Raw genomic sequence first — 115,343 nt, 5'->3', positions numbered from 1 at the left:
TCGGGTGACGCGACCCGAGTCTTGTCGCCCCGGGGTTTGCTGTTCGTTGTCACATCGTTCTCCCTCCGGCTCTCGCCGAATAGGTATGTCGCCCGTGCACGCAGCGTGGATGGTCGGATAGATGCGCGACGCGTTGCTCTCTGCGCAACTTCGATTTGCTTGACCTCGAACAAGACTGAGCCGACCCGAGGGCTATGTCAAGAGATGGCACGGCGCATCGATGCATTCGACACGCTAATTCTTTACCGAACATGGGCTCTTACCTGCGAACACTCAAGTGAACGCGCGACACCCGAACCGAATTCGATACTCGCATTTAACATTCGATACTGTCCGGTAACTGATATATTAACTTGATTCCAACACCTGTAGCGACGTCGAACGCCGCTGCTCAACTACTCCCAGGAGCATCCACCATGCCGCAGCAGGTCCGCGCCGTCGTCGCCAAGAGCAAGGGCGCACCCGTCTCGATCGAGACGATCACCATCCCTGATCCCGGCCCCAACGAGGTCGTCGTGAAGATCCAGGCCTGCGGGGTCTGCCACACCGACCTGCATTACCGCGAAGGTGGCATCAACGACGAATTCCCGTTTCTGCTCGGACACGAAGCCGCCGGCATCGTCGAGACCGTCGGCGACCGCGTCGAGCACGTCGAGGTCGGCGACTTCGTCGTCCTGAACTGGCGCGCGGTGTGTGGGGAATGCCGGGCCTGCAAACGCGGCACCCCGTGGTACTGCTTCGACACCCACAACGCCGCGCAGAAGATGACCCTCGACGACGGCACCGAGCTGACTCCCGCCTTGGGGATCGGTGCGTTCGCCGAGAAGACCCTCGTCCACGAAGGACAGTGCACCAAGGTCGCTGCCGACGCCGATCCTGCGGTCGTCGGGCTGCTCGGCTGCGGGGTGATGGCCGGGCTGGGGGCGGCGATGAACACCGGCAACGTCTCGCGCGGTGATTCGGTGGCCGTGATCGGCTGCGGCGGTGTCGGTGATGCCGCGATCTCCGGAGCGCGTCTGGCGGGGGCGTCGACGATCATCGCGGTCGACCGTGACAAGGGAAAACTGGACTGGGCCCTCGAACTCGGGGCCACCCATACCGTCGACTCCTCGGTTCTCGACGCGGTCGAGGCCATCCAAGAGTTGACCGGGGGTTTCGGTGCCGATGTGGTCATCGACGCGGTCGGTCGCCCCGAGACGTGGAAGCAAGCGTTCTACGCGCGTGATCTGGCCGGCACCGTCGTGCTCGTCGGGGTGCCGACCCCGGAGATGACCCTCGAGATGCCGTTGATCGACTTCTTCTCCCGCGGCGGCTCGCTGAAGTCGTCCTGGTACGGCGACTGCCTACCCGAACGCGACTTCCCGCAGTTGGTGGATCTGTATCAGCAGGGCCGGTTGCCGCTCGAGAAGTTCGTGTCCGAGCGGATCGGCATCGAGGACGTCGAGGCCGCGTTCGACAAGATGCATCAGGGCACCGTGCTGCGGTCGGTCGTGGTCCTGTGAGCGGGACGTTTCGTGTCCAGAACGTCGTCACGTCAGGAACGTTCAGCCTCGACGGCGGCACCTGGGATGTCGAGAACAACATCTGGCTGATCGGCGACGACGACGAGGTGGTGATCGTCGACGCCGCCCACACCGCTGCACCGATCGTCGACGCCGTCGCCGGCCGCACGGTCAAAGCCGTCATCTGCACGCACGGACACAACGACCACGTCACCGTCGCACCCGAGCTCGCCGACTCCCTGGATGCGCCGATTCTGCTGCATCCCGCCGACGACATGCTGTGGCAGCAGACGCACCCGGACGTCGGGCACTCGCTTCTCGAGGACGGTCAGCGCGTCACCGTCGCGGGAACCGACATCGTGGCGCTGCACACCCCGGGGCATTCACCTGGATCGACGTGCCTGTATCTGCCCGAAGCGGGGGAATTGTTCAGCGGCGACACCTTGTTCTCCGGCGGTCCGGGAGCCACCGGACGATCGTTCTCGGACTTCCCGACCATCATCGGGTCGATCCGCGACCGATTGTTCGCGCTGCCCGCCGACACCCGAGTCAACACCGGACACGGAGACGGAACCCGCATCGGCGACGAAGCTCCACACCTCGAGGAATGGATCGCCCGCGGCAGCTGAGTGCGCTGATATATCAAAGTCGGCAGTTCCTACTCATTGGTAGTGCAGACTCGGCGCTGCGCACAGCCCTGACGGCCACTGTGCGCACCGCCGGGCCGGTGCCACCTCGCACCGGACGAACAGGTCCTTGCACGCGCTAACCACGTGTTCAGCTGGCAGAACGTGCGGTTTGTCCGAATCGAGTTACATCATGTTTCGCAGGGGTGAAAAGTGCCGTCTCCTATTGACACGATCTTGTGTCGATGTTCACACTGTTGTTGCGGGAAGTAAGACGTGTTCCGCATAGCGGTACAGAAAGGATCCGAATGCTCAAGGTGTGTCCCCTGGCCGACCTCCCGGGCGGCGAAGCTCTGCGCGTCGACACGACCCCTCCTGTGGCGGTGTTCCACACCGAGGACGGCGAGCTGTTCGCGATCGACGACACCTGTACGCATCAGGACGCGTCTCTCGCGGACGGATGGCTGGAAGGGTGTGCGGTCGAATGTCCGCTGCACGCGTCCACCTTCGACCTGCGCACCGGTGCCGTCGACGCTCCCCCCGCGAAGTTGCCGGTTCGTACTCACACCGTTGTCGTCGACGACGGCGTGATCTACATCGAGCTGAGCACCGCGACCCCCAATCTTCCGCCCGACGTTCGCAGCCGGCTGGCCGCTGAGGGACATTCATGAAGAGCGTCACCATCGTCGGAGCCTCCCTGGCCGGCCTGTGCTCTGCACGTGCCCTGCGGGCGGCCGGGTTCGACGGCTCGGTCACCATCGTCGGTGCCGAGAGCCACCGACCGTACGACCGCCCTCCCCTGTCGAAGGAGTACCTCGCCGGCGACGTGGACGCGAGCACTCTCGCCCTCGAGCCCGAAGACGAAGACCTCGACGCCACCTGGATTCTGGGGCGTACCGCCACCGCACTCGATCCATCGCGTCGCACCATCACCCTCGACAACGGCACGGAGCTGACCTCCGATGGCGTCGTCCTGGCCACCGGCTCGCGCGCGCGATCGCTTCCCGGTACCGATCACCTCGCCGGTGTGCACGTGTTGCGTACGATCGACGACGCCGACCGCCTGCGCGCAGAACTCGCGCCCGGCGCGCGTCTGGTCGTCATCGGCGCAGGCTTCATCGGAGCCGAAGTAGCCTCCACCGCAAGGAAACTGGGCCTCGACGTCACCGTCGTCGAAGCCGCCCCGTCACCACTCGCCGGACCACTCGGCGCGCGACTGGGTAGCGCGGTGGGCAATTTGCACCGCGACAACGGCACGACGTTGATCTGCGGAAACGCCGTCGACGGACTGACCGGCACGGACCGAGTGACGGGCGTTCGGCTCGCGGACGGTCGCCTTCTCCACGCCGACGTCGTGGTCGTCGGCATCGGCGGCATTCCGAACATCGATTGGCTCGGCACCAGCGGACTCGCACTCGGCAACGGAATCCTGTGTGACGGTGGCGGCGCGACCGCAGTGCCCGGAGTGGTCGCCGTCGGCGACTGCGCCGCATGGCTCGACTCGACCGGTGCCCATCGGCGCGTCGAGCACTGGGCCGGGGCGTCCGAACGACCCACCGTTGCAGTGGCCACTCTGCTCTCGGGTAGCTACGGCGGCCAACACGTCAAACCTCCGTATTTCTGGTCCGACCAGTACGGGTCACGTATTCAGTTCGCCGGCAGCGCCGGACCGGACAGTGAATGCACCATCGAAGAGGGCTCACCCGAGCTCGGGAGCTTCCTCGCCGTCTACCGCTCCGACGGACTTCCGGTCGGCGTACTCGGTGTCAATCAGGTTCGTCTGTTCACCCGCTGGCGCCGTCAGCTCTCGGCTCCCGCTCGCGCGGTCTGACCACACCCCGGCTGCTGTTCCACTCGTCGTATTCCACTATCCCAGTTGACGTCTCGTCACCGATCCACAAGATCGGCCACGTACGGAGGACCCCTTGACCACCATTCCCGACACCACGCCGCCCGCCACCTCCCTTCCCCTGCCCGAGAGTCTGATCTCCACCCTCCCCGGTCGCTACTACACCGATCCGGCCATCTTCGAGCTCGAGCAGGAGAAGATCTTCGAGGAGCTGTGGATCTGCGCGGTCCGTGCCGCGGATCTGGACAAGCCCGGTGCCTTCCGTACCGTGCAGATCGGCCGCGAGAGCGTGATCGTGACGCGCACCCGGACGGGGGCCATCAAGGCCTACCTCAACGTCTGCGCGCACCGCGGTGCACGAATCTGCATGGAGGACAAGGGCGAAGTCAAGCGATCCTTCCAGTGTCCGTACCACGCCTGGACGTACGACCTCGACGGAAAGCTCATCGCAGCACCGAATCTCACCAAGATGCCCGATATCGACCGGGTTCGCTACGGCCTGTCGTCGGTGTCCGTCGAGGAATGGCTCGGATACGTGTGGGTCAACCTCAGCGACAACCCGGCGTCCTTCGACACCACTGTGGTGCAGGACATCCGCGATCGACTCGGTGACGTCGAGTCGATCGATCGCTACAAGATCGAGGACCTGGGCCTCGGCAGGCGCGTGAGCTACGACGTCAAGGCCAACTGGAAACTCATCATCGAGAACTTCATGGAGTGCTACCACTGCGCTACCATCCACCCCGAGCTGACCGAGGTGCTACCGGAATTCGCCGACGGATACGCCGCCCAGTACTACGTGGGCCACGGAGCCGAATTCGGGGAATCGGTCAAGGGATTCACGCTCGACGGTTCGGAGGGACACGACTCCATCCCCGGAATCGCACCCGAACAGGACAGGCGCTACTACGCCATCACCGTCAGGCCGCAGGTGTTCGTCAACCTCGTCCCGGATCACGTGATCATCCACCGGATGTATCCGCTCGCCGCCGATCGCACTCTGGTGGAATGCGATTGGCTGTACCTACCAGGCGTCGTTGCCTCGGGACGGGATCTGCAGAAATCGGTGGAGTTGTTCCACCGCGTCAATCTGCAGGATTTCGAGGCGTGCGAACGCTGCCAGCCCGCCATGAGCTCCCGCAAGTACCGAGACGGCGGAGTGCTGGTGGGCAGCGAACACCACATCGGTATCTTCCACGACTGGTTGAAGAACCGCATCGAGGCCTGACCGACCCTGCCCCGCGCTCGGTGCCGATAGGATCGGTGACCATGAGTGTCGAGGTTGCGTCGCCGGGCACCCCCGGATCGTCGGGGGTGCCCGGCGAACCGGGGGCGACCATGGCGGACGCGGCCTACGCGGCTATTCGCGACAAGCTGATCATGCTGGCGATCAAGCCAGGTGAAGCCGTCGTCGAGTCGGCGTTGTCCGTCGAGCTGGGCGTCGGCCGTACACCGGTGCGGGAAGCTCTGAAACGGCTCGAGTACGAGCGCCTGGTGATCTCACATGCCCGCCGTGGCACCTTCGCAACCTCCATCGACGTCGCCGATCTGGGCGACATCTCCGAGATTCGCCAGCGCCTCGAACCCCTGGCGGCAGCGAAGGCGGCCACCGCGTCCACTGCGACCCAACGTCAAGTTCTGTTGGGCATGGCCGATCGCACCGAGAAGTTCGAGGCCGCGCCGCCGAGCCAACACGACCTGATCAAATGGGACGCAGAGGTACACCGCACCGTGTACCGGCTGGCGGCGAACCCGGTTCTCGAAGACGCCTTGATTCGCTACAACAATCTGGCCACGCGAATCTTCTGGTTGTTCATGGATCGACTGCCGCCGCTCGCCGATCATGTGGGTACCCACACCACGCTGCTCCGGGCGATCGCGGCCGGGGAAGCCGAGGACGCTGCGGCGATTGCCCGAGCCCATGTGACCGAGTTCGACGACGCTGTTCGCGCCGTCATCTAGACGTCACTGCCCGAGGGTGCGTACCACCAGGTAGGTGTCCGGTACGTATAGTCCAGGGGGTGGCAACCGACGATTCGACACGTGCCCCCGAGGGTGGCGTCCAATCCGTCGACCGCGCATTTCGAGTGCTCGAGGTCGTAGCGCGACTCGGGGAGGCGGGCGTGAGCGCCATCGCCACCGAAATCGGTGTGCACAAGTCCACGGTGTCGAGGCTGCTCGCGTCGCTCGAAGAACACGACATGGTGATGCAGACGCACAATCGCGGCAAGTACCGGCTCAGCCTCGGTGTACTGCGGCTCGCCGCCGCCGTACCCGAGCGCCTGGAGATCACCGAATACGGCCACGCCGTCTGTGAACGCCTCGCAGGCAAGCTCGGCGAGACAGTGAATATCGCTGTGCTGCGGGCCAATACGGCCATACACCTGGATCAGGCCCGCGGTCCCAGTTCGGTCGGCACCCACAACTGGATCGGGGAACAGACTCCCCTGCACGCCACCGCCAGCGGCAAGGTGTTGCTCGCCGCACTGGATGCCGACACCCGGAAGACGGTCGTCGAATCGCTCGACCTCCACCGATACACCGAGCACACCCTCACCACCAAAGCCGGTCTGACGGCCGAACTCGATGCCGCGGTGTCCCTCGGGTATGCAGTGGTCGTCGAAGAGTACGAGACCGGACTCAATGCCATCGCAGCTCCGGTTCTCGACTACACCGGCAAGACGACTGCGGCACTGAGCGTCTCCGGTCCGGTGTATCGCTTCGACGAGACCAGAATGCGGGCCATCGTCCCGGACGTACTGGCTGCCACGGCCGAGATCAGCGAGAAGATGGGCTACCGCGAGTCCTTCATCCCCTCGGCCTGAGCGGCTTCCGCACACTCCACCACGTTCGTGAGCAGCATTGCCCGCGTCATCGGACCGACGCCGCCTGTCGCTCCACTGATCCGCCCCGCGATCTGCTCGACGCCGGGGTGCACGTCACCGAGAATGCCCTCGACGGTGCGGGTGATTCCTACCGACAGCACCGTTGCCCCGGCACTGATCCAATCCGGTTGCACCAGATGCGCAACGCCCGCAGCGGCGATGACCACATCGGCGGCCCGAGTGTGCGCGGCGGTGTCCACGGTTGCCTCGTGACACATCGTGACCGTCGCGTGTTCACTTCGCCGGGTGAGCATCAACCCGAGCGGACGCCCGACGGTGATCCCGCACCCGATGATGCAGAAGCGTGCGCCGGTGATCGGAACATCATGGTGGCGAAGCAGTTCCAATATCCCGCGCGGTGTGCACGGCAACGGCCCGTCCATGCCGAGCACGAGCCGGCCCAGATTGGTCGGATGCAGCCCGTCGGCGTCCTTGCGTGGATCGATCAGTTCGATCACCCGATGGGTATCGATGTGCGGGGGAAGCGGCAACTGGACGATGAAGCCGGTGCACTCGGGGTCGTCGTTGAGCGCGTGCACCGCGTCTTCGATCTCCTGCTGGGTCGCGGTCGCGGGCAATCGCACCTGAATCGAATGCAGCCCCACCTCGGCACAGTCGCGATGCTTCGCTGCGACGTAGGAACGACTACCCGGATCGTCGCCCACCAAGATCGTGCCGAGACCGGGCCGAATCCTCTGCTGGGCGAGCCGTTCGACGCGAAGTCGCAGATCGTCCTTGACGATCGCGCTGACCGCCGTCCCGTCGATCTTGAGCGCTGTGGTCATACTGTGATTCCTCGGTTCGGCAGGCCCTGCGTTCTGATATATCAACTGTCGGCCAGGGTACGGCTGGTCGCCTCCGTCGGTCAAGAGCGGCGGTGTGGGAGGGTCGAGCCATGGAGCCCCTGCAGCCGATGCGGCCGGTCGACGTGCAGCGGGACGAGCGAGAGTCTGCACCACACTCGAAGGTGTGGGGTGCGCGCATCCTCCTTGTAGGACTTGTTCTGACGGCGGTTCTGGTCGAGGACGGACAGTCCTGGTTGGCCGTGGCAGGGGTATGCACGGCAGCGATAGGCGCGGCGCTGACTGTTGCGTCGACGCGACGAACAATGCGAGAGAACGCGGGCCGGCGAATTCCCTGGCTCGGTCGGCCGCCGATCGAACCCCGGCAAGTAGACCTACTAGAGACCTTCGGATTTCCGATGGTCGTTTTCGGTGTCGCAGTGGCCGCGAAGAGCGCATCAGTGTCGTGGTTCATCGCATTGCCGATCGTCTGCATCGGCGCTGTCGCGGTGCCCCTCGCGGGGCACGCATGGCACAACTACCGCGTCCGGAGGGATCAGCCCAAGGTCTGATGCCTGGTCAGATGCGAAGTTCGACGTACAGGCCGTGTTCGGAGGCCGTGTGAATCGGATATCGATTGTCGTACTGCGTCGGGTCGAGGTGAGCGTCCGGGTACGCACGCAAGAATGCGGTGACGAAAACGGCGATCATCGACAACGCGAACGACTTCCCCGGGCACGACCTCGGACCCTTGCCGAACGGCATCACCTTTGCCGAATCGACAACTGCACCATGCGCGTTCAGTAGCCGTGCCGGATCGAACGTGGGCCCACTCAGGGCATGAACTGCATGAATGTTCGGCATTATCAGCGTGTTTCGATGAAGCCGCACCACGCGGTCACCGACCTTCAGATCGAAATCCTCCGTGACTCGGCCGTTGAAGACCGATCCTGGCGTGTCGACCCGCAGTGCCTCCATCACGCACGCCCGCACCACCGCCGATGCGCCAGCAGATTCTGGGGCAACCGCGCCGACTTGGGTCTTCCAGATCGAATTCACTGGGGCCAGTATGTGTTTCAAGGTCGCGAGCACCGCGGTACGGGTGGTATCCACGGCGGCCACGAACGACGTCGCGGTGTCGTCACGGATGACGCCGGTGGAGAACCCGGAGTCACTGTGCAGCCGCGCGAGGTGACCCGCGACGGTCGAATCCGGTGGGTGAGCCGACATCTGCAGCATGTGCTGCTGCAGCGCGCGTGTGTTCGCACGCATCAGGCGTTGCTCGCGCGTCAACGGCAGGTGCTGCAGCCTCGGCTCGACCCTCATCGCGTAGGTGTTCGCGAACTTCCGCAACCGCAGAAAGTTCTCGTACAGCGCCTCCGCGAACGGGAGGCTGCACTCGCGTCCCTCCCGGTCGACGTACCGGACCGGCGCGAACGCTGCCTCACCCCACACAGCCTCGGCCACTGCCTCCCGGACACACACCGTGACGACCGGACGCAGATCGAGACCGATTTCACCGGAGTCGACCGGTAGATGACGATCCAGCGCACGCACGGTGACCTCGAGCGCGTCGCTCGAACCGGTTGCCACCACGAGGTTTCTCTTGCGTTCCTTGAAATCGGCTCGCGTCGACGACGCGAAAGTGACGGCCTCGGGGCTCAGCTGTCCGAACGAATGACGCGCCGCAGTATCTCGGTCGATGTGAACGCCCGCGACCTTGGGATTGACTATCGCGTCGATCGCCCGCCGGGACAGCGCATACAACTGCACGCGACTGCCCCGCCACGTGCCGATGAAATCCGAGGTGCCGTCGCCGATGAAAAGATGGTCTCGGGTCAACTTGTGTTCGATGGCCCCTGAGACCCCGAATTCGGCCGATAGCGGCAGCGCCCCACCCTCGAAGTGAATCCCCTGCCGAATGTAACTGGAGCGCTGCGCGAATACCGAGCTCACGTCATCACGGCTCCTCGACAATCACTCCTGCCGCCACTCGGCTGCTTCGGCCAGCTTAATCGCGGGTCGAGCGGCGCAAGGAGGATCGGAGAGAGTATTTCGGCGATACTGGAAACCATGATTCGCAACGTGGTTGTCGGACGCCTCCGTGCCTCGACCGATTCCGAGCAGGCCGACGCAGATGCGGCACAACTTCGGGACGGTCTCGCCGGAATCGCGGCGTTGAATCTGCCCGGCCTGCTCATGCACCACAGCGGCATCGATCTCGCACTGCGCGAGGGCGGTTGGAGCTTCGCGATCACCAACGACTGGCTCGACGCCGACAGCTACCGCGTCTACGACCTCGACGCCGAACACAATGTTCACCGTGCCCGAATCGCCGAGGTCTGTGACCACATTGCTCGAGTGCAGTTCGAAATGTGAGCGAGCCGAGCCTCCGGATCTACATCTCCCGCTATGCGAGATCCAAGGCAAGTGCTCGGTGGTCGGACACCTCTGGTTTCGCGACGATCTCGAAACTTCGCACTGCAGTCGGATCGGACACCAACAGATAGCTGGCGCTTCGAACTCGTTTTGTATAACTGGACGCTCGCGTGTCTGCTTCTCCCACCAGGTCGGTCATTCCGTGCTCGGCCAGCAGTGTGAATGTCTTGCTCGACGGCAGCAGGTTCAGGTCGCCGCAGAGCACCATGGCGTCGCTCGACGGGCGAACATGTTCGACGACCTCGACCATCTTCCGGGCCTGCTCCAGCCGAATGGGACTGTCGTCCTTGCCTGCTGGATCACGCAGACCGTGTAGTTGGATGACGGAGACAAACCTGTCGCCGACGCGATCGCGAACGGTCACCGTCAACGCGGCTCGTGGACGGTCGTCCACGTTCCACTCCGTGTGATCGACGAACCGTGAATGCACGAACCGCGCGTCGAGTCCGACGACAGGAAAGTCCTCACGCACCCAGGTCGCAATCCCGAAGTCCTGTCTCAGTTCCACGCCGTCGGCGTCGGTGACAGGTCCGGCGTCGTTGGCGACGAAATACGGCGTGTATCCGGACAACGCGGCGGACACGTCGCCGAACAGATCGAGCCGCTGCGGCAGAGTGCGCTCACCGTCGGCGAACGTTGCCCAACCCGATCGATTCGGAGTACGAGTGACTTCCTGAAGGCAAATGATCTCGGCATCAACGGATTTCAGCCATCCCACGAGCTCGTCGTACATGGCACCGCCCCACGCATTGATCGAGATGATCTTCACAGCACGATGATGGCAGATGTGGCGTAACTCGCGCGCTTCATTTTCGGTTACGACGAGTAGACCCCTGACTCGACTGCTAAATGGACCGGACGTAACGTCATCGGCAATACGCACTATCCGTGCGAATAGCGCACCGAAGGAGACGCCGATGCCCGATCCAGATGCGGGAACCATTGCCGAGGTTCAACTCCTGTACGGCAGGCAAAGCCACGCAATCGATTCCGGACGCGCAACGGAATGGGCAGAGACATTCACCGCAGACGGCGTCTTCGACTCGCCCAGCTACCCCGAACCCGAGGTCGGTAGGGACCAGCTGACCGCCTTTGCCCAACGCTTCTTCGACAGCGCGGCCGACGCGAACGAGAGGCGTCGGCACGTCATCACGAACATTGCCGTCGATCTCGTGAGCGTCGACGAACTGACAGTCGACTGCTACCTCCAGATCATGGCAACACCACGTGGCGGCGAGACTCGGCTCGTTCGGTTCACGTCGGTCCGGGATCGTGTTGTACGAGTGAATGATCGGTGGCGTATCCAGCACAGGACCGTGTCTCGCGACGACGCCTGACACGACCCTCAACCACCGGCTAACGAAGCAAACGCCCCAACCGTGCCGCCGCAGCGACGACGGCCGCACCGAGTTCCTCTTCGTCGTCGATCTCGAACACCGACGCACCCACACTCGCCATGGCGTCTCCGCGGCGACCCGGCACCACGGCGGACACTCCGCCGACCGATGGAATCACTTCACCGTGGGTGACCGCATATCCGACGCTTCGCGCCCTCGCCACTTCTGCACGTTCGCCATCCGCCGGGGGCAAGGACGCAAGCATTGCCAGGCCGGCAGATCCTCGGTCGATCGGATCGACCTGCCCCCCACGGAACGCAACGTGCACCTTCGCGCCTCGTGGCTCGACAACCATCAAAGCCCGGACCTCCGTTGAATTTTCGCGAACGACGAGATGGACGGTCGCTCCCAGCTGATCCGCCAGTTCTTCGAGAACGGGGCGCGCCACGGTTCGCAGATCTTGCTCGACGGGTTCGGCGAGCGCCACCAGCCCGGCCCCGAGCGAAATGCGCTTGAAGTCGTCTCGCCGGCACAGATGATGAGCCTCGAGCGTGCGAACCAGCCGGTGCGCGACGGTGCGGTGCACACCGATTCCGTCGGCGATCTCGGTGATCGACAAGCCATTGGGATGTTCGGCCAATAGCTCGAGCACGGCGAGGCCGTGGTGCAGCGTTTTGGACATCCCAGAATCGATGGCCACGGAGTGACTGCCGTCCATGCGGCGTGGATCGGTGTCGGTCATGAAGCGCCCCCTATTGACGAGTGTGAGGTGGACCACCTACAGTTCGACGTGAATCGCACACTGCGTGCGATTATCGCACACAGCCTGAATCGCCGCAAGCTGTCCCCTCGGACCGCTTCGCAGGCTCGATCACGATCTTTCGCACGAGGAGAACGCCATGAACAATCCCAATCCAGGACGCGTCGTCGATCGCACGATGACTGCGGTCTACCCCGAACTAACAGGCAAGGTTGCTGTTGTCACCGGGGCCGCTCAGGGAATGGGATCGGTGTTCGCCAAGGGACTTGCGGCGCGCGGCGTACACGTCGTCGGTGCCGACATCAACGACGCTCGAATGAAGGAAACAGCGGAGCAACTCAACACGGAGCTGGCCACCGACTCGCTGGTCGAGCAACCCGGAACGATCATCGGCGCACGAGCCGACGTCACCGTCGCCGATGATCACGAGGCTCTCGCCCGAACCGCTCTGGCCGAATTCGGGCGGATCGACTTCTGGATCAACAACGCGGGGATCTTCCCGTTCGCGTACGCCGCGGACATCACCCCCGAGCAGATAGGTGCCACGCTCAGCGTGAACGTCGAAGGCGTTCTGTTCGGTTCGCAAGCAGCAGGTCGCCATATGCGCGAGGGCGGCGCGATCGTCAATATGTCCTCGGTATCCGCGCTTCGCGTCCGTAAGGGCCGCGGTGCCTACTGCACGTCCAAAGCGGCCGTCGCCCACCTGACGGAATCCCTTGCCGTCGAATTCGGAGATGTGGGCATTCGCGTCAACTCCATTGCACCCGGCTACATCGACACCGAGATGACTCGGTGGGTGCAGGAAGATCCCGAAGCGCTGGCCAAGGCACTCGATTCCGTTCCCCTGCATCGACTCGGCGCACCGGAAGAAGTCTTCGGGCCGCTCCTGTTCCTACTGTCGGACAGTGCTCGCTACGTGACCGGGCACAGCATCGCGGTGGACGGCGGGTCACGACATGTCTGACACCGACTACGACGTCATCGTCATCGGCGGTGGCGGCGCGGGGCTTGCCGCGGCAGTCACTGCAGCCGAGAACGGTGCGTCCGTCATTCTTTTCGAGGCGCGCAAAGAACTGGGCGGATCGACGGCACTGTCGGCCGGATTGTTCACCGCTGCAGCGACAAGCGTGCAACGCTCCCTCGGAATCGACGACAGCGCCGAGAAGTACTTCCAGCACTACATGGATCTCAATCAGTGGATGCTCAAACCCGGCCTGATCAGAACCTTTTGCGAGCAGGCAGGACCGACTCTGGAGTGGCTGATCGAACTCGGATTGGACATCCCCGCAAGGACTTCCGGAAATGCACACCAGCCGGGCCTGAGCCAGGCGGGCGTCGAGGACGTCTGGAGAGGTCACGTTCCGAAGGATCAGGGGTACGGCCTCGTCCAGGTGTTGGACGCCGCACGCCGCAGGCACGGAATCGAGGTCGTTCTCGACACTCGTGTGCAAGCGCTACTCACCGAGAACGATCGGGTCGTGGGAGTCGTTGCCGATGATGTCGAACTCCGTTCTGCGGCAGTCGTCGTGGCGTCGGGTGGTTTCGCCCGGGATCCCGAGCTGGTCGATATTCATTTTCCAGCTGCCAACCGGGCCGGCTCCGCTCTCTTCGTCGTTGCTGCCGAGGGCAGCCGCGGTGACCACCTTCGCTACGCGCCGTCGGTGGACGCGTCCATAGCAGGTCACGGGTGGGGACTCATGCTGCCCACCGTCTACTTTCAGCGCTACCACCACTGGCAGTCGGGATTTCCCCCGAAATCACGTATTCACGTGAACGCCGCGGGGCGTCGATTCATGGACGAAGACGCCTCATACGCGGTCTCGACCGGAATCATCGACGGTCAGGGTGGCTCGGCCTGGATGATCTTCGACGACAACGCTCGACAGAATCTGCCTGCGGGATATGCCGATTGGGCACCCGATCGTATCGAGGACGAGGCGGACGCCGGCCGGACACTTCGCGCATCCTCCCTCGCGGAGCTGGCCGAACTCATGGCGGTGCCCGCCGCGGCTCTCGATTCCACGGTCGAGCGATGGAACGCGCATCTGCCCCACGGCGAGGATCCCGACTTTCTGCGCCATCGGACACTCGCCAACAAGGGCAGTACGTCGAATCCCGAACCCATCGAGACCGCCCCCTTCTATGCCGCACGAATCCTCCCCGCCGAATTGGTCTGCACACATGCAGGTTTGGAGATCGACTCCGATTCCGCGGTGCTGACAACACGCGGCACCCGCGTACCCAGCCTGTTCGCTGCAGGCGAGGCAGGAGCGGGAGTTCTCGGGCAGAGGTACGTCGGTGGCGGTAACGCTGTCGCCAATGCACTCACCATGGGCCGGATTGCCGGTCGAAATGCCGCCCTTCACACCGTCGATGCACAGCCACTGACGGCCTGACCACCCCCGACCTCGAGGACACCGATGACTACGAACGATCGCGCCGTGCAGCCCGAGTCGGACGCACGAGCCCCCAGCACGAACCCGAAACAATCTCCCCTGACAGTGATCCGGGCCGCTGTCGTCGGAACCGTCGTCGAGTACTACGACTTCGGCATCTACGGCTACATGGCCACCACCATCGCCGCGCTGTTCTTCGTGTCCGACGATCCGACGGCCGCCCTTCTCGGTACGTTCGCGGCGTTCGCCGTTGCCTTCTTCCTTCGCGTTCCGGGCGGAATCTTCTTCGGACACATAGGCGACAAGTACGGACGCAAGAATGCGCTGTCCTGGACCATCCTGCTGATGGTGATCGCAACCGCCGGAATCGGACTACTCCCGACCTACGTAACCCTGGGAGTGTGGGCCACCTCGGTTCTCGTCCTGTGCAGATGCCTGCAGGGATTTGCTGCGGGTGGTGAGCTCGGAGGGGCCAACGCGTTCGTCTCCGAGTCCGCGCCGACGCGGTGGCGTGCGACCCAGACGTCGATGGTCAACACCGGAACCTACATCGGATCGTTGCTCGCCTCGCTGTGCGCACTGGCACTGAACTCCGTGTTCACCGACGAACAGATCCTCTCCTGGGCATGGCGAATCCCGTTCCTGCTCAGCCTCGTGATCGGCGGTGTCGGCATCTGGATCAGGAACCGTCTCGACGACACCCCGGAGTTCAAAGAGCTCGAGGACAAGGGAGAGACCAAGAAGCTCCCCATCTCGGAGCTACTGAGCACCTCGGGCGGCAGCGTCGTGAAGATCATCCTGCTCGGTGCGCTCATCACCGGTGGCTACTACATCGCATCGGTCTACGCCGCCACGTACCTCAGGACCGAGGGCGGTCAGACCTCGCAAGCAGCATTTCTGTCGACCTCGCTCGCGTTGGTTCTCGGAGTGATCACCCTGCCAATCTCGGGCTACATGGCCGACAGATACGGGCGGAAGCCCGTCCTGTTCGCGGGCAGCTTCGCGGCCATCGTTCTCGGTGTCCCGATGTTCATGATGATGGCCGGCGGCACGCTGTGGCAGGCCGTCGTCGGGCAGTCGGTGCTGTTCATCGCGGTGTCCGTCGTCAACGGTGCCTCGTACGTGACCTACGTGGAAATGCTCAAGACCTCGGTGCGGTACACAGGCCTGGCCCTGGGTAACAACACCACCAACATGTTGCTCGGTGGCACAGCACCTTTCATCGCCACGTACCTGATCTCACTCACCGGAAATCCACTCGCACCCGCCGGGTACTTCGTCTTCTGCGCCGTCATCACCTTCGCCACGGTCTTCTTCGTGACCGAGACGAAGGGGACCGAACTGAAGACAGAGTGAGAGGCCCTCGCATGAACTTCGAGAACAAGACGATCGTGGTGACCGGCGCAGGGAGCGGCATGGGCCGAGTCGAATCGAAAATGCTGGCGGCCCGGGGAGCCAAGGTGTGGGTCACCGATATCTCGAAGGCCACAGGCGAAGCGGTGGTGAAGAACATTCTCGATTCCGGCGGTCGAGCAGAGTTCTACCAGCTCGATGTCACCGCACCGGACTCGTGGACGGCACTGGCGAAATCCATCGAGTCATCGGATGATGACCTCGACGGACTGGTGAACAACGCCGGTGTCAGTCACCGAGCGGGTATCGAGGACACGACCGTCGACGACTGGCACCGCGTCATGAACCTCAATCTGAGCTCGGTGTTCTATGGAATGAAAGCTTGTGCGCCACTTCTCAAACGGGGTAGCGGTGGTTCGATCGTCAACGTGTCGTCCATTGCCGGAATGCTCGGCTACTTCGCGGCAGGTTACGGCGCCAGCAAATGGGGCGTGCGCGGCCTGTCGAAGGTAGGAGCACTCGAATTCGCCCAGTACGGAGTTCGAGTCAATTCGATCCATCCCGGCCTGGTCGACACACCGTTACTGCATTCCGGCTCAACGGCTTTCGTGGAGACCAGCCTGCAATCGGTACCCGCGGGGCGCGTCGCCGACGCCGAAGAAATCGCAGAATCGGTCGCGTTCCTGCTGTCGGATTCATCGCGGTACATCACCGGCACAGAAATCGTCGTCGACGGTGGCCTGACCTCCGGCGGGATCTACCACCGCATCACCAACGAGTTGAAAGCCGGTTGCTGATGTCGAGTGAAGACCGAGTGGCGATCACCGAGGTGCTGTATCGATACGCCCGGGCCGTGGACCGCAAGGACTTCGAGAGCCTGAGGAGGTGCTATTTCCCTGACGCCGTCGACCACCACGGGGGCTATGTCGGCACGATCGACGGTCTGATCGAGGACATCGAGCTTCGTCATCGAACCATCGACAGCTCGATGCACTTCATAACCAACGTCATCATCGATCTGGAGCCGTCCGAACAGGTGGCCGACGTCGAGTCCTACTGCCTGTGCTACCTGCGGCAAGAATCCGAGATCGGATCGTCGACGCACGTCTTGACGACCGTGAAATGCCGATACGTGGACCGCTTCGAAAGACGGGACAGCGAGTGGCGGATAGCCGATCGAGTAGTCGTGTTCGACGAGTCCCTGTGCACCACTGTCGAAAACGTGCTCGACCCGGGTTGGGTCACCTCCCGCCGTTCCCAAGCCGACCCGGTATTCACACGTGGGGCCCGAAACAGCGGGTGACAAGTTGCGAACGCCAAGATCCGTTGGGTATCTACTATGGAGGCGACGTCATCGTCCAGCTGCGCTGACAGGTTCTATTGGCACGTTCGCGCTGCACTCGATTGGAGACTCGGTGAAACGTAAGTCCGCTTCTCAGTCGATGTTCCGCGACGGTGCCGGAAGCCTGGCGTTGGTGGCGGGCATCGTGGCAGTCATCTGCGCATTCGTGCCGTTCGTCGGAGACTTCGTAACCATCCCGGCCGGAATCGTCGCGGTGATCAGTGGCTGGATCGGTCTCGGCCGCGCGGTCGAGGGCGACGCGTCCAACGGTCGGGAGGCAGTGATCGGTGCGGCGCTCGGGGGTGTCGGATTGTTCATCGTGTTTCTGACCTTCGCGGCATCGTCCATGTGATCTCAGGACCGTTCGCTCCCGGCCGCGAATTCAGTTGTTGCGGAGTCCCGGGGTCATCGCGATGTCGGTTACTTGTTGGACCGTCAGCACGCGATCGGCGGATACATCGACATGGCTGCCGTCGGTCGCGTATACCTCTACGCGACTTCCTTTTTCGGATGACCTGACATCGACGACGGTGCCGTCATTCAGTGTGCGACGCTCATCGACGTACCCCGCAATACACGCCCCGACGGGTTGATCGGATGTCGACAGCGTCACGTTCACGTCGCCCACGGCCCCGCCCAGCGCGATTCGCCCATATGCAATGGCTCGGGTATCGAAGGTCAGCGGTGGGAACATCGCATCGGGCTCCACCGTGGTCCCAGCGGGCAGTGCCTGAATCAAGGCGGCGGATTTGGCCGATGCGTCGAACCCCGTGGGGACAGAATCAGGGCCGGCAATTGCGTAATTGATTCTCTGCATATCCTTGGGCAGGAGGACCTCCTCGCAGCCGGGTATCGACACGGCGGCGGGTTGGGGATCGTGCAGTAGACCGGCGACTACGACGCCGGCCGCCACGGTGCCGACGATCACCACCACTGTCGACCACACCGACTTCGGGTCACCTGGATTTGCCATCCTGTCAGTGTCCACTGCCGACGACGACCCGGCGAACCCTGACCGACGTCTCTCAGCGTCGCCCCCGACGGAAGGGGGGATGTAACGAGCGATGACCGTCCGTCGACCTAGGGCTATGAAGATTCGACGGTTTGTCCGTTACTCGCCTGTCGCATTCGCTCTCTGTACAGCGGCCGCAGTGCTCAGCGCTCCCAGCGCGTCGGCCGAAGTAGTGAGTCTCGACATACTTCCCGGTCTGAGTTTCGGGCAGACCACGTTGTACGGGGTCGGATGCACGTACGTCGCCGTCGCTCGCACCGAACAGCTGATCGAACCGCGCGTCGACATAGCTCCGTTGGATGCCGAGTCCGCGATGCCGATCGAGGACTTCGTATGGCAGTTCGATGGATACTTCAGCACTCCAGTCGTACTCGGGCACAAAGCGACTCTGTGGACACCTACCACCCCCGGTCAGCATTCATTGATGGCGTACCAAACGTCGGCCGGTGGCCCTGTTGCAACGGTGAACGTCAATCCAGCCACCCCGGCTGGGCCGCTGTGCTTCGTCGCGCCCTAGGTGTCGGCACCACCGCGTGTCAGCATCGAGTTCTATGACATGCGGGGGCGAGGCAGGCTTATCGCCTGGACCGTTCGGCAAACCCTGAAGCCACCGCTCCGACCACGAACACGGATGCAGTCAGCATGATGTTCAGACACAGGCTGAAGCGGGAGTCGAATGCCCATTCTCGCGGAACCAGGTTCTCGACGTCGTAGAGGTTCGACACCAGACTCGCAGCTACCGCGACAGCTCCTACTGCCGTCAGTAGGAGTGATCTCAGACCGACACCCCACACCAGAACGGCCGCCGATAACGTCAGCAGGGGCACGAGCCCTCTGATGGTCAGATTGCCGAAGTAGAACAACAGTCCGCCCTGCAGCAGAACGATTGTCAGGACTGATGATCCGAGACTTGCAACGAGCCACAGCCGAACCTTCGATGTGATGCCTGATCTACGTTCGCTCCACCCGCAATAAACCGCGACAGCCCCGATGCACACCGGCACGGCAATCAGCCAGTACAGACTTGTTTCCGGTGCTGTGAGGAACGCAGATCCGCCCACCCACATCGGATCCGACACCGACTCACCGGCCTCGAACGGCTGCCGAACGTAGAACGGCACAGCACCGACGAAGAGCAGTGAGAGGAACAAGAGAGGGACGGCCAATCGCGGGACCACGGCTCTCGGCGAAGCGTCGGACTCACTCACGGCTGCCGTTCCACCCGATCGATCGCTCACGTTGCCTCCTCCAGGGATGACAACAAACCCTACGCCCGGTTTGTTTGGCTTGTCCAGATTCCGGTCGGACAGGGAGTGAAACCACGCAACACGTATGGAACCGGAGTGGGTTCGCCGTGGACGCGACAGTCGTCACCACCGCGGAGACATGTCCTCCTGAGATGCAGCAGTCACTTGCGCCCTCTCCGTCACTGGGTACCGCTCACACCGTCCCGCGTCGCGCGGTGCAGCAGCGCCAGCAGCTCCGACGACGGGTACACCGTCACTCCGCGTGCAGGGAAAATTCGCGTCATAAGGAACTCGTGCACGTCCTCCTCAACGTCGGCGCACGCGTCCGACAGCACGCTCACGCGGTAGTCCAGGTCGCTCGCCGCGTACACCGTTGCCGCCACCACCGCCGAGGTCGCGACACCGCAAACCACCACTTCGTCGATGGCGTTGCTTCGGAGCACGAGGTCGAGGTCGGTGGATGCGAAGCCGCTGGTTCGGCGTTTGAGCACCACGCTGTCCTGTGGTCCGGGCACCAACCTCGGATCGGTCAGCGTCGCATCCGAGGTGTCATGAAACAACTCCCCCATGCCGTGGAACTGTGCGAACAGAGCATTGTTCGGATGGACGTCGGATCCGTTGGACCGCAACCCGGCACGCAGATGCACGATGTGCACTCCTGCGCGCCGAGCTGCGGGCACCACGGTTTCGAGGATCGGAACGACGGGTGCGGCAAACGGGAAATTCTGTGTGATCCCCGATTGGACGTCCGCGACGATCAAGGCGGTTCTCGTCACGAGTGGGTCCTTTCAGGAGGGTTCACGATCGTGCGCACAGGCTGCGCGATCACGGTTGCATGGACGGATCTTCGGCGTCGGTCCTCGACCCAAGGGCCTCGGCTCGGCGTCCGACGGTCAACAAGATCACGATACCCCCGACCATGACGGCCGCAATGGCCAACAACGCGTAGGTGTAACTGCCCGTGGCTGTTTCGATTGCGCCGGTGGCGTAGGGCCCGATGAAACCGCTCAAATTGCTGACCGAGTTGATCAATGCGATTCCGGCTGCTGCCGCAGCACCGGTCATCGACATGGCCGGGATGCGCCAGAACTGCGGCATCGCGGTGTAGATGCCGGAGATGCTCACGCACACAGCGACGATGAACAGCGGCCCGTTCTGTGCTGTTGTCGCGCCGATCAGACCGAGGACACCGAATGCCATGGGTACCGTCGTCGAGAACACCGCTGACCGCTTGCTCGCTACGCGAGACCACAAGATCATGACGACAATCGCGGCTGCCGATGGGATCGCCGCGAGCAGAACGCTCGAGACGTTCGCTGCCGAACCGATTGTGCTCAAGAGGTTCTCGATCATCGTCGGCAAGAAGAACGCCAGAGGATAGAGTCCGAACACGATTGCGAAGAAGGAAACGGCGAGTGCCCAGGTCCGCTTGTTGGTGAGAGCTTCGCGCATGCCTGTGAGTCCACCGTGTGTCGTCTGCGTGGCAGCCTCTGCTTCGAGAATCCCTTCTATGTGGTTCTTCTCGGCGTCGGTCAGCCATTTGGCATTGGCGGGTCGATCGGGAAGGAAGAGAAAGATGACGACACCGACGAGGACTGTGAGAAGTCCCTCGACGACGAACAGTGAACGCCAACCGGCGATGCCCAGCAGCGACTCGCCCCACTTCAGCAAGGCTGCAGCGATCGGTGCACCGACGATGCTGGACAAGGGAATTGCAAGGAAGAACGCAGACATTGCCCATGCCCGTTGCTTCTTGGGGAACCAGAACGTCAGAAACAGAAGAATACCCGCGGCAAGTCCTGCTTCGGCGAACCCGAGGATGACGCGCGCGATGTAGAGCTGGGTGGCGGAATGGACTGCACCGGTGAGCGCGGTGACGATTCCCCACGAGACGATGATTCGACTGATCCAGATTCGTGCGCCGAATCGGCGCAGCATCATGTTGCTCGGAACTTCGACCAGGATGTAGCCGAGGAAGAACAATCCCGCGGCGAGACCGAGCTGCGCTGATGTCATACCGAGATCCGCAGTCATCGGTTTCGCGATGTATCCCAGGTTTGCGCGGTCGATGTAACTGATGACGTAGGCGACGCCGACGAGCGGGATGATCCGGACGGCGATCTTGCGCCACAGTTGACGTTCGACCTCCTCGTCGAGGGGCGCGGGTGCAGGAGTGGTTCCGGTCATGACAGTGGCCTTCCTGAGGAAGAGGAGGTCGAGCTGAGTGGGTTCATTCGGGCGTCTCGGGTGGCGTCGACGAGGATGGTGAGCGCGTCGGCATCGATGGCGACGCCGTAGTCACGGAGGGCCCCCGCGACGGTCACCTTTCCGTCGATGACGTCGTCCAGTACGCGTTGTGGGTCACGGGAGTAGGGATTTCCGTATCCGCCGCCACCAGCGGTGACTTGTCGGTGCCTGCTGCCGGCGGAGACCGTCAGGTGAGGTTTGGCGGGGAGTAGCTGCTCGGATTCGGTACCGAAGTCGAGGACGTTCTGCGACGGGGCACCACTACCGCCGCCGTCCAGTCCGTAGGGAACACTCAACCGTCGGTCGGAACGGATCTGCACGGTCGCTCCGTCGTGCAGCACTGTCATGTCGCGGTAAGTGGACACGCCGCCGCGGAACGCGCCCGGGCCACCGGAGTCCGGCAGATACCCGTATCCGTCGATGCGGATGTGGCCGGATTGCTCGAGCTCTTCGATCGGCGTGTTCGCCAGGTTCGCCCCGAGTGGACTGATCCCGTCGTTGCCGTCGCCGGTCGGAGTTGCGCCCCACGATCCACAGAGAATGTCCCACAGGATCACCGAGCGGCCATCGGCCTCCGTGATGCCGACTGCGACCGAGTTCGGTCCACCGTCGCCTGCTGCGGGGACACGATCCGGGAAAGCAGGCGCGAGAGCCCCCAACACGGTGTCGATGACGCGGTACGCAACGAGACCTCGGGCTCCGCGCGCAGCGGGCCGTTGTCCGGACAGAATCGAGGCCGCGGGAATAACGAAGGTGAACGGGCGGTAGAAACCGCTGTTGGCCGGGATGTCCGATCCGAGAGCCCCCTGCAACGAGGCGTAGCAGGCGGATCGGGTGAACGAGGCCGTGGCGTTCAACGCTGAGGCCACCTGAGGCGATGACCCCGTGAAATCGAACGTGATGTCGGCTCCGTCGATGGTGACGGCAACTACGAACGGGATCGGGTCGGACCCCAGGCCGTCGTCGTCGATCTGATCCTCGAACGTGTAGTGGCCGTTGGGTGCTCGGTCGAGTTGGCTGCGCACCAGCGTCTCCGAATAATCGAGCAATTCGTCGACCAGCAAGTCGAACTCGTCGCGCCCGTACTTGTCGGCAAGCCCCTGCAATCCGATACCACCTGCGTGACAGGCCGCGAGCTGTGACTCCAGATCGCCCCGAAGTAGTTCCGGCTCACGTACGTTGCGCAGAATCAGATCCAGGAACGTGGCGTTCGTTGTACCGGCCGACACCAACCTGGACGGCGGAATCTGTACTCCTTCGGCGAAGATCGAGGTCGACTGCACGGCCATCGAGCCGGCGGCCCAGCCACCGACGTCGGTGTGGTTGACGACGGTGACCGCGAATCCAACCAGCGATCCGTGAGCGAATGTCGGTGCAACCGCGAAGATGTCGGGCAAGTGCATGCCACCGAGATCGGGGTCGTTGAGGATGTACACGTCACCGTCGGTGATCGAGTCGCCGAATGCGTCCATGATCGCCGCCATCGCATCCGGTATGGACCCGAGGTGAACGGGACACGTGTTGGCCTGCGCGACAATCCGGCCGCTTGCGTCGCACAGTGCCGCCGAGAAGTCCATGCTGGATGCGACGATCTGTGAGTGGGCGGTGCGCAGGATGGTGATCGCCATCTCGTCTGCCAGCCCGGAGATCGCGTTACGGAAGACCTCGAATGTCGCGGCATCGCGAAGTGTGTTGTTACTCATGCGCCGATCTCTTTCTTCCAGCTGATGACGATGTTGCCGTAGGTGTCCAGTCGCGCCGTGGCACCGGGTGGCACCAGCGTCGTCGAATCCATGTCCTCGACAACGAGAGGCCCGGGCTCGGCGGTGTTGCTCAGGTGCGCCCTTGTGACGACCGGCGTTTCGACCGGCGACCCGAAGTAGCAAGTACGCCAGCTCCGTTCTCCGGGATCGGTGACGTCCGGGAGGCCGAGCGCACGGTCGATCGTGACCGCGCTGCGGACGAACCCACGGACTCGAACGTTGACGATTTCGACGAGGGCATCCGACCCCGACCGGCCGTAGGTCTTGAGGTGCTCGGCATGGAACCTGTGACGTGCTTCGGCGAAGGCGGTATCGAGCGGACCGGCCGGCAGCGTGATTCGCAGATCGAAACGCTGTCCGTGATAACGCATATCGAAGATGCGCTCCAGCTCGACATCTCCTTCACCGAGATGAGCGCGCACAGCCGCCGACATCTCGTCGAACTTGGACTCGAGTTCTGTGAGCGACTCGAGTTCGTCGCGGTAGGGGGTGACGACCTGATGTTCACTGTCCGCGACCAACAGTCCGAGGCTACTGAACAAACCGGTGTGCACGGGGACAACGACGGTGTCGATGCCGAGCTCGCGGGCGAGGCTCGCCCCGTAGAGCGGTCCCGCACCACCGAACGCGACCATCGTTGCATCGCGAGGATCGCGGCCGCGCTCGCTGGTCACGGCTTTGACCGCCTTGGTCATACTCGAGATCGCGACGTCATACGCGCCGCGTGCAGTGGATGCGGCATCGCTGTCGATGCGCTCGGCGACGACACCGAGCACCTTCTCCGCGAGCGCGGGTTGAATCGTCACCCTTCCACCGGCAATGGAACTCGGATTGAGGTATCCGAGAACGACATTCGCGTCGGTCAACGTGGGTCGATCCCCTCCGTGGCCGTAGCACGCCGGTCCTGGGCGGGAGCCTGCGGAGCTCGGGCCGACGTGGAGCGCGCCGGCGGCGTCGACGTCGATGATGCTGCCGCCGCCCGCTCCGACCTCGGCGATGTCGATGGACGGGACCCGAACGGCATAGCCCGCACCCTTGCTCATACTGCGCGTGATGTTCATGCCGCCGCCGACCTCGTAGTCGTTGGCGACGAATGGTTCACCGTTCTCGATCAGCGATGCTTTTGCTGTGGTTCCACCCATGTCGAAAGCGACGACATTGTCGAGATCGAGCAGCTGAGCAAGTTTCTGTACGGCGATGACGCCGGCGGCGGGCCCGGACTCGATGATCTGAACGGGTCGCTCGACGACGGACGAGGCGTCGAGCAGCCCTCCCGAAGACTGCATGATGGAGAACGGTGCGTCGATACCACGCTCGAGCAGAGAGGCGGCCAGAGTGGTCACGTAGTCGTGGACGACGGGGCCGACGTAGGAGTTGACCACTGCGGTGCTGCTGCGCTCGAACTCTCCCGGTTCAGGCGAGATGTCCACCGACGCAGTGACGTACACGCCGGGAAGTAGTTCGCGCAGGCGATCCGCGACAGCGCGTTCCGGTGCGGGTGCGACGTGCGAATGCAGAAGGCAGACGGCGACAGCTTCGATTCCGTCGGAACGAAGCTGCGCTGCCAGTTCGTTCAGCTCTTCGGCATCGACCTCGCGAGTAACGTCGCCGTCGGCCTGTATGCGCTGATCCAGCTCGTATCGATGACGGCGAGGCGCGAGTGGAGTGGGTTTGCGCCACGACATGTCGTAGAGCAGCGGCCGTCGCAGTCGTCCTAGTTCGAGCACGTCGCGAAATCCTGCGGTGGTGACCAATGCTGTACGGGCACCACCCATCTCGAGAATAGCGTTGGTTGCAACCGTCGTCGCATGCAGGATGGCGTCGATGTCGGCCGACTCGATCTGGGCCGCGTCCATGGCGCGGGCAACGCCGTCGATGACGCCGGTACCGAAATCCGGCGGTGTCGACAGGACTTTCATCGGCACGATTTTCGAGTTCGGACCGAGCGCGATGACGTCGGTGAAGGTGCCTCCGATATCGGCACCGATGCGCCAGGTGGCGGCCGAGCCTCCGGGAAAGTCCTGCGATTCTGGGTGTTTCATGATTCTCCTGATCAGGTGGACACCACTGTGTTGGCGTCGCGCGCTCGGACGGATCGGCAGCCTAGGTGCCAGACATACGAGCCTCGGGGAGCGCAGTGTGTGCTGCGTCATAGCTACCTTAGACCGCATCAAAGATATCAACAAGACGTATTGATATCTTTTACCTGTATGTCACACGCTGTCGTGCGTTGTACGTTGTGTGAAACATGGTCGACCGATGAGCAGAAGATGGGTGTCATGAGATACGAGCCGGCGATATTGCATCCGAGAGACGGGCACGGTTCGATGATGGATCGCGCGTACCTCTCGCTCAAGCGAGACATCATCGAGCTGGTACGCCCACCCGGGCAGAACTTCACCGAGTCCGATGTCGCCGGCGCACTCGGGCTGAGCAAGACGCCGGTGCGTGAAGCGCTCGCGCGCCTGCACCGGGACGGCCTCGTCACACCGCTGCCGCGAGCGGGCTACGTCGTCTCGCCGATCACTCTCGGGGACGCGGCCGACCTGTGCGACATGCGCACACTCCTACAAGGCGAGGCTGCCGCACTCACCGCGGCCAGGGGACTGCCTTCGGATCGCCTGGATCGCCTGATCGAACTGAGTGTCGACGACGGGTACGGAGAGCTCGGTGGCCCGCATCTCGACATGCGTCTTCGTGAGAACTACGAGTCCGAGGCCATCGTCGCGAACGGGTGTGGAAACGAGCGTCTCACCGCGAGCATCGTCGACGTATTCGACGAAATCGAACGCATCGTGCGATTGGCCGTGCGGTTGTCGCCGTCGATGCCCCCCTCGCGCATCGACGAGCGAAAGGCGATCGTCGATGCAATTGTCGCGCGAGACCCCGAGGCGGCACGGTCGGCCATGCGACGCCGAACGCTGTCCGCACGACGTGAGATCGTCGACGCACTCACGACGAGTCACGCGGTGACGTCGACCCCGATTCTGCTACCGCAGTCGACCGACCTCGCCTGATGTGAGGAATGCACCGACTCGCTCGCCGAGCGCGGTAACCGAGCTGATATCGGCACCGTAGATCAGTCGGACGTGACCGGCCGGCGCGTGGAATCCGTCTCCCGACAGCGCGGTGATGCCGTGGTCGAGAAGCGATTCTTCGAGCTCGCAACCGGTGAGACCGGATGCCGACAGGTCTGCGAGGAGGAACACCCCCGCATCGGGGATTGCCACCGGAACTCCGGATCGAGCAAGGACGCGGACGAGTGCGTCTCGGCGCTGCTTCATCGTCGCGAACTCGACGTCGAGCCAGTCTTGCGGGCCGCTCAGCGCTGCGACTGCGGCCGCTTGGGGAACGGACCCTACGTCGATCGCGTCCCACTCGAAAGCAGAATGAATCGTATTCAGCGTCGGGGTGGCGGCGTGTACGTAACCCACCCGCCAGTTGGTGAACGCATAGTTCTTGCTCAGGCTCGTGACGGTGACGATCCGATCGGTCGAGGGTTTCGTGCTGTCGGCGAGACTACGAAGCGGAACGTAGCCGGGACCGGAGTGCACGTAACGCTCGTAGGACTCGTCGGACAGCACGTAGAGATCGTGCTGCTCGGCCATGTCGACGATGGCGCGGAGCACCTCGACAGTCGGAGTGTTGCCCGTCGGGTTGTTGGGATTGCACAGCAGGATCGCTCGCGTGTTGCTGTCTATCGCATCCCGGATCGCCGCCGGGTCCATCGCCCATCCATCCGATGAGGACGTGGCAACGTACTTCGGCTGCGCGCCGGCCGACCTGAGCATCCCGTCGAAGAAGTAGGTCGGGGTCGGCACGATCACCGAGGCACCCGGCGCGACCAGTGCCCGGAGCGCGACGCTCATCCCGTGCTGAGCACCGTGTGTGACCAGCACTTCGGATTCGGGATCGACCGTTATCGACTGCGTTGTTCGGAGGGCGTGGGCGATGGCCTCCCGAAGCGCGGGCGTACCTCTGGTCGCTCGCGCATGCGGTTGTGCAGCAGCGACGCGGGCTGCGTCCACGACATGCTGCGGCATGGGAAGCACGGGCACACCGCGAACCGGGACGAGGTCCTCGCCCTTGTCGATGCGAGTCTTCACGCGTTCAGAGAATGCGAGTGCAGGTAGTCGCATGGTCCACTCCTTGAGATATATGAAACAGACGTTGATATATTACCGACACGATACCTCGGCCATCGTTTAACAGTTCAGCCTTCCAATTGCGCGAGCGGTACCCCAAGTCACCTCATCGGCGCACGCGAACACGCGTCACCCAAGCGCTCACGGACGATGGCGTCCGCCGCTTGACCGGCCAGTATTCCCTGATCCTGTTGGCGCGCGAGAATGCTCGCGACGGTAGCGCCGATGCGTTCGACTTGCGCGACGACCTCGCGGCGGGGCTTGTTCTCGATCTCACCGGCCCCTTGGATGAGGCCACCACTGTTGGAGACGAAGTCCGGAACCCAGACGATGCCCTTGTCGTGGAGCAATTCTTCGACGACCGGTTGTGCGAGCTGGTTGTTCGCCGCTCCGCACACCACAGTTGCATCGAGAATGCGCGCGGTGGTGTCGGTGAGTGTGGCGCCCATGGCGCACGGCGCGTAGATATCGATGTTCTTGTCGATGACTGTCTCAGCAATGGCCACACCCGGGAAATCGGATGTGACACGTTGTAGAGCGGCGGAATTGACGTCCGAAGCGACTATGGTTGCCCCGACCTCGGCGAGCAGCGCGATGAGGTTGTATCCGACCTTGCCTGTCCCTTCGACACCGACTCGCCGTCCGGCCAGATCCGGAGATCCCCAGACCGATTCTGCGGCAGCAAGAATGGAGTAGAAGACCCCTCGGGCGGTGAGGGGGGCGCTGTCGCCGGATCCTCCGGCTGCGGAGGTGCGTGTAATGACGTGGTCGGTCGAGCGTCCGATGATGTCCATGTCGTCGGAGGTAGTTCCGACGTCGCCGGCGGTGATGTATCGACCGCCCAGCGTCTCGACGAATCGTCCATACGCTTCGAGTAGTGCTGGGGTCTTGACCAAGGCTGGGTCGCCGATGAGAACGGCCTTCCCCCCGCCCAGTTGCAGACCTGCAGCAGCAGCCTTGTAGGTCATGCCGCGGGAGAGGCGGAGTACATCGGTCAACGCAGCGCTCTCGTCGCGATACGGAAAGAAGCGCGTGCCTCCCAGGGCAGGGCCGAGGGCGGTCGAGTGGATCCCGATGATCGCCTTCAGTCCAGTTTTCTCGTCCCGGCAGAACACCACCTGTTCGTGCGGGGAATCATCGGCGAAGTCCGGTCGGTCGAAAACACCGGACACAGTAGGGAGAAGAGTGTGATCTACAAGATCGGTGGTCATGAATATCGCTCCTGGTTTCGGGGGTGTCATTGCTCGTGTTCGGCCGGGTGTCAGACGCAGATATCTAGTTCGACCCGAGTGAAGGGGCCTCGATGCCAAGCCTTTTCAGCGCGCCGAGGTAAACGGTGATATTGCGCATCTTGACGTCTTCGTAGCCTCGGACGACGTCAGCTGCCTGAGCGAAATCGACTGCTGCGCTGTAATTCTCAGCTGACAGTGTTGCTGTCAGCTCGCGCACGGTCTTCTCATAGTGCGCCAGTAGAATTCGTTCGATGCGACGGACTTTGGCGTATCCGAACGGATCGAACGGCGTGCCGCGTAGGAATCGGCCGCGGGCGAGGAGCTTCAGCAATACGTGGCTCCTGGGTCCCATGCCGATCTTCGTCTTGCGGCCCAGGGCTTTCAACGCCGGCGGATGCAGCTTGTAGGTCAGGTTCCGGCCGCCGGGAACCTCGGCGGCGACCGAGGCGACGAATGCAGGGTCGGTGAGCATTCGTGCGACCTCGTACTCGTCCTTGTACGCCATCAACTTGTGCAGGACGTGCGCCACCGCGTCGGTGAACTGCGCGCCGTTGCCCACGGACCGGTCGGCATCCCAGACCAACTGAAGTGTGGACAGGTATCGGCGCGCATGACCTCTGCCTTGATACGACATCAGCTGTGCTGCACGCTGTTTCACAAGGTCCCGTGTGTCGCCCTCGATCGTCAGGCCTTCGAGCAGGTCGGCGGGAACCTCGGTGTCGCTACGCGTGGATACAGCGGTCGGTGTCACCGCGTCCGAGAAAATCTTCGGCTCGGCCACGTGAGTGCGGCCCCAGCGGAACGCAGCGACGTTCGCCGCCACGGCAACCCCGTTGATGGTGATTGCCTCTTCGATCGATTCCGCGGGAATCGGCAGACCACCGGCTTGGTAAGCGGCACCGACGAGAAGGAAGTTGGCGGCCGCGGTGTTGCCGAAGAGAATGTCCGATGCGGCGAGAGCGTCGAAGGCGTAGATGTGCGCGGACCGCGACGCAAGGCGGCCGGTGAGGTCGTCGTCGGCCGGGTACTGAACCGATGGGTCGTAGACCATGTCGCCGGTGGCGGTCTTGCTCGTGGACGCGATCGTGACGGTGCGGTCGGCATTGCCGTAGCCGACGTTCTTGACGTCGGCAGCGGTCAGGAGATCGAAAGCGAGGATGCAGTCGGCCGAGGATGGGCTGATGCGGTTCGACGCTTCAGTGCGTTCGGTCGACAGCCGTAGGTGTGAGGTGACGGGGCCGGCCTTCTGACTCAAACCGGTTTGGTCCAGTCCCTCGACATGAAGACCCGCGCGCAGCGCCGCCATACCGAGTACCTGGTTGACCGTAACGATTCCGGTGCCACCGATTCCGGCAGAGAACAGGTTGTGAGTTCCGGTCAACGCAGTGCGTTTCGGTTCAGGTAGGTCCGGCGGCTCAGGAACAGCCTGGCGTGCAGGCTTGGTGCCCTCGGGGATGTCGACGGTCACGAACGAGGGGCAATCGCCTTCGAGGCAGGAATAGTCGGTGTTGCACGAGCTTTGGTCGATGGTGGTCTTGCGCCCGAATTCGGTGTCGACCGGTTGCACCGACAGACAGTTGCTCTTGACGCCACAGTCGCCGCACCCTTCGCAGACGGCCTCGTTGATCACCACACGGGTGCGGCGTGGGGGAAGGTTGCCGCGCTTGCGCTTACGACGCGCTTCGGCAGCGCATTGCTGGTCGTAGATCAGCACGGTGACACCGGGTGTGTCGCGCAGAATGCGCTGAGCTTCGTCGAGGCGCTCACGTTCCCACAGTGTCGTCCCGGCAGCGAGGGAAGCGCCGCGGTGACGTTCGGGTTCGTCGGCGCAGATAATGATTTTGCGGACGCCTTCGGAGACGAGTTTGTGGGTCAGTTCCGGAACGGTGAGTCCGGCTTCGGCGTCTTGGGCTCCGGTCATGGCGACAGCGGAGTTGTAGAGGATCTTGTAGGTGATGTTCACCCCGGCAGCAATGCAGGCTTGGACTGCGAGTTGGCCGGAGTGGAAATAGGTTCCGTCGCCTACGTTCTGGAAGATGTGGTCGACATCGGTGAAAGCGGACTGACCGATCCACTGCGCGCCCTCCCCTCCCATCTGGGTCAGCCCTGTCACCTGTGAATCGGTCCGCGAGGACATCGTGACGAGGGTGTGACAGCCGATGCCGCCGCCGGCGAGAGAACCTTCGGGTACCGCGGTGGACCGGTTGTGCGGGCACCCCGAGCAGAAGTACGGCGCCCGCTTGGCGGGCAACACGGTCAGATTCAGCACGGAAGGTGGCGGTTTCGGCAGGTCGGCATACCCGGTGAGAATCCGGCGCAGCGGACGTACCAGTCGTGCGGCGGTGAGCTCCCCGTCCGACGGCACGAGGGCCTTGCGGTCCGAATCCTGTTTACCGACGACACGAGGGGCATCGGTCGATCCGTACAGTATTTCTTTGACCTGCGTTTCGACGAACGCCGTTTTGTCCTCGACGACCACAACCGCTTCCAGACCGTCGGCGAACTGCCGAATCTTTGCCTCGCCCAACGGGAAAGGCATCCCGATACGCATGACACGGATGCCGAGACCGAACAGCCGCTCGGAATCGAGCTCCAGTTCGTCGAGAGCCTGACGGACGCTGTCGTAGGCAGTTCCGACTGCCACGATGCCCAACCGCGCGCGCTTCGGATCGATATCGATGCTGTCGATATCGTTCGCTTCGTTGAACCGGCGCACCATTTCCCAGCGCGGGCCGTACATATCGGCCTCGGCGAGCAGGCTGTCAGGAGGGGAAGCGAGAATGCGCTGACGGTAACTCCACGGCCGACCCTCCCACTCGATCTCGGGTCGCTCGATGGTGAAGTCCGCAAAGTCTCGTTCCATAGTCCAGATACCGTCCGCGACATCGGCAACGAGCTTCATCGAAGACCAGCACCCCGACACTCGGGACAACTCGACGCCGAGCAGGCCGAAGGCGATCACTTCCTCGGCGTTACGCGGAAAGAAGATCGGCATTCCCAATGCGGCCAAGGACTTTTCACTCGCCGCGGGCACACTGGACGACTTCGCTGCTGGGTCGTCTCCGACGAGCACGAGCGCACCCCCCGAGGGGTGGGCACCGTACATGGTGCCGTGACGAAGCGAATCGCTCGCTCGGTCGAGGCCGGGCCCCTTCCCGTACCACACACCGACGATACCGTCATGCGTGCGTTGACCTTTCGGCAATTCCATCTGACTGCCCCACACCGACGTGGCGGCCAATTCCTCGTTCATGCCGGGCACCAGACGTATATCGTGCTCGTTCTTCAACTCCGGGATCCCGGCCAGAAGACGATCGAGACCCGCCAGGGGGCTCCCCTGATAGCCGGACACGAACGTCGCAATACTCCTGCCGGCCCGGCGATCACGCTCGTGCTGTTCGACCAGCTGCCGCGCGATTGCCTGCACGCCTGTCATCAGAACAGGGCCGGACGTGATCCGGTAGCGATCGTCGAGGTCGACGGCGCGGGGAATGGTCCGGGATTCTTCGACCTGAGTCATGAGGTGAGTCCAATCGGTGCATCTGACGCGGAAGCAGCACTGCAATTACTCGGCTAAGACTGCATCTGTACCCTCGAACGATCAACAGATTGCAGTGCAACTATTCATATCGTTCAGTCAGTAACGGCGATCACGTTTGGAGTTGGACCAAATGCTCAACATCGACCGGCTCGACATCGAGTTGCTCGGTGCCCTCTCACGCAACGCGCGGATGGGCATCATGGAACTGGCGTCCACTCTCGGAGTAGCGCGAAACACCGTCCAGGCGCGGCTGAGCCGGATGATCGAGGAACATTATCTGGCCGGGTTCCGGCCGGACATCGACTTGGCCGAGGTCGGAATCGCAGTACAGGCGTTCATGGCGTTGGAGTTGCAACAAGGCAGGCTGCAGCCTGTGGTCGATGCACTCACATCGATGCCCGAAGTACTCGAAATCCACGCCACGACAGGCCGTGAAGATTTGCTCGTTCGTGTCGCCACCACCACCCAAGCCGAGCTACAGGACCTGATCCAGAAGGTGGTATCGGTGCAGGGCGTTTCGCACTCGAGTACAACTCTCGCCTTGACCACGCCGCTGCACTACCGAATCCAACCTCTGCTCGAGCATCTCGGTCAGCAACGTGGATGGGGACGATCGACCCCCATTCCCCGGTGACCCCCCCTGACCACGCCCCTTCGTAGCCGCGCGCAAGCGTGCGTTCACTCAATGGACACTACGTCTGAAAGTGGCCATCCTGTGAGCACTTCAGGTGGGATCCTTTACCGAAAGCTGAACGTGTAGTTCTCTGTTCGAGATGCGGCGTGTGGTCGCACAATGAACGGGCAGGAACAGAATCATGACCCAAAAAGTGTGGAAGTCCGCCGCAGACGCGGTCGCGGACATCGGCCGTGGGGCGACCATCGCGGTCGGCGGCTTCGGGCTGTGCGGTATCCCCGACGCTCTCATCGAGGCCATCGCGAACACCGACGCCGACGAGCTCGAGGTGTTCTCCAACAACTGCGGCGTCGACGGCTACGGACTCGGAATCCTGTTGGCAGCGGGACGTATTCGCAGGGTCACCGCCTCGTACGTCGGAGAGAACAAGGAGTTCGCCCGGCAGTACCTCGCCGGCGAACTCGAGGTCGAACTGACCCCTCAGGGCACCCTCGCCGAACGACTTCGCGCCGGCGGCAACGGCGTTCCCGCATTCTTCACCCCCGCCGGGGTCGGCAGCCCCATCGCCGACGGCGGAATGCCGTGGCGCTACAACGCCGACGGCTCGGTATCCATCGCATCGCCGCCCAAGGAAACGCGAGTGTTCGGCGACAAGCGGTACGTACTCGAAGAGTCGATCAATGCCGACTTCGCTCTGGTGCACGCCGAAACAGGCGATACAGCAGGCAATCTGGTGTTCGACAAGACCGCGATGAACTTCAATCCTCTCGCCGCGATGGCCGGCAAGATCACCATCGCGCAGGTCGAGAACCTCGTGGAGCCGGGCGAGATCGACCCAGCCCACGTACATCTGCCCGGAGTGTTCGTCCAACGCGTCGTACACACCGGGCCACAGGACAAGCGCATCGAAAAGCGCACCGTCAGTTCAGGAGTGCGAGCATGAGTGCAGGATGGACCCGCGATCAGATGGCCGAACGCGCCGCAGCGGAGATGATCGACGGCGAATACGTCAACCTCGGCATCGGACTGCCGACGCTGATCCCGGGATATCTGACCGACGACGTCAAGGTGACCCTGCACTCGGAGAACGGCATCCTGGGCACCGGGCCGTACCCCTCCGAGGACAAGGTCGACGCCAATCTCATCAACGCGGGCAAGGAGACCGTCACCGTCAATCCCGGTGCCGCGTACTTCGATTCGTCGCTGAGCTTCGGAATGATCCGCGGCGGCCACATCGACACGGCAGTGCTCGGCGGCATGCAGGTCTCCCGCACCGGCGACCTCGCCAACTGGATGGTGCCCGGCAAGATGGTCAAGGGCATGGGCGGCGCGATGGACCTCGTACACGGTGCCCGACGCGTCATCGTCGTCATGGAACACACCGACCGCGACGGCAATCCCAAGATTCTCGACGCCTGCACTCTGCCTCTCACCGGCCAGGGCGTCGTGGATCGCATCATCACCAACTTGGCCGTCATCGACGTCGTCGGCGACGGCACCCTCGAGCTGGTGGAACTGGCACCCGGCGTGACCACCGAAGAAGTCGAAGCAACTACCGGAACCGAATTGAGAGTGGAATCGTCATGACCAAGTCTGTCATCGTTGCCGGGGCGAGAACCCCGGTCGGTCGCTTGTCCGGATCGTTGAAGGACTTCTCGGGTTCCGATCTCGGCGGTATCGCGATCAAAGGGGCACTGGAGAAGTCTGGCGTCGCACCTGAGCTCGTCGAATACGTGATCATGGGACAGGTCCTCACCGCAGGTGCCGGCCAGATCCCCGCCCGGCAGGCCGCAGTCGCCGCCGGGATCCCGATGAATGTTCCGGCACTGACGATCAACAAGGTCTGCCTCTCCGGAGTCGACGCCATCGCGCTGGCGGATCAGCTCATCCGCGCAGGCGAGTTCGAGATCGTCGTCGCAGGCGGCCAGGAGTCGATGACGCAGGCACCTCACGTGCTCGAGAAGTCCCGCGCAGGCTTCAAGTACGGCGACGTGACGATGAAGGACCACCTCGCGTACGACGGTCTGTACGACATCTTCACCGACCAAGCAATGGGTGGGCTCACCGACGCTCGCAACAACGGTGCAGTTGCGAGCACGCGTGAGGAGCAGGACGCCTTCGCGGCGGCCTCTCATCGACGTGCGGCGACGGCTTGGAAGAACGGCGTCTTCGACGATGAGGTCGTTCCAGTGAAGATTCCACAGCGCAAGGGCGATCCGATCGTCTTCGGTCAGGACGAAGGCATCCGCGCCGATACCACCACCGACACACTCGCCAAGCTCCGTCCGGCCTTCTCGAAGACCGGAACCATCACCGCGGGTAACGCGTCGACGATCAACGACGGTGCTGCTGCCGTGATCGTGATGAGCAAGTCCAAGGCCGAGAGCCTCGGACTCGAATGGCTCGCCGAGATCGGTGCACACGGTGTGGTTGCCGGCCCCGATTCGTCGCTGCAGTCCCAACCGGCCCGCGCGATCTCAGTGGCGTGCGCCAAGGAAGGAATCGACCCGAAGGATCTCGATCTGATCGAGATCAACGAGGCCTTCGCCGCGGTCGGTATTGCCTCGACCCGTGAGCTCGGCATCGACGAGGACAAGGTCAATGTCAACGGCGGTGCCATAGCGATCGGGCATCCGCTGGGAATGTCCGGTGCACGTATCGCACTGCATCTGGCGCTGGAGTTGCAGCGCCGCGGCGGCGGCATCGGAGCGGCCGCTCTGTGCGGCGGCGGCGGCCAGGGCGACGCCCTGATCGTGCGCGTTCCGAAGAGGTAGACCCCACGGACTCGAAGCGGACCAGAACAGCCACGACACTACGGATTTCGAGCCAGTAACTGGAACTGGCTCCGTCGCGGTATCACCACCGACTCGCCAGTCCAGTGATCCACAGGCTTGAGCCCGTCTCTTCGACGACCCCGTTCCGAAGCACCAACCAACCTCCACCCCAGCCCGCTGTCGTCCGAATCGCTCGACACTTTCCCTGTCGGAAGGATCGCTCGTGCTGAGTGGGAGGCACATCAGGACATACAAAAATCCCCTGATCTGCAAATGTACGCAGATCAGGGGATTCTTTCTGTGCGCCCGAAGGGATTCGAACCCCTAACCTCTTGATCCGTAGTCAAGTGCTCTATCCGTTGAGCTACGGGCGCATGTTCAGTTATCCAACTGGTCTAGCTGAACGGTAAGAATCTACCGTTCGTGGCGGAGGCGAGAGGATTTGAACCTCCGGTCCCGGTGAAAGGACAAGTCATTAGCAGTGACTCCCATTCGGCCGCTCTGGCACGCCTCCTAGGCTGCCGGCCCTCTCGGACCGCCGAGGAAAGAGATTACACACGGCAAAGGCCAGAAGGCAAAACGGCTGGTCGACGCCTCAGGTTCGCACGGCGTTCGCGTAGAAGATGCGTGTTGCTCGTCAGCGCATGAAGCTGTCGAACCAATCGAAGATTCGAGTCTGAGCATCGACCAGAGCTGCCTCGGCCGGGTCGGTGTGGTCGCTGCTGCCCGGTTGCTCCCTGGGATGGTCGGCCCGATGCTGCACACCCGAATAGCTGACGATGTTCGTGGCCACTGAGGCACGCGTGGCAGCGTCGCGAAGGGCCTCGATGTGATCCGGTGGGGTGTGCGGGTCGTCCTCGCCGTAGAGACCGAGCCAGGGTGCCTGAAGCTTGGGTGCAGCCTCGACCAACGCGATCGCATCGGAGTTGAGCGGTTCGACGATGCCCGCTGCGGCAACACTGACCGCCGCTCCGACCGGACGGCTGGTGGCCACGATCAGAGCTGCTGTGCCTGCGTCGTCGAATCCGATGACCCCGACACAATCGGGATAGACCCCGCGCTGCACCAGCCAGTCGGAGGTGGCGTCGAAGTCTGCGAAGAGGTCGTCGCCGAAGACCTCCTTGTCGTCGCTGTGACCCCGGTGAAAGAGATTCGGGGCGACGGCGAGCCAGCCTTCCATCGCCAGCGCACGCAATAGGTCGAGCAGAGACTGGGGAATTTCACGAGCCTCGTGCAGCACGACGATTCCGCCGCGCGGTGTGCCCTCCGGCTCGATGGCCGTCAGAGGCACCTTCTCTCGTGGGGGAGACTCGTGCGCGGACGTATCCACCTCGTCGTCCGCGCCGACTGTGGGCGCGGTGGCGGACCGAAGGACTGCGACGTCGCTGAAGATTCCCGACATACTTATCGAAGATAGGACGATCGGTCCGGTCGTGCACAGCAATAACACGGACGCGTAGAAGTCAACCCCGAACCTGAGCGCATAATGGCAGCCGTGACCGCGCACATCCGCCCCGACCTCGACGCCATCCCCGCTTACATTCCCGGCCGTAGCTTTCCGGGGGCAATCAAGCTGGCGAGCAACGAAACAACGCAGGGCCCGCTGCCCAGCGTGCATGCCGCTATTGCCGAGGCCGTCGGAGGCGTCAACCGCTACCCCGATATCCGGGCGACGGCACTCGTCGAATCCCTGGCGAAGAAGCTCGGAGTAGCGACCGAAAATGTGGCCGCAGGTAACGGTTCGGTTGCACTGTGCCAAGAGGTCGTTCAGATCACGTGTGGCCCCGGCGACGAGGTGCTGTTCGCATGGCGTTCGTTCGAGGCGTACCCGATCATCACGCGAGTTGCCGGTGCGACGCCCGTGCAGGTTCCACTGACCGCAGACCACGTGCACGATCTCGACGCGATGCTCGCGGCCATCAGCGACCGCACCCGCCTGATCTTCGTGTGCAACCCCAACAATCCGACGGGAACCGTCGTCCGGCGCGCCGAGCTCGAGGCCTTCCTCGACGCGGTGCCGTCGAACATCCTCGTCGTACTGGACGAGGCCTACTTCGAGTACACCCGTCCCGACGCTGACGGCGATCACGTCGATGGCGTGGAACTCGCCCGTGGACGACGCAACGTGATCGTGCTGCGCACCTTCTCGAAGGCGTACGGTCTCGCCGGCTTGCGGGTGGGCTATGCGGTAGCCGACCCGGACGTGATCACAGCATTGTCCAAGGTGCGCATCGCCTTCGCAGTCAGCACGATTGCGCAGCAGGCAGCGTTGTCGTCGCTCGAGGCCTCGGCGGAGCTACTGGCCCGCACCGACGCCCTCATCGTCGAACGCGACCGCGTACGCGACGCTCTGGTCGGAGGAGGCTTCGACGTCAACGCATCGCAGTCCAACTTCGTGTGGCTGCCGTTGGCCGAGAGGTCCGGTGCATTCGCGTCGGCTGCAGCCGAACAGGGTCTGCTGCTGCGCGCCTACGGAAACGACGGCGTGCGGGTCACCATCGGCGACCCGCACGAGAACGACGCATTTCTGAAGTACGCCCTACAGGCCTAGCGCGCGTTCGAGCGTCGGCCAGGATTCACGCAGGTCGTCCTGCCAGTACGGCCAGCCGTGAATTCCGTAGGGGCGATAGACGGTTGTCGCAGGGATGTCCAACGCGCGCAGTCTCGTATCGAACACTGTCGTGCAGTACAGCGCGGCGGCCTCGAGCGGCCCGCCCATGAGCGCACTCTCCGGTCCGCTACCGCCGGGACCGAGTTCGTACGGGCCGGGCAAACCGGCACCGACGGAGATGTAGACGTCTTTGCCGCGGAGGGCCTCGGCGTTGGCGGATGGGTCGTGCTGCACCCACAGAGGGTCGGTGTTCTCGCCCCACATGTTGGACGCGTTTCCGCCGTTGGTCGCGACGGTAGCGCGCACCGCGTCCTTGAAGTTGGTCTGCGAGTTGTCGTAGCAACCGCTCAGCCCGGCAACGCCGGTGTAGAGCTTGGGGTGACGCGTGATCAGATCCATCGCGGCCTGCGCGCCCATCGAGACACCCGCGATCGCGTTGGTGCCGTTACCGGAGAAGCGCGCATCGATCAGCGGCGGCAGCTCCGACGTCAGGAACGTCTCCCACTTGTTCACACCGAGCACTGGATCCGGAACATTCCAGTCGGTGTAGTAGCTGCTCGATCCACCGACCGGGAGCACCACGTTGACCTGCTTGTCCGCGAAGAAATCGACGATGTCGGTCTTCTGCGTCCAGGTGCTTTCCTTGTAATCGGATTCCTTGCCTGCACTCACACCGTCGAGCATGTAGAGCGTCGGGCGGGACACGGCCTGCGCGGCCGGAAGAAGAACCTGGACCTGAATGGCGCGGCCCATGGCGGGCGACTCGACCCACACCGCAGCGCGGCGGTCGGTCAGCATGTCGACACGATCGATTCGCGCCGAAGCCGACGGCAAGGACTGGGCCTCCATGCTGGGCACTGCACCGCCACCATCGGAACTGCCGGTACCGGGCAGCGGCTGCGCCCCGGCGAGACCCGACCCCAGCAGGGAAACTGCCAGAGCAGTTCCCGCTACTGCCAACACACGACGGTGCATCTGATCTGCCATCCTCCCCAGGCGCACCCTCGCGGGCGCAACACAAACAACATCCGTTACACAACGTACCCACCGCTGCGCAGACACGCCGAAGCCTGTGGGTCCGCTCACAGTAGCCGCGAAACAACGCGTACAAAAGTCTGCGTAATCCTTTGTTACATCTACTGAAGATATAACGGTCTACCTGGTCCGATGTACCGAATCTTGCGGTCGTTCGGGAGGCACTCGATGTGACATTCGGTGGACTTTTCGGGGGTCGATGTCACATCGAGTGGACTTCCGTGGTGTCGACTCAGCCGCGGCCGGTCTCGCCCTGCAACTTGTCGATCATTTCCGACGCCTGAGCCTTGTTCAGATCATCGGGGACTTCCTGCCCGGCTTCCTGAGCGAGGGTGCTCAAGTAGCTCTTCTGCGGCCCGGTCATCGGCTCGTCGCCGGTGACCCAATCGTCGGGATCCTTCTCGGGGTTCTGGTTGACCTGCTCGTTTTCGCTCATACGTTCGTAAGTACGCCGAATCGGCGGGTTCCAAACACGTTCGTGATTCAGGAGGCGCGTCCGTAGGTCGTGCGAATGACTTCATTGACAGTTCAATGACCGCCCGGCAATGCTCCACGTCACACCCCCCTCGATTGGAACCCTCATGAAGACGAAGAACCTGCTGGTCAAGATCGGCATCTCTGGTGTCATTGCAGCGTCAGCCGCGATCGCCGCCCCTGCTGTCGCGTCCGCCGACCCGATCACCGATTTCCTGTGCGGAGCCGGCTCGGCTCAGTTCTGCATCCTGCCTCCGCCGCCCGCCTTCGCACCCCCGCCGACGCCGCAGGGAGCACCCGCGCCCGCACCTCAGCCAAGCGGATTCCAGTACAAGAACTGCGACGCCGCACGTGACGCTGGCGCCGCTCCCGTCTACCGCGACGAGTACGGCTACGGCCCCCACCTCGACCGCGACAACGACGGCATCGGCTGCGAGTAGCGAATTCGCACTTATGCGGGCAGATCATCGCGAAATGCCTGCATAAGTGCGATCTCGGCGGGCGGATACGCTCATTCGGTGAGACGACGCCAGCAACCTCCCCTGGCGAAGCGACACGGACTGGACCCCGCGCGTATCCGAATGCCCGAGGACGGCACCTGGCGCACCGTCCGCGACTTCCTGACGGCGACCGAGTTACGAATCCCTGCACACCGGATCGACGCCATGTTCGACGCCGGCGAGATCGTCGACATGGCCGGTCCCCTCTCCTCCGACGCGCCGTACGTGGCCGGCGAGGCCGTCTGGTTCCACCGCGACCTTCCGACGGAAACCGTTGTGCCGTTCGATATCTCGATCGTGCACCGCGACGACGCGCTACTGGTGATCGACAAGCCGCACTTTCTGCCGACCATCCCCCGCGGCGGACACATCCTGCAGACCGCGCTGGTGCGACTGCGCCTGGAACTCGATCTGCCGCAACTGGTGCCCGCGCACCGACTCGACCGCGTCACCGCGGGTCTGGTCTTGTTCGTCGTCGATCCGGCACTTCGTGGCGCGTATCAGACGCTGTTCCAGGATCGAAAGGTTCACAAGGAGTACGAGGCGATCGCTCCGTACGACCCCACGCTGACCTTGCCCACCATTGTCCGCAGTCGAATCGTTACGGAGAGAGGGCAATTCACTGCCCACGAGGTGCCCGGAGAACCCAACGCGCACACCACCGTCGAACTCCTGGACCATCGGGCCGGACTCGGCCGCTATCGACTGACACCGTTGACCGGCCGCACCCATCAACTGCGACTGCACATGAACTCGCTCGGCGTGCCGATCCTCGGTGACGACCTCTACCCGACGGCCACCAACCGGGCCGTCGACGATTTCACCGCTCCTCTTCAATTACTCGCCAGCGCAATCGAATTCATCGATCCCATTTCCAAATCCATGCGACGCTTCGAGACCGGATCGAGCCTGGAGCGTTGGGTGTCGGATGGCAGACCCTGACTGCCGTCGCCGCTGACTACTCGGGATTCCGGTCACGCTCGGACTTCACCAGCTCCTTCGTGCGCACCAAGCGCAGCGCGGTGACCAACACGACGCCCCCGATGATGTTGAACAGCACTGTGTATCCGAACCATTCGATCCAGGCGACATAGCTCACGTCGGCACCCGCGTGGATGGCCCCGAAGATCAGCAGGGAATCGAGAATCGAGTGGAACAACTGCAGACCGGCCAGAAGGAAACCAGCCGCCATCGCGGCGATGATCCGTGCGACGTCGGAGGTTGTTCCCTGCTGCATGCGGGTCAGCAGGGTCATCGTGCTGCCACCGAGAACAGCCAGGCAGATCGACTGAAGATTCAGTGGCGCGTCGACGAAATGATGTGCCGACTCGGACAACACCTCGAGCCACTGCGGAAACGCGTGCGCGATCAACCACATCACGAACCAACCGCCCAGCAAGTTCGCCAGTAACGTCCCGACCCACAGCCTCGCCAGCTGCAGAGGTGTTCCGTTGCGGGCCACCACTGCCGCGATCGGCATCAGGAAGTCCTCGGTGAACAGCTCACCATGGGCGAGATAGATAGCCACCAGGCCGATTCCGAACGCCAGGCCTGCCAGTAGATGACTGTCGGTCTCGTCCAGAACCGCGAGATACGCCATCACACCCAGAGCGACTTCGAGCCCGCCGAAGAATCCGGTGATCAGGACTGTGCGCACGGTGCGGTGCAATCGCTCGGCACCCTCCGACACAACGGCGTCGAAACTTTCCTCGAGTTCCTCTTCCAGAGGGCCCTCGTTGTCGCCGTCGTTGCGCCGCGCTTCTTCGCTCATTCGCAGGTATTACCCACTGAGCCGGGATCGATACCAGCCCGTCGGCCACGTCGTAGTCCGAGCTTCGACCGGGGCAAACAAACCCGGCCCACCCATGCGGGTGGACCGGGTTTCGACAACGAACATGTGGCGGAAGCGGAGGGATTTGAACCCCCGGACGCTTTTACACGTCTCTCGCTTTCAAGGCGAGTGCATTGGGCCGCTCTGCCACGCTTCCGTGTGCGATCTTAAACGGCTGGGCGGCCCGAGTCCCAATCGCCCCTCATCGTCGCGGTGCCGCGGCAGAGGTGTCCATTGCTGCGTCGACCTTCTCGAAGATGGTGCCGAGCACCTCGAGTTCCTCTGGAGAAAGCAGATCGACGAGATGTCGGCGCACACTGCGCACATGGGTGGGTGCCGCCTCCGCCAATCGTCGACGGCCCTCCTCGGTGATCACCGCGAGTACGCCTCTGCCGTCGTCGACGCAGGTACTGCGAGTGACCATGTCCTGAACCTCCATGCGCCTGATCTGATGCGTCAGGCGACTTCTCGAAGACAGGACACCGTCGGCCAGCTCGCTCATTCGAACCGAGCCGTCGACCGATTCGGACAACATCACCAGGATGCGGTATTCCGCCATCGACAGATCGTGGCCATCCTGCAAATCCTTGTTCAGTACCCCCATCAATCGTTGCCCGCCGTCCATGTAGGCGCGCCATGCTTTCATTTCCGCAGTGTCGAGCCACTGCGGGTCCCCCCCGGAACCAATGGCTAGTTCGGCCGTCACCCGTGACATCTTAGGCAAGAAATCTACCGACGAGTAGCTTGCACTGGTTGAATGTTCGATTCGAGTCCGAGACCTATGGTCGAGTTATGACAGATCCCAACATCGAACCGCCGTACGTTGCCGCAGCCGACAGATACGAGTCCATGCACTTCCGGCAAGTGGGATCACGCGGACCGAGGCTTCCGGCAATCTCGTTGGGACTGTGGCACAACTTCGGCGACGACGTTCCAGTGATGATCCAGCGCGCGATCCTGCGTCGCGCCTTCGATCTGGGGATCACGCACTTCGATCTGGCCAACAACTACGGCCCGCCCTACGGCAGTGCGGAGAAGAATTTCGGTCGCATCTTCTCGGAGGATTTTGCCGGCTATCGCGACGAGCTGATCATTTCGAGCAAAGCCGGCTGGGACATGTGGCCAGGCCCGTACGGCTTCGGTGGTTCTCGGAAATATTTGCTCTCTTCGCTGGACCAATCGTTGACGCGCATGCGCCTGGACCACGTCGACATCTTCTACAGCCACCGCCCCGACCACGACACCCCGATCGAGGAAACCGCAGGCGCGCTGATCAGTGCGGTTCAGCAGGGCAAAGCTCTGTACGCGGGCATCAGCTCCTACAAGCCCGAGGGGACGCAGAAGATGGCGGACCTGCTCGCCGACGCGGGTGTTCCCCTGCTGATTCACCAGCCCAGCTATTCGATGGTCAACCGCTGGATCGAGCCCGAACTGCTCGGCACACTCGACGCGATCGGCGCAGGCGTCATCGCGTTCTCCCCCTTGGCCCAGGGCATGCTCACCGACAGATACCTCGACGGTATTCCTGCGGATTCGCGCGCAGCACAGGGTAAGTCGTTGAACCCGGATTGGCTCACCGACGACCACATCGGACACCTCCGGGCTTTGAACGACATCGCCGCCGCCCGCGGTCAATCCCTCGCACAGCTCGCGCTGAGCTGGGCCCTGCGCGACCCGCGGGTGACGTCCGTCCTGATCGGCGCATCGAGCGTCGAACAGCTGGAGAACAACGTGGCCGCGCTGGACAACCTCGACTTCACCGACGACGAGCTGGCCCAGATCGACCAGCACGCCGAGGACTTCGGAATCAACCTCTGGGACCTGTAGGAGTGCCTGCGGCAGTGGTGGCGCACTATGGAGACATGCGTGCCATCACACTGAAAGAATTCGGCGACCCCGACGTCATGGAATGGACCGAGGTTCCCGACCCACGTCCGAGCCGCGGGCAGGTGATCGTCGACGTTTCGGCCACGGCCATCAACCGTGCCGATCTGATGCAGCGTCAAGGCAACTACCCGCCGCCCCCTGGTGCCAGCGACATTCTCGGCCTCGAATGCTCGGGCATCATCTCCGAACTCGGCGAAGGCGTCAGCGGGTGGAACGTGGGCGACAGAGTCTGCGCACTGTTGGCCGGGGGTGGCTATGCAGAGCAGGTCGCGGTGCCCGCCACTCAGCTGTTTCCGATTCCGCAGGGGCTCGATCTGCATGTGGCGGCGGCACTTCCGGAGGTCGCATCCACAGTGTGGTCCAACCTGGTGATGGATGGACACATGCGCTCGGGCCAGGTATTGCTCATCCACGGTGGTGGTAGCGGAATCGGTACGCACGCAATCCAAGTGGCCAAGCAGATGGGCGTCACCGTCGCGGTCACCGCCGGCTCGAAGTACAAGCTGGACATGTGCGCCGATCTCGGTGCAGACATCCTCATCGACTACAAGAACCAGGACTTCGTCACCGAGATTCGTTCACAGACAAAGGATCACGGAGCAGACCTGATCCTGGACAACATGGGCGCGAAGTACCTCGATCGCAATCTCGACGCCCTGGCCATGGACGGCACCGTCGTCACCATCGGGATGCAGGGCGGCGTGAAGGGAGAGCTGAACTTCGGCAAACTCCTCGCCAAGCGCGGATCGGTTCACGCTGCCGGGTTGCGCGGGCGCCCCGAGACCGGACCGTCGAGCAAGGCCAACATCGTCGCGGACATGACGGAGCACCTGTGGCCGCTGATCTCCGAGGGACGCGTCACTGCCGTCGTACACGCCGAGATCCCGATAACCCAAGCGGCGCAAGGGCATCGGATGCTCGACGAGGCCGAGACGATCGGGAAAGTGATCCTGCGAGTCCAGTGATGTGCGCCTGAGGTCGTGAGCGGAACCTCGTAGTGGGCTACGAGGTTTCGTGCACGTGCGGCGAAGCCGCTCTAGAGAGCGAGCGCGGTGAGCGCTTTGACGAGCTGATCGATCTCGTAGCGGGTGGTGTACGGAGCCAGACCGATGGAGACGGCACCACCCTCGTCGTTGACTCCGAGTGCGTCGAGCAGACGACTGCCGCCGTGGACTCCGCTGACGCTGCCGATTCCGGCCTGCGCGAGTTGCTCGGACACCTTCACTGCAGGCACACCCTCGACCGTGAAACTCACGGTGGGAACACGCGTGGGTGCATTGCCCAGCACCATGACGTGATCCAGTGAATTCAGCGCCTTCATCAAGTAGTCGAACAGCCCGTCGTGGTAGTACTGCAGCGATCCGATCGAGAGCTCGAGACGCTCACGACGGGTTCCTGTCGCGGCGTCGTCGAGATTGGCCAGGTAGTCGATGGAGGCCACCACACCGGCCAACAACGCGTACTGGTGACTGCTGACCTCGAGCCGCGCGGGCCCCTTGGCCGACGGGTTGAGCGACATCGACGGAAGTTGTTCCAGCAGGGTCGGATCGCGGAAGATCAGCGCGCCGACGGACGGGCCACCCCACGCAGCGGCATCGATCGCAACGACGTCGGCTCCGAGTTCCTTGATGTCGACGTGAGCGTACGGAGCAGCTCCGGCTGCGTCGACGACGATCAGTCCGCCCACCTCGTGCACCAGATCTGCTGCAACCCTGACATCGGGTGCGCTGCCGACGATCGGCGACGCCGCAGTGACCGCGACGAGCCTGGTGGTGGAGGTGATGAGTTCGTCGAACTGCCACGTGGGCAGCTCGCAGGTATCGATTTCGACTTCGGCCCATTTGACGTGCGCGCCGGTTCGGCTGGCCACCCGCAGCCACGGCGCAACATTGGCTTCCTCGTCCAAGCGCGAGAGCACCAGCCCGGTTCCCAGACCGAGCCGTGAGCTCATCGACTCGGCGAGCCACGACAGCAGCGTCGCGCGGTCCGGTCCGATGACGACCCCGGACGGATACGCACCCACCAGATCGGCAATCGCCACACGCGCAGATTCGAGCAGAGCTGCACTCCGCTTGGCTGCGGTGTTACCGGCCGAGTGGTTGGACGCGCTGTGCCGAAACGCCGTGGATACCGCGGTCGACACCCGATCCGGTATCAACATCCCCAGCTGAGGGTCCAGATGAATCCACCCGTCGCCGAGGGAGGGAATGGACCCTCTTACCCGCGCGACGTCGTACCCCATGCCGGACACTCTAAGCGCCGACCGGTGAAGCATGTGTTCCACGTCCCGTTTCGCCAGGGAACGGTTGCCCACTTCGCACGCTCGATCCCTCCCTGCTTCCACATTTGTCCGACGAGCCCCGGGCTGTTTTCTCGACGAACTACTGTTCCCGACGACCGAACCAGGATAATCGCCCCGGACGATCGCGCAACGACGAGCGACGCGTAAAGATGGATACATGACCCAATCCGAGTCGAACAGTGCCCCCGATGACCACGTCGTTGTGATCGGCCCCAACGGAGAACCGCTCGCCCTGAGCCGCGAGGAAGCGACGGCCGCAGCCGCCCGCGCCGCCGGATCGTCGGCGAACGAAGATTCTGACGACGGGTCGGGCCTGTCGGAGATGGTCGAGCAGCCCGCGAAGGTCATGCGCATCGGCACGATGATCAAGCAGCTGCTCGAGGAAGTGCGCGCCGCTCCGCTCGACGACGCGAGCCGGACGCGTCTGAGGGAAATCCACAAGTCGTCGATCCACGAACTCGAACAGGGACTCGCGCCGGAACTGCGTGACGAGCTCGAGCGTCTGGTGCTGCCCTTCGGAGACGACGTCATCCCCACCGACGCAGAACTGCGGATCGCGCAGGCCCAACTCGTCGGCTGGCTCGAAGGACTGTTCCACGGCATCCAGACGGCACTGTTCGCGCAGCAGATGGCCGCCCGCGCCCAACTCGAGCAGATGCGGCAGGGAGCGTTGCCTCCCGGTGTGATGCCCGCACCGGGTGGCGGCCACAGTGGCAGCGGTACCGGCCAGTATCTGTAGAAGGTGCGAGTGAAGCCTGCGGAATGAGCCAGGGCGTTTCGACGGGTAGTGTCGACCGTCGTGTCGGCACCAGCGAAGGATCCCGAGAGCGAGGCAGGAGAACAGATGCCTGCTCCGGTTTCGGACTCACAGACTTATCGGCGCGCGTTCGGCGATCTGCGAACCGGTTTCAATCAGCGCGAACTGTGGCTGCATCTCGGTTGGCAGGACATCAAACAGCGCTATCGACGGTCGGTGATCGGCCCGTTCTGGATCACCATCGCCACCGGCGTGCAGGCCATCGCCATGGGCCTGTTGTATTCGGTACTGCTGGACATCGACCTGCGCTCGTTCCTGCCGCACGTCACCGTCGGTCTGATCATCTGGAACCTGATCAGTGCCGCGATTCTCGAAGGCGGAGACGTCTTCGTCGCGAACGAGGGTCTGATCAAGCAGCTGCCGAGCGCGCTCAGTGTGCACGTGTATCGCCTGGTGTGGCGTCAACTGTTGCTGCTCGGCCACAACATGCTGATCTACGTGATCATCATCGCGATCTTCTGGCCCGAGGGTGGGCTGCACTGGACCGTGATCTTCGCGATCCCGGCGCTGGTGCTGATCCTGCTCAACGCCGTGTGGGTGTCCATCCTGTTCGGCATCATCGCCACCCGCTACCGCGATATCGCCCCGATTCTCGGCAGCTTCGTGACGCTGATGTTCTTCATGACGCCGATCGTGTGGACCACATCGGGCCTGCAGCAAATGGGCGGCGAGGCCGCGAATCGCGCCAAGCTCGTCGAGATCAACCCGCTGTTCCACTACCTCGACATCATCCGCGCCCCGCTGATCGGCGAGGATCAGCAGGCGTACCACTGGTACATCGTGCTCGGCTTCACCGTCGTCGGCTGGGCGCTGGCCATTCTCGCTCTCAAGAAGTATCGGGCCCGCGTGCCCTACTGGGTTTAGGGGTCAGCAGTTGTCCATCAGCATCAGTACCCATGACGCGTGCGTCGACTTTCCGATCTTCGACGCCAAGACGCGGTCACTGAAGAAGGCATTCCTCGGTAAGGCCGGCGGTGCCATCGACCGCAACTCCTCCGACGTCGTCGTCGTCGAAGCACTCAAGAACATCACGATGAACCTGAAGGACGGCGATCGCGTCGGACTGGTGGGTCACAACGGCGCGGGCAAGTCGACGCTGCTGCGACTGCTCTCGGGCATCTACGAGCCGACGCGTGGCAGCGCCACCATCCGCGGCCGCGTCGCGCCGGTGTTCGATCTGGGCGTCGGTATGGACCCGGAGATCTCTGGCTACGAGAACATCATCATTCGTGGCCTGTTCCTCGGCCAGACGCGAAAGCAGATGCTCGCGAAGATGGACGAGATCGCCGACTTCACCGAACTCGGCGACTACCTCGACATGCCGCTGCGTACCTACTCGACGGGTATGCGGGTGCGCGTCGCGATGGGCGTGGTCACCAGCATCGACCCGGAGATCCTGCTGCTCGACGAGGGCATCGGGGCCGTCGACGCGGAGTTCATGAAGAAGGCGCGTCATCGGCTGCAGCAGTTGGTGAAGCGCTCGGGAATTCTGGTGTTCGCCAGCCACTCCAACGAATTCCTGGCTCAGCTGTGCGATACCGCGATGTGGATCGATCACGGCCAGGTACGGCAGCAGGGCGGCATCGAGGAAGTGGTGCGGGCATACGACGGCAACGACGCGGGAGACCACGTCGCGCAGATCTTGAAAGAGATCGAGCGGGAAGACGCAGCCGGTGCCTGACCGGATCATCGGGGTCATCGTCACGCACAAGCGTCGTGAGTTGCTGGCTTTGTCGTTGGACGTGATCGGTGCTCAGACCCGTCCGCTCGATCACCTGGTCGTCGTCGACAACGCCGACGAGCCCGCTGTCCGCGAGTTGGTGGAGTCGACGGCCCTGCCGACGACGTACCTCGGCTCGCAGCACAATCTCGGCGGCGCGGGCGGGTTTGCCCTCGGCATTCTGTACGCGCTCTCGCTCGGTGCTGATTGGGTGTTTCTCGCCGACGACGACGGCCGCCCCGAGGGCCCGAAGGTGCTCGAGACTCTGTACGACTGCGCCCTCGCCCACGGCCTCGACGAGGTCTCCCCCGTCGTGTGCGACATCGACGATCCGGATCGGCTGGCGTTCCCGCTCCGCCGCGGCGTCGAGTGGCGCCGGCTGCGGTCGGAGTTGATCGACCCGGAGAATCCGGACGACGATCTCCTGGAGGGCATCGCGTCGCTGTTCAACGGTGCCCTGTTCAAGGCGTCGACGATCGATGCGGTGGGCGTGCCCGATCTGCGGCTGTTCGTGCGCGGCGACGAGGTGGAAGTGCATCGTCGGCTGCAACGCTCGGGCCTGAAGTTCGGCACGTGCCTCACCACCGCCTACGTCCACCCCAACGGGGCCGAGGAGTTCAAGCCGATCCTCGGTGGTCGGATGCACACGCAGTACCCGGAGGATGCGACCAAGCGCTATTTCACCTACCGCAACCGCGGTTACCTGATGTCGCAGCCCGGCATGCGAAAGCTGTTGCCGCAGGAGTGGATTCGGTTCACCTGGTTCTTCCTGATCACCACACGCAATCCCAAGGGACTGGCCGAGTGGTTCCGGCTGCGCGGGCTGGGGCGTCGGGAACACTTCCGCCGACCCTGACGCTGCCTCCAAGGGGTGCGCGCACCCACGTGATACCGCTACCGTGTGCCCATGACGGAACCTCGGAAGCTCGCGGATCGCATCAAGTCGTCGGCACGGGAGAAGCTGCAGCGGGCAATCGGCGAGGTTCTGGAGAAGCAGACGGCGCAGCTGGCCGAGCAGACCAGTGACCAGCAGGCGAAATTGCTCGACGTCCTCGAACGCCAGCGTCGTGAGATCGACGACCTGCACGCCTTCATCCGCGGTCTCGAGATGCGCATGCGTCGCGACATCCCCTATGCCTCCGACGTCGAAGCTGCCGCGCAGAGCGCCGAGTTCGCCGAAGAGATGATGCCGCAGGCCCCGACCTTCCTCCGGCCGCACGCCACGCTGCGCTTCGCGCTCGGCGAGGTCTCCATCCGCGGCATGGCCCTCGAATTCGGTGTTGCCAGCGGCACGACGCTGGAGATCATCGCCGAGGAGTTGGCGTCGCGCAAGGACATCACCGTCGTCGCGGGCTTCGACGTGTTCTCGGGCCTACCCGAGACGTGGCGTACCGGTTTTCCGAAGGGACTGTTCGAGCAGGAGAGCATTCCCGAAGTGCCGGGCGCGCAGATTGTGCCGGGATTGTTCGAGGAGTCTCTGCCGGGCTTCCTGAAGGGTCACCACGAGAAGCTGGCCTTCCTGCACCTCGACGCCGACCTGTACTCCTCGACGGTCACCGTGCTGGATCTGGTGGCCGATCGACTCGCCGTGGGCACCGTCATCGTGTTCGACGAGTACTTCAATTTCCCCGGCTGGCGCAACCACGAGTACCGGGCGTGGACGGAATTCGTCGCACGCACCGGCACCGAGTTCGACTACCTCGGCTACACCGCCGACAACGAACAGGTCGTCGTACGGATTCGCACGGCACCCAGGCTTCGATCGAACTAGCTACTGCCCGTAGAGGCGAGCCCAGTTCTCTCGGCTCGTCAGCTTCGGCACGGCGGCACGGTACGACGCGGCAACCGTCGGCGTCTCGGTGCGCAGACGCTTGAGTGCGGTCACCCCGCGCTTGAGCAGCTCGGACGCATGTGCCTTGTTGCGCTTGCGAACTCGGACGCCTTCTTGCGAGCGGTCGGTGACGATCGCGTGCGAGAACAGCGAGACGTGCCACCAGTGCGCGTCGTCGGCCGAGATGGCGACGGGGCCGGGGTTCACCGTCCCGCGCCACTGATTGAGCACTCGCTTGGCAAGCACGGCGAATTCCATGCTCTTCTTCGGGTGCGGGCCCGCAGGAGTGATGAACATGTCGGCCGGACGCACTCCGGGAACATCGTTTGCGTTGTGCCGCTTCGTTTCTCCGTAGGCAGCACGTTCGCGTCGGATGGAACCGGCGGCGTCCATACCGCCGTCGAGCAGATTGTCCGGGCCTGCCAAGAAGTCTTCGACGGCCTTGATCAGCGTGTACGCCATGCCGTACTGCATCGACACCAGGTAGCGGAGCAGGTCGGTGAAGAGTTGCTTCGCGAGCGTCTTACCGTCGAGTTCGATGTGCAGGGCGGCGGTGATCATGCCGTTGCGCAGGTTGAAGTAGCGATGCCACTCGTCCCAGTCCTTCCACGCGAAGTCGGCGTGCCAGACGGCCGCACCCGGGAGCGTGACGGTGGCGAATCCGTTTGCGCGAGAGCGGTATCCGTACTCGATGTCATCCCACTGGAAGAACAGTGGCAACGGGTACCCCACCTGTCCGACGATCTCGGACGGGATGAGGCACGACCACCAGCCGTTGTATCCGGCGTCGACGCGGACGTCCTGCTGGCGCTTGCGCTTGAACGCACTCTTGTCCGAGATCGCGTTCTTGACGTGGATTCCGGCTTCGAGCTTCTGCAGGTTCGCCACCTCGGCACCGACGTGCACACGGTCGGGGTGGAGCAGGTACAGCATCTGCGCGCCGATGATGGCGGGCTCGATGGTCATGTTGGCGAACGAGTTCATGCGGACGATCGCCTCGGGCTCGCACAGCACGTCGTCGTCCATGAAGATCACGTTGGCCGGATCGCCGCCCTTGCCCTGCACCTCGTACAGGCCACGGGTGAACCCGCCTGCGCCGCCGAGGTTGGGCTGGGTGATGTAGACGAGTTTGTCGCCGAGCTCGGCCGCCACGCGTTGGAACTTCTCACGCGTCTGCACCTGATCGGTGCCCTGATCGATCACGTAGACGTTGTCGACACCGAGCAGCGCAATCGGGTCGTCCGCCATCGCGGCAACGGTGTTGGCGCAGTCGTCGGCGCGGTTGAACGTGCAGATCACTACCGACGTGGGTCGCAGCTTCTCGGGAGCGGCGACGGTCCACTCCGCGTCCTGCACCGACAACTCACTCGACGTCGTGGTGAAGCGGACGTACAGCGCGCCGCCGTCGAGGAACTGCGTGGTGGCCACCGGAACGGCCAACTGAGTCGACGCGTTCGCGGAGTCCACCGTCGTGCTGGCCATCGTGCGCTCGTGGCCCTTGTAGTCGGTCGCAACCAGATCGACTCGGCCGGCACCGGAGACGTTCGCCTGGAAGACCACCTCGGTGACCGAGGTCCACCGCTGCCAGTAGCTGGCCGGGAACCGTCCGAAATAGCTGTTCGTGTGCAGCACGCTGCGCTTGCCGATCCGCGCGCCGGTGCGGGTGCGCTCGGCATTGCCCTTGCCGACGGAGCTGTACATATCGGCACTGACCAGGGGCGACGGGCCGTCGAACAGAAGTCTCTGAACAGTCAGCTCGGACCGGCCGTCACCGCCGGAAGAAGCGGACACATCCGATGCGGAGCCGAGACGATCGAGAGCAGTGCCGTCCATACCGAGAAATACCCCATCCAGTTCGAGTAGTGGCTCTGTGCGGCCGTGGAGAGAAGAAGACCACTGACCATGGTTGCACAGCCCGCGGTCGAACCGTCCGACGCTCGCCGTCTAGTCCGCTTCCTGCACCCTGGCCATCAGCACGCGAGCAGCATCGACCGGGTGTGTGTACGGCCACCAGTGGCCTGCGTCGACCTGGACGACGCGCAGGTCGGGGATCCATCGATCCAGACCGTCGGTGAGGTTCGGCGACAGCATGCGGTCGTGTGTAGGAGCCACCACGGTGGTCGGGACGGCGCACAACGGAGCAGGCCCGCGGAGCACACGCCGCAGCACGTTCGCCCGGTACAGGGCGATGCCGCGCTGCTGGTCCATCACCGTCGGGGTCGGGTCACCCTCGGCACCGAATCGCGCCAACAATGCCGGCACGCGGGTGCCCAGGACGGGCACGTGAAACCCGAAGACGTACCAGGACCGAGCGAGCTGCCCGATGAGCGAGGGCCAACGCTGCGGCCGGACCAGCCGCGCACGCGCCACCTGCCGCAAGTGATCCAGACTGGGCCCCGACACCGACATGTACGACGCGAAGGCGGTGGTTGCCCGAGGAGCGGCCATCGCCTCCCACATCTGGACCGACCCCCAGTCGTGGGCGAAGACGTGCACCTTGCCGGTGAGCCCCGGAATCGACTCGACCACCGCGAAGGCGTCCCGCGCCAGCTGCTCGATGGCAACGTCCGCCGCAGGCTCGAGCACGGCCGCTCCGCTGCCTCGCGTGTCGTAGGCGATCACCCGAACCGTGTCGGCGAGCTCGGCGATCAGCGGATCGAACACGTGATGATTGTCGGGATAGCCGTGCACCAGCAGTACCGTCGAGCGCGCGGACGGGTTTCCGTATTCGAATACGGGAAGCTCGGCACCGGACGTGCGTACCATCCAGCCGGTCATCCCGCGTCCATCAGGGCGTGCAGAGTGCCACCACGCAACAGGTGAGCAATCATTCTCAGCCGCATGGCCTCCTGCTCGGGCTGCGGATGCACCACGGCCGCCAACGCCTCACCGTCGAGTAGGTGCACCACGGTGAAGATCACCGTTTCCAGATGCCGAGGATCGATCACGCCGGCGACGGGCAGCGCGCGTGCGAGTTCGCCGATCTGCTCGTGATATCGAACAGTGAACGGCTGCAGCCTCTCTCGTAGCTCCTCGTCACTGCGGGCGGCGGTCAGCAGCTCGTACCAGGCCCCGTTGATCGGGGCACGGCACGCAGCCCTGAGCAGTTGGAGGCAGTGCTCGATCGATGCGCTCCCGAAACCGGACAGGCCACGGCGAAACTCGACGAACTGACGTCGGCGAACCTCGTCGGCCGCGGCGACGATCAGATCCAGCCTGGTGTCGAAGTGCCGAAACATGGCCCCGGACGACACCCCCGCGCGGCTGACTATCTCACTGACACTGGTTGCGGCGTAGCCCTTCTCGCACAACGATGCGATCGTCGCGTCGAGCAATTTTCCGATGGTCTCGGTGCGGCGCTGCTGTTGACTCGGACTCACACACGCTCCCGGCGTCGAGGAGCCGTGGCAGTGCCTGCCCGCAGGAAGCTACCCGCACGCTCCGACACGCCGAACCACGGCGCAAAGGTGCCGCTGGAGAACACTACTCGGCCCGCGACCAGGGTGGCGGTGACAGCGCGGTCGTTGCGATTGACCATTCGACTCAGGCCACCGAACTCCGGCATTGTCTCCTCGCGATAGGCCAGGACCTCCTCGTTCAGCCCCTCCGGGTCGATCACGACGATGTCGGCACGATCGCCCACCCGAAGGTGTCCGGCGTCGACACCGTAGAAATCGGCCAACTCGCCGCTGAGCTTGTGCACCGCCTTCTCGACGGTCATGAACGGCCGTCGATCGTTGCGTGCGTCGTGCACGCGGTGCAGCAACCGGATACCGAAGTTGTAGAACGCCATGTTCCGCAGATGAGCACCGGCATCGGAGAATCCCACAGTGACCCCGGGCTGGTTGATCAGCTTGTCCATCTGCCGCTTGCGATGATTGGCAACCGTTGTGTGCCAGCGCAGCTTTCGGCCGTGCTCGACCACCAGATCGAGGAACGCGTCGACTACGTGCACACCACGCTCGGCCGCGACCTCAGCGATGTTCTTTCCGACGACCGACGCGTCGGGACACTCGGTGATCTCGGCGTCGGCGAAGTCTCGATGCCAGACGCGTGAGCTGAACTTCTTCTCGAAATCGGCACGGAACCAGCGGCGGTAGGCCTCGTCCGAGAGCAACTCATTGCGGCCCAACTCTTCTCGTAGATGAAGAGCTGCGCGGCCGGAGCCGAACTCCTCGAACACCACGAGGTCGATGCCGTCGGAGTAGACGTCGAACGTGGTGGGCAGGTGCTGCCAGCGGAACTGCCCCTTGCCCGGCCCGTTGACCATCCGAGCCAGTGGACCGAAGACACGATGAATCCAGGGCGACGCCTTCGCGTCCGCCGCGGCGAGCAGCGAGATCTTGAGCGGAGTGCGGCCGATCCCGGTGGCCGAGGCGAGGAAGAACAGCATGTCGTACTTGGTGTTCAGGTTCGGGATGCTCTGCAACAGCCGCCCGCGTCGACGCAGAATCTTGTGGAGTGCACGGAACTCGCTCCACCGCGCGTACGAGGACGGCAACGACCGAGACCGGTACCGATCGCCGTCCAACTTGTCCCACGGGTTCGTCATGGTCGACATTCCGAGCAGCCCGGCATCGAGTGCATGCTCGAGCGCGTCGGACATGGCACGCCATTCCTCACGGGTGGGCTTCTGACTGCGATCGGTCGAGCGGTCCAGGCCCATCACGTGCGCGCGCAGATCCGAATGACCCACCAGCGCTGCGATATTGGGGCCGAGAGGCAGTCGCTCGAGCGCTGCGATGTACTCGTCGGGGCTGTTCCACGTCTTGTGCGTATCGACCGCTTTGAGCACATGATCGCGCGGCAGCGCCTCGACCCGACTGAACAGGTCTGCGATGTCGACCGGGGTGGAGTAGAGCGTCGACAACGAACAGTTCCCCAGCAGAACCGTCGTGACCCCGTGCCGGACGGACTCTTCGAGGCCCGGCCCGACGAGCACCTCGGCGTCGTAATGGGTGTGCACGTCCACGAAGCCCGGCGTGACCCACTTGCCGGTGGCATCGACCACCTCGGTCGTAGCGCCCGCCTCCAGCGGTGTGGCCGACACGGCCCGCACGACGCCGTCGACGATGCCCACATCCGCTCGCACTCCCGGGCCGCCGGATCCGTCGTACACGGTGCCGCCGGTGATGACGACGTCGAAAGGAATGTTCGCGTTCATGTGACCTCCGTCATAGGGTGTCGAAACACTAACTTAGAGAGTGATCACTCGCAATAGCCGCATTGCCGCAGACACCGGCGTCGTGCACGACTCGACGTTTCGGTTACCGGGCACCTCGAGAGCTAGAGTCGGGTGTCTTTGCCCGAACTCACGGAGTTGACCTTGCCCACCACGGATACCCAGATGACGAGCAGCTCTCTGCCCGACGGCAAACGAGAGCGCCTCGTATGGGGCGCGGCGATCGCCGCAGTCGTCGTGTTGGGCTATCTCCTGATACTCAGCGTCGACCCGCGCTTCTTCTACATCGACGACACCGAATCCGGAGCCATTCCCAACTGGCTTCAGCTCGGGCGCATCATGCGCGACGGCCACTTTCCGTCCCTCGTGCTCGATCAGTGGATGGCGGGCAACTATCCCGTCGAAGGCCAGGGCGGCCTGTGGAACCCGGTGCAGATGGCGATCAACTACATCTCGCCGTCCGTCGACAACCTGGTACTGCTCGCAACGGTGGTCAAACTCGGCTTCTCGATCCTGCTGGCCTGGGGCGTCTATCGCGTCGCACTCACCTATGGAGCGCGCGCCAACTGGGCCGCCGTCGCGGGCGCGAGTGCACCGTTCGTCGGCTTCACCCTGTTCTTCGAGAACACCTCGTGGGTGACCGCACTCATCGGCACCGCGTACATCACCAACGCGTGGGCGAGCTCGGTGAAATACGCCCGCGGCCGCAGCGGCCCCATCGTTCCGTTCGTGTTCCTCTACCTGGCCATCAGCGTGGGTTACGTACACGCTGCGGTGATGGCCGGCGTGATGATCGGCTCCGTCGCGATCGGCGAACGCCTGTTCCAGCGCCTGTGGCGACCCGCTCTGAAGGTGTGCAGTGTCGGCATCGCAGCGGCCGCGTGCGGGGCTGTGACCTTCCTCCCTGGCGTACTGACCTCGGCGGTCACCTGGCGCAGCGGCGACGAGGGAACGTTCAACGACAACTTCCTGACGGCACCGTGGTCGGAATCGCTGACCGCAAGCATCCCCACGGCCGTGACGAGTATCGAATCGTGGGCGGGCGAGACCACCGAGTCGCCGGTCACCTACATCGCCTGGTTCGTCGTCCCCGCGCTCGCGTTCATCGCGTGGCGTCGGGTGCCCGCGGCCTTGCGCGAGCTGGCCGCACCGCTGATCCTGTTGACGTTCGCACTGGTCTTCACAGCCGGGCCGAGCGACATCGGCCCCATCCGCTGGCCCGCGCGCATCCTTCCCTTCGTCGCCATCGTCGCGCTGATTCTCGTGGTCACCCTGATCAGTCGATACGGAACTCTCGACAAGCTGCGCCCCCGGCTGCTCGCGGCCGGTCTGTTGACACTGGTGTTGCTGCTGCGCGCCGGCTCCTCGGGACCGGAGTTCTTCGGTCGCCACATCCTCGCCGCGCTGGCGATCCTGCTCGTCGGCGCACTCGCGCTGCTGCTGGCCCACCGCTTCTCCACCCGGGCGACGGCAGCGCTGCTCCTCGTCACGATCGCGCCGGTTGCGATGTACCAGGTGGCCACCTACGAGCCGCCGTTCGACAAATGGTGGCTGCCCGCATCTCAGTCCGAAGCCAAGGCGCAGTTCCCGCAATGGCAGGGCTCGACGTTGCAACTCGGCAGCCGCGCTCTGACCGAAACTCAGGCCGACGGGCCGGACGACCCCCAGCTGCCGTGGCACTCCCAGGTGTACGGCAACTCCGCCAAGGTCATGGGCCTGGACTACGTCAACGCCTACACCCCCGTCGGCTATCTCGATTTCGCCAATCTGCTGTGCTTCGAGCACGAAGGATCGACCTGCACGGATGCCTTCGGCCGACTGTTCGAGATCGAGCCGTACACCGGCAAGACCTACGCGGATCTGATGCAACTGGACCGCGTCGTTCTGCAGAAGCTGCAGTATCCGTTCGCGGATTCCCAACCCGCGCCCGCAGGCTGGCAGTGGGTGACCGCACCCACTCCCGAGGCGGCTCGCCAGGTCTTCGTCCTCGAACGTGTCGACGGGCTGATTCCCTCGACGTCCGGACGCGTCGTCGCGACGGTCGACGCCACAGCCGAACCCCGCAGCTCCGACGCCGACTCCGAGCACGTCGACGTCAGTGCACCCGACGGCGGAAGCGTCGTCTTCTCGCGGTTGGCCTGGCCCGGGTACACCGCCACGCTGAACGGTGAAGAACTGCAGACGAAGGGCTTGGCCGACATCTTCCTGTACGTCGACCTGCCGCCCGGCACCGACAACGCGGACCTCGAGATCACCTTCCGGCCGCCGGGCGAACGCCTCGGACTGGCCGCGATGGCAGGCGGAGTGCTGGTGCTGATCGGCCTGGTGGTGCTCGATGTGCGACGGCGCAGAAGCTCGAGTTCTCCGGAGCTCGGCAGTACGACGTCCAGCAGATAAGGACGGGAGTAGAGCCTGCGGAACGACCCAGATAGGGTAAGCCCTCGTGATGTCCGACGACGCTGCTGCTGATCCGCACCGCATTTCCATTGTGGTTCCGGTCTATCAGGGCGAGCGGACACTCAGCGCGTTGATGGACGAGATCATTCCGTTGACCAAGGTGGTGCACACTCCCCTCGGCCGGCCGATGATCGTCGAAGAGGTTCTGCTCGTCTTCGATCACGGACCCGACAACTCCGCTGCCGTCATTCGGCAGCTCACCGCCGCGCACACGTTCGTTCGCGGCGTATGGCTCAGTCGCAACTTCGGCCAACACCCAGCCACGCTGGCCGGTATGGCATCGAGTGGCGGCGAGTGGATCGTCACGATGGACGAGGACGGTCAACACGACCCGGCGGCCATCGGCGGCATGCTCGATACCGCCCTCGACCGGCAGTCCACCGTGGTCTACGCCAAGCCCACCAATGTCGCGCCGCACGGATTGTGGCGTAACGCCGCCTCCCGCGGTTCGAAGTGGCTGATTGCCAAAGCTCTGGCCGGGGACAACACCGTCGACTACCAGAGCTACCGCCTGGTGCTCGGTGAAGTCGGTCGTTCCGTCGCCGCGTATGCCGGTTCCGAGGCCTACCTCGACATTGCTCTCGGGTGGATCGCAGGCGACGTCTCGACGAGTCCGGTGGCATTGCGGGAGGAAGTGGATCGTCGATCGGGTTACCGACTGCGGACACTGCTCTCGCACTTCTGGCGGATGGTGCTCTCGAGCGGCACCAAGGGACTGCGGATGGTCAGCTTCATCGGCCTCGCCTTCGCCCTGCTCGGCCTGATTCTCGTGGCCTACGTGCTGATCTCGTACTTCGTGTTCGATTCGGGTGCCGAGGTGCGAGGCTGGGCATCGACGATGGTGATCCTGCTGTTCGGCTTCGGGGCAACCCTGTTCTCACTCGGAGTAGTGGCCGAATACGTCGGCGTCAACGTCAAGACCGCCATGGGTAAGCCGCCGTACCTCATCGTCACCGATCCCGGAAACGGCCCACTCGGGCGCACCGCGCCTGCAGAATCAGTCGAGAATTCACAGTCGACCGACAACACACCGTCGACGTGACCGCGACGCACACCTGGATCGTCGGCAGCGGCGGCCTACTCGGCGCAGCAGCGACCCGGGAGGTGCAACGCCGCGGGCATCACGTGCACACCAGTACGATCCCCTGGACGAACAGGGCGTTGGCCGAAGAAGCTCTGCTGCAACGCTGTTCAGAATTCTTCGACTCGTTCGACGACGGTGCGTGGAACGTGATCTGGGCCGCGGGCGCGGGTGTGAACGGCACCAGTGCAGCGCAATTCGCTCAGGAGAACGAGCTGATTCGCACAGTCCTCTCGCGCATCGAAGCAGTAGCCGCCGATCGCGCCGACACCGGAACGGTCTTCCTCGCCTCGTCCGCAGGGGGCGTGTACGCGGGCGCACTCGGAGCGCCGCATCATGAAGGAACGCAGCCGGTTCCGTTGGGCGACTACGGCTTCGCGAAGCTGCAGTCCGAGTCGATCGCCACCGACTTCGGGGTGCGCACCGGCATCAATGTGGTGATCGGCCGCTTCGCGAACCTCTACGGCCCGGGACAGAATCTCGCGAAACCGCAAGGCCTGATCTCGCACCTGTGCCGCGGATACCTGATGGCGTCGCCCGTATCCATCTTTGTACCGATGGATACGCTGCGCGACTATCTCTACGTGTCCGACGCGGCCGAGATGGTGGCCGACACCCTCGAGATGTCTGCCGAGCAACAACTTTCGCCGACGGTCAAGATCTTCGCCTCGGGTGAGGCCGTCACGATCGGTTCGATCCTCGGAGCGTGCCGAACAGTCTTTCGCCGACGGCCGAACGTGGTGCTCGCGGCATCTCCCCTCGCCGCCTTCCAAGGCCGCGATCTGCGACTGCGGTCGACGGTCTGGCCGGAAATCGATCGTCGCACCCATCGAACGTTGCCTGCAGGCATCGCGTCGACCTTGTTCGCGACGCGTCAAGCATTGGCGGTGGGTCGATGACCGAGCCGCAGACTCCCGCTCCCCCGGCCGGCATGAGCGGTGCGCCCGGGCCGCTGATGCGCATCGTCAAGAATCAGAAGATCGCATTCCTGCTCGTCGGCGGCGTCAACACCGGGTTGGGCACCGCGTGGTTCATCCTGTGGCAGTTGCTCATCGGTGAGCAGTACGGCTACCACGCCGCCATCGTCCTCGGCTATCTGTGCAATGTGCTGTGCGCGTTCGCGATGTACCGCTACCTGGTGTTCCGCGTGCGCGGGCACTTCCTGCGAGATCTGCTGCGGTTCTTCGTCGTCAACTTCGGCGCGTTCCTGGCAAACATATCGTTGATGACCATCGCCGTATCGGTGCTCCACTTCCCGCCCATCCCTTCACAATTGGCCGTCACAGCAGTGATGGCAGTCGTCAGCTTCTTCGGCTACCGCGACTTCTCGTTCCGCAGAAAGAGCCAGGCCCCCACACCATGACCCCCCGTGTTTCCGTCGTCGTCCCGGCGTACAACAACGCCGAATACCTGGCCGAGACCATCGATTCGATTCTCGCCCAGACGTTCACCGACTTCGAGCTCGTCATCGCCGACCACTCGTCGACCGACGACACCCTCGCCGTCGCGCAGAAGTTCGACGACCCCCGCATCCGTGTTCTGACGACCCCGGCCGGTGGTGGCGCACAGGCCAACTGGAACCGCGTCACCGAGGAGGCCACGGGCGATTTGATCAAACTGGTGTGCGGCGACGACACCATCGCGCCCACCGCGCTGGCCATCCAGGTGCAGGCATTCGACGACAACCCGGCCGCCGTTCTGGTCGCCTCGCAGCGCACCCTCATCGACGCCTACGGCAAGACAGTCATCGCCGCCCGCGGGCTCGGCGGACTGCAGGGAAGGGTGTCGGGGCGGGTAGCTGCCAGAACTGCAGTCCGAGCCGGCGCCAACATCTTCGGTGAGCCCGGCGGCGTGATGATGAAGCTGTCGGAGCTACGCGACATCGGACTGTGGGACAACAGCCACCCCTACCTGATCGACCAGGCCACCTTCATCGCGGTCGCCCTGCGCGGCGACATCGTCGCCATCCCACAGCCACTGGCGTCGTTCCGCATCAACTCGGGACAGTGGAGCGTCGAGCTGGCCACCCAGCAGGCCCGTCAGGCAGCGGACTTCCATCGCTCACTGCAAGCAAGCGATCCGACGTTGCTGTCCAACGGCGACGTACGCATCGGAAACGCCAAGGCTCTGATGACGTCGTTCATGCGTCGTGCGGTGTATCTGCTTCTGCGCCACCGAATGTCACGCAGCAGCTAGGGCAGTACGGACTCTTTCGCCGCATAGACGGCTTCGGTGGCATCTTTCTGCGGTCGCCACCACTGCTCGTTGTCGCGGTACCAGTCGACGGTTGCCTTCAAGCCGGCACGGAAGTCGACGTAGGTTGGCCTCCAGCCCAATTCGGTGCGGAGCTTCGTCGAATCGATGGCGTAGCGCAGATCGTGGCCGGGGCGGTCGGTGACGAAGTCGAAGGCGTCGGGCGCGTTGCCGGTCTCTTCGAGGATCGCCTCGAGGACGGTGCGGTTGTTCGCTTCGCCGTCGGCTCCGATGAGGTAGGTCTCGCCGATGCGGCCACCGTCGATGATGGCCCAGACGGCGCTGTTGTGATCGTCGACGTGGATCCAGTCGCGCACGTTCTGGCCAGCCCCGTAGAGCTTGGGGCGGGAGCCGCTGAGGATGTTGGTGATCTGACGTGGGATGAACTTCTCCACGTGCTGGTAGGGGCCGTAGTTGTTGGAGCAGTTGGAGATGGTGGAGCGGACCCCGAACGAGCGGGTCCAGGCGCGTACCAGCAGATCACTGGAGGCTTTGGTCGAGGAGTACGGGCTCGACGGGTTGTACGGGGTCGATTCGGTGAAGCGTGCCGGGTCGTCGAGTTCGAGGTCGCCGTAGACCTCGTCGGTGGAGATGTGGTGGTAGCGGACGTCGTGTTCGCGGACCGCGTTGAGCAATGTGGTGGTGCCGATGACGTTGGTGTGCACGAACGGCCACGGGTCGGTCAACGAGTTGTCGTTGTGCGATTCCGCGGCGAAGTGGACGACCAGATCCGTCGCGCGAACGAGGCGGTCGACGAGGTCGGCGTCGGCGATGTCGCCGTGCACGAAGTCGATGCGGTCGGCGACTGGCTCGAGGGATGCCTTGTTGCCTGCGTAGGTGAGCTTGTCGAGCACGGTGACCTGCGAGTCGGGGCGCTGCGCGAGGGTCTGATGTACGAAGTTCGCGCCGATGAACCCGGCCCCACCCGTGACAAGAATTCTCATGAACAGGCACTTTACCGGTGGAGACTCGTGCGGGCCGTTCTTGTCGGGCGCGCGTGCTAGCTTCTGTTCGACTTCGGGGGGAGTACGTCAATGGGTCTCGGCAAAATTCTGATTCGTCTCGCGGCGTCGGTAGCGCTGCTGTTCGGGATCATGTGGGCAATTCCGCAGCTGGCACCTCCGGTGCCTGAACCGTACGAGGGTGTGCAGGTTCTGCCGCCGGTGTCACCGAAACCCACGGGCTCGACGACATCGCCGCCGCCGTTGCCGCCGGGCTTTCCCTCGATGAACCGTCCGCCACCGAAAATCGAGGTACCCGCCGGGCAGCCGCAGCCCATCGCCACCAAATTCGGCTGGACTTACGAAATTCCGGCGGATTGGGAGAATCAGTACGACGCGTTTTCGGAGTGGACCGGTGAGGACGGGTCCACCGCTACATACGGCGCGCTGGGGCTGCACGGGCGCTTCGACTGCGAAGGTGGCGAATTTCAGACCTCGGCAATCACAGGGATGACCGGTCGACGCGTCGGAGACTTGACGGTGCTCGCGTTTCAAGAGGTGCAGAAGGCCTCGATGATCTTCACCAACAGAGACGGATCCGAAACACCTACTGTTCGGATCAGCGACCCTCGGTACTCGGAAGTGGACGGTGAGCCGGCCGTCCGTTACTCAGCCTCGGTCGAAGACATACCCGATACGCCTGATTGCCCACCTCCCAGAGCAACATTCGACGTGGTCACCACAACCGGTTTCGCCACAGCAGAGGTGGCGGTCTTCGTAGTTCTGGCCGACCGGGACGTCGAGGATGCGCTGAACGACGAGGACGTCGACAGCCTTATCTCCACTCTTCGAAAGAGTCCAGTGCAATGACCGAACCTCTTTACGCTAATTCCTCGGAAATAGCCGGTCTCGGCAATCTTCTCGATCGCATCGGCGTCGATACTCTGGCCGGTCATCGTTATCTGATCGACAATGCGGGCCTGAGCGAGAACGTGGTCGGGCAGATTCTGCAGCGACTCCAGCCGTATCTCGCCGGCTTGCAGGAGTTGACACGCACTCGGCAGGTTCACCTGTCCGCCAATTGTGGCGAGATGGGTGTCGAACTGAACAAGGCTGCGTGGCTGTACGCCGACCAGGATCAGCGAAACTACGACCTGTTGAACACTCACACGACACTTCCGCCACTACCGGGCATCGACCGCGGCAGTTCGGATCGTGCCGCCGTCGGGCACGTGGACGAATTCGAAGGACCCGCCGACTACGGCCGATCCCACGGGATCGACTATTCGCCAACGAATCCCGTGCTCGACGACCTCCGCGACGTACTCGCCGATGCCTCCGAGTGGCTCGGCGAGATCGACCGCACGATCTTCGAGCTCTCCGGGTGGAGTCCGCTACGCGAAGCGACCATCCCCGTCACCGGAAACTGGAACGAAATCCGTCGAATCGGTCAGGTGTACCAGATAGCGGGTGACGCGATGGAAGCCGCAGCGGAGTCGTTAGCTGCAGGAGTGCGCCGAGTCGAAGGTCACTGGAACGGCGCTGCCGCACAGGCATTCACCGACTACGCCGACCGGCAACTGGCCGCAATGCGATGGGAAGGTCCGGCCGGACGAACGATCTCTGCGATCTGTGCGGCAATCTCCGACCAGCTTCGCGAAGCCGCCTCGGCAGTGGTGCGCAAAATCGTCGAGTTACTGGAGTCCGAGGTGGCCGTCGACAACGCCCGCGGTGCATTGAAGGTAGTGATCAAGAAGGTTCCGATGGTCGGCACAGCATGGCAGGTCGAAAGCATCATCGAAATATGCTGGACAGCAATGAATCTGACCAAAGAACTCATCGTGAAGATCGAAAAGGTGGTCGACGACTTCGGCGCGTTCCTCGACGCGCTCGGCGACCCCGAAGGCCAGGTGGGCCAGAAGATCGACGACACACTGCGGCCGCTGAACGACTTCCTCGACTACGGCAAGCAAGCCGTCGAAGCGGGCAAGACAGCGGACATCCGACCAGTACTCGACACACCGGACGAGGACTTCTCCGTCGGCACCGGCGACGAACCATGGCGGGACGCATGATCGAGTCCCTGCCTCCGCACGCCCGAGCCGCATACGACCGCCTGATGGCATCCTGCGGTGAGCTCGAGGCCGCACGCACGCGAGCACTGAACACGGACCTGACGGCTCGAGCGGGATCCCGCAGGGTCACCGCGGAACTGCTCGCCCGCCTGGCGTCGTCACCGCAAGCGTCGTCCGACCTGATCCACTACGCAACCCGCGTCGCGTCGGGTGAATGCAGTTGGGAACGAATCGAGGTGGACGCAGAGCCGGTGCCACGGGAAGTCGGAGAGCTCAAAGCCGATTCGCAGATCATGGGGCCGAGCGAATGGCCGACTTCGACGACGGAGGTCCCGTCTCAGCCGTATCGAATCCCGTGGGAATGAGCCGTCGCCAGCGAAGTCTCAGGAACGCGCGACAGTACGTCCGGCAAAGGCCGCCAAACGCTCGTACGCGTTCGACCCGTCCGGTGTGGGCTGCTCCGGTTCGAAGGCACCGGCGCGGCGTTCGTCGGTCAAATTCTCGGACATGAACTCCAGCCCGTCTTCCGCGACGGTCGGGTCGAAGTCGTCGGTGCCGCGACCGAGTGCGGTCGCGAGGTCCCACGCGTGCACCGAGAATTCCGCGGCGACCATACCGAGTGGCAGCGGTGATCCTGCGTCGATCTCGGCCAACAGTTCGCGGGTCCTCTCGGTCCACAGCGGAATCGGGTCGGACGACGGCTCGGGTGACGCCGACCAATCGATCTCGCCGCCCCGCGCCATGGTCACCAAATTGGCCGCGGTGTTCACGAGGTGGTCCGACAGCTCGGCGACTGTCCAGTCGGTACAGGGCGTCGCCGACGCGCGTTCGTCTGCGGTCACAGCGGAGAGCAGAGCGGTGACCTGGCTGATACCGGTTTCGATCTGGGTGCGGCTCGTCACGATCGTTGTCCTCGGATCTCTGGGAAGGCTGGGTATGCGGCGAGCGTAGGTGCACCTCCGAGCCCCCGCAGCGGAAACGGGGAAGGCACAACCGCACGGTCGACGGGAGGGTCTGGAAGACTGCGGGTTCATGCGGGGAATCATTCTGGCGGGCGGCACGGGCTCGCGTCTTCATCCGATCACGATGGGCGTCAGCAAACAGCTGGTCCCGGTCTACGACAAACCGATGATCTACTACCCGCTCTCGACCCTGATCCTCGCCGGGATCCGCGAGATCCTCATCATCACCACCCCCCAGGACGCCGACCAGTTCACCCGCCTCCTCGGTGACGGCTCCCAATTCGGTATCTCCCTGACCTACAAGGTCCAGCACGAACCGAACGGCCTCGCCCAGGCATTCGTCCTCGGAGCAGAGCACATCGGCACCGACTCCGCGGCATTGGTGTTGGGCGACAACATCTTCTACGGCCCCGGCCTGGGCACCCAACTGTCCCGCTTCGAGACCATCGACGGCGGAGCCGTCTTCGCCTACGAAGTCTCCGACCCCACCGCCTACGGCGTCATCGAATTCGACGACAACCGTAAGGCCATCTCGTTGGAAGAAAAGCCGGCCGTACCGAAATCGAACTACGCCGTCCCCGGCCTGTACTTCTACGACAACGACGTCATCGCCATCGCCCGCGACCTCGAGCCCTCCGCGCGTGGGGAATACGAGATCACCGACGTCAACCGCCACTATCTGGAGGCAGGCCGCCTCCAGGTCGAGGTCCTGCCCCGCGGCACAGCCTGGCTCGACACCGGCACCTTCGACTCCCTCCTCGATGCCTCGAACTACGTGCGCACCATCGAACAACGCCAAGGCCTGAAAATCGGATCCCCCGAAGAAGTGGCCTGGCGACGCGGATTCATCACCGACGACGAACTGCGCGTGCGCGCCGAGAAGCTCGTCAAATCCGGCTACGGCACCTACCTGCTCGATCTGATCGACCGAGGGAACCGATGACCTTTCGTGAGTTGAGCATCGCCGGTGCCTACGAATACACCCCACGCCAGTTCGGCGACGACCGCGGCGTGTTCTTCGAATGGTTCAAAGCGTCGGCGTTCGAGGACACCACCGGTCGAGCGCTGGAGTTGAAGCAGGCGAACTGTTCGGTCTCCGCCGCAGGCGTGCTCCGCGGGATCCACTTCACCACCAACCCGCCCGGGCAAGCGAAATACGTCACCTGCGCCCGCGGAGCATTCCTCGACGTCATCGTCGACCTGCGGGTCGGCTCCCCGACGTTCGGGCAGTGGGACAGCGTGCTGATCGACGACGTCGACCGCAAAGCGGTGTTCCTCTCCGAAGGACTCGGCCACGCCATCCTGTCGCTGGAAGACAATTCCACCGTCATGTACCTGTGCAGCCTCGAGTACACCCCGTCACTGGACCGCGACATCAACCCCCTCGACCCCGCCCTGGGCATCGACTGGCCCACCACCGGACGCGACGGATCACCTTTGACCTACGAGCTCTCCGACAAGGACTCAGCCGCCCCCACCCTCGCCCAAGCCCTCGAAGCCGGCAGCCTCCCCACCTTCTAGCTACCGGATCTTGAAGATCACGAATCGCTGAACGAGAAAGTTGATGACCGTCGCCGTGCCCTGGGCGATGACGAAGGCCACGTTCGCGTACCAAAAGCCGTCCGGAAGAGCCTGGTAGAGCCAGGTGTAGATGCCCACCTGGACGGCGAAGGTGACGCCGTACAGCGCGACGACGGCGAAGAACCGGGCCCGTGACGGAGCCGCATTGAAGGTCCAGCGGCGATTGATCAGGTAGGCCGTCGTCGTTCCGAGCACGAAGCCGATGGCCTTGGCCAGCGTCACCCCGACCCCGAAAACGAAATGCAGGATCAGGTTGACGCCCTGGTCGACGATGGCCGACAGCACACCCGTCGCCAAGAAACGCAGCACCTGTGTCTTGAAGTCGAGGGCCGCGTCGGCGATGTTCTCGGTGAGCGGCAGCTCGACGGGTAGCGGAACGTGATGCTGCAACTCGTCGTCCTCGGGCGACCAGTCGTCGTTCCCGGAGCCGTCTTCGATGGAGCGATCAGGGGTGGACACGAGGACTGACACTAGCCGCTGCCGCGGTGCGGGTACCCTCTTGAGCGATGTCCACGACAGCCGACGACGCACTCTTCCCCCTGGAACCACAGGCCGGGAACACTGCGCCGCTACCCACGCAGACCCGCACGATCTCCGGATTCGGCCGCACCGCGCGATCGACCGGAGAGGTGCTCGCCACCTCCGACCCCGAGCTCATCGCGAACGCGGTCAAGCAGGTCGCCGAGCAGAACGACTCCAAGCCCTCGTACCTGCGACGAGGCGTCATTCCACGTGGCCTCGGCCGCTCCTACGGTGACAACGCGCAGAACTCCGGCGGGCTCGTCATCGACATGACGGCGCTCAACCGCATCTACAGCATCGACACCGCGACACGGATCGTCGATCTGGACGGCGGCGTCAGTCTCGACCAGCTGATGCGCGCTGCACTGCCGTTCGGCCTGTGGGTTCCGGTGCTGCCGGGTACGCGTCAGGTCACCATCGGTGGAGCCATCGGCTGCGACATCCACGGCAAGAACCATCACAGTGCGGGTAGCTTCGGCAACCACGTCCGCTCGATGGAACTGCTCACCGCAGACGGTCAGATCCGCCACCTGACGCCGTCGGGAAAGAACGCCAAGCTCTTCTGGGCCACGGTCGGCGGCAACGGCCTGACCGGCATCATCCTGCGCGCGACCATCGAGATGACGCCGACGGAAACGGCGTACTTCAAGAACGACGGCCTTCGCACCGAGAGTCTCGACGAGACCGTAGCCGCTCACCAGGACGGCACCGAGGACAACTACACGTACTCGAGCGCCTGGTTCGACGTCATGAGCGCGCCGCCGAAGCTCGGGCGCGCGACGATCACCCGCGGCTCGCTGGCCAAGTTCGACGAACTCCCCGCGAAACTGCAGAAGGATCCGCTGAAGTTCGACGCACCCCAGCTGTTGACGGTGCCGGATATCTTCCCGATCAGTGGTTTGAACAAGCTGTCGATGAGCATGATCGGCGAGGCCTACTACCGCATGGGCGGGAACTACACCGGCAAGGTGCAGAACCTGACGCAGTTCTACCACCCACTCGACCTCGTCGGTGAGTGGAACCGAGGCTACGGGCCCAAGGGATTTCTGCAGTACCAGTTCCTCGTTCCGACCGAGGCGCTCGAGGAGTTCAAGGACATCATCCGGTTCATTCAGCGCTCCGGCCAGTACTCGGCACTGAACGTCTTCAAGCTGTTCGGCCCGGGAAACAAAGCGCCACTGAGCTTTCCGATGGCCGGCTGGAACGTCGCGATGGACTTCCCGATCAAGGCAGGCCTGAACGAGATGGTGCGCGAACTCGACAAGCGCGTGCTCGAATTCGGTGGCCGTCTGTACACCGCGAAAGATTCGCGCACCGACGCCGAGACGTTCCATTCGATGTACCCGCGGATCGACGAATGGATCAAGGTCCGTCGATCCGTAGACCCCACAGGCGTTTTCGCCTCCGATATGGCTAGAAGGCTGGAACTGCTGTGACGATAGACGCCGTAGGTAACCCCCAGACGATTCTCGTTCTGGGTGGCACCAGCGAGATCGGTCTCGCGATCACCGAGGAGTACCTGTCGAAGTCTCCGGCACGTGTCATCCTCGCCGCGCTGCCGAACGACCCGCTGCGCGAGAGCGCCGTCGCACAACTGACCGCCAAGGGCGCGAAGTCGGTCGACGTCATCGACTTCGATGCACTCGACACCGCGTCGCATCCCAAGGTGATCGACGCCGCCTGGGCCAAGGGTGACGTCGATGTCGCCATCGTCGCCTTCGCCGTCGACTTCGATGCCGAGCAACTCTGGCAGGACCAGCGCAAGGCCGTCCTCGCCGCGAACATCAACTACACCGCTTCGGTGTCGGTCGGTGTGCTGCTGGGCGAGAAGATGAAGGCGCAGGCGTACGGCCGCATCATCGTCATGTCCTCGGTGGCAGGCGAGCGGGTTCGTCGCTCCAACTTCGTCTACGGCTCCACCAAGGCCGGCCTCGACGGGTTCTACCTCGGGCTCGGAGAAGCGTTGCGCGAGTTCGGACCTCGGGTCACCGTGGTTCGTCCGGGCATGGTGCGCACCAAGTTCAGCGCGCACGTCAAGGAAGCGCCGATGACCGTCGACAAGGAGGTCATCGCCAAGCTCGCGGTGAACGCCTCGCGCAAGGGCACTCCCCTCATCTGGACGCCTGCTCCCTGGCGTCTGGTGATGATGGTGCTGCGACACGTACCTCGGCCGATCTTCCGCAAGCTGCCCATCTAACTGTATGACTGTCGGGGTTGCGCCGGCGCGCAGAACTGCTTCTGCCGTCGGAGAAATAGTTGCCGGAATCCTCGTCGCAGTCGTCGTGGCTACGGTCGGGTTGTACGCCTTCTCACTGGTTCAGTGGCCGGCGTTCAACTCGTCCAACGTCACTCGCGCTCTGACGACCCTGGGCCAGGTCGTAGCTGCGGCACTGTTCGCCACGTCGATCTACCTGTACCGAATCCACAAGTGGCCGTGGATCGCTCGACTCTCGGCGTGGGTCGGTCTGTCCGGCTTCGTCACCGTCACCCTCGGCATGCCCTTGGCGGCAACCAAGCTGTACCTGTTCGGCATCTCGGTCGACCAGGAATTCCGTACCGAATACCTGACGCGCCTGACCGATTCGGCGTCGTTGCGCGACATGACGTACACCGACATCCCGCCGTTCTACCCCGCCGGTTGGTTCTGGCTCGGCGGACGCGTCGGCAACGTGTTGGGCATGGACGGGTGGGAAGTATTCAAGCCCTACGCAATCGGGCTGCTCGCCGTCACATCGGTGGTCGCATTCGTGTTGTGGAAGGCCCTGATTCGCAGCGACTGGGCTGTCGCCGCCAGTGCCGTCACCACTGCGCTCGTCGTCGCCTACGCCTCCCCCGAGGCCTACAGCGCCGTCATCGTGCTGCTGTTCGCCCCCGCACTTGTGCTGGCATGGGGTGCGTTGCACAGAAAAGCGGCCGGCGGGTGGGGAGCGGCGGCAGGCACCGGCCTCTTCCTCGGACTGGCCGCGACGTTCTACACCCTGTACCTGGGCCTGGCCGCATTCACCGTCGTACTCATGGCGCTGTTCGCCGCTGTTCTCGCCTATCGCGAGCGCAAGACCTGGAAAGTACTGGTGCCCATCGCAATCAAGGTCGCCTCGATCGCCGCCATCTCCGGCGTCATCGCCGCGACGGTGTGGCTGCCGTACCTCATCGACTTCCTGCGCGGAGCACCGTCCACATCGGGCACGGCGCTGCACTATCTACCCGAAGCCGGTGCAACACTTCCCTTCCCGATGTTCGAGTTCTCCATGTCGGGTGCGCTGTGCCTGATCGGCACGGTATGGCTGGCAGTGCGCTTCTCCTCCTCGCGTCGAGCGCAGGCACTCGGCGTCGGCGTCGTCTCGATCTACCTGTGGACGCTGCTGTCCATGGCCGCCACGGCCGCGGGCACCACGTTGCTTTCCTTCCGACTCGAAGCGGTCTTGATCGTATTACTGGGCAGCGCAGGCGTTTTCGGATTTCTCGAAGGTAGTCACGCGATCTACCAGGCCATCAACGAACCGCCCAAGTTCCGTATCGCGGCCGTCGTCGTGGCGATCATCGGTGCCATGGCCTTCGCGCAGAACATCCCCCAGGTACTGCAGAGCGAGATCACCGTCGCGTACTCCGACACCGACGGTGACGGCAACCGCGCCGACATGCGCCCACCGAGCGCGGTCTCGTACTACCGCGAGGTAGACGACGCCCTCACCGAGCAGACTCAGCGCCCACGCGACGAGACGGTCGTGCTGACTGCGGACACCTCGTTCCTCAGCTACTACCCGTACTTCGGCTTCCAAGGACTGACCTCGCACTACGCCAACCCGCTGGCGCAGTTCGATCAGCGAGCCGACGCCATCGAGCGGTGGACCGAGCTCGAGACACCCGATCAGTTGATCGAGGCGTTGAACACCAGCCAGTGGCGCGCGCCGGACGCCTTCCTGTTCCGACGCGGAGCCGACGGCTACACACTGCGCCTGGCCGAGGACGTCTACCCGAACGACCCCAACGTGCGTCGCTACACCGTCACCTTCCCCGAGTCACTGTTCGAGGATCCTCGCTTCACGGTGACGGATATCGGCCCCTTCGCGCTGGTCGTTCGTACTGCTTGACCGACATCGGGGTTGGGCACGGTCGAACTTCGAGTGTCAGCCCAGCCAACCGGACGTACCCGGGTCGGTGGGGCTCGTACTGTTCACGATCAGCGTGTGTGCTGCTGTGCAGACCTGGGCTGGATCGACAGTGAGGAAGTACCTCCACTGGTTCGACGGCGACGCCGGACCATTGGGGTCGAGTGGGCGTGCGACCAGCGCGCAGTAGAACCGTTGGCCGATAACGGCGATGGCACCGATTCTTTCCGAGGGTTGAACCAGGTCGGCGTGGCGTACCCCGTCGGTGGCGGTGAACAGTGCACGAGGTGCGTCGAGTGCTTTCACATACGGGTGTTTGCGTGCGAGACGCCGCAGCGTTCGCGCCATGTCGGCTGAGCACATGTCGGGTTCTGGGAATGCGATCACAATCGTCAGAGCTTCCGCGGTGGCCGTTGCGAAGTCGAGTAGGTGGTCGGAAATGGACGCGAGGACCGAGATCGATGTCGTGTCGGTGGCACGGTCGTCGAGGATCTCTGTCAACGGTCTCGTCACAGGAGGGCGTGGCTGTACCGGAAAGGACGACGTCTGGGATGCATCGAGGGGGGCGGGCCGGCCGAGATGAAATCCTTGTCCGTAGGCGGCACCCCACGCGATCGCCTTCTCCTTCTGTCTCTCGGTTTCGATTCCTTCGGCGATGAGTGCAACATCGAACCGGCTCGCGTAGGCAAGAACGGCGAGCAAGGTGGCGAGCTTGTCGCCCGTGAGGTCGTCGTCGAGCAACGATCTGTCGAGTTTGATCACCTCGGGTGCGAGAAGGGGCAGGACCACCATCGAGTCGGGGTCGGCACCGACGTCGTCCAGAGCGATGATGATGCCGTCACGTCGCAGTCGGTCGGCTGATCGGAGTAACCGCGCCGGGTCTGTGAGCAGGGAGCGTTCGGCGAATTCCGCAACGGGCCGAACCTGCGAGCCGCCTCCACGCAACAGTTCGCTGAGGCGACGGGCCGAGGTCGACGAGTTCTCGGAGGAAATCGCTTCGGCTTCTATGTTGACGAACAACGTACGTGGCGGGTGGTCGGCGGGGGTGAATTGCGCCGCTGCGGCGACTGCTGACGCTATGCATCTACGGTCCAGTTCCTCGGCTATCCCCATGGTGCGAGCGATGTCGAAGATCTGGTCCGGCGAGGTGTCCGGAAAAGCTGGCCACCGGGTGAGCGCCTCGTGCGCAACCACCAGCCCGGTCCTCGAGTCGACGATCGGCTGAAAGACTGAGATCAGTGAGCTGAAACGCTCATCGAAGTCACCGTCGACGCCCAACTTTCACCCCATATTCTCGATCCCAGTGCTGCACATGCACAAAGACTTTCGTTCCCTGCGCCGAGGCACGCGGGGGCGTTGCCTGCATACGGGCTTCGCCACAGTGGTGATGCCGGCGACTGCGTTGCTACTGACCCGCACTGCCGGAGAGTCTTTAGTACCGTGAAACAGTCTGACATGCCTCCAGGCCGTCGGACATGATCGGCGTGCTCGTCGTCGACAGTCATCCGAAAGATGCGGAGCATCAGCAATGTCAGAGCACACGGTGTTCGACCCATCCGAGCGTGAACAGGATGCGGTGGTCCGTGCTCTGCTCGATGATCCCAACGTCAGTGTCATCGACACGACACTGGATCAGCTGGCTTCGCTCCGCCGGTTACTTCCCGCGATAGCGGGCGACTCCGAGGAATTGCCACGGTGGGTGCATTACCCATGGCGGCGCACAATGGTGCGGGTCCTCGGCCCACGCGACTTCGATCGGCTGCGACTGGACCGCAACAGAAACAAGATCACTTCCGAGGAACAAGCTCGGTTCAGAGGATTGCGAGTGGGAGTTGTCGGGTTGAGTGTCGGCCACGCCGTCGCCCACACCCTCGCGCTGGAAGGACTGTGCGGCGAGTTGCGTCTGGCGGACTTCGACGAGCTCGATCTCTCGAATCTCAACCGTGTCCCGTCCTCGGTGTTCGATTTGGGCGTGAACAAGGCGGTCGTCGCTGCCCGACGGATCGCCGAACTCGACCCCTACCTGAATGTGCAGGTGTTCGCGGACGGTGTGACGGCAGAGACTCTCGATGGCTTTCTGGACGGGCTCGATCTCGTTGTGGAGGAATGCGACTCGATCGACACCAAACTGCTGGTCCGTCATCACGCCCGCGCCCGCGGTATCCCCGTGGTGATGGAGACCAGCGATGGAGGCGTCCTCGATGTCGAACGCTTCGATCTCGAACCCGACCGACCGGTGTTCCACGGACTGCTCGGAGAGATGAAGACCGCGGATGTGGCCGACTTGACCGTCGAACAGAAGAGCACAATCGCAGCGACGTTGCTCGAACCGACCAAACTGACGCCCCGAATGATCGCATCGGTGCCGGAAATCGGGCGCACGCTCTCGACCTGGCCACAGCTCGGCGGAGACGTCGCGCTCGGTGGTGCCGCTGTGACCGCTGCTGTGAGGGCATTCGGCCGCGGTGAACCGCTCCCGTCCGGTCGGCGGCGAATCGACCTGGATGCGTTGGTGCGCACCGGACGCGACCCGGCAGCCGGCCCTGAGAACGTATGAGCGGGCGCACCCCCGACCGGACGCATCGCCAGATACTGTTCTTGGGGTTCGCCCGACTTTGATCCGAGGAATTACCCGATGAACGTGATCGACAAGTCGTCTCGTCGGCGAGCGAACTCCTGGCGGTCACGGCTCGATACCCGCACGACCGCAGTCATTGCCAGCGCCACCGGTGCCGTACCGCTGTTGGCTATTGCCCTGCTGTCTCCGACGTTCTTGCGGCCGAACGCACTTCCGATTCTCATCGTGGTGCTGACGTTCACCGCCGTCACCGTGCTCTTCGCTGCCAAAGTGGGGAGGTTGAGTGAACGCCAATTCGCCGTCCTGGGGTTCGGAGGCATGACCGGAGTCGCGATCAGTGCCTTCCTGATCGCCGATCCATCCGGCACGCGTGCGGTCACCTCGATGCTGGCCATCGTTCCGGCAATTGCGGCATCGAGCTCACCGCCACGAGTCACCGCCGGCTTGTCGGCGGCCTCGGTGGTCATGGCCACGGTGCTGTCGGTGGTCAGTGTGGGATCTTCGGGGTGGGCGGTGACTGCCGTTGCGATCGGTGCCGCCGCGACCACGGTGCTGGTGCCGGTTGCGCTCATCGGCGGCCTGCGCCGAACCCTGTCCTCGGTGAACGAGAAACTGCAACGGCTGGCCGACACGGACCCGTTGACGGGGCTGGTCAATCGCCGTGGACTGCTCTCGAATGCCCAGGTCCTCGTGCACGAGGCGTGCGAGCGGAGGGAACCATTGTCTGCTCTCGTCGTCGATGTCGACTATTTCAAGACCGTCAACGACACCGCCGGTCACACGGCCGGGGACCGAACGCTTGCGGCAGTCGCCGACACCCTGGCTCGCGCTGTACACGCAGAGGTCGGCGAATCCGAAGCAGTCGTCGCGCGAACCGGTGGCGAAGAGTTCCTGATCCTCGCCCCGCACCGAGACGGTCACGAACTCACGCAGCAGATACTCGATCGAATCCGGTCCGACTGCCCGGTCACTGTCAGCATCGGAACGGTGACACTCGACGTACGACCCACTGCACCCGGTGACCCGGCGCTGCCCACCGCAGGCGTTGCTTCCAGCGAATCGGGCGGTCTCGATCAGGTGCTCGACGCGGTCGTCCGTGCCGCCGACGCAGCGCTCTACCGCGCCAAAGCCGACGGTCGAGATCGGGCGTACCACGCAGGCACACTCACGATCGGCTGGTCGGGCAGCCCCAGGTCCGGACAGACGCGGACGAGCCGCCCCAAAGACTCCACCAGCCGTCACGCCACCGACGGGATGCGCTGACCGTACCCACACAGTGAGCGGGCCTCGCGGACCATCGACTGCCACACCTCGGGCCTCGCGTTGCGGGCCAGCGAGTCCATGTCCCACCACATCATGACGGTCCTGTACTGCTCACTCGGGTACGCCGCAGCAGGGATAGCGTGGTCGATCCGCCCCCCGGAGCTCTCCCACAAACGTAGGACGTGATCGGCCGCGCTGGCGAACAGGTACCGGCTACCGGTCAATTCGAGCGTCGGCAATGCGGTTCGAGCCAGGACATTCGACACCGTCCGCCCTGCGGCCCCCGCATCCACCCACGCGCTCTTCATTTCCACGATCCCGTGGGAGAGCCGAGCGTGCAACAGTTCGGTGACCAGCGGCAGTCCAGGCGAGTCCTCCCATTCGGCCAACACGTGGGATTGCTCGATCATCGTGTACGGGCCCTGGGCTCTGACGCCGCCGAGCATCTGCCCTGCCTTGTCGAGCACCACGTAGAACAGGGTTGTCGTTGCGCCCGAAGCGACTTCGTCCATATCGAGTGCAGCGGTGACACCATGGCGAGAGTACGATTCCCACGCTCCTTCGACGTAGCGGGACCACAGCTCCGGGGAACCCGATGGCGTCGCGGCCGTCAATGTCATGGTTCCCCCGGCGCAACGCGTCGACCAGGGACCGGCATCGAGCCCTTCTCGGAGAGGGCCGGGCATATCGGGTTCGTGTGCCCGTGAGCTCGGCCGATGTGCCGAGTGGACGCTAGGGAATACGGGGGTCGTCAACGGTGAACTCCTGAGTGATGATCGACAACCCTTCTGAGGCATGTCGAGCGTGTTGTTCGATTTTTGAACAGTTGTCAGGCTCATTGTGCAACAAACAAGCGCCCGGACCGAGGTTTGCTGCCGAAACATACTTCAAGTTCTTTTTGTAGACTTGAGTTGTGTTACATCACTGAATTATTCAATAAATGGGCCAGAATTTTATGACTGGGAACAAGTCCGGGGGTCTCCAGTCACAGAGCGGGCAGGCTCCCACCCAACGGTGTGACCCACGTCGTTCAGGTTTCCGCCTGCCGTGATCTTTCTGTAACCTCGACGCGATGACCACCCACGACCAGAGAGTTCTCGAGCGGCAGCCGACCACGGCACCGGCTCGACACTCCGGCGTCGGGCGCGGTGACGCTGTTGCGGCGGTGGGATTCCTTGTGGCCGCGGTGTACGTCCTGCAGGGCCAGTGGCGGAATCTGAGCGGCGGCTACCTCTACAACAGTGGCCAGGACCAGACGATGTGGGAGTGGTTCTTCTCCGTCGCCGCCCATGCCGTCGCGCATCTGGACAACCCGCTGTCGAGTGACCTGCAGAATTACCCGCTCGGGGTGAATCTGATGGCGAACACGGCAATGTTCGGCATCTCGATACCCCTGGCCCCGATCACAGTGCTCTTCGGACCGACCGTCACCTGGGCGATCGCCCTCACCGCCGGCCTCGCCGGAACCTCCTTCGCCTGGTACTGGCTGTTCTCGCGTCAGCTGAACGCCTCCAAGGGTGCGGCCGCGATCGGCGGTGCGCTGTGCGGCTTCGCGCCCGGAGCAATTTCCCACGCCAACGGGCACCCCAACTTCGTGGTGCTGTTCCTGCTTCCGGTCATCGCGATGCTGGTCACGCGCATCGCCCACGGCGGCGGAACCACCAAGAACACCATCGGGCTCGGCTTGATCGTCGCGCTGCAGATCCTTCTCGGCGAAGAGCCGCTGCTGATTTTCGCGATGTCGTTCTCCATCTTCGCCGTCGCCTACTACGTGACCCGGCCACGTTCGCTGTGGCCGGCTGTTCGCAATGCCGTGCCCCGGCTCGCTGTATCGGCCACGATCGCGCTGGCCATCGTCGCGCTTCCGCTGTGGTGGCAGTTCTTCGGACCACAGTCGTACTCCTTCCTCGAACACGGACCGATGGGCAACGACGCGAAGGCCCTGTTCCAGTTCCCGACGCAATCGATCGGCGGCGTCGCGACTCCGGGGCAGAACGTCCGCATCAACGCCACCGAAGAGAACGCGTACTTCGGGTGGCCGCTGCTGGTGCTGTGCCTGGTGGCCGCGGTGTGGATGTGGCGTGTTGCCTGCGCCAGAGCGGCGGCGGCAACGGCAATCGTCATGAGCGTGCTCTCGCTCGGTGCGACGCTGATGATCGGCAAGAACGACACCGGCATTACCCTGCCGTGGACGAAGCTCGCCGAGTACCCACTCGTCGAATCCGTCCTCGAGACCCGCTTCGCCCTCGGTGCGGTCCCCGCATTGGCCCTGCTGCTTGTACTGGCCACCGATCGAACGTTCCGGAACGGACTGCGCCCACTGCCTGCCTTCTGGATTGCCGGACTCGCCCTCGCGCTCGTTCCGCTGATCCCGACGCCGCTGGTTGCCGTCGACAAATCTCCGACGCCGGAGTTCTTCGCCGACGGTGAGTGGGAGAACTTCGTCGACGACGGTTCCGTCGTCACCGTGCCCCTGCCACGGCCCGAGGACGCCCGCCCGCTGCGCTGGCAGATGGACGCCGACATGGGCTTCAAGCTGGCAGCCGGATACTTCGTCGGACCGAGTGATCAAGAAGAGAAGGTTGCCAAGTACGGAGCCGTCGACCGGCCGACGGCACTGTTGCTGGGCTCGGTGTACGACCAAGGCACTGTCCCGGAGATAACCGACGATCAACGTGCGCAGGCCGTCGAGGATCTGACGTTCTGGGAGGCGGACGTGGTCGTACTGCCGCCGAGCAAGCGGACCGTTGCACTGCGCACCACCGTCACCGAACTGCTCGGTGTCCAGCCGCAATACACCGGTGGCGTGTGGGTGTGGGATGTGCGGACGCTCGTCCAATAGCATCGTCGGCGTGCCCGAGACCGCTCCGAACGTCAAGACCGCCCGGCTGATAGCGATCGTCACCGGAATCGTCGGTGCACTCCTGGCCATCGCAACGCCCCTGCTGCCGGTTCAGCAGGACGTCGCGACGCTGTCGTGGCCACAGAGCTCGTTCGGCAGCGTGAACGCCCCGTTGGTGAGCTACTCGCCCGTCGACCTCGAGGCAACCGTTCCGTGCAGCGCGGCCACGGCTCTCACCGACGGCGGCACACTGGTCTCCACCGCACCCATCGCGGCTGCGAAGACCGAGCAGAAGGCACTGATCGTTGGGGTCGACGACGGCCGACTGCAGGTGCTGCTGCGCGATCGCGTTCTTGCCGAGGCACCCGTCGACGAGCTGAGCGGTAACTGCGCGCTGACCGTATCGTCGAACGCCACCCGCACGGTCGTCGACCTCGACGGCAACGCGAACACCGTGGACGGAGACATCCGGCCCCAGGTCGTCGGCGTGTTCACCGATCTCACGGCACCGGTCGACGGCCTGAACGTGCGCGTGGACATCGACTCGCGCTATTCCTCCACTCCGACGACGTTCAAGTTGCTGGCGATGATCGTCGGCGCACTCGCTGTCATCGCCTCCCTGTTCGCGCTGCATCGACTCGACGGCATGGACGGGCGACGCCACCGACGATTCCTTCCCTCGCGCTGGAAATCCGTTACCGGAGTCGACGCCGTTGTGGTGGGTGTGCTGGTGCTGTGGCACTTCATCGGCGCGAACACTTCCGACGACGGTTATCTGCTCAACATGGCCCGCGTCTCCGAGAACGCCGGCTACATGGCCAACTACTTCCGTTGGTTCGGCGTCCCGGAGGCGCCGTTCGGCATGCCGTACTACGACATGCTGGCCGCCCTCGCCAAGGTCAGCACCGCCAGCATCTGGATGCGCCTGCCCGCCACCATCGCCGCGCTGCTGTGCTGGCTGGTCATCAGCCGCGAGGTCATCCCGCGTCTGGGCCGCGCGGTGCTCACCAACCGCGTCGCACTGTGGACCGCGGGACTGGTGTTCCTCGCCTTCTGGCTCCCCTACGACAACGGATTGCGGCCCGAACCGATCATCGCTCTCGGCGCATTGTTGACCTGGTGCTCGATCGAACGCGCCATCGCTACCGGACGACTGCTCCCAGCCGCGGTAGGCACGCTGATCGCCGCCTTCTCCCTCGCCGCCGGACCCACCGGGTTGATAGCCGTCGCCGCCCTGCTCGCCGGGCTGCGCCCGTTGGTGATGATCGTGGTCAAGCGGGCTCGGGAGGTGGGTCTGCTCGCCGTTCTCGCGCCGCTGGTCGCGTCGGGACTGGCGGTGTTGATCGCAATCTTCGCCGACCAGACTCTGAGCACCGTGCTCGAAGCCACCCGGGTGCGCTCGGCCATCGGACCGAACGTGCCGTGGTTCGAAGAGCGCGTGCGCTGGGACGCACTGATGACCATCTCACCCGACGGCTCGCTCGCCCGACGGTTCGGCATGTTCGCGATGCTGCTGTGCATCGTCGTGTGCATCGCGGTGATGCTCCGTAAGAACGGACGCATTCCCGGAACCGCCACCGGGCCGTCGCGTCGGATACTCGGAATCATCCTGGGCGCATTGGCTTTGATGATGTTCACCCCCACCAAGTGGACCCACCACTTCGGTGTGTACGCCGGTCTCGCGGCGTCGCTGGCCGCATTGGCGGCAGTGGCCGTCACCGCGGCGACCGTACGATCTCCACGCAACAGAACACTGTTCACTGCCGCTGTTCTGTTCCTGACGGCAGTGGCGTTCACCAGCTCCAACGGCTGGTGGTACGTGTCGAGCTACGGAATTCCGTGGTTCGACAAGCCGCCGTCCATTGCCGGCAAGGGCTTTTCGACGATCCTGCTCGGCCTGACGGTTCTGACTCTGCTCTACGCGGCCTACCAGCACGTCCGATTGCCTTATCGCAGAAAAGAACCCACCACACGACGCCGATTCGCGCCGTCCGCACTGACCATCGTCGCCGGCGGCGTCGTCGCCTTCGAAGTGCTCTCTTTCGCCAAAGGCGCTGTGGCGCAATACCCCGCGTATTCCATCGCCCGCTCCAACTTCTCGGCTCTCGCCGGAAATTCGTGCGGACTCGCCGGTGACGTGCAGGTGGAAACCGACGTCAACGGATCGGTGCTACCACCGATCGACCCAGCAGCGGAAGCACTCGGAGCGGGCGGTAGTACCGGATTCACGCCCGACGGCGTCGCCCAGGATCTGACCGCAGACTCCGAGGACACCGCGCAGGGCAGCGCCAACTCCATCCGGGCCGAGGACTCCGAACAGAGCGCGGCGGCAACCTCGTCGAACTCCGCGGGCACCTCCGGCGGTACCAACGAGAACGTCGGAATCAACGGTAGCTCGGTTGCCCTGCCCTTCGGCTTGAATCCCGCGACCACTCCGGTGCTCGGTAGCTTCGGTGCCACCGAGCCTGCATCGCTGACCTCCGGTTGGTACCAGCTCTCCGACACCGACCGCGGCGACCTGATCGCCATCGCCGCCGCAGGCCGAATCCGATCGGTGGACAAGGACGGCATCGTCACCCCGGGCCAACGCGTCGAACTGGAATACGGACGCCGCGACGGTAGCGACGTGCAGGCATTGGGGCGCGTGACGCCTCTCGATATCGGCCCGTCGCCGTCGTGGCGCAATCTGCGGGTCCCGATGACCGATCTACCGGTCGAGGCAGACGTCGTTCGCATCGTCGCCGAGGACAACGATCTGGCCGGCGACCAATGGCTCGCCGTCACCCCGCCTCGCGTCCCGAAGACACAGACGCTGAACTCGCTCGTCGGATCGACCGACCCGGTGTTGCTGGACTGGGCCGTCGGACTGGCCTTCCCGTGTCAGCGACCGTTCGATCATCGGGACGGCGTCGCCGAGGTTCCGAAGTACCGGATTCTGCCCGACCGCACCGGGGCCGAATCCACCAACGCCTGGCAGGACTCGATCGGCGGTGGCCCACTCGGCTGGACCGAACTGCTCCTCGGGGCGCAGACGCTGCCGTCGTATCTTGCCGACGATTACGCCCGGGACTGGGGTTCGATCGAGAGATACATGCCACTCGACCCTGACGCCGCGACGGCCGAGATCGCCGTCGAGCAGCAGTCTCGGTCGGGACTGTCCAGCGACGGACCGATGAAAACAGACTGAATTCCCGTTTTTCGGTGGGTTACGGGGACGGTGCCTGTGTGACCTCTTCGTCACGCTCGCATAACATCGACTCTCGTGCCCGACGTCGTGACAGATTCATCAGCTGGTCCCCCCGTCCCCGCTCCACTGCGAGCCTCGGACGAACTTCGTGCTCAGGTACGAATTCCACGGCTGATCGCCATGGTGGCCGGCGTGCTCGGTGTGCTGTTCGCACTGATCACTCCGTTCGCCCCTGTCACGCAGACCACCGCCACCATTGCGTGGCCGCAGAACGGGCTCCTGCAGGACGTGGACGCCCCGCTGGTGTCCCAGGCACCGGTGAGCCTCAGTGCGACCCTGCCGTGCTCTGCTGTCGCCGCGCTCCCCGCGTCGGGCGGGCTGTTGTTGGCGACGGCACCCCCGCAGGGTGAAGGCGCTGCGCTGAACAGTTTGTTCGTGCGCGTCGGTGAATCGAACGTCGACGTCCTCGATCGCAACGTCGTGGTCGCGACAGCGCCTCGCGCCGACGTCCAGAGCACGCGCTGCGCGGCCATCGAAATCACCTCGAACGACCAGTACACATCGGCCGCGTTCACCGGCCTGACGAACGACGACGGCCAGCCCCTGCAAGGCCGGCTCGACGGCGATCTGCGCCCCCAGGTCGTCGGAATCTTCAGCGATCTCAGCGGCGCGGCACCCGCGGACATGTCCGTCACCGTCGACGTCGACTCCCGCTTCTCGTCGTCGCCGACGTTGCTCAAGTTGCTGATCATGATCCTGGCGATCGCCTGCACCGCGCTGGCCATCGGCGCACTCGGACGACTCGACGGCACCGATCGCCGCGCACACCGCCGCTTCTTCCCGTCCCACTGGTGGAAGTTCACCGGTGTCGACGTCACCGTCCTCGGTGTTCTGGTGGGGTGGCATTTCGTCGGTGCCAACACCTCCGACGACGGCTACCTGCTCACGATGGCCCGCGCCGCCGACCACTCCGGCTACATGGCCAACTACTTCCGCTGGTTCGGCGTACCCGAAGCACCGTTCGGCTGGTACTACGACGTGCTCGCCGTCTTCGCCAAGATCTCGACCGCAAGCCCGTGGATGCGGTTGCCCGCCCTCATCGCCGGAGTCCTGTGCTGGATGGTGATCAGCCGCGAGGTGGTTCCGCGCCTCGGACGCGCGGTACGCAAGTCCAACGTCGCGCTCTGGACCGGCGGACTGGTGTTCCTCGCCTTCTGGCTCCCGTACAACAACGGACTGCGACCCGAACCGATCGTCGCCCTCGGCGCACTGCTCACCTGGTGCTCGGTGGAGCGTTCCATCGCCACCGGCAGGCTGCTCCCCGCCGCCGCGGCCTGTCTCATCGGAGCCTTCACCCTCGCCGCCGCTCCCACCGGATTGATGTGTGTGGCAGCACTTCTCGCCGGCGCGCGACCCATCGCGCGGATTGTCGTCCGACGCCACCGTCAGGTCGGCACCCTGGCCCTGCTTGCACCGTTGGCCGCCGCCGGTGTGCTCGTCCTCGTCGTGGTCTTCGCCGACCAGACGTACGCAACGGTCATCGAGTCCACCCGAGTTCGGACCATCATCGGCCCCAACGAGGCCTGGTACCAAGACTTCCTGCGGTACTACTACCTCTTCGTCCAGACCGTCGACGGCTCCGTCGCACGCCGCTTCGCGTTCCTGACGATGCTCCTGTGCCTCTTCACGACGCTGTTCGTGCTGCTGCGTCGTCGCCGCATCCCCGGCATCGCGAACGGCCCGGCCTGGCGTCTGCTGGGCGTCGTACTCGGCACCATCTTCTTCATGATGTTCAACCCCACCAAGTGGACTCACCACTTCGGTTCCTACGCCGGAATCGCCGGTGGGCTCGCCGCCCTGACAGCGGTGGCCGTCTCCGCCAGCGCCCTGCGTTCGCGGCGCAACCGCTCACTGTTCGCAGCCGGGCTGATGTTCGTTCTCGCACTGTCGTTCTCGGGCATCAACGGCTACTGGTACGTCTCGAGCTACGGCGTGCCGTGGTTCGACAAGACGGTGTCGCTGGGCGGCAACGAATCGGGCACCCTGTTCCTCATCCTCTTCGGACTGGTCCTCGCCGTCGCCGCCTTCCAGTACCTGCGCGAGGGATACGCTCCGCCACAGCCGAAGCCGACGTCTGCGCGCGGTAAACGCATCCGAAAGTTCGCTGCCGCACCGCTGACCGTCATCGCCGGAATCATGGTGCTGTTCGAGGTGCTCTCGCTCGTCAAGGGTGCCGTCTCGCAGTACCCCGCCTACTCGCTCGCACGCTCGAATGTGCAATCGGTCCTGGGCAATTCGTGCGGCCTCGCAAACGATGTCCTCGTCGAGTCCAACCCCAACGCAGGCATCCTCAACCCATTGCCGGGCGAGTTCGATGCCACCGCAGGCCCGCTCGGCGGATCGAGCTCCACCCTGCGTAACTTCACCGCCAACGGCATTCCCAGTGACCTCAGCGCCGATGCCGTGGAAGTCAAACCAGGACAGGGCAATACCGACCAACAGGCCGTCGGACCCGCTTTCGAGGAAGGCCAGAGTTCCGGCACCGCAGGCGGTACCGGAGCCGTGGGCGTCAACGGCTCGAACGCAGCTCTACCCTTCGGTCTCGACCCCGCCACCACCCCGGTACTCGGCTCGTACCAGGAGGGCATCCAGGAACCCGCGTCGGCCACGTCGAGCTGGTACCAACTGCCCGCTCGGAGCGACGACGCACCCCTGGTCGTCTTCTCGGCAGCCGGACGCATCTGGTCGTACGACGACACCGGAGCACTCACCTACGGACAGTCACTGCTGCTCGAATACGGCAAGCGTCAGCCCGACGGAACCGTCCAGGCCGAGGGCACCTACCTCCCCCGCGACATCGGACCCGCACCTTCGTGGCGCAACCTCCGAATCCCGTTGGCGGACATCGCACCTGACGCCGACGCCGTCCGTATCGTCGCCAACGACCCCAACCTCACCGGCGACCAATGGCTCGCATTCACCCCGCCGCGAGTTCCGGTGATGGAAAACCTGAACACCATGATCGGCAGTGAGCAGCCCGTTCTGCTCGACTGGGCCGTCGGACTTCAGTTCCCGTGCCAACGTCCCTTCGACCACCGCTACGGCGTCGCCGAAGTGCCCGGATACCGCATCCTCCCCGACCGCCCACTCGCCGTCAGCTCCACCGACACATGGCAATCGGGCGAGAACGGCGGTCCACTGGGCTGGTCCGAACTGCTCGCAAAGCCCGTCACCGTTCCCACCTACCTGAAAAACGACTGGGCCAGGGACTGGGGATCGTTGGAGCGCTACGAGCAGTACTACCCGAGCGCGGTGCCCGCTGAACTCGAGACCGCCGACGTCACCCGATCGGGTTGGTACAAAGACGGACAACTGCGGGTATTCGAGGACTGACCGCCCGCCCCCGCTCCTCGTCAATGGACCCTTGCACACGTCTCGACCGTGCAAGGGTCCATTCACGTTTGGACCCGTCGTGAGTCAATGGACCGTTGCAGACGTCTGAGCACGTGGATGGTTCATTCACCTTTCCGGGAGCCACGACCGCGGACTCCATCGGCCGGCCTCAGCATCCGCGTCCGACAGCATCGTCAGGCTCGAGACTGGTAACAGCCAATCCATCCACAGAGTGGTCGTTCATCCACAGACATCCTGAGACAGCGTCGAAACGCGACGAACGTGTCGGTGTCGAATTCCACTCTTCGGGCATGAGAAGACGACTGTGGAATGCAGAATCATTGTTCGACCTGAGCTCGATCGGCGTCGTGACGCGCCGGCAGCTTCGCGAGGCGGGCGTGAGTGACGCAGCGATCGATGGCAGGTGCGCAGCCGGCGGTCCGTGGCAGCGATTGCTACCGGGTGTCGTACTGCTGCGCAACGGTCATCCGTCGACACTCGAGCGGTCAGCCGCGGCGCTCGCATACGGCGGACCGAAGAGCATGATCAGCGGCTGCGTCGGACTCGATTCGTTCGGATACGGCACCAACGGATCCGCCGGGGAGGTTCATCTACTGCTACCCGCGGAGATGCGTCGGGCATCGGTGTCTTTTGTCCGAGCCGAGCGGACGTGGCGGCTTCCCGAGCCGATAGCCAAGGGCAGCATCCGAGTTGCTCCTCTGGTGCGTTCATTGGTCGACGCCACACGGGCCGCGAAATCCGAGGCACGGTGCGTCGCCTTGTTGACCGAGGTGCTCCAAAGGGGCGGCGTGACCATCGATCAGGTCGCCATCGAACTGGCCGAAGGCCCGCGTCGCTACAGCGCGCTCACCCGTCGAGTACTCCGCGAGTTGCGCGACAACGCGCACTCGGTGGCGGAACTGGAAGACCAGCGACTGTACCGAACCAGCGGGCTGCCTGCGATGACACACAACTGCGACATCTACGCCCGGAGCGGCGAGTTCATCGCCAACACCGACGGGTGGATCGACGCCGTGGCACTGGCACGTGAGGTCGATTCCGTGACCCACCATCTGTCACCGGCCGACTACCAGCGGACACAAGCACGACGCAACCGAATGCAAGCACACGGACTGATCGTCGTTTCCCATTCACCGCAAGACATCCGCGATCGGCCGACACAGGTGCTCGACGACTTACGGATGAATTACCAACACGCCCTGGCCAGACCTCGACCGGATGTGGTGATGGTTCCGCGCGAATCGACCGCGTGAATGGACCACCGGACACGTCTGACCGGTGCAGTGGTTCATTGACACCGAACAAGAGGATGCGTGAATGGACCTTTGCATACGTCTGACCGGTGCAGTGGTCCATTGACGCGAACGGGAGCGGAGCGACCCCGCGTACGAAGGACCACCCCCTCCAGTCCGGCTAGATCGGGAGCAACGAGTGCTTACGCGGACTCTTGTGCACTTCCTTGTCTTTCAGGATGTGCAGGGCCTTGCGGATTTCGAGGCGCGTCTGCGACGGCTCGATGACGGCGTCGATGTAGCCACGCTCGGCAGCGATCCACGGGGTTGCGACATGCTCGTTGTAGAAGTTGATCAGCTGCTTGCGCAGCGCCGGTGCATTCTCGCCTGCTTCGGCGAGTTGCTTACGACTCATGATGTTGATGGCACCTTCGGCTCCCATGACGGCGATGCGGGCGGTCGGCCAGGCGAGGTTGATGTCGGATCCGAGCTGCTTCGAGCCCATCACCGCGTATCCGCCGCCGTACGACTTACGAATCACCACAGTCAGTTTCGGTACCGTCGCTTCGACGAACGAGAAGATGAAGCGGCCACCGCGATGGATGACACCGAGTGTTTCCTGGTCTACGCCGGGCAGAAAGCCGGGTGTGTCGACGAGGAAGATGATCGGAATGTTGTAGGCATCGCTGAGGCGGATGAACCGGGCGGCTTTGTCCGCTGCCTTGGCGTCGAGCGCCCCGGACAGGTGCATCGGCTGATTGCCGACGATCCCCACCGGCCGACCGTCGACGCGCGCGAATCCGGTGATGACGTTCGGTGCAGTCTGGCCGGACAGCTCGTGGAATTCGCCGTCGTCGAAGATACGCAGAATGATGTCGTGCATGTCGTACCCGGCATTGTCGGCGTCGGGCATGAACGAGTCGAGCTTGCGATCGGAATCGGTGATCTCCGGCTCGAGCCCCGGATTGATCACCGGCGACTCTTCCTGGCAGCTCGACGGCATGTAGCTCAGGTAGTTGCGGATCCACTCGAACGCAGCCTTCTCGTCGGCTGCCACGTGATGGACGTTGCCGTTGATGGCCTGGACGCGGGCACTACCGAGGTCGTCGAGGCTGACGTCCTCGCCGGTGACGGACTTGATGACGTCCGGACCGGTGACGAACATGTACGCCTCTTCGGTGGCGACAACGATGTCGGTGTTGATCGGCGCGTACACCGCACCACCGGCGCACTTACCGAGGATCAACGAGATCTGCGGGCACAGGCCGGACAGCGCTTCGTGGCGTCGACCCAGTTCGGCGTACCACGCGAGCGAGGTGACAGCATCCTGCACGCGAGCTCCACCGGAGTCGTTGATACCGACGACCGGGCAACCCATCTTGATCGCGAAGTCCATGATCCCGGCGACCTTACGGCCGAACATCTCGCCGACGGTTCCGCCGAACACCGTCTGATCGTGCGAGAACACCGCGATCGGGCGGCCGTCGACGGTTCCGTGACCGGTGACGACACCGTCGCTGTACAGGGCACCCGGATCGTTGGGTGCCTTCACCAGTGCACCGATCTCGACGAAGCTACCGGGATCGAGCAACGAGTTGACGCGATCGCGAGCGCTGGGGATGCCCTTTTTCGCGCGCTTCGCGACCCCGATCTCGCCGGCCGGTTCCTTGGCCAGTTCGAGCCTCGCCCGTAGTTCGGCCAGCTTCTCGGCAGTGGTGGCACTCAAAATCTACGCTCCGGTTCTTGCAGACTCGATGTTCTCGAGCGTCTTCGACAGGTGGGCCGCAATTTTTCCAATGTACGGCTCGTCGACGACCGCGAGGTGATCGCCTCCGACGTAGACGATCTCCAGGTCCTTGACCACCGGTCCCCAACCACCATGCTCTTCCCGGGTGGCATAAGCGGGCTCGAGCGCGATCGCGTCGTCGTGGTACTTGTCGGCCAAGTACAACGTCACGTGCCCGCCGTACTCCTTGAGCTCGGCCGTCTGGATCGCGCGATTGTCGAGCCACGAGGTGCGCTGGTGCTCGATGATTCCGCCGGGAATCTTTGCGCCACTGAGCTTCACCAGATCGGTGATGATCCGAATCTGGCCCTCGTCGTCGGAGTCGACCAACTTGTCGTACGGGATCGGGTAGTCGACGTTGTACGTCTTCTTGGCGAACTCCGCGTACCGCTCCCAGCGCTTGCGCACCTCGTCCTTGGTGTCAGGAATCTTGGTACCGGGCATGACGGTATCGAGCAGCCCCACGTAGGCGACCTCGATACCCTCTTCCTCCATCTGACGCGCCACCTCGTAGGCGAGGATGCCGCCGAGCGACCAACCGACGAACACGTACGGTCCCTCGGGCTGGATCGCCTTGATCAGCGGCACGTACTCCGCAGCACGCGTGGCGATGGGCCCCTCGACCCGCTCGAGCCCGTACATCGGCGTGCCTGCCGGCAGCTTCCGCAGCAACGGCTCGTAGGCGACGGTGGAGCTACCAGCCGAGTGGAACGCGAACACCGGTGTGGCGGTGGAACCTTCGGGGCGAGTGCGCAGATTGCGCACAACACCGTCGATCTCACCGTCTTCGAGGTGCGGGCGGACCTTGTCTGCGAGCTGCTCGATGGTTTCCGAGTCGAGGACGTCGTCGAAGGTGATCTCGCCGCCTGCCCGCTCGGTCAGACGAGCAGCCAACTTCTCGGCCGTCTCGTCGTCGAGGATCGGCAGGGTGTTGAAGATGCCCTTGGCCGATTCCTTCGTCACCACTGCCCACGTTGCGAACGTCATCCGCTCGGCATTGTCGCGCGGCGGGACGTCGGAACCGGCGGCTTCGGCGAACGCTTCCTTGCCGCCGAGGTCGGTCTGCGCCGGGGCAGCAACAGCCGGGGCAGCCTTCTCGACGGGAGCGTCGGCGGCAGGAGCATCGTCCTCGACGGGGGCAGTCTCGACGGGGGCAGGCTCGATCGAAGCCGGTGCAACAGCAGCCTGCTCGGCCGCCTTCTCTGCTGCCTGCTTGTCGGCCAATGCCTGCACCTCGTCGCGGTTCTCGATCGCGTAACGCAGGTACTTCTCCACCTCACGCAGGTTCGCGTCTCGCACGGCCTGCAATTGCACTGTGGGAATGTCGAATTCGTATTCCACGCGGTTCTTGATGCGGACCGCACTGAGCGAGTCGAGACCGAGTTCGATCAGCGGAACCTCGGGCGGCAGATCCTCGGGCGCGTAGCCCATGGACTCCGCCACGATGATGGCCAATCGGTCTTCGAGCTTCTGATTGCCGTTCGGATCCCAACGGTCACCGAACGTCTCGACGACCTCCGGCAACTCCTCCATGGGCGAAGAGCTCTGCTGCTCGACGGCGACAACAGGTTCCGGACGCACATCACCGGAGGTGACGACGGCCTCGTGCAGCAGGGTGAACGCCGAGCCCTCGTGTGCGTGCACCTGGACCGATGCACCACCGAGATGAGAGGTCAGTGTGGTGACGACCGTGCCCACCTTCGGCACCGCAGCATGGGAAACCGAAACACCAAGGGCCACATCGGAGAACACCTGCGACGCAGCAGCCGTGACGAGTGCATCGAATCCGGTGACGGCCGAGGCCTGAACCTCCCAGACGTGACGGCCGTCGGGCAGCGCGACGCGTGCGCCGGGCACCCGGGTGTTACCGCTGGAGCTGACCTGCGAGTTGAGCCAGAACTCCTTGCGCAGGTATGCAGTTCGCGGGATGGCGGCGTACGGGCCGGACTCGAACAGTGTGGCCAACTCCAGCGCGTGCCCGTGGACGTACAGCTGCGCCAGCGCGGCCAGGAACGTCTCTGCCTCGTCTTCTTTGCGCTTGAGCGTCGGGATCAGCGTCGAGTCCGCGACGCCTGCAGCCCATGCGGTCGCGGCCACCGACATCAACGCCACCGGGTTGGGCGCGAGCTCGATGAACGTCGTATGTCCATCTCCGACAGCGACATTGACGGCCTGGGTGAACCAGACCGGATGGCGCATGCCTTTGGTCCAGTAGTCGACGCCATGGATCGCCGCATGTCCGACGCGATAGTGCGCCTCACGATCGACCGACGAGTAGACCCCGGCGGTGAGCTTGCCCGGTTCGATTCCGGCCAGTTCGGCAGCCAGCTCGCCGAGCAGCACGTCGACTGCCGCGGTGTGGCCGGCTCCCTTGACGTCGAGCAGTCGAGCCATTTTGCCTGCGGCCTCGGCCATCTCGACGAGAGCCTCGACCTCGGCGCGCGGCCCACCGACCGTGGTGTGCGTCGGTGCGGCGTAGACGCAGGGCTCCACATGCGGGAACTGATCAGTGAGGGTCTTGACCTCGTCGGGGGTGTACTCCACCAGCGCCATGGCACCCTGCGAGGCGGCACCGAGTCCGTCCTGGCCCTCGGCCAGCAGCCGTGAGCGGGCGTAGATGATGCGGACGGCGTCTTCGAGGTTGAGACCTCCGGCGACGTAGGCTGCCGCGACCTCGCCCATCGAGTGTCCGATGACGGCGGACGGCTCGGCACCGTGCGCGCGAAGTGTTGCGGCCAAGGCGATCTGGATGACGAAGATGGCGACCTGGGAGTTCTCGAACTCGTAGGTCTGCGAGTCGTCGAGGATGATCTCGCGGATGGAATATCCGGCTTCGTCGACGAGCAGCTCGTCCACCTTGTCCACCTCGGCGGCGAACACGGCGTTGGTTCGGTACAGCCGCGATGCCATCTTGCGGTGTTGCGAGCCGAAGCCGGAGAACACCCACACCGCGCCGTTGGACGCGGGTGAATCCGCGGAGAACACGCCGGGGCCCGGCTTGCCGGCGGCGATGGCGCGCAATCCGGCGATGGCCTCGGCCGTGGTGGATGCGAGAACCACTGCGCGCGAACGCCCGTGGTTACGGCGAGCCAACGTGCGGCCCACGTCGACGAGAGGCGTCGTGCTGCCCTCTTCGGTCTCGAGCCAGTCGGCCAGCTCCGATGCGGCCCGCTTACGGCGTGACGGCAAAGCAGCAGACACAGCGAGAATCACTGTCTCCGAGCCGGTTTCAGTATCGGACACAGTGGTCTCGGCCAGAATGGTCTCGGCCTCGGCTACCGGATCGGTCGTCTCGACCGCGGACACGATGGGCTCCGACACGACAGGCTCCGGATCGGCAACGATCGGCAGTTCCTCACCGGCCACATCGGTGAGGCCCTCGACGAGAGCCGCCTCCGGGTCGACGGCCGAGGCGTCGAACGCGCCGTCGGTCTCACCCGGGACGTACTCGCGCACGACAACGTGCGCGTTGGTGCCACCGAAGCCGAAGCCGGAGACGCCTGCGACGGCCTTGCCGGTGTAGCGCGGCCAGTCGGTGGCCTCCGGGATGACCTTCAGGTGTGCCTTGTCGAAGTCGATGTACGGGTTGGGGCCCACGTAGTTCAGCGACGCAGGCAGCTTGTTCGCCTGCATCGCGAGGACGACCTTGATCAATCCTGCTGCGCCCGCGGCAGATTCGAGATGCCCGAAGTTGGTCTTCGCCGATCCCAGCAGGGCCGGCTTGTCGGCGTCGCGGCCTCGGCCCACCACACGACCGAGAGCATCGGCCTCGATGGGATCGCCCAGGATGGTTCCGGTGCCGTGCGCTTCGATGTAATCCACGCCCGACGGGTTGATACCGGCGTCGCGGTAGGCGAAACGCAGAGCGTCGGCCTGCGCGTCCGGGCTCGGTGCCAGCAGTCCGTTGGAGCGGCCGTCCTGGTTGATCGCAGATCCGGCGATGACGGCGAGGACGTCATCACCGTCGCGCTCGGCGTCTTCGAGTCGCTTGAGGACGACGAGTCCACCACCCTCGGAGCGGATCATGCCGTTCGCGTCGGACGAGAACGCCTTGATCTTGCCGTCGGGCGCAAGCACACCCGTCTGGCCGAAGCCCACGGTGATCGGCGGCGCGAGCAGCATGTTGACGCCACCCGCCACAGCCAGATCGGATTCGCCGGTACGCAAGCTGCGCACCGCCTGGTGCACGGCAACCAGGGAGGACGAGCAGGCGGTGTCGACGGCGATCGACGGCCCGCGGAAGTCGTAGAAGTACGACACCCGGTTGGCCACGATGGCCGTGGACGTGCCGGTGAGCGCATAGGGGTGCACGGCCGGGTCGCTGACGGCGATGAGCTGGTAGTCGTTGGACGAGCTGCCGATGAAGACGCCCACCTGGCTGCCCTTGATCGAGCTGGCCGGAATGTGTGCGTGCTCGAGCGCTTCCCACGTCAGTTCCAGCGCGAGCCGCTGCTGCGGATCGACGTTGACGACCTCGTTGGGCGACATCGCGAAGAACTCGGCGTCGAAGGTCTTGACGTCGTCGAGGTAACCGCCCTTGGTCACCGTCGCGGCCACGGCGGCAGCGATGACGGGATCGGACGTGAATTCCTGCCAGCGGCCGTCGGGCAGATCGGTGATGCCGTCGCGGCCCTCGATGAGCAGTGACCACATCTCCTCGGGAGTGTGCCCGGTGCCGGGGAAGCGAGACGACAGGCCGACGATCGCGACGTCGTGTGCGTCGCCCGACTGTCCGCCGCCGGTGTAGAACGCATCGTCGACGGTGCCGACCGGCTCGTCGGGTTCGCCCTCGATGATGATCTTGGCCAGCGAGGCGATGGTGGGGTGCTGGTAGACGACGGTGGCGGTCAGCGTGACCCCCACCAGCTCTTCGATCTCCCCGCTCAGTGCGACGGCATCGCGAGAGGACAGACCGAATTCCTCCATCGGACGGTCGTCGGAGATGGCCGACGCCGGTTGCCCGGTCGCGTCCGCAACCCAGTTGCGTAGCCAATCCCGCAGTTGGGCGACCGTGAGGTCCGTCCCGTCCGCACTCTGAATCTTGTCTGTCTCTTGTTCAGCCATCACTCACCAAGCTATGTATCGAAGGAACGGGAGGCCCAGAGATCAGTCGGGCAGTTCGGCGTCCGGGAACGCCGTCTGCTGATATCCGCCGCGGAGCGTGCCCTCGATGTAGGCGGCCTTGCAGGCCCGCCGGGCGATCTTGCCGCTGGAGGTACGCGGAATGGAACCGGCAGGCACGAGGAGGACGTCGCGCACCGTGACGCCGTGACGTGCGGACACCGCGGTACGCACCTCGTCGGCAATCGGCTGCGGGTCGGCCTTGCCGGAGCCCGGGGCGCGCTCGGCGACGATGACGAGCTGTTCGGAGCTGTCGTCCGAGTCCTTCGTCAGGGCTGCGCCACTGAACTCGAACACGATGTCGGGGAGCTGATTGAGCGGGACGGCGAACGCCGCGACGAAGCCCGGCCGCAGAGCCTTGCTGGCTTCCTGGGCCGAGAACTCGAGGTCCTGCGGATAGTGATTGCGGCCGTCGACGATGACGAGGTCCTTGACGCGACCGGTGATGTAGAGCTCGCCGTCGTGATAGACGCCGAAGTCGCCGGTACGCATCCAGTTGCCACCCTCGGGAGCGCCGTCTGCGTGCGAGCCTTCGGCGTTGCGGTGGACGAGCTTGTTGTGGAAGGTCTCGGTGGTCTCGGTCTCGCGACCCCAGTAGCCCTGACCGATGTTCTCGCCGTGCAACCAGATCTCGCCGACGTGCTCGTCGGCAACCTCGGTGGCGGTCTCGGAATCGACGATGGCGGCCCACTGGCTGCGGGCGACCGTTCCGGTGGACACCTGCGGGATGGCACCCGGTGCATCGGGGGCGACGACCACGAAGTTGCCCGCATTGAGCTCGGTGCGGTCGACGTAGACGACCTTGGCCTCGTCGGCGTGCTTGCTGGTCGAGACGAACAGCGTGGCCTCGGCCATGCCGTAGGACGGCTTGATGGCGGACTTCGGCAGGCCGTAGGGGCCGAATGCGTCGTTGAACTTCTTCATCGACGACGTCGTGACGGGCTCGCTGCCGTTGATCAGACCGATGACGTTCGACAGATCCAGGCTCTCGCCGTTCTTCGGCAGTCCGCGCTGGGCGGCGTGCTCGAACGCGAAGTTCGGTGCCGCGGCGAACGTGCCTGCGCCGTCGGAGACCGCCGCGAGTTCCTTGATCCAGCGCCACGGGCGCTGTACGAACGCGCGCGGGCTCATGATCGTGATGTATTTGCCACCGAGCGCCGGGAGGATGACGGTGAGCAGACCCATGTCGTGGAACATCGGCAGCCAGGTGACGCCACGCGAATCGTGGTTGATCTCCATGCTGTCGACCATCTGCAGCGCGTTGACGCCGACTGCACGGTGGGTGATCTCCACGCCGGCCGGGGTTCGCGTCGAGCCGGACGTGTACTGCAGGTAGGCGATGTCGTCGAGCGTTGCCGTCGGCTCGACCCACGTCTCGCCCACGCTGTCCGGGACGGCATCCACTGCGATGATGCGGGGACGCTCTGCGGCGGGCAGCGCACGGAAGAACGCGCGCACACCCGCGGCCGAGTTGCCTGCGGTGAGGATGGCGCTGGGCTTGCAGTCACCGAGGACGGCATGCAAACGGTCGGTGTGGCCGGGCTCGTCCGGGTCGAACAGCGGCACTGCGATGGTTCCCGCGTAGATCGCGCCGAAGAAGGCGACCACGTACTCGAGGCCCTGCGGAGCCAGAATCGCGACACGGTCACCGGGCTGGGTGACCTGCTGCAGACGGGCCGCAACCGCCTTGAGTCGGGTTCCGAACTCGGCCCAGGTCAGCTCGTGCGCCTCGCCGTCACGCTCGCGGGAGTAGTCGACGAAGCGGTACGCCAGCGTGTCGGAATTTTCTTGAACGTTCACCTCGACGTGACGGACGAGCGTTTGCCCTTCACCGATGGTGATGTGGCCGTTCTCATCGATGAAATCATCGAAATTGTGGCTCATTACTTCAATCTCCTCCGACACGAATCCGCTGCCGTACAGCCTGCGTGAAGTGGACCCGCACGCCGGACTGCACGAGCGCAGACACCGAACAGCTTTGTATGTTACTGACTAGTAGCTCTACCGGTGTCGGTTTGGCACCTGGCTTCGAGGCCAGGTACATGGTACCGACACGCGCCTTCGTCACTCGCCTTTCAGCAAGTCGACAACCGGTGCGAATGCTTCCATTTGAGTAGGGAAAACCCCGACATAGGACATCGTCGTTCGCGCGCGAACGTTACGGATTTGATCGGCGATCTCCTCGTACGTCCCGAATGCGAGGTACGGAGACGACAGGATGTCCTCCACGGTCAGCTTGACGTCGACGTCCACGTTCGGCGGGTAGCCGTTGTCGAGCGCGGCCAACGCCATCTCGGCCATCTGCTCTCGATCGTCGGTCACGACGATGGTGGTGATCGCCCAGTTCAGTTCGATGTCGTCGAACCGGTCCCCGGCGGCCGCACGAATCAGCTCGACACGCTCGAGGGTCTTCTCGATGGTCATGCCCGACAGCAGCAGCTTGCCTTCCTTCGAGGTGCTCGGCACCACGGAGATGATGTCTGCATGCTTGGCCGCCAACGCGAGCATCTTCGGACCACCGCCACCGATGCAGATCGGCGGACGCGGCCCCTGCCGAGGCCGAGGGCTGCCCTTCAGTCCGGAGATCGTGTAGTGCTTGCCCTCGAAATTGCATTCCTGACCACGCAACAGCACGTCGAGAATTTCGAGGGTCTCCTCGAGCTTCTCGATTCGCACTCCCGGACGGTCGTAGGTGATGCCCGCCTTGTCGTACTCCTCGCGCATCCACCCCGCACCGAGACCGAGTTCGAGTCGACCACCCGAGAGCACATCGATGGTCGCCGCGTCCTTGGCCAGCACCGCGGGATGCCGAAAGCCGTTCGCCAACACCGCCGTGCCGAGCCGGATCCTGTCGGTGGCGACGGCAAGTGCGCCGAGCGCTGCGATGGGACCGACCTGATTACCCAGATGATCGGGAATCATGAAGCTGTCGTAGCCCAGTTCCTCGGCCTGTTGCGCCAGCTTGATGAATTTCCGAGCCCCGCCCTCCTCGGCGTTTCCCTCTCCGCCTGCAGCGAATCGGAATTTGCGCGGCCCGGCGGTCGCGGCCTCGGCGGAACTCATCTAATGCTCTCCTCGGGGGTCTTCGAAGTTGTAGCGGTCTGAAAGCAGCTGGTCGGTAGGGCGCTGGAAGCAGCCGGCCGGAGCCGATCTGCGCAGGTCCAAGGCGTCACTCTAGCCGCTCGCCGGATTGGATCACACCGGCTGGGGGTTGCCGGGCCCAGGTTTGTGGGCGGCAATAGCTAGCGACACGCCGCGTTGTGATGTGTCCGTTATAAACGGCACGTTCTCACGAATGAGCGGGTGTCGGGGCATTCTCGATCAACCCGGCAGCCCATGCCGCCGTCCACTGCGTCGCCGTCGTGCCGGATCCGTCGACGACAAAACTGTTGTAGGACGCGTGCACGGGATTGCCTGCAGCACCGATCAGAATCTGGATGCTCTGCGGAATGTTGCGCAGCGACAATCCATCCGACGGCGAGGCACAGATCAAGTCCCCGGGTGCGCAGATCTGGTTGGTCCGGTCGTCGAGCGCACCGAACCCACCGTCCCGACGCCCCGTCATGGTGATGCCGGGCAGGTCGAGTCCCCCGAGTGCCACCTCGGCACCGACGCCGTCGAGCGGGCCGGGGACGTCGGTTCCCGAGACTCCGTCGCGTCGACCGTCGGCGATGAGGGTCACCCCGAGTACTCGATCGGCGGAGATGGGGCCGTTACCCGCGCCGATGTCGGACGCGATGTCGCCGGAGATGACCGCGCCCTGGGAGAAGCCCGCGAGCACGAAGTTGGTGAGCGGGCACCGTGCGCTCACATCGGTCATCTTCTGTACGGCGACAGCTTTACCTTCGGTGCGGCTGTTGTTGTAGGACTGCTGACCGTCCGGCGGTAGAGCGATGGGATTCGAGAACTGAGCCACGTACGGCACGGTGTAGACGTCGGCGCGCGATCCGGGGAACTGCTCCTGCAACGGACGCGTGACGTTGAGCATCAGCGACACCGGGTTGGCCGTCGGGTTGTACGGATCGTCGGTGGACGAGGACTCCCAGGTGCCGGGTATGGCGATGACCTGCACGTCGGGGCAATCCGCCGGCTGCGACGTCGGCTCTTCCGGCCCCGGCGGCGGCACCGGAGTATCCGGGCCCTTCGGCAACCGTCCGGCGAGTAGGTACCAGAGGGCGACGATGATCAATCCGATGATCACCGCAACGGCGATCACCGGAAGGATTCTGCGCTTACGCTTGGCCATCGGCGTGCATCTCCATCAGCGTGGATCTATGGCCTGCAGTACGTCGCCTGCGCGGCGGCGATGTAGGTCTGGGCAGCCTGCTGGGCCTGTGTCTCGCTCATCTGCGTTCCGGCCGCACTGGCTTCGACGCCGACGTTCGCGGTGACGTAGGTCGAGATCTCGTCCGCCGCCACACCCTGGGCCTGTGCGGCGCAGATGTAGTTGGCCGTCGAGACCGCGATGTCGCCGTTGCCTGCCGGCGTGATGCCCTGCTTCTTCAGCTCGTCGAGGAAGCTCTGACCGCGATCGTCGATCTGACTCTCGGTCGGGCCCGGGAAATCGTCCGGAACGGGCTGCGGCTGCTCCGGCGGCGCGGTGGCCGCCTCGCCCGGGCTCGTGGTCGGGGCGGCAGTGGTGCTCTCCGCCGCCGACGTCGTCGAACTCGTCTCGGTTGTCGTCGCGGCTGCTGTGGTGGTGCTCGTCGGGGCCCCGGTGGCCGTCGAGTCGTCACTTCCGCAGGCCACCAGCATCGAGCTCGCTGCCACGGCGAGTACGCCGAGAGACAGAGTTCTGGCCAGAGAGTTACGCGTCATCGATCGAAAATCCTTCGGTCGTCGGGTCGCAGGCGAGCGTACAGCCACGCTCTGAGAGAACTCTGAAGCCGTGACCGACTCCGAAGCACTCTCGAGAGGTCACGGCGCGATCGTCGCCACGCCGTCCTTGACAGTGATGATGCCGAACTGGAAGTTCTGCTGCTTACCGCCACCGTCGATGTCGAACTGATCGCTGGTGGGGTAGCCGAGGCGGCCGCCCTCGTAGCCGACCGATCCCCAGGCATCGAAGATCGAACCGTACGGGGTGGACCAGGCACCGCTGAGCGGGCTCCAGTAGATGTTGCCGGTCTCGAACTGGTTGAACCGTCCGCCGTCTCGGATCGGGCCGAGCTCGTTGGACTTAGGGAACCCGAGAGGTCCACTCTCCCAACCCAATTCACCGTACTTACCGAGAATCATGCCCTGCACAGAATGGACTCCTGCATCGGGCGAGGTGTAGATCGCACCGATCTCGAATCCCTGAACCGACCCGGGCTTGTTCGGAGTCACGACCTCGTCGAGCACCGGGTAGCCCAGGGGCCCACCCTCGTAGCCCTGGGCTGCCCACTCGTCGAGCACGGCTCCCTTGACCACGTGAGCACCGGTCTGCGGCGTGAAGTAGACCATGCCGTTCTGGAAGGCGTTGAAGCGTCCACGACCGTCCGGGGTACCGATCTCGCCGGTCTTCGGGAACCCGAGTGCACCCTCGGGGCCCTTGTTGCCCTGGTAGATGCCACCGATCGCTCCGGCGACGACCTGCGCGCCGGTGTCGGGGGTGAAGAAAACTCGGCCGAACGTGAAGTCCTGAGCGCGTCCACCTGCGACGTTGTATTCCTCGGTCAGGCACGGTCCGAGCCACGAGTTGGCTCCGCTGGCGTTGCCGATCATTCCGGCAGCACTGCACGCGGGCTTGTCCACCTCGACACCGAGCGCGGTGGCGAGCTGCGGCCACAGCTGGTGCAGCTCGAACTGCCAGTACGGCCACGAGTGCGTGCCCGACGGCCGGTAGTTCACCTGAGCCGGGATACCGAGCTGATTGAGCTTGGTGGCGAAGGTCTGCGAGGTCAACCGCGACAGGATCTCGAGGCCCATGCCGGCGTAGTTGGTGCTCACACCCGGGATGGGCGACGGCTGATCGTACGGTCCGGTGGAGCCGTTGCCACTGGAGATGTAGAGGCTGACGCCCTTCAGCTTGTCGGCGAGCAGGTACGGATCATGTTGTGCCCACAGGGAATTGGACGGCGACCCCCACATGGCGCTCGAGCTGTAGCCGCCGGCGTCGGTCATTGCGTACTGGATGGCCTGCGGCATTCCCAGCGAGGTGGTGGTCAGGATGCCCGAGAGCGAGCCGGCGAACTTGAAGAAGCCGGGGTTGCGCGCTGCGAGGAACATCGCCGAGGTACCACCCATCGACAGTCCCACGACACCGCGGGTGTCGGTGCTGCGCCAGTCCTTGGCCAGGATCGGCGGGAGCTCCTTGGTCAGGAACGTCTCCCACTGGTAGTTCTTGCCGTTGTCCTGATCGACCCAGTCGGAGTAGAAGCTGGACTGGCCACCGATGGGGAGGACGACGTTGACGTTCTTGTCGGCGAAGTACGACTCGGCGTCGGTCTCGGCCGTCCAGCCGTTCTCCTGATCGGTCGCGCGCAGGCCGTCGAGCATGTAGACCTGCGGGAACGTCGCCTGCGGGTTGATGTTCCAGTCACGGGCGAGCAGCAGCTGAACCTGGATCGGCGTACCCATCGAGGGCGACTGGATCCACAGCGCGACGCGGCGATCGGACAGCCAGTCCACGGACGTCACCGTGGCACCGGAGGTCTGGGTGTAGGCGGGTCCGGCGTGTGCAATCGGAGCTGCGGCCGCAACCGTCGTCGTCGCGAAGGGGATCATCAGCGCGGAGGCGACGGCCAGTGCTGCTGCCGCTCGCCCGGCCCGTGTGCCGGCCGATGGGATTCGACCGAACCGAACAAGCCCAGTGCGCATGATGGTGACTCTCTTTCGACGTGAACTCTCGAAGGTCTCGTTAGGAGACATGCTTCGTATGTCTTTCTACACGTGCCGGATGGCGACGGACAGCAGACGCGCTGTGACTGATGGTGCGATTGTGAACAGAGGTGATGGATTCGATCCCGCCGAAACCCAAGAATGCCGCCCTGCGTTGGTGCGCAGGGCGGCATTCTCCGAGCATCGATTACCTGTCGAGATCAGGCGTTGAGCGCGTCCAGGATCTGGGTGCGAGCCTTCCACAGCTCGGCTCCCCAGTACGGCCAGGCATGGATTCCGTTCGACGGGAAGCTGTACGTGGCCGGGATGCCGAGAGTGTTCATCCGGATCTGGAATGCACGGGTGTTGGCGAGCGAGAGCGCCTCGAGAGCCATGCCGTTCGCCGTGTTGTAGAAATCGATCGGCGCGGCAGGATGGTCGAACTCGCCGGGCAGACCGCTGGCTGCCGAGATGTACAGCGACAGGCCCTGCAGACGCGGTGCGAAGACGAACGGGTCGTTACGCAGCCACGCCGGGTTCCACGGCGGTCCCCACATGGAGTCGACGTTGAAGCGACCTGCGTCGAGCATCGCAACGCGGATGGCCTCGCGCATACCGGGCGCGGAGATGTTCAGGTAGCCCGAGAGCGAGCCGGCGAACTTGAACTGATCCCGGTGGTACGCCGCGAGCGTCAGAGCCGCGGAACCACCCATGGACAGTCCGAGGACACCGTTGTTGCTGCGCGAGACACCGTAGTTCTCGAGGAACGCCGGGAGCTCCTGCGTCAGGAACGTCTCCCACTTGTAGGTGACTTCCTGGCCGTTGAAGTTCGACGAGGTGTACCAGTCGCTGTAGAAGCTGGACTGACCCCCGACGGGCATGACCAGGGTCACGTCGTCGTTGGCGAACTGGTCCTGCGCGTTGGTCTCGAACGTCCACGCGTTGCGGTCGTCGCGGGCGCGCAGGCCGTCGAGCAAGTAGAGAGCAGCATTTCCGCCACGAGCGGCCCACTGAACCTGAACCTTGATGGGGCCCATCTCGGACGGAACGATCAGATCCTCGCGGCCACCGGCCGGAGTCTGGTGCACGACGGACGCCGGTACTGCAACAGCGACGGCTCCGCCGACCACACCGGCTGCGATGGGCAGAACGAGCGCTGCTGCGCTGACGCCGAGCAGGCGCTGACGCCAGCGTGAGGAGGCCTTCGGTGTACTGCTGAGGCCGGCAAATCGCATGGAATGGTGCTCTCTCTCATCTACGCGGTCTCCGCTGTCGTAGCGGCCCCCGGCAATCGAACAGGGCGAACTGGTGGCCCCGTGAGGCCGAGGTGGAGCTGGGGATGCTGACAAGACCGAAGCCTCGAGAAGCTGAGGTTCTGCTGAGAACAGGAGAACCGCTCGATGGAGGTTATTCCATCGAGCGGTTCCAAGGCAAAACTGTGATCAGCGTCGCAGTTTCATCTCGCCGTTTCCCCGAAACAGGAGACTATCCTGCGTCGTCCCCGCTGAACAGCCCTGAAAAGTCGTGAGTTGTCACTAGGGGCCGAAAAGCGGGCGAAACGACCGAAACGTTGTGCCGCCGGTCAGTTACCGATGTTGGCGCTGAGGTCCGGAGCCATGACGCGAATCTGCTCGCCCCAGTAGCCCCACTGGTGGGTACCGACGGCCGGGAACGCGTAGGTGACGTTGTTGGCACCGATACTCGCCATGCGGATCTGGAAGGCGCGGCTGTTCGCCAGAGCGATGGCCTCGAGGCCCATGCCGTTGGCGGTGTTGTAGTAGTCGATGAAGCTCTGCGGGCGATCGAGTCCGCCGGGCAGACCGCTACCTGCGAATACCCAGACACGCGTTCCGTTGTCGCGCAGACGAGGTGCGAAGACGAACGGATCGTTGCGCAGCCACGCCGGATCCCACGGCGGTCCCCACATCGCGTCGATGTTGTAGCGACCGGAGTCCAGCAGCGCCAGACGCATCGCTTCGCGCATGCCCGGTGCCGAGATGTTCAGGTAGCCGGACAGCGAGCCCGCGTAGCTGAACTGGTCGGGGTGGTACGCGGCGAGCGTCAGAGCGGCCGAGCCACCCATCGAGATACCGATGACACCGTTGCGGTTGGGGTTGAAGCCCCAGTTGGCGCGCAGGTTCTCACGCAGGTTCTGCGTCAGGAAGGTTTCCCACTTGTAGGTGGTCTGCTGACCGTTGAAGTTCGACGGTGCGTACCAGTCGGAGTAGAAGCTCGACTGTCCACCGACCGGCTCGACGACGTTGATGTTCCACGAGGCGAGAACTGCTCCGGCGTCGGTCTCGTGCTCCCAGCCCGAGATGTCCGTCGTGGCGCGCAGACCGTCGAGCAGGTAGACGACGCGGTTGGTGTTACCGTCCGCTGCCCGCCACACCCGGCTCTTGATCGGGCCCATGCTCGAGTCGGTCCAGACGTCGATGGCATTGCCGTCGAAGGCCGCGTTGGCAGTTGCGCCACCGCCCGCTACAGCCAATCCCAGTGGGAGGACCACCGCCATCAGCATGGACGTGGCGGCGCGGCGTCCCCATGACCCCGCTCGCTTGTCCGCCCCACGCTCATCCACGGACCGGCTCTTCCATCTACCCAGCATGCACTCGACCTCTCAGCTGCTTCGTCGTCACATCGGTTACGCAATCAACGCTTGATCTCGCAAGTTCATCATGTCTGTCGATCGGCCGTACAGGTCGTTCGCATACACATCCTTCGCACATATCGCGCGAAGTACGACCGCCGTTACACGATTGAGATAGCTCATCTTGGCGTCGAGATCTATTCGGCGCAACCCGGTGACTCTTTCGTGTCCTGACATCTAATTATCGGCTTTCAATATCGGAGCCGGAAGATCACATCGCTGTATTTCGTACTTGGGCACTCGGTCGAATCGATATCCCGCGTAGAAGAACGAGCGTTTGAGATTCCGGACGAACAATTGCTTCGTCAACGGCGCTCGATACGACGCCATCAATTCCTCGGTATCGGGGCAGGTCAGTGCCACCTGAGCTTCGGTGACCCAGTCCTCGTCCATGTACCAGGGGAGGTACGGGTGGATCCCGACGAGTCCGAGGTCGGCCACCACCCAATCCGGGTACAGGTTCTTGTCGTGCCCGATCCGGCCGTTCTCGAGCCGCTCGGTGTGCGACGCCAACGGGTACGCCAGTCCCATCTGATCGATGACCCGCACGTCGAGACCGACGTTCATGCTGGTCATTCCCAGGTTGAGGAAGTAGACGGTGTGACCGAACCCACCGTCGGGGATGGGCAGCGGCGGCGGGACGACGTCCCAGTAGGTGAACTGCGCCGACGGCAGCAGCAGGCCACCGTCCGGGGTGTCCTCGATCGCCTCGACCATCGCGCGCATCCGCGGGTAGTCGAGATAGTCCGAGGCGAGAATCGGATGGGCGTGCCCGGTGTTGAGCGAGTAGAAGGCGCGTTCGTCGACGATGCCGCTTCGGCCGACGATCGAGCCCTGCGGCATCCCCGTCGTATTCGCGGCCGCGACTGCCCAGACGACGATGCCGACCCACACGAGAACATCGGCGACGAATACCGCAGTCGCCCGGTCTGCAGACCAGCGTTTCGGTAGGGCAACGGGCAACACCGAAATCGGCAACAACAGCGTGAACAATGCCGGGAGCAACGTGCGCCCGTGCATGAAATCGCCGCCGACACGAATGGCGTACACGGCGAGGACGAAACCACTGATCAATGCGAACACGACGACGGCAGTGGGCGTCCTCAGCGCTGCGAGCCAATCGTGGAGCGACCGTGGCACGGACAGCCGGATTCGCGACACCGACAGCGCCGCTCCGACCACAAGAAGCGCGAGAGGCAACCACAGCAGGTACGGCCCCACCAGGTTGGACAGGTACGCGAATCCCTGCGACCACTTGGCTCCGCCCGCATCCTTCGATACCGCGGTGTTGGGGTACGGCAGGCCGTAGTACCCCATACGCCAGATCTGGTAGAGCACCGGAACCGCTCCGGCGACGGCGAACACCCGGATCCTGGACAGCCAGCTCTGCGGAGCCAGGAAGATCATCGCCAGCGCGAACACGGCCACGATGGACAGTTCCGGACGCACCAGCGGGCCGAGACCGGCGAAGAAAGCCAGCCCGAGCAGTTCGACGCCACCGCCGCGGCGCTGGCCCCAGCGGACCATCAGCAACCACAGCGTCGCCAGCCAGAAGATGACCAAGCAGGTCTCGAGCCCGGACGTTGCGAAGTCGCGGGCGGGGGGAACCGCGATGTAGACCAGGACTCCTGCGGGGAGGAACAGAGTCCGCGTCGCGGTACGACCCCGAAGGGCGAACGTGCCGATCATCGCGATGACGACGGCAGCGGTGGACAGCACGAGAGCAATCGTCAGAACCACGTACTCGAGGCGTCCGTCGCTCAGCCAACTGCCCGCGTACACGAGGTAGGTCCAGATGGTGCTGGTGTTGGTCTCGACGCGCTCGCCCGCGTTGAACACCGGGCCGTTGCCGGCCAGCAGGTTGCGGACGGTGCGCAGCACGATCAAGCCGTCGTCGGCGATCCAGCGGCGCTCCCACGCACCCCAGAGGAACAACGCTCCGGTGACCACGGCCCCGACCCAGAAGACGGGCCTGGTGATCGATCCCCGAGCGGAGTCCACCTCCCGCGTATCTCGCTGGTCAGGCGAGGTAGACAGCGACACCAACCACTCCGATCCACGCTATGGCGAGCAGCTGCAGAACCCTGTCTCCCAACGCGATCTCTTCGGGTTCGCCTGCCTCGCCGCCATCGACATCCACTGCGTATCGCAGGATTGCGATGGTAAACGGAATCATCGAGATGGCGAACCAGTTGGCTCCCGTGCCCGCATCCTCCTGGAAGGCCCAGAGGCCGTAACAGATGACGACGGCCGTCGCCGACAGCGTCCACACGAATCGCAGGTACGTGGTGGTGTAGTTCTCGAGCGATTTGCGGATCTTCGCCCCGGTTCGCTCGGCGAGCTGCAGCTCGGCGTACCGCTTACCGGCCGCCATGAACAGCGATCCGAACGCCATGATCAGCAGGAACCACTGCGAGAGCGGGATCGAGGCAGCGACGCCACCGGCGATGGCGCGGAGCAGGAAGCCGGACGAGACGATGCAGATGTCGAGCACGGCCTGGTGCTTGAGGCCGAAGCAGTACGCCAGCTGGACCGCGATGTACACGCCGATGACCAGGGCGAGCTTCCAGTTGGCGATGAACGACAGTCCGATGGCCAGGCCGAGGGACACCACGGCCATCCCGTAGGCGACGTTGACCGGAAGGACACCAGCAGCGATCGGACGGAACCGCTTGGTGGGGTGTGCGCGGTCGGCCTCGACGTCGAGCGCATCGTTGACGAGGTAAATGCCCGAGGCGGCGAAGCAGAACACGATGAACGCGAGCGCGACGGACAGCAGCACGTCGCGATCGGTGACCGAGCCCGCCGCCAGCGGCGCAGCCAGTACCAGGACGTTCTTGACCCACTGACGCGGACGAAGCGCCTTGACGATGCCGTCCGCCAGATTCTTCGGCGGTGCGCCTACGGGTGCGGCATCCTCGCTCATTTGTCTCCTTCGAACTTCACGACGGCCGCAGCCGTCAACGCGCCGAGTGCCGATCCGGCCAGCACATCGGTGGGGTAATGGACTCCGAGCACCAAGCGCGAGAGCAGCATGGGTGGGACGAGGACCGCCGGTAACGGTAGCCCGGTCACCCGGCCGAGGAGAACCGCGGCCGCTGTGGTGGATGTCGCATGCGAGGACGGGAAGCTCAGCTTGCTGGGCGTCGAGACGTTGATGCGTACGGCCGGGTCGTGGGGACGCGGCCGCCGCACGATGCGCTTGATGACGATCGACGCGGCATGCGAGCCGACGGCCCCGACGGCCACCGATGCCCACTGACGCCGACGCGGCGCGTCCAGTGCAGCACCGATTCCGGCGATCGCAACCCAGCCGAGTGCGTGTTCGCCGAAGTGCGACATGCCACGCGCGACGGTGATCGCGCCCGGCGCGCTGCCGACGGTGCTCTGCACCTTCTCGAGGATTCGGACTTCCGTCGGCACCTCGGTCTGGCCTTTACGCCTGGTAACGAAAGACACGTTCCCACGTTTCCTTACTGGTCAGGTGCGGCACGGCATCACGGTATCGAGCTTTGAGTGCGGGGAATTCGGCTGCCAACTGCTTGCGCAACGACAGTGCTTCCTTGAGCAACGCGGCGGCCTGCGCGCGGTCGCGCTTGCGGTAGACGACGCCCCGGCCGTCGGCGGTGGTGACGGTGACGCCGTCGACCTGGGAGAGCAGGAACCAGCGCGCGTCGAGAGTCGGAACGTTGAGCTGCGGACGCTCGTGATGCTGCTCGTGCGCAGGCTTGACGTTGTGGAGCAAGCCCTTTGCCAGACGACGGACCTTGGAGATCGGGTTGCTCGGCAGGCCGACGGCTCCGACTTCCTCACCGGATGCGAGCGGCAACTCCGTGGAACTGCCGACGACGACGGCGTCCGGGAATTCCTTGCGCAGTGCGTGCACCGTCGGCAGCGCCGTGGGCAGGATCTCGAGGATGTGCTCGGGACCGGCCAGGAAGTCACGGATCGCGAGGTTCTGAATGGCGACCGTCGAGTACTCGAGGCACAGCAGGTGCTTGACGGTGGCCTTGATGGTGTCGAGCACCAGGCCTTTGCCGTCGCCCGGCATGTGCAGGGACGCGACCACGAGGCGGTTGCGCAGGTGGAAGTACGCCTGCCAGTCGATGGCGTCGTCCTTGTCGCTCCACGCCATGTGCCAGATCGCCGCACCCGGCAGGGTCACCGTCGGGTAGCCGGCGTCGCGTGCGCGCAAGCCGTATTCGGCGTCGTCCCACTTGATGAACAGGGGCAACGGCTGCCCGAGTTCCTCGGCGACGACGCGCGGAATCATGCACATCCACCAGCCGTTGTAATCGACGTCGATGCGGCGGTGCAGCAGTTTGCTGGTGCGCAGCGGATCCTCGGAGAAGTCGTGGTCGTATTCGACGTTCTGCGCGCCGGTCCACATGAAATTGCTGCGATCGATCACTTCACCCATGACGTGCAGGTGACTGCGCGCCTGCAGGTTCAGCATCTGGCCGCCGACGAGCGTGGGCACCTTGGCGAACCGTGACATCGCCAACGCCCGCAGAATCGAATCGGGCTCGATCTCGATGTCGTCGTCCATGAACAGAATGTGTTGGCAGGCAGTGTTGTTCAGTGCCTCGTACATGATGCGGCTGTAGCCACCGGAGCCACCGAGGTTGGCTTGGTCGTGGATGGCGAGTCGCCCGCCGAGGGCTGCTGCGGCCTCGTCGAACCCGGGCTCGTCCTTGGCCTTGCGGGTGCCCTGATCCGGCATGATGACGGCCTGGATCACGTCGAGAACCAACGGATCCGAGCCAAGGGCCGCAAGCGCTTTGACGGCGTCGGCCGGACGGTTGAACGTGGGGATGCCGACGGCAACCGTGGCCTCGCCCGGTGCCTCGATCGGGGCGTACCAGCCCGCGCTCTCGAGCACCACCTCGGAATCGGAGGTGATGTCGAACCAGATCCAGCCGCCGTCCTCGAACGGACCGAGGTCGATCAGAAACTCCTGCGCCGCATCGCCGTCCACGGCTTCACGGCCCTCGACGTGGATGCGCGACGCGTCGGCCTTGGACCGGTAGACGTCGATTCGGCAGTGTCCGGAGACCTCGACGCGCAGCACCACGGACTTCAGGATGCTGTAGCGCCGCCAGTAGCTCGCCGGGAAAGCATTGAAATAGGTACAGAACGACACCTCGGACTCGGAGCCGATCGTGACCGAGGTTCGCGAGAGCGAGTGTGCCCGTTTGGCATTGGTGAGCGCTTCTTCGAGGTACAGCGTGCGCACGTCGAGCGGCTCGCCCGAGCGGGGCAGCAGTACTCGTTGCAGCAGTGACTTGCCGAGCACCGGGGCCACGTCGGCAACACCGTCGGCGAGGAGATGTTTGGCGGTCACTTGTCGCCTGCCAGGGGTGCGCCGGTCTCGAAGTGCGGGGCCAGAGTGTTGTCGTACATGTTCAGTGCGCTGGCGATCGCCATGTGCATGTCCAGGTACTGGTACGTCCCGAGACGCCCACCGAAGAGCACGCCGCTGGAGGCTGCTTCGGCCTTGGCGCGATCGCGGTATGCCTCGAGCTTGCTTCGGTCGTCGGGAGTGTTGATCGGGTAGTACGGCTCGTCGCCGCTCTTCGCGAAGCGGGAGAACTCGCGCATGATGACCGTCTTGTCGGTCGGGTACTCGCGCTCGGGGTGGAAGTGACGGAACTCGTGAATACGAATGAACGGCACGTCGCCGTCGTTGTAGTTCATCACCGGCGTGCCCTGGAAGTCGCCCGTCGGCAGCACCTCGGTCTCGAAGTCGATTGTGCGCCAGCCGAGTTCACCCTCGGAGTAATCGAAGTAGCGATCCAGTGGGCCGGTGTACACGATCGGGGCGTTCGGGCTCTCGGCCACGATCTGCTCCCGCACGTCGAACCAGTCCGTGTTCAGCCGGACCTCGATCTTCTCGTCGGCGGCCATCTTCTGGAGCCACGCGGTGTAGCCGTCGACGGGCAGTCCCTCGTAGGTGTCGTTGAAGTAGCGGTTGTCGAACGTGTAGCGCACCGGCAACCGGGTGATGTTGCCCGCGGGCAGATTCTTCGGATCGGTCTGCCACTGCTTGGCGGTGTAGTCCCGGATGAACGCCTCGTACAACGGACGCCCGATCAACGAGATCGCCTTCTCCTCGAAGTTCTGCGCGTCCTTGGAGTCGAATTCGTTGGACTGCTCTTCGATGAGAGCCCGCGCCTCGGCCGGCGAGAAGTACTTGCCGAAGAACTGCGAGATGAGGCCGAGGCCCATCGGGAACTGATACGACTGGCCCTTGTGCAGAGCGAAGACACGGTGCTGGTAGCTCGTGAAGTCGGTGAACTGGTTGACGTACTCCCAGACCCGCTTGTTCGAGGTGTGGAACAGATGCGCGCCGTACTTGTGGATCTCGATACCCGTCTCGGGCTCGGCCTCGGAGTACGCGTTGCCACCCAGGTGATGCCGACGATCGAGCACAAGAACACGCTTGCCCAGCTGGGACGCCGCCCGTTCGGCCACGGTCAGTCCGAAGAACCCGGATCCGACGACGATCAAGTCGTATCGGCCGGTCGCGGAGGCGTCGGAAGAGGTGGTCTCGGAGCTCACAGCAGTCACGGGCAACCAGGGTATCCGACGATCGTGACCGCTCTACCCCACCAGGCATCGGTCGGCCGGTCGGGTGTCACGGGGTCAGGCGTCGGAGCAGGTACGTGTCCATCACCCAGCCGTGTGCCGCTTTGACCTCGTCGCGGGCGCGGCGGATGTCTGCCAACACGTCGTCGAGTGGCCCCGCCACCAGCTTCTCGTCGACCGTGCCCAGGTTGGCACCCCAATGAATGCCCCACCCCGCGCCGGTCAGCGCGCTGCAGGCCAGGTTGCCGTCGAGCATGACCACCAGGTTGTCCAACCCGGCAGCGACGTCGCCCGCCAGGTTCCTGCCGGTGGTGATGACGATCGGTCCGCCGATGCGATTGAGTACGAGCCGGTGACTCGCAGCCAGCATCGACACACTGGAGATGCCCGGTGTGACATCGAACTCGATGTCGCCGCGCATGGCAGCCAGCCGCTCGACGACCCGAATAGTGGAGTCGTAGAGCGCGGGGTCTCCCCAAACGAGAAACCCGACGACGGTGCCCTCCGCGAGACCGTCGAGCACGTTGGCGTACGCGCGGGCGCGGGCGTCGTGCCAGTCGAGGACGGCGGTCTCGTACTCCCGGGGAGACCGATCGCGCGGTGGATCGGGCACCTCGATGACCTGGTAGCTGCCACCGTGGTGGCGCTCGAGGATCTCCCGCCTGGCTACTGCAAGATCGCCGACGGACGCACCCTTGTCGGCCACGATGAACACGTCCACGGCCCGGAGCTTCTCGACGGCCTGCACCGTCACCTGGTCCGGATGTCCGCCGCCGATGCCGATCAGATGGACCTTCACGAGCGGTCTCGGCAGGCGTCGTACAGATGCGATTCGGCGACGACGCGTCGAGCCAGGGCGGGCCCCACCAGGATCACTGCGGCCTGACGCAGCCCCGCGGCCTCGACCTGATCGGCGATGTCGGCCAGGGTGCCGCGCAGGATCAGCTCGTCCGGCTTGCTGGCGTGGAAGACGACCACGGCGGGGCAATCCGGCCCGTAGAACTCGGTGAGTTCGTCGGCGATGAGTCGGGTGCGGGTGATCGCCAGGTGCAACGCGAGCGTTGCGCGGGTGGCGGCGAAGTTCTTCAGCGCCTCGGTGTCGGGCATCGCCGTCGAGCGGGCCTGCGCGCGCGTGAGCACCACCGACTGCGTCACCTCGGGGACCGTCAGCTCGACGCCCAGTGACGCGGCAGCAGCGGCGTAGGCAGGCACGCCGGGGGTGACGTCCCAGGGCACGCCTGCGGAGTCGAGTCGGGCGGACATCTCCGCCAGCGCGGAGTAGAGGGACGGATCGCCCGAGCACAGGCGGGCGACGTCCTCCCCGCGCTCGTGCGCAGCGACGAGTTCGGCGGTGATGGCGTCGAGGTCCAGCTTCGCGGTGTCGACCAGGCGAGTACCGGCCGGGCAGTGTTCGAGAATCGCGTTGTCGATGTAGGTACCGGCATAAACGCAGACCGGGCTCGACCGTAGGAACTCGACGGCCCGCAGCGTGAGTAGGTCCGCAGCGCCTGGTCCGGCTCCGATGAAGTGCACAGTCACAGCTGGAAAGCGTAGGTGACATGTCCGACGCGCCGCGCCACTGGAACTTCCCGGCTGTGGCTAACTGTCAAGCTAAGGTTTAGCCTTGTGTCTGATGGGACTCATGTTGCTGATGTGATTCGTGATGTTCAGCAATCGAGATCCTACGACGCGTACCTACCAACAACCAGGGAGTACCGCCTTGCCGAACCGTCGAACGAAGCCGTCGATCGTTCTCGGTGCTGTCGCACTACTCGCCGTCGCGACCCCCTTTGCGGTCGCCGGCCTCACCGACAGCACGACAACCGGAGTTCGACCGGCCAACGAGACAACCCCGGTCACCGTGCCGACCACGATCGTCGAGACCGCACTCAGCGCAGCACCGGATATCGTGATTCCGCTGCAGGAGCTCACCGGCCTGCCGCTGCCCGATCTACGGCTCTCCGATCTGAAGTATCTGCCGCTGCCGGATTCCATCGTGATCCCGCCGATCCAGATCCCCGACATTCCGGGCCTGACCACGCCCGCGCCGGGGAATGCGACCGCGCAGGCACCGATTCCTAGGGTGGACGCATCGGCACCGGTCAACCCTGAGGCTGCCGACCCCACCGGGCCGCCGCTCGGAGCAGCAGTCAAGGAGATCTCGCAGGACACCCCGTTCAGCATGGTGGCGTTGACCTCCGAGCAGCTGAATGGCGCTAGCGCGCAGATTCGACGGCAGCTCGAGGACGGATCCTGGGGACCGTGGCTGCAGACCGCACCGGTCGACAGCACTGCCGACGACTCCGTTCCCGCTGCGGGAAAGCAAGGTACCGAACCGATCTTCGTCGGACTGACCAAGGCCGTGCAGGTGCTGCTGACGCCTTTGACGAGCAGTGCCGCTCCCGAAAGCTTTGCGGCTGCACCTGTTCCCGAGGTTCCGGTCGTCGAGCTGCCCACTGCTGACGCGCCTGCCGAAGCTCCTGCTGCAGATGCGCCCGCTCCCGCCGCCGCGGAACAGCCCCTCGGCTACACCCCGGCGTCGTCGAGCAAGCCACTGCGCCAGCAGGATCCGGCTCCCGTGGACCCCGCGGCCCCGATCGAGCCTGCTCAGCCCGAGGCTGCACCGGAGAGCTCGGCCGAGCAGTTGGCCTCGGCAGTGAACGACATCAGTGCCGTACTCATCACTCCCGGCACGTCCCCGGCCGACTCCGCACTCAGCGACCTCGCCACTCCGGTGGCGGGCGACGCGGGCCCCAAGGTCATCACCCGCGCCCAGTGGGGTGCCGACGAGTCGATCCGTTGCGCCACACCGACGATCGACGACTTCATCGGCGGTGCCACCGTGCACCACACCGCGGGCAGCAACGACTACTCCAAGTCCGAATCGGCCGAGATCGTCCGGGCCATCTACGCGTACCACGCGCAGACGCTCGGCTGGTGCGACATCGGCTACAACGCTCTCGTCGACAAGTACGGTCAGATCTTCGAGGGCCGCGCCGGTGGCTTGGACAAGCCGGTTCAGGGTGCCCATGCGGGCGGGTTCAACGAGAACACCGTGGGTGTCGCCATGATGGGCGACTACTCCACCGAGGATCCCTCGCAGGAGACCGTCGACTCGGTCGGCAAGTTCCTCGGCTGGCGACTCGGCAAGGCCGGTCTGGATCCGAAGGGAACCACGACGATGACCTCCGAGGGAACGGATTTCACGTTCATCGGCAAGGGCAAGACCGTCGACCTGCCGGTGATCTTCGGGCACCGCGACGTCGGCAACACCGAATGCCCCGGTGACGCCGGGTACGCCCGGCTCGGCGAGATCCGCGACATCGCGGCTGCCAACCTCGGCGGCGGGGATGCCACACCGGCGTCACCCGATACGACCGACACCGCTCCCGACACCGCGGTGACCGACCCGGCTCCGTCACGCCCGGGCACCGATGCCAGTTCCACTCTGGGCGAGAACATCCCGGCGCTGGTCGCCGAGCTGCAGCGTCTGGCGTCGACCAGTCCTGTTGCACAGAAGTGGTTGGCCTCGGGCGGCGAGACCGGCTCACTGGGCGTACCGGTGAGCGGCCTGGTGCAGGTGAGCGGCGGCCGTGAGAAGGCGCAGTTCCAGAACGGCGAGATCATCACCAACATGGCCGGTCAGGCTGTGGCCGTCATCGGCAAGATCTTCCAGCAGTACCTGCAGCAGGGTGGCGTCGACGGCGTCCTCGGTCTGCCGATCACCGACGAGTTCAAGGTGCCGGAGGGCTTCCGGACGGACTTCGAGAACGGTTCGTTGATCTTCAACGAACTCACCGGAATCGTCACCACGGTGATCAAGACGTACAACGACACCTACAACGCGGAAATGCAGAACCCCGCTGCGGCACCGGTGGAACCGGCACCCGCACCGGAGCCTGCACCCGCGGGCTGACATTCCCGCGAAATGGCCGAGTCACTGTGGTGACTCGGCCCTTTCGCGTTGGGATGGGTACCGTGACGTGATGTCTACGCGGACGCGCTTCGTGTTGTTGTCCTCCATCCCCCAGCTGGTGTGGCTCGTGCTCGTCACCGTAGCCGCCGTCGGGTGCTGGACGGCCGAGAACGGCGGCCGGTGGGCCGGATCTCCACTGCTGATGTTCGCGACGTTCCTGTTCGCGTACTTCTTCTCGGTACCGTCGTCGACGACGTTCGGCATTCCGTACGTTCCGATCAGCGCGATGCTGTTGGTGGTGTGCGCGGTGTCGGCCGTGCGAATCGACGACTGGACCGCCGGTTTCGACACCGACGCCTTCTCGTTCGAAGCGGTGCTCACCGTCTGTGCCGTCGCGGCTACGGTTGCGAGTCGCCAACTTGCCGTGCGTGATTCGACGACTCTCCGGTTGCACTTTCCGGTCGCCGGTGGGCGGTGGGAGGTAGCCGCAGGCGAGGGCAGACTGTTCAATCATCACTGGGAGGCACCACTCCAGCGCGCGGCACTGGATCTCGTCGAGGTCGATCGTCGTGGTTCCTCGCATCGCGGGGTTCTCGCCGGATGCGACGAGGACTACTACGCCTTCGGTTCACCCGTGCACTCCCCCGTCGACGCCGAGGTGCTCAGGTGCGGCGACGGCCTGAACGACGGCGAGCTCAACCCGGCGAAACCGGCGGGAAATCACGTGGTGCTGGGAGCCGGGTCGGAGGAGATTCTGATCGCGCACCTGAAGAAGGGAAGCGTCGCTGTCACCGCGGGGCAGCGCGTGCAGGTCGGCCAACTGCTGGGAGTCGTCGGGAATTCGGGCAACTCGACCGAGCCGCACCTGCACATTCACGCCCAACGGGACGGACATGCGGTGCGCATCGTGTTCGACGACGTCCGCGGCCGGATGTGGCCGGGTCGACGCGTCATCCGCCCCTGATCCGGCGGCGACGCGTCACCACCAGCGTTCGAGAACCTGCGCCACTCCGTCTTCGGCGTTGGTGACGGTCTGTTCGTTCGCCGCCGCGACGGCAGCGGGATGTGCGTTACCCATCGCAACGCCGAGTCCGACCATCGACAGCATCGGCACATCGTTCGGCATGTCACCGAAGGCGACGATGTCCGATACGTCGACCGACAGCGTCTCGGCCACCTTGGCCAGTCCCGACGCCTTGGTGATCCCCGGGGCCGACAGCTCGATGAGTCCGTTGTCGGTGGAGAACGTCAGGTCGGCGCGACCGGAGATCAGCGGCGAGAGAATGTCGGCCATGTGGCCGCTGGTGGATCCCGAGAGCCGGATCAGCAGCTTCACCGCGGGGACGTCGACGACGTCGTCCTCGGTCATCTCGACGTTGTCGGGGTTGAGCCACGCATGCTCGTAGCCGGGCGAACTGACGAACTGCGGTGTGGCCGAGTCGTGTGCGGTCTGCCCCACTCGCTCGGCCGCCAGACCGCAGCCGGGCAACGCGCGGTAGGCGACGTCGGCCAACCACTGCAGCGTCTCGACCGACAACGTCTCGGCGCTGAGCACCCGATCGGTCGCCGCGTCGTAGATCACCGCGCCGTTGGCGCACACCGACATCGGTGCGTAACCCAACTGGTCGACGACGGGTTGAATCCATCGCGGTGGCCTGCCGGTGGACAGCACGAACGGGACGCCGTCGGCCACCACGGCCGAGACGGCACGCTTGGTGCGTTCGGTGACGCGTTCATGCTGGTCGAGCAAGGTGCCGTCGACGTCGCTGGCAACGAGTCGGGGGGCGAGGCGGGTGGTGTTCGGCGCGTTGGTCATCGTGACGTCATTCTGCCCTAGTGTCGAAGTGCCCTGTTTTCGACATGCACGTCTTCGATGTGGAAGGAACGGTAGATGACATCTGTGAACCGTCAGATCCGATTGGCTCAGC

At 64.2% G+C, this 115,343-nt stretch carries 99 protein-coding genes and 3 tRNA genes (1 of these 102 running past the window's edge); 54 read left to right on the top strand and 48 right to left on the bottom strand.

Translation table 11 applies throughout. The features are described 5' to 3' along the window. Positions 1 to 416: 416 nt before the first annotated feature. The 7 genes from CH305_RS10150 to CH305_RS10120 all read left to right on the top strand — a co-directional run bounded on the left by CH305_RS10150 (position 417) and on the right by CH305_RS10120 (position 6,802). The gene (locus tag CH305_RS10150; RefSeq protein ID WP_094703573.1) at positions 417 to 1,502 is read left to right on the top strand and encodes an S-(hydroxymethyl)mycothiol dehydrogenase; all 1,086 of its coding nucleotides are present in this window, start codon (positions 417 to 419) and stop codon (positions 1,500 to 1,502) included. Continuing rightward, positions 1,499 to 2,131, top strand: a complete 633-nt coding sequence (locus CH305_RS10145; protein ID WP_094703572.1) for an MBL fold metallo-hydrolase — start codon at positions 1,499 to 1,501, stop codon at positions 2,129 to 2,131. The genes CH305_RS10150 and CH305_RS10145 overlap by 4 nt, the downstream gene beginning before the upstream one ends. A 305-nt stretch (positions 2,132 to 2,436) precedes the next feature. Beyond that, entirely contained in the window at positions 2,437 to 2,799 is a 363-nt protein-coding gene (locus CH305_RS10140; protein ID WP_032405160.1) for a bifunctional 3-phenylpropionate/cinnamic acid dioxygenase ferredoxin subunit, read from the top strand. Then, entirely contained in the window at positions 2,796 to 3,959 is a 1,164-nt protein-coding gene (locus CH305_RS10135) for an NAD(P)/FAD-dependent oxidoreductase (protein WP_179278251.1), read from the top strand. Before CH305_RS10140 ends, CH305_RS10135 begins: the two co-directional genes overlap by 4 nt. A 94-nt stretch (positions 3,960 to 4,053) precedes the next feature. Then, the gene (locus CH305_RS10130) at positions 4,054 to 5,205 is read left to right on the top strand and encodes an aromatic ring-hydroxylating dioxygenase subunit alpha (RefSeq protein WP_207309267.1); all 1,152 of its coding nucleotides are present in this window, start codon (positions 4,054 to 4,056) and stop codon (positions 5,203 to 5,205) included. Positions 5,206 to 5,246: 41 nt separating this feature from the next. Next, a complete protein-coding gene (locus CH305_RS10125; RefSeq protein WP_080734492.1) occupies positions 5,247 to 5,939 on the top strand; it encodes a GntR family transcriptional regulator in 693 nt (230 codons plus the stop codon). A 59-nt stretch (positions 5,940 to 5,998) separates the two neighbouring features. After that, a complete protein-coding gene (locus CH305_RS10120; RefSeq protein ID WP_032405159.1) occupies positions 5,999 to 6,802 on the top strand; it encodes an IclR family transcriptional regulator in 804 nt (267 codons plus the stop codon). On the opposite strand, the gene CH305_RS10115 is transcribed toward CH305_RS10120, so the two are convergent. Continuing rightward, the gene (locus tag CH305_RS10115) at positions 6,772 to 7,647 is read right to left on the bottom strand and encodes a bifunctional methylenetetrahydrofolate dehydrogenase/methenyltetrahydrofolate cyclohydrolase (RefSeq protein ID WP_094703571.1); all 876 of its coding nucleotides are present in this window, start codon (positions 7,645 to 7,647) and stop codon (positions 6,772 to 6,774) included. The genes CH305_RS10120 and CH305_RS10115 overlap by 31 nt on opposite strands. Before the next feature lie 110 nt (positions 7,648 to 7,757). Here CH305_RS10115 and CH305_RS10110 point away from each other — a divergent pair, with 110 nt between their 5' ends. Beyond that, positions 7,758 to 8,216 carry a hypothetical protein gene (locus CH305_RS10110; protein ID WP_037152930.1) on the top strand — a complete coding sequence of 153 codons (459 nt, stop codon included), beginning with the start codon at positions 7,758 to 7,760 and terminating at the stop codon, positions 8,214 to 8,216. Between the two features lie 7 nt (positions 8,217 to 8,223). Here CH305_RS10110 and CH305_RS10105 read toward each other — a convergent pair whose 3' ends face one another. Further along, complete coding sequence (locus tag CH305_RS10105) at positions 8,224 to 9,600, bottom strand: cytochrome P450 (protein WP_094609135.1); 1,377 nt, start codon at positions 9,598 to 9,600, stop codon at positions 8,224 to 8,226. A 117-nt stretch (positions 9,601 to 9,717) separates the two neighbouring features. Between CH305_RS10105 and CH305_RS10100 the strand changes: the two genes are divergently transcribed. Continuing rightward, complete coding sequence (locus tag CH305_RS10100; RefSeq protein ID WP_032405153.1) at positions 9,718 to 10,023, top strand: hypothetical protein; 306 nt, start codon at positions 9,718 to 9,720, stop codon at positions 10,021 to 10,023. Positions 10,024 to 10,054: 31 nt separating this feature from the next. Here CH305_RS10100 and CH305_RS10095 read toward each other — a convergent pair whose 3' ends face one another. After that, the gene (locus CH305_RS10095) at positions 10,055 to 10,852 is read right to left on the bottom strand and encodes an endonuclease/exonuclease/phosphatase family protein (protein ID WP_094703570.1); all 798 of its coding nucleotides are present in this window, start codon (positions 10,850 to 10,852) and stop codon (positions 10,055 to 10,057) included. 148 nt (positions 10,853 to 11,000) lie between these two features. Between CH305_RS10095 and CH305_RS10090 the strand changes: the two genes are divergently transcribed. Then, positions 11,001 to 11,420 (top strand): nuclear transport factor 2 family protein, encoded by a 420-nt coding sequence (locus tag CH305_RS10090; protein WP_094703569.1) that lies wholly within the window; start codon positions 11,001 to 11,003, stop codon positions 11,418 to 11,420. 19 nt (positions 11,421 to 11,439) lie between these two features. On the opposite strand, the gene CH305_RS10085 is transcribed toward CH305_RS10090, so the two are convergent. Further along, positions 11,440 to 12,102, bottom strand: a complete 663-nt coding sequence (locus CH305_RS10085) for an IclR family transcriptional regulator (RefSeq protein WP_179278257.1) — start codon at positions 12,100 to 12,102, stop codon at positions 11,440 to 11,442. A 217-nt stretch (positions 12,103 to 12,319) separates the two neighbouring features. On the opposite strand from CH305_RS10085, the gene CH305_RS10080 reads away from it, so the two are divergent. From CH305_RS10080 to CH305_RS10055, 6 genes are all read left to right on the top strand, one after another. Further along, complete coding sequence (locus CH305_RS10080; protein WP_256983654.1) at positions 12,320 to 13,144, top strand: SDR family NAD(P)-dependent oxidoreductase; 825 nt, start codon at positions 12,320 to 12,322, stop codon at positions 13,142 to 13,144. Beyond that, on the top strand, positions 13,137 to 14,576 hold the full coding sequence (locus CH305_RS10075; RefSeq protein WP_094703567.1) for an FAD-dependent oxidoreductase: 1,440 nt from the start codon (positions 13,137 to 13,139) through the stop codon (positions 14,574 to 14,576). Before CH305_RS10080 ends, CH305_RS10075 begins: the two co-directional genes overlap by 8 nt. A gap of 24 nt (positions 14,577 to 14,600) precedes the next feature. Beyond that, entirely contained in the window at positions 14,601 to 15,932 is a 1,332-nt protein-coding gene (locus CH305_RS10070; RefSeq protein WP_094703566.1) for an MFS transporter, read from the top strand. A gap of 11 nt (positions 15,933 to 15,943) precedes the next feature. After that, complete coding sequence (locus tag CH305_RS10065; RefSeq protein WP_094703565.1) at positions 15,944 to 16,726, top strand: SDR family NAD(P)-dependent oxidoreductase; 783 nt, start codon at positions 15,944 to 15,946, stop codon at positions 16,724 to 16,726. Next, positions 16,726 to 17,232 (top strand): nuclear transport factor 2 family protein, encoded by a 507-nt coding sequence (locus CH305_RS10060; protein ID WP_037152905.1) that lies wholly within the window; start codon positions 16,726 to 16,728, stop codon positions 17,230 to 17,232. The genes CH305_RS10065 and CH305_RS10060 overlap by 1 nt, the downstream gene beginning before the upstream one ends. 112 nt (positions 17,233 to 17,344) lie before the next feature. Continuing rightward, on the top strand, positions 17,345 to 17,623 hold the full coding sequence (locus CH305_RS10055) for a hypothetical protein (protein ID WP_306436917.1): 279 nt from the start codon (positions 17,345 to 17,347) through the stop codon (positions 17,621 to 17,623). A 30-nt stretch (positions 17,624 to 17,653) separates the two neighbouring features. Here the strand turns inward: CH305_RS10055 and CH305_RS10050 are convergent, their stop codons facing one another. Continuing rightward, positions 17,654 to 18,244: a hypothetical protein gene (locus tag CH305_RS10050; protein WP_094703564.1), complete on the bottom strand. Its 591-nt coding sequence runs from the start codon at positions 18,242 to 18,244 to the stop codon at positions 17,654 to 17,656. 178 nt (positions 18,245 to 18,422) lie between these two features. Between CH305_RS10050 and CH305_RS10045 the strand changes: the two genes are divergently transcribed. Continuing rightward, a complete protein-coding gene (locus CH305_RS10045; protein WP_256983652.1) occupies positions 18,423 to 18,800 on the top strand; it encodes a hypothetical protein in 378 nt (125 codons plus the stop codon). A gap of 58 nt (positions 18,801 to 18,858) precedes the next feature. Here the strand turns inward: CH305_RS10045 and CH305_RS10040 are convergent, their stop codons facing one another. The 5 genes from CH305_RS10040 to CH305_RS10020 all read right to left on the bottom strand — a co-directional run bounded on the left by CH305_RS10040 (position 18,859) and on the right by CH305_RS10020 (position 25,582). Next, the gene (locus CH305_RS10040; RefSeq protein ID WP_143545271.1) at positions 18,859 to 19,521 is read right to left on the bottom strand and encodes a hypothetical protein; all 663 of its coding nucleotides are present in this window, start codon (positions 19,519 to 19,521) and stop codon (positions 18,859 to 18,861) included. A gap of 188 nt (positions 19,522 to 19,709) precedes the next feature. Then, complete coding sequence (locus tag CH305_RS10035) at positions 19,710 to 20,306, bottom strand: cysteine hydrolase family protein (protein ID WP_256983651.1); 597 nt, start codon at positions 20,304 to 20,306, stop codon at positions 19,710 to 19,712. A 49-nt stretch (positions 20,307 to 20,355) separates the two neighbouring features. Next, a complete protein-coding gene (locus tag CH305_RS10030) occupies positions 20,356 to 21,717 on the bottom strand; it encodes an MFS transporter (RefSeq protein ID WP_094609130.1) in 1,362 nt (453 codons plus the stop codon). Beyond that, the gene (locus CH305_RS10025) at positions 21,714 to 23,480 is read right to left on the bottom strand and encodes a hydantoinase B/oxoprolinase family protein (protein WP_094703561.1); all 1,767 of its coding nucleotides are present in this window, start codon (positions 23,478 to 23,480) and stop codon (positions 21,714 to 21,716) included. Before CH305_RS10025 ends, CH305_RS10030 begins: the two co-directional genes overlap by 4 nt. After that, the gene (locus CH305_RS10020; RefSeq protein ID WP_094609128.1) at positions 23,477 to 25,582 is read right to left on the bottom strand and encodes a hydantoinase/oxoprolinase family protein; all 2,106 of its coding nucleotides are present in this window, start codon (positions 25,580 to 25,582) and stop codon (positions 23,477 to 23,479) included. Before CH305_RS10020 ends, CH305_RS10025 begins: the two co-directional genes overlap by 4 nt. A 228-nt stretch (positions 25,583 to 25,810) precedes the next feature. On the opposite strand from CH305_RS10020, the gene CH305_RS10015 reads away from it, so the two are divergent. Beyond that, positions 25,811 to 26,557, top strand: coding sequence for a GntR family transcriptional regulator (locus tag CH305_RS10015; protein WP_256983650.1), 747 nt, complete (start codon positions 25,811 to 25,813; stop codon positions 26,555 to 26,557). Here CH305_RS10015 and CH305_RS10010 read toward each other — a convergent pair. From CH305_RS10010 to CH305_RS10000, 3 genes are all read right to left on the bottom strand, one after another. Further along, positions 26,531 to 27,646, bottom strand: coding sequence for a pyridoxal phosphate-dependent aminotransferase (locus CH305_RS10010; protein WP_255182629.1), 1,116 nt, complete (start codon positions 27,644 to 27,646; stop codon positions 26,531 to 26,533). The genes CH305_RS10015 and CH305_RS10010 overlap by 27 nt on opposite strands. A 140-nt stretch (positions 27,647 to 27,786) precedes the next feature. Next, on the bottom strand, positions 27,787 to 28,896 hold the full coding sequence (locus CH305_RS10005) for a Glu/Leu/Phe/Val dehydrogenase (RefSeq protein WP_094609126.1): 1,110 nt from the start codon (positions 28,894 to 28,896) through the stop codon (positions 27,787 to 27,789). 64 nt (positions 28,897 to 28,960) lie between these two features. Continuing rightward, the gene (locus CH305_RS10000) at positions 28,961 to 32,437 is read right to left on the bottom strand and encodes an indolepyruvate ferredoxin oxidoreductase family protein (RefSeq protein WP_094703560.1); all 3,477 of its coding nucleotides are present in this window, start codon (positions 32,435 to 32,437) and stop codon (positions 28,961 to 28,963) included. 151 nt (positions 32,438 to 32,588) lie between these two features. On the opposite strand from CH305_RS10000, the gene CH305_RS09995 reads away from it, so the two are divergent. The 4 genes from CH305_RS09995 (at position 32,589) to CH305_RS09980 (ending at position 35,866) form a co-directional block, all read left to right on the top strand. After that, entirely contained in the window at positions 32,589 to 33,092 is a 504-nt protein-coding gene (locus CH305_RS09995) for an Lrp/AsnC family transcriptional regulator (protein ID WP_094703559.1), read from the top strand. Between the two features lie 181 nt (positions 33,093 to 33,273). Beyond that, positions 33,274 to 34,035 carry a CoA transferase subunit A gene (locus tag CH305_RS09990; RefSeq protein WP_179278250.1) on the top strand — a complete coding sequence of 254 codons (762 nt, stop codon included), beginning with the start codon at positions 33,274 to 33,276 and terminating at the stop codon, positions 34,033 to 34,035. Then, positions 34,032 to 34,679 (top strand): 3-oxoacid CoA-transferase subunit B, encoded by a 648-nt coding sequence (locus tag CH305_RS09985; RefSeq protein WP_094703557.1) that lies wholly within the window; start codon positions 34,032 to 34,034, stop codon positions 34,677 to 34,679. Before CH305_RS09990 ends, CH305_RS09985 begins: the two co-directional genes overlap by 4 nt. Then, on the top strand, positions 34,676 to 35,866 hold the full coding sequence (locus CH305_RS09980) for an acetyl-CoA C-acetyltransferase (RefSeq protein ID WP_094703556.1): 1,191 nt from the start codon (positions 34,676 to 34,678) through the stop codon (positions 35,864 to 35,866). Before CH305_RS09985 ends, CH305_RS09980 begins: the two co-directional genes overlap by 4 nt. Before the next feature lie 301 nt (positions 35,867 to 36,167). On the opposite strand, the gene CH305_RS09975 is transcribed toward CH305_RS09980, so the two are convergent. The 3 genes from CH305_RS09975 to CH305_RS09965 all read right to left on the bottom strand — a co-directional run bounded on the left by CH305_RS09975 (position 36,168) and on the right by CH305_RS09965 (position 37,268). After that, positions 36,168 to 36,240: transfer RNA gene (locus CH305_RS09975), tRNA-Arg, on the bottom strand. Positions 36,241 to 36,290: 50 nt separating this feature from the next. Beyond that, a tRNA-Ser gene (locus tag CH305_RS09970) sits at positions 36,291 to 36,380 on the bottom strand. A gap of 123 nt (positions 36,381 to 36,503) precedes the next feature. Then, positions 36,504 to 37,268, bottom strand: a complete 765-nt coding sequence (locus CH305_RS09965) for a dienelactone hydrolase family protein (protein ID WP_032405142.1) — start codon at positions 37,266 to 37,268, stop codon at positions 36,504 to 36,506. An 84-nt stretch (positions 37,269 to 37,352) separates the two neighbouring features. Here CH305_RS09965 and hisC point away from each other — a divergent pair, with 84 nt between their 5' ends. Then, on the top strand, positions 37,353 to 38,417 hold the full coding sequence (gene hisC / locus CH305_RS09960) for a histidinol-phosphate transaminase (RefSeq protein ID WP_373454551.1): 1,065 nt from the start codon (positions 37,353 to 37,355) through the stop codon (positions 38,415 to 38,417). Here hisC and CH305_RS09955 read toward each other — a convergent pair. Together CH305_RS09955 and CH305_RS09950 are read right to left on the bottom strand one after the other, a co-directional pair. Then, the gene (locus CH305_RS09955) at positions 38,406 to 39,452 is read right to left on the bottom strand and encodes an alpha/beta hydrolase family protein (protein ID WP_094703631.1); all 1,047 of its coding nucleotides are present in this window, start codon (positions 39,450 to 39,452) and stop codon (positions 38,406 to 38,408) included. The genes hisC and CH305_RS09955 overlap by 12 nt on opposite strands. Positions 39,453 to 39,744: 292 nt before the next feature. Further along, on the bottom strand, positions 39,745 to 39,948 hold the full coding sequence (locus tag CH305_RS09950) for a DUF3072 domain-containing protein (protein WP_032381115.1): 204 nt from the start codon (positions 39,946 to 39,948) through the stop codon (positions 39,745 to 39,747). 145 nt (positions 39,949 to 40,093) lie between these two features. Here CH305_RS09950 and CH305_RS09945 point away from each other — a divergent pair, with 145 nt between their 5' ends. Together CH305_RS09945 and CH305_RS09940 are read left to right on the top strand one after the other, a co-directional pair. Further along, on the top strand, positions 40,094 to 40,426 hold the full coding sequence (locus CH305_RS09945) for an excalibur calcium-binding domain-containing protein (RefSeq protein WP_094609072.1): 333 nt from the start codon (positions 40,094 to 40,096) through the stop codon (positions 40,424 to 40,426). 78 nt (positions 40,427 to 40,504) lie between these two features. Further along, positions 40,505 to 41,428: an RluA family pseudouridine synthase gene (locus CH305_RS09940; RefSeq protein WP_179278249.1), complete on the top strand. Its 924-nt coding sequence runs from the start codon at positions 40,505 to 40,507 to the stop codon at positions 41,426 to 41,428. 16 nt (positions 41,429 to 41,444) lie between these two features. Here the strand turns inward: CH305_RS09940 and CH305_RS09935 are convergent, their stop codons facing one another. The 3 genes from CH305_RS09935 to CH305_RS09925 all read right to left on the bottom strand — a co-directional run bounded on the left by CH305_RS09935 (position 41,445) and on the right by CH305_RS09925 (position 42,963). Then, positions 41,445 to 42,257: a formate/nitrite transporter family protein gene (locus CH305_RS09935; protein WP_032405139.1), complete on the bottom strand. Its 813-nt coding sequence runs from the start codon at positions 42,255 to 42,257 to the stop codon at positions 41,445 to 41,447. A gap of 127 nt (positions 42,258 to 42,384) precedes the next feature. After that, a tRNA-Ser gene (locus CH305_RS09930) sits at positions 42,385 to 42,474 on the bottom strand. 45 nt (positions 42,475 to 42,519) lie between these two features. After that, a complete protein-coding gene (locus CH305_RS09925; RefSeq protein WP_052065233.1) occupies positions 42,520 to 42,963 on the bottom strand; it encodes a MarR family winged helix-turn-helix transcriptional regulator in 444 nt (147 codons plus the stop codon). A gap of 146 nt (positions 42,964 to 43,109) precedes the next feature. On the opposite strand from CH305_RS09925, the gene mgrA reads away from it, so the two are divergent. Continuing rightward, positions 43,110 to 44,144 (top strand): L-glyceraldehyde 3-phosphate reductase, encoded by a 1,035-nt coding sequence (gene mgrA / locus CH305_RS09920; protein ID WP_094703554.1) that lies wholly within the window; start codon positions 43,110 to 43,112, stop codon positions 44,142 to 44,144. 35 nt (positions 44,145 to 44,179) lie between these two features. After that, entirely contained in the window at positions 44,180 to 45,169 is a 990-nt protein-coding gene (locus CH305_RS09915; protein ID WP_094703629.1) for an NAD(P)H-quinone oxidoreductase, read from the top strand. 71 nt (positions 45,170 to 45,240) lie between these two features. Here the strand turns inward: CH305_RS09915 and CH305_RS09910 are convergent, their stop codons facing one another. Beyond that, the gene (locus tag CH305_RS09910; RefSeq protein ID WP_032381109.1) at positions 45,241 to 46,446 is read right to left on the bottom strand and encodes a cysteine desulfurase-like protein; all 1,206 of its coding nucleotides are present in this window, start codon (positions 46,444 to 46,446) and stop codon (positions 45,241 to 45,243) included. Positions 46,447 to 46,663: 217 nt separating this feature from the next. On the opposite strand from CH305_RS09910, the gene CH305_RS09905 reads away from it, so the two are divergent. The 5 genes from CH305_RS09905 to CH305_RS09885 all read left to right on the top strand — a co-directional run bounded on the left by CH305_RS09905 (position 46,664) and on the right by CH305_RS09885 (position 50,814). Continuing rightward, positions 46,664 to 47,245 (top strand): bacterial proteasome activator family protein, encoded by a 582-nt coding sequence (locus tag CH305_RS09905; protein ID WP_094703553.1) that lies wholly within the window; start codon positions 46,664 to 46,666, stop codon positions 47,243 to 47,245. A 105-nt stretch (positions 47,246 to 47,350) separates the two neighbouring features. Next, a complete protein-coding gene (locus CH305_RS09900; RefSeq protein ID WP_165430239.1) occupies positions 47,351 to 48,187 on the top strand; it encodes an ABC transporter permease in 837 nt (278 codons plus the stop codon). A gap of 16 nt (positions 48,188 to 48,203) precedes the next feature. Beyond that, a complete protein-coding gene (locus tag CH305_RS09895) occupies positions 48,204 to 49,004 on the top strand; it encodes an ABC transporter ATP-binding protein (RefSeq protein WP_179278256.1) in 801 nt (266 codons plus the stop codon). Beyond that, complete coding sequence (locus CH305_RS09890) at positions 48,997 to 49,899, top strand: glycosyltransferase (protein ID WP_037152879.1); 903 nt, start codon at positions 48,997 to 48,999, stop codon at positions 49,897 to 49,899. Before CH305_RS09895 ends, CH305_RS09890 begins: the two co-directional genes overlap by 8 nt. 51 nt (positions 49,900 to 49,950) lie before the next feature. Beyond that, the gene (locus CH305_RS09885; protein ID WP_094703551.1) at positions 49,951 to 50,814 is read left to right on the top strand and encodes a TylF/MycF/NovP-related O-methyltransferase; all 864 of its coding nucleotides are present in this window, start codon (positions 49,951 to 49,953) and stop codon (positions 50,812 to 50,814) included. Here the strand turns inward: CH305_RS09885 and CH305_RS09880 are convergent, their stop codons facing one another. From CH305_RS09880 to CH305_RS09865, 4 genes are all read right to left on the bottom strand, one after another. Then, on the bottom strand, positions 50,815 to 52,707 hold the full coding sequence (locus tag CH305_RS09880) for a glycosyltransferase (protein WP_080734488.1): 1,893 nt from the start codon (positions 52,705 to 52,707) through the stop codon (positions 50,815 to 50,817). A gap of 111 nt (positions 52,708 to 52,818) precedes the next feature. Then, entirely contained in the window at positions 52,819 to 53,652 is an 834-nt protein-coding gene (locus CH305_RS09875) for an alpha/beta fold hydrolase (protein ID WP_094703550.1), read from the bottom strand. After that, positions 53,649 to 54,254, bottom strand: coding sequence for a TetR/AcrR family transcriptional regulator (locus CH305_RS09870; protein WP_094703549.1), 606 nt, complete (start codon positions 54,252 to 54,254; stop codon positions 53,649 to 53,651). The genes CH305_RS09875 and CH305_RS09870 overlap by 4 nt, the downstream gene beginning before the upstream one ends. After that, positions 54,251 to 56,038, bottom strand: coding sequence for an amidohydrolase family protein (locus CH305_RS09865; protein ID WP_094703548.1), 1,788 nt, complete (start codon positions 56,036 to 56,038; stop codon positions 54,251 to 54,253). The genes CH305_RS09870 and CH305_RS09865 overlap by 4 nt, the downstream gene beginning before the upstream one ends. Positions 56,039 to 56,221: 183 nt before the next feature. Here CH305_RS09865 and CH305_RS09860 point away from each other — a divergent pair, with 183 nt between their 5' ends. The 5 genes from CH305_RS09860 to CH305_RS09840 are packed head-to-tail and all read left to right on the top strand — an operon-like array spanning position 56,222 to position 61,790. Continuing rightward, a complete protein-coding gene (locus CH305_RS09860) occupies positions 56,222 to 58,453 on the top strand; it encodes a membrane protein (protein WP_032405164.1) in 2,232 nt (743 codons plus the stop codon). Positions 58,454 to 58,502: 49 nt separating this feature from the next. Further along, entirely contained in the window at positions 58,503 to 59,555 is a 1,053-nt protein-coding gene (locus CH305_RS09855; RefSeq protein ID WP_176458203.1) for a glycosyltransferase, read from the top strand. After that, on the top strand, positions 59,552 to 60,493 hold the full coding sequence (locus CH305_RS09850) for an NAD(P)-dependent oxidoreductase (protein ID WP_094703547.1): 942 nt from the start codon (positions 59,552 to 59,554) through the stop codon (positions 60,491 to 60,493). Before CH305_RS09855 ends, CH305_RS09850 begins: the two co-directional genes overlap by 4 nt. Next, on the top strand, positions 60,490 to 60,957 hold the full coding sequence (locus CH305_RS09845; RefSeq protein WP_094609066.1) for a GtrA family protein: 468 nt from the start codon (positions 60,490 to 60,492) through the stop codon (positions 60,955 to 60,957). The genes CH305_RS09850 and CH305_RS09845 overlap by 4 nt, the downstream gene beginning before the upstream one ends. Next, positions 60,954 to 61,790 carry a glycosyltransferase family A protein gene (locus tag CH305_RS09840; protein ID WP_094609065.1) on the top strand — a complete coding sequence of 279 codons (837 nt, stop codon included), beginning with the start codon at positions 60,954 to 60,956 and terminating at the stop codon, positions 61,788 to 61,790. The genes CH305_RS09845 and CH305_RS09840 overlap by 4 nt, the downstream gene beginning before the upstream one ends. Here CH305_RS09840 and rfbB read toward each other — a convergent pair. Further along, entirely contained in the window at positions 61,787 to 62,791 is a 1,005-nt protein-coding gene (gene rfbB / locus CH305_RS09835; RefSeq protein WP_094703546.1) for a dTDP-glucose 4,6-dehydratase, read from the bottom strand. The genes CH305_RS09840 and rfbB overlap by 4 nt on opposite strands. Positions 62,792 to 62,881: 90 nt before the next feature. Here rfbB and CH305_RS09830 point away from each other — a divergent pair, with 90 nt between their 5' ends. From CH305_RS09830 to CH305_RS09820, 3 genes are read left to right on the top strand one after another with little or no spacing between them, the layout of a single operon-like run. After that, a complete protein-coding gene (locus tag CH305_RS09830) occupies positions 62,882 to 63,658 on the top strand; it encodes a hypothetical protein (RefSeq protein ID WP_052058613.1) in 777 nt (258 codons plus the stop codon). Further along, positions 63,655 to 64,863, top strand: coding sequence for a WXG100 family type VII secretion target (locus tag CH305_RS09825; protein ID WP_094703545.1), 1,209 nt, complete (start codon positions 63,655 to 63,657; stop codon positions 64,861 to 64,863). The genes CH305_RS09830 and CH305_RS09825 overlap by 4 nt, the downstream gene beginning before the upstream one ends. Then, positions 64,860 to 65,228, top strand: coding sequence for a hypothetical protein (locus CH305_RS09820; RefSeq protein WP_143545270.1), 369 nt, complete (start codon positions 64,860 to 64,862; stop codon positions 65,226 to 65,228). The genes CH305_RS09825 and CH305_RS09820 overlap by 4 nt, the downstream gene beginning before the upstream one ends. Before the next feature lie 18 nt (positions 65,229 to 65,246). Here CH305_RS09820 and CH305_RS09815 read toward each other — a convergent pair whose 3' ends face one another. Continuing rightward, a complete protein-coding gene (locus CH305_RS09815; protein ID WP_032405125.1) occupies positions 65,247 to 65,765 on the bottom strand; it encodes a maleylpyruvate isomerase family mycothiol-dependent enzyme in 519 nt (172 codons plus the stop codon). Between the two features lie 130 nt (positions 65,766 to 65,895). On the opposite strand from CH305_RS09815, the gene rfbA reads away from it, so the two are divergent. Together rfbA and CH305_RS09805 are read left to right on the top strand one after the other, a co-directional pair. Next, positions 65,896 to 66,768, top strand: coding sequence for a glucose-1-phosphate thymidylyltransferase RfbA (gene rfbA / locus CH305_RS09810; RefSeq protein WP_094703542.1), 873 nt, complete (start codon positions 65,896 to 65,898; stop codon positions 66,766 to 66,768). After that, positions 66,765 to 67,346, top strand: coding sequence for a dTDP-4-dehydrorhamnose 3,5-epimerase family protein (locus CH305_RS09805; protein ID WP_094703541.1), 582 nt, complete (start codon positions 66,765 to 66,767; stop codon positions 67,344 to 67,346). The genes rfbA and CH305_RS09805 overlap by 4 nt, the downstream gene beginning before the upstream one ends. Here CH305_RS09805 and CH305_RS09800 read toward each other — a convergent pair whose 3' ends face one another. Continuing rightward, a complete protein-coding gene (locus CH305_RS09800) occupies positions 67,347 to 67,865 on the bottom strand; it encodes a GtrA family protein (protein ID WP_373454549.1) in 519 nt (172 codons plus the stop codon). 47 nt (positions 67,866 to 67,912) lie between these two features. On the opposite strand from CH305_RS09800, the gene CH305_RS09795 reads away from it, so the two are divergent. Genes CH305_RS09795 through CH305_RS09785 form a run of 3 tightly spaced genes read left to right on the top strand, consistent with a single transcriptional unit; the run spans position 67,913 to position 72,019 of the window. Further along, positions 67,913 to 69,364: an FAD-binding oxidoreductase gene (locus tag CH305_RS09795; RefSeq protein ID WP_094703540.1), complete on the top strand. Its 1,452-nt coding sequence runs from the start codon at positions 67,913 to 67,915 to the stop codon at positions 69,362 to 69,364. Continuing rightward, the gene (locus tag CH305_RS09790; RefSeq protein WP_032381093.1) at positions 69,361 to 70,125 is read left to right on the top strand and encodes a decaprenylphospho-beta-D-erythro-pentofuranosid-2-ulose 2-reductase; all 765 of its coding nucleotides are present in this window, start codon (positions 69,361 to 69,363) and stop codon (positions 70,123 to 70,125) included. Before CH305_RS09795 ends, CH305_RS09790 begins: the two co-directional genes overlap by 4 nt. Positions 70,126 to 70,129: 4 nt before the next feature. Beyond that, on the top strand, positions 70,130 to 72,019 hold the full coding sequence (locus tag CH305_RS09785) for a galactan 5-O-arabinofuranosyltransferase (RefSeq protein ID WP_052058610.1): 1,890 nt from the start codon (positions 70,130 to 70,132) through the stop codon (positions 72,017 to 72,019). A 36-nt stretch (positions 72,020 to 72,055) separates the two neighbouring features. Here the strand turns inward: CH305_RS09785 and CH305_RS09780 are convergent, their stop codons facing one another. Beyond that, positions 72,056 to 73,315: an EAL domain-containing protein gene (locus CH305_RS09780; protein WP_094703539.1), complete on the bottom strand. Its 1,260-nt coding sequence runs from the start codon at positions 73,313 to 73,315 to the stop codon at positions 72,056 to 72,058. A gap of 250 nt (positions 73,316 to 73,565) precedes the next feature. On the opposite strand from CH305_RS09780, the gene CH305_RS09775 reads away from it, so the two are divergent. Together CH305_RS09775 and CH305_RS09770 are read left to right on the top strand one after the other, a co-directional pair. After that, positions 73,566 to 74,594, top strand: a complete 1,029-nt coding sequence (locus tag CH305_RS09775) for an Rv1355c family protein (RefSeq protein WP_052077914.1) — start codon at positions 73,566 to 73,568, stop codon at positions 74,592 to 74,594. A 78-nt stretch (positions 74,595 to 74,672) separates the two neighbouring features. After that, a complete protein-coding gene (locus tag CH305_RS09770) occupies positions 74,673 to 75,878 on the top strand; it encodes a diguanylate cyclase (protein WP_032405387.1) in 1,206 nt (401 codons plus the stop codon). Here CH305_RS09770 and CH305_RS09765 read toward each other — a convergent pair. Beyond that, on the bottom strand, positions 75,854 to 76,564 hold the full coding sequence (locus CH305_RS09765) for a hypothetical protein (protein ID WP_255182626.1): 711 nt from the start codon (positions 76,562 to 76,564) through the stop codon (positions 75,854 to 75,856). The two genes, CH305_RS09770 and CH305_RS09765, sit on opposite strands and share 25 nt — an antisense overlap. Before the next feature lie 386 nt (positions 76,565 to 76,950). On the opposite strand from CH305_RS09765, the gene CH305_RS09760 reads away from it, so the two are divergent. The 4 genes from CH305_RS09760 (at position 76,951) to CH305_RS09745 (ending at position 86,574) form a co-directional block, all read left to right on the top strand. Further along, entirely contained in the window at positions 76,951 to 78,720 is a 1,770-nt protein-coding gene (locus CH305_RS09760) for a glycosyl transferase (RefSeq protein ID WP_094703538.1), read from the top strand. Beyond that, the gene (locus CH305_RS09755) at positions 78,698 to 81,907 is read left to right on the top strand and encodes an arabinosyltransferase domain-containing protein (protein WP_094703537.1); all 3,210 of its coding nucleotides are present in this window, start codon (positions 78,698 to 78,700) and stop codon (positions 81,905 to 81,907) included. The genes CH305_RS09760 and CH305_RS09755 overlap by 23 nt, the downstream gene beginning before the upstream one ends. A 75-nt stretch (positions 81,908 to 81,982) precedes the next feature. Then, complete coding sequence (locus CH305_RS09750; protein WP_094703536.1) at positions 81,983 to 85,300, top strand: arabinosyltransferase domain-containing protein; 3,318 nt, start codon at positions 81,983 to 81,985, stop codon at positions 85,298 to 85,300. Between the two features lie 311 nt (positions 85,301 to 85,611). Next, positions 85,612 to 86,574 carry a hypothetical protein gene (locus tag CH305_RS09745; RefSeq protein WP_094703535.1) on the top strand — a complete coding sequence of 321 codons (963 nt, stop codon included), beginning with the start codon at positions 85,612 to 85,614 and terminating at the stop codon, positions 86,572 to 86,574. 160 nt (positions 86,575 to 86,734) lie between these two features. Here the strand turns inward: CH305_RS09745 and CH305_RS09740 are convergent, their stop codons facing one another. From CH305_RS09740 to cobM, 16 genes are all read right to left on the bottom strand, one after another. Beyond that, the gene (locus tag CH305_RS09740) at positions 86,735 to 88,279 is read right to left on the bottom strand and encodes an acyl-CoA carboxylase subunit beta (protein WP_032405392.1); all 1,545 of its coding nucleotides are present in this window, start codon (positions 88,277 to 88,279) and stop codon (positions 86,735 to 86,737) included. A 3-nt stretch (positions 88,280 to 88,282) separates the two neighbouring features. Then, positions 88,283 to 93,403 (bottom strand): polyketide synthase Pks13, encoded by a 5,121-nt coding sequence (gene pks13, locus CH305_RS09735; protein ID WP_094703534.1) that lies wholly within the window; start codon positions 93,401 to 93,403, stop codon positions 88,283 to 88,285. Positions 93,404 to 93,445: 42 nt separating this feature from the next. Continuing rightward, on the bottom strand, positions 93,446 to 95,344 hold the full coding sequence (fadD32, locus tag CH305_RS09730) for a long-chain-fatty-acid--AMP ligase FadD32 (protein WP_032405394.1): 1,899 nt from the start codon (positions 95,342 to 95,344) through the stop codon (positions 93,446 to 93,448). Between the two features lie 180 nt (positions 95,345 to 95,524). Beyond that, entirely contained in the window at positions 95,525 to 96,523 is a 999-nt protein-coding gene (locus tag CH305_RS09725; RefSeq protein ID WP_094703533.1) for an LLM class F420-dependent oxidoreductase, read from the bottom strand. Between the two features lie 226 nt (positions 96,524 to 96,749). Beyond that, positions 96,750 to 97,706 (bottom strand): cutinase family protein, encoded by a 957-nt coding sequence (locus tag CH305_RS09720; protein ID WP_032381082.1) that lies wholly within the window; start codon positions 97,704 to 97,706, stop codon positions 96,750 to 96,752. Between the two features lie 26 nt (positions 97,707 to 97,732). Next, positions 97,733 to 98,278 (bottom strand): DUF732 domain-containing protein, encoded by a 546-nt coding sequence (locus CH305_RS09715; RefSeq protein WP_032405396.1) that lies wholly within the window; start codon positions 98,276 to 98,278, stop codon positions 97,733 to 97,735. Positions 98,279 to 98,377: 99 nt separating this feature from the next. Then, positions 98,378 to 100,261, bottom strand: a complete 1,884-nt coding sequence (locus CH305_RS09710; RefSeq protein ID WP_373454548.1) for an alpha/beta hydrolase-fold protein — start codon at positions 100,259 to 100,261, stop codon at positions 98,378 to 98,380. A 221-nt stretch (positions 100,262 to 100,482) separates the two neighbouring features. Then, a complete protein-coding gene (locus tag CH305_RS09700; protein WP_094703531.1) occupies positions 100,483 to 101,496 on the bottom strand; it encodes an alpha/beta hydrolase family protein in 1,014 nt (337 codons plus the stop codon). Between the two features lie 347 nt (positions 101,497 to 101,843). After that, complete coding sequence (locus CH305_RS09695; RefSeq protein ID WP_371828289.1) at positions 101,844 to 102,869, bottom strand: alpha/beta hydrolase; 1,026 nt, start codon at positions 102,867 to 102,869, stop codon at positions 101,844 to 101,846. Positions 102,870 to 103,088: 219 nt separating this feature from the next. Continuing rightward, positions 103,089 to 104,954, bottom strand: a complete 1,866-nt coding sequence (gene zomB, locus CH305_RS09685; protein ID WP_094703530.1) for a flagellar motor control protein ZomB — start codon at positions 104,952 to 104,954, stop codon at positions 103,089 to 103,091. Continuing rightward, positions 104,932 to 105,837 (bottom strand): decaprenyl-phosphate phosphoribosyltransferase, encoded by a 906-nt coding sequence (locus CH305_RS09680; RefSeq protein ID WP_032405400.1) that lies wholly within the window; start codon positions 105,835 to 105,837, stop codon positions 104,932 to 104,934. Before CH305_RS09680 ends, zomB begins: the two co-directional genes overlap by 23 nt. Further along, a complete protein-coding gene (locus tag CH305_RS09675; protein WP_170944675.1) occupies positions 105,834 to 106,370 on the bottom strand; it encodes a phosphatase PAP2 family protein in 537 nt (178 codons plus the stop codon). Before CH305_RS09675 ends, CH305_RS09680 begins: the two co-directional genes overlap by 4 nt. Beyond that, positions 106,348 to 108,255 (bottom strand): glycosyltransferase, encoded by a 1,908-nt coding sequence (locus CH305_RS09670; protein WP_094703529.1) that lies wholly within the window; start codon positions 108,253 to 108,255, stop codon positions 106,348 to 106,350. Before CH305_RS09670 ends, CH305_RS09675 begins: the two co-directional genes overlap by 23 nt. After that, a complete protein-coding gene (gene glf, locus CH305_RS09665) occupies positions 108,252 to 109,481 on the bottom strand; it encodes a UDP-galactopyranose mutase (RefSeq protein ID WP_094703528.1) in 1,230 nt (409 codons plus the stop codon). The genes CH305_RS09670 and glf overlap by 4 nt, the downstream gene beginning before the upstream one ends. A gap of 67 nt (positions 109,482 to 109,548) precedes the next feature. Continuing rightward, complete coding sequence (gene cobF / locus CH305_RS09660) at positions 109,549 to 110,298, bottom strand: precorrin-6A synthase (deacetylating) (protein ID WP_179278247.1); 750 nt, start codon at positions 110,296 to 110,298, stop codon at positions 109,549 to 109,551. Beyond that, positions 110,295 to 111,038 carry a precorrin-4 C(11)-methyltransferase gene (gene cobM / locus CH305_RS09655; protein WP_094703527.1) on the bottom strand — a complete coding sequence of 248 codons (744 nt, stop codon included), beginning with the start codon at positions 111,036 to 111,038 and terminating at the stop codon, positions 110,295 to 110,297. Before cobM ends, cobF begins: the two co-directional genes overlap by 4 nt. A 181-nt stretch (positions 111,039 to 111,219) precedes the next feature. Here cobM and CH305_RS09650 point away from each other — a divergent pair, with 181 nt between their 5' ends. Next, entirely contained in the window at positions 111,220 to 113,415 is a 2,196-nt protein-coding gene (locus CH305_RS09650) for an N-acetylmuramoyl-L-alanine amidase (RefSeq protein ID WP_094703526.1), read from the top strand. A 70-nt stretch (positions 113,416 to 113,485) separates the two neighbouring features. Beyond that, positions 113,486 to 114,379 carry a M23 family metallopeptidase gene (locus tag CH305_RS09645; protein WP_218828580.1) on the top strand — a complete coding sequence of 298 codons (894 nt, stop codon included), beginning with the start codon at positions 113,486 to 113,488 and terminating at the stop codon, positions 114,377 to 114,379. Between the two features lie 15 nt (positions 114,380 to 114,394). On the opposite strand, the gene CH305_RS09640 is transcribed toward CH305_RS09645, so the two are convergent. Further along, a complete protein-coding gene (locus CH305_RS09640; RefSeq protein WP_032405406.1) occupies positions 114,395 to 115,231 on the bottom strand; it encodes a Cof-type HAD-IIB family hydrolase in 837 nt (278 codons plus the stop codon). 75 nt (positions 115,232 to 115,306) lie between these two features. Between CH305_RS09640 and CH305_RS09635 the strand changes: the two genes are divergently transcribed. After that, positions 115,307 to 115,343, top strand: partial view of an NADP-dependent oxidoreductase gene (locus tag CH305_RS09635; protein WP_094703525.1) — the beginning only. 995 nt of this gene lie beyond the right edge of the window; 37 of the gene's 1,032 nt are visible here — the first part of the coding sequence; it begins with the start codon at positions 115,307 to 115,309; its stop codon lies beyond the right edge, outside the window.

It is taken from the genome of Rhodococcus sp. 15-649-2-2 (genome assembly GCF_002258645.1).
In the GTDB taxonomy this organism is placed as follows: domain Bacteria; phylum Actinomycetota; class Actinomycetes; order Mycobacteriales; family Mycobacteriaceae; genus Rhodococcoides.
This window is presented reverse-complemented; position numbering and strand designations above follow the sequence as displayed.

Excerpts from the sequence above, each read along its gene's own strand:
- CH305_RS10100 (WP_032405153.1), top strand. The coding sequence starts at position 9,718 with ATGATTCGCAACGTGGTTGTCGGACGCCTCCGTGCCTCGACCGATTCC.
- CH305_RS10065 (WP_094703565.1), top strand. The coding sequence starts at position 15,944 with ATGAACTTCGAGAACAAGACGATCGTGGTGACCGGCGCAGGGAGCGGC.
- CH305_RS10020 (WP_094609128.1), bottom strand. The coding sequence starts at position 25,582 with ATGAAACACCCAGAATCGCAGGACTTTCCCGGAGGCTCGGCCGCCACC.
- CH305_RS09855 (WP_176458203.1), top strand. The coding sequence starts at position 58,503 with ATGTCCGACGACGCTGCTGCTGATCCGCACCGCATTTCCATTGTGGTT.
- CH305_RS09885 (WP_094703551.1), top strand. The coding sequence starts at position 49,951 with ATGACGGAACCTCGGAAGCTCGCGGATCGCATCAAGTCGTCGGCACGG.
- pks13 (WP_094703534.1), bottom strand. The coding sequence starts at position 93,403 with ATGGCTGAACAAGAGACAGACAAGATTCAGAGTGCGGACGGGACGGAC.
- CH305_RS10090 (WP_094703569.1), top strand. The coding sequence starts at position 11,001 with ATGCCCGATCCAGATGCGGGAACCATTGCCGAGGTTCAACTCCTGTAC.
- CH305_RS09640 (WP_032405406.1), bottom strand. The coding sequence starts at position 115,231 with ATGACCAACGCGCCGAACACCACCCGCCTCGCCCCCCGACTCGTTGCC.
- CH305_RS09845 (WP_094609066.1), top strand. The coding sequence starts at position 60,490 with ATGACCGAGCCGCAGACTCCCGCTCCCCCGGCCGGCATGAGCGGTGCG.
- hisC (WP_373454551.1), top strand. The coding sequence starts at position 37,353 with ATGGCAGCCGTGACCGCGCACATCCGCCCCGACCTCGACGCCATCCCC.
- CH305_RS09980 (WP_094703556.1), top strand. The coding sequence starts at position 34,676 with ATGACCAAGTCTGTCATCGTTGCCGGGGCGAGAACCCCGGTCGGTCGC.
- CH305_RS09680 (WP_032405400.1), bottom strand. The coding sequence starts at position 105,837 with ATGAGCGAGGATGCCGCACCCGTAGGCGCACCGCCGAAGAATCTGGCG.
- CH305_RS10070 (WP_094703566.1), top strand. The coding sequence starts at position 14,601 with ATGACTACGAACGATCGCGCCGTGCAGCCCGAGTCGGACGCACGAGCC.
- CH305_RS09945 (WP_094609072.1), top strand. The coding sequence starts at position 40,094 with ATGAAGACGAAGAACCTGCTGGTCAAGATCGGCATCTCTGGTGTCATT.
- CH305_RS09785 (WP_052058610.1), top strand. The coding sequence starts at position 70,130 with ATGACTGTCGGGGTTGCGCCGGCGCGCAGAACTGCTTCTGCCGTCGGA.
- CH305_RS10080 (WP_256983654.1), top strand. The coding sequence starts at position 12,320 with ATGAACAATCCCAATCCAGGACGCGTCGTCGATCGCACGATGACTGCG.
- CH305_RS10025 (WP_094703561.1), bottom strand. The coding sequence starts at position 23,480 with ATGAGTAACAACACACTTCGCGATGCCGCGACATTCGAGGTCTTCCGT.
- CH305_RS09760 (WP_094703538.1), top strand. The coding sequence starts at position 76,951 with ATGACCACCCACGACCAGAGAGTTCTCGAGCGGCAGCCGACCACGGCA.
- CH305_RS10085 (WP_179278257.1), bottom strand. The coding sequence starts at position 12,102 with ATGTCCAAAACGCTGCACCACGGCCTCGCCGTGCTCGAGCTATTGGCC.
- rfbB (WP_094703546.1), bottom strand. The coding sequence starts at position 62,791 with ATGAGAATTCTTGTCACGGGTGGGGCCGGGTTCATCGGCGCGAACTTC.
- CH305_RS09825 (WP_094703545.1), top strand. The coding sequence starts at position 63,655 with ATGACCGAACCTCTTTACGCTAATTCCTCGGAAATAGCCGGTCTCGGC.
- fadD32 (WP_032405394.1), bottom strand. The coding sequence starts at position 95,344 with ATGAGCCACAATTTCGATGATTTCATCGATGAGAACGGCCACATCACC.
- CH305_RS09745 (WP_094703535.1), top strand. The coding sequence starts at position 85,612 with ATGAGAAGACGACTGTGGAATGCAGAATCATTGTTCGACCTGAGCTCG.
- CH305_RS09765 (WP_255182626.1), bottom strand. The coding sequence starts at position 76,564 with ATGCCCGGCCCTCTCCGAGAAGGGCTCGATGCCGGTCCCTGGTCGACG.
- mgrA (WP_094703554.1), top strand. The coding sequence starts at position 43,110 with ATGACAGATCCCAACATCGAACCGCCGTACGTTGCCGCAGCCGACAGA.
- CH305_RS10125 (WP_080734492.1), top strand. The coding sequence starts at position 5,247 with ATGAGTGTCGAGGTTGCGTCGCCGGGCACCCCCGGATCGTCGGGGGTG.
- CH305_RS09990 (WP_179278250.1), top strand. The coding sequence starts at position 33,274 with ATGACCCAAAAAGTGTGGAAGTCCGCCGCAGACGCGGTCGCGGACATC.
- CH305_RS09710 (WP_373454548.1), bottom strand. The coding sequence starts at position 100,261 with ATGCGCACTGGGCTTGTTCGGTTCGGTCGAATCCCATCGGCCGGCACA.
- CH305_RS10000 (WP_094703560.1), bottom strand. The coding sequence starts at position 32,437 with ATGACTCAGGTCGAAGAATCCCGGACCATTCCCCGCGCCGTCGACCTC.
- CH305_RS10005 (WP_094609126.1), bottom strand. The coding sequence starts at position 28,896 with ATGACCACCGATCTTGTAGATCACACTCTTCTCCCTACTGTGTCCGGT.
- CH305_RS09700 (WP_094703531.1), bottom strand. The coding sequence starts at position 101,496 with ATGCGATTTGCCGGCCTCAGCAGTACACCGAAGGCCTCCTCACGCTGG.
- CH305_RS09720 (WP_032381082.1), bottom strand. The coding sequence starts at position 97,706 with ATGGCCAAGCGTAAGCGCAGAATCCTTCCGGTGATCGCCGTTGCGGTG.
- CH305_RS09965 (WP_032405142.1), bottom strand. The coding sequence starts at position 37,268 with ATGTCGGGAATCTTCAGCGACGTCGCAGTCCTTCGGTCCGCCACCGCG.
- CH305_RS10110 (WP_037152930.1), top strand. The coding sequence starts at position 7,758 with ATGGAGCCCCTGCAGCCGATGCGGCCGGTCGACGTGCAGCGGGACGAG.
- CH305_RS10015 (WP_256983650.1), top strand. The coding sequence starts at position 25,811 with ATGGGTGTCATGAGATACGAGCCGGCGATATTGCATCCGAGAGACGGG.
- CH305_RS10135 (WP_179278251.1), top strand. The coding sequence starts at position 2,796 with ATGAAGAGCGTCACCATCGTCGGAGCCTCCCTGGCCGGCCTGTGCTCT.
- CH305_RS10150 (WP_094703573.1), top strand. The coding sequence starts at position 417 with ATGCCGCAGCAGGTCCGCGCCGTCGTCGCCAAGAGCAAGGGCGCACCC.
- CH305_RS09935 (WP_032405139.1), bottom strand. The coding sequence starts at position 42,257 with ATGAGCGAAGAAGCGCGGCGCAACGACGGCGACAACGAGGGCCCTCTG.
- CH305_RS09820 (WP_143545270.1), top strand. The coding sequence starts at position 64,860 with ATGATCGAGTCCCTGCCTCCGCACGCCCGAGCCGCATACGACCGCCTG.
- CH305_RS09950 (WP_032381115.1), bottom strand. The coding sequence starts at position 39,948 with ATGAGCGAAAACGAGCAGGTCAACCAGAACCCCGAGAAGGATCCCGAC.
- CH305_RS09880 (WP_080734488.1), bottom strand. The coding sequence starts at position 52,707 with ATGGACGGCACTGCTCTCGATCGTCTCGGCTCCGCATCGGATGTGTCC.
- CH305_RS10060 (WP_037152905.1), top strand. The coding sequence starts at position 16,726 with ATGTCGAGTGAAGACCGAGTGGCGATCACCGAGGTGCTGTATCGATAC.
- CH305_RS09955 (WP_094703631.1), bottom strand. The coding sequence starts at position 39,452 with ATGCACCGTCGTGTGTTGGCAGTAGCGGGAACTGCTCTGGCAGTTTCC.
- CH305_RS09770 (WP_032405387.1), top strand. The coding sequence starts at position 74,673 with ATGAACGTGATCGACAAGTCGTCTCGTCGGCGAGCGAACTCCTGGCGG.
- CH305_RS10050 (WP_094703564.1), bottom strand. The coding sequence starts at position 18,244 with ATGGCAAATCCAGGTGACCCGAAGTCGGTGTGGTCGACAGTGGTGGTG.
- CH305_RS09915 (WP_094703629.1), top strand. The coding sequence starts at position 44,180 with ATGCGTGCCATCACACTGAAAGAATTCGGCGACCCCGACGTCATGGAA.
- CH305_RS09840 (WP_094609065.1), top strand. The coding sequence starts at position 60,954 with ATGACCCCCCGTGTTTCCGTCGTCGTCCCGGCGTACAACAACGCCGAA.
- CH305_RS09865 (WP_094703548.1), bottom strand. The coding sequence starts at position 56,038 with ATGAACGCGAACATTCCTTTCGACGTCGTCATCACCGGCGGCACCGTG.
- CH305_RS10030 (WP_094609130.1), bottom strand. The coding sequence starts at position 21,717 with ATGACCGGAACCACTCCTGCACCCGCGCCCCTCGACGAGGAGGTCGAA.
- CH305_RS09645 (WP_218828580.1), top strand. The coding sequence starts at position 113,486 with ATGTCTACGCGGACGCGCTTCGTGTTGTTGTCCTCCATCCCCCAGCTG.
- CH305_RS09860 (WP_032405164.1), top strand. The coding sequence starts at position 56,222 with ATGACGAGCAGCTCTCTGCCCGACGGCAAACGAGAGCGCCTCGTATGG.
- CH305_RS09995 (WP_094703559.1), top strand. The coding sequence starts at position 32,589 with ATGCTCAACATCGACCGGCTCGACATCGAGTTGCTCGGTGCCCTCTCA.
- CH305_RS09830 (WP_052058613.1), top strand. The coding sequence starts at position 62,882 with ATGGGTCTCGGCAAAATTCTGATTCGTCTCGCGGCGTCGGTAGCGCTG.
- CH305_RS09900 (WP_165430239.1), top strand. The coding sequence starts at position 47,351 with ATGCCTGCTCCGGTTTCGGACTCACAGACTTATCGGCGCGCGTTCGGC.
- CH305_RS10075 (WP_094703567.1), top strand. The coding sequence starts at position 13,137 with ATGTCTGACACCGACTACGACGTCATCGTCATCGGCGGTGGCGGCGCG.
- CH305_RS09925 (WP_052065233.1), bottom strand. The coding sequence starts at position 42,963 with ATGAAAGCATGGCGCGCCTACATGGACGGCGGGCAACGATTGATGGGG.
- rfbA (WP_094703542.1), top strand. The coding sequence starts at position 65,896 with ATGCGGGGAATCATTCTGGCGGGCGGCACGGGCTCGCGTCTTCATCCG.
- CH305_RS09695 (WP_371828289.1), bottom strand. The coding sequence starts at position 102,869 with ATGCTGGGTAGATGGAAGAGCCGGTCCGTGGATGAGCGTGGGGCGGAC.
- CH305_RS09755 (WP_094703537.1), top strand. The coding sequence starts at position 78,698 with ATGTGCGGACGCTCGTCCAATAGCATCGTCGGCGTGCCCGAGACCGCT.
- CH305_RS09875 (WP_094703550.1), bottom strand. The coding sequence starts at position 53,652 with ATGACCGGCTGGATGGTACGCACGTCCGGTGCCGAGCTTCCCGTATTC.
- CH305_RS10140 (WP_032405160.1), top strand. The coding sequence starts at position 2,437 with ATGCTCAAGGTGTGTCCCCTGGCCGACCTCCCGGGCGGCGAAGCTCTG.
- CH305_RS09725 (WP_094703533.1), bottom strand. The coding sequence starts at position 96,523 with ATGAGTTCCGCCGAGGCCGCGACCGCCGGGCCGCGCAAATTCCGATTC.
- CH305_RS09985 (WP_094703557.1), top strand. The coding sequence starts at position 34,032 with ATGAGTGCAGGATGGACCCGCGATCAGATGGCCGAACGCGCCGCAGCG.
- CH305_RS09775 (WP_052077914.1), top strand. The coding sequence starts at position 73,566 with ATGTCAGAGCACACGGTGTTCGACCCATCCGAGCGTGAACAGGATGCG.
- CH305_RS09715 (WP_032405396.1), bottom strand. The coding sequence starts at position 98,278 with ATGACGCGTAACTCTCTGGCCAGAACTCTGTCTCTCGGCGTACTCGCC.
- CH305_RS09905 (WP_094703553.1), top strand. The coding sequence starts at position 46,664 with ATGACCCAATCCGAGTCGAACAGTGCCCCCGATGACCACGTCGTTGTG.
- CH305_RS10115 (WP_094703571.1), bottom strand. The coding sequence starts at position 7,647 with ATGACCACAGCGCTCAAGATCGACGGGACGGCGGTCAGCGCGATCGTC.
- CH305_RS09805 (WP_094703541.1), top strand. The coding sequence starts at position 66,765 with ATGACCTTTCGTGAGTTGAGCATCGCCGGTGCCTACGAATACACCCCA.
- CH305_RS09910 (WP_032381109.1), bottom strand. The coding sequence starts at position 46,446 with ATGGGGTACGACGTCGCGCGGGTAAGAGGGTCCATTCCCTCCCTCGGC.
- CH305_RS09795 (WP_094703540.1), top strand. The coding sequence starts at position 67,913 with ATGTCCACGACAGCCGACGACGCACTCTTCCCCCTGGAACCACAGGCC.